Origin of the sequence: Gilliamella sp. HK2 (genome assembly GCF_001690265.1) — a bacterium.
GTDB lineage: Bacteria > Pseudomonadota > Gammaproteobacteria > Enterobacterales > Orbaceae > Gilliamella > Gilliamella apicola_C.
This window is the reverse complement of record NZ_LZGV01000088.1, coordinates 1-92,337: the sequence shown is the minus strand read 5'-3', so window position 1 is coordinate 92,337 and position 92,337 is coordinate 1. Positions and strand designations below refer to the sequence as shown.

General features: G+C 35.0%; 75 protein-coding genes, 1 tRNA gene, 1 pseudogene and 1 riboswitch. Of the genes and pseudogenes, 33 read left to right on the top strand and 44 right to left on the bottom strand.

All coding sequences use genetic code 11. From position 1 onward, the window contains the following. The 15 genes from A9G45_RS09525 to rpsU all read right to left on the bottom strand — a co-directional run. A partial coding sequence (locus A9G45_RS09525) for a tetratricopeptide repeat protein (protein ID WP_176701815.1) occupies nt 1-493 on the bottom strand: 493 nt, incomplete at its 3' end. A 257-nt stretch (nt 494-750) separates the two neighbouring features. Continuing rightward, on the bottom strand, nt 751-2,103 hold the full coding sequence (locus tag A9G45_RS09520; RefSeq protein WP_065567845.1) for a tetratricopeptide repeat protein: 1,353 nt from the start codon (nt 2,101-2,103) through the stop codon (nt 751-753). A 1,336-nt stretch (nt 2,104-3,439) separates the two neighbouring features. Next, nucleotides 3,440-4,552 (bottom strand): bifunctional diaminohydroxyphosphoribosylaminopyrimidine deaminase/5-amino-6-(5-phosphoribosylamino)uracil reductase RibD, encoded by a 1,113-nt coding sequence (ribD, locus tag A9G45_RS09515; RefSeq protein WP_065567846.1) that lies wholly within the window; start codon nt 4,550-4,552, stop codon nt 3,440-3,442. Between the two features lie 8 nt (nt 4,553-4,560). Next, nucleotides 4,561-5,013, bottom strand: coding sequence for a transcriptional regulator NrdR (gene nrdR / locus A9G45_RS09510; RefSeq protein WP_065567847.1), 453 nt, complete (start codon nt 5,011-5,013; stop codon nt 4,561-4,563). Nucleotides 5,014-5,237: 224 nt separating this feature from the next. After that, nucleotides 5,238-6,527, bottom strand: a complete 1,290-nt coding sequence (thrC, locus tag A9G45_RS09505) for a threonine synthase (protein WP_065567848.1) — start codon at nt 6,525-6,527, stop codon at nt 5,238-5,240. A gap of 107 nt (nt 6,528-6,634) precedes the next feature. After that, complete coding sequence (thrB, locus tag A9G45_RS09500) at nt 6,635-7,573, bottom strand: homoserine kinase (protein WP_065567849.1); 939 nt, start codon at nt 7,571-7,573, stop codon at nt 6,635-6,637. Continuing rightward, nucleotides 7,574-10,030 (bottom strand): bifunctional aspartate kinase/homoserine dehydrogenase I, encoded by a 2,457-nt coding sequence (gene thrA, locus A9G45_RS09495; protein WP_065567850.1) that lies wholly within the window; start codon nt 10,028-10,030, stop codon nt 7,574-7,576. Nucleotides 10,031-10,381: 351 nt separating this feature from the next. Further along, complete coding sequence (locus A9G45_RS09490) at nt 10,382-10,711, bottom strand: hypothetical protein (protein ID WP_065567851.1); 330 nt, start codon at nt 10,709-10,711, stop codon at nt 10,382-10,384. A gap of 145 nt (nt 10,712-10,856) precedes the next feature. Continuing rightward, a complete protein-coding gene (locus A9G45_RS09485) occupies nt 10,857-11,612 on the bottom strand; it encodes an SDR family NAD(P)-dependent oxidoreductase (RefSeq protein ID WP_065567852.1) in 756 nt (251 codons plus the stop codon). A 181-nt stretch (nt 11,613-11,793) separates the two neighbouring features. Beyond that, complete coding sequence (uspA, locus tag A9G45_RS09480) at nt 11,794-12,246, bottom strand: universal stress protein UspA (RefSeq protein ID WP_065567853.1); 453 nt, start codon at nt 12,244-12,246, stop codon at nt 11,794-11,796. Nucleotides 12,247-12,311: 65 nt separating this feature from the next. Further along, nucleotides 12,312-13,826, bottom strand: coding sequence for an inorganic phosphate transporter PitA (pitA, locus tag A9G45_RS09475; RefSeq protein WP_065567854.1), 1,515 nt, complete (start codon nt 13,824-13,826; stop codon nt 12,312-12,314). Nucleotides 13,827-13,894: 68 nt separating this feature from the next. Continuing rightward, entirely contained in the window at nt 13,895-14,866 is a 972-nt protein-coding gene (locus A9G45_RS09470) for a bile acid:sodium symporter family protein (protein ID WP_065567855.1), read from the bottom strand. Nucleotides 14,867-14,934: 68 nt separating this feature from the next. Then, nucleotides 14,935-16,776, bottom strand: a complete 1,842-nt coding sequence (rpoD, locus tag A9G45_RS09465; protein WP_065567856.1) for an RNA polymerase sigma factor RpoD — start codon at nt 16,774-16,776, stop codon at nt 14,935-14,937. Between the two features lie 81 nt (nt 16,777-16,857). Further along, the gene (gene dnaG, locus A9G45_RS09460; RefSeq protein WP_065567857.1) at nt 16,858-18,639 is read right to left on the bottom strand and encodes a DNA primase; all 1,782 of its coding nucleotides are present in this window, start codon (nt 18,637-18,639) and stop codon (nt 16,858-16,860) included. A gap of 142 nt (nt 18,640-18,781) precedes the next feature. Continuing rightward, the gene (gene rpsU, locus A9G45_RS09455; RefSeq protein ID WP_034882800.1) at nt 18,782-18,997 is read right to left on the bottom strand and encodes a 30S ribosomal protein S21; all 216 of its coding nucleotides are present in this window, start codon (nt 18,995-18,997) and stop codon (nt 18,782-18,784) included. A gap of 186 nt (nt 18,998-19,183) precedes the next feature. Here rpsU and hemB point away from each other — a divergent pair, with 186 nt between their 5' ends. The 3 genes from hemB (at nt 19,184) to A9G45_RS09440 (ending at nt 21,947) form a co-directional block, all read left to right on the top strand. Continuing rightward, entirely contained in the window at nt 19,184-20,191 is a 1,008-nt protein-coding gene (hemB, locus tag A9G45_RS09450) for a porphobilinogen synthase (RefSeq protein ID WP_065567858.1), read from the top strand. Nucleotides 20,192-20,959: 768 nt separating this feature from the next. Beyond that, nucleotides 20,960-21,364: a GNAT family N-acetyltransferase gene (locus A9G45_RS09445; RefSeq protein WP_065567859.1), complete on the top strand. Its 405-nt coding sequence runs from the start codon at nt 20,960-20,962 to the stop codon at nt 21,362-21,364. Nucleotide 21,365: 1 nt separating this feature from the next. After that, nucleotides 21,366-21,947 (top strand): Maf family protein, encoded by a 582-nt coding sequence (locus A9G45_RS09440; protein WP_065567860.1) that lies wholly within the window; start codon nt 21,366-21,368, stop codon nt 21,945-21,947. A 54-nt stretch (nt 21,948-22,001) separates the two neighbouring features. Here A9G45_RS09440 and A9G45_RS09435 read toward each other — a convergent pair whose 3' ends face one another. The 10 genes from A9G45_RS09435 to A9G45_RS09390 form a co-directional block, all read right to left on the bottom strand. Continuing rightward, a complete protein-coding gene (locus A9G45_RS09435; RefSeq protein ID WP_065567861.1) occupies nt 22,002-22,667 on the bottom strand; it encodes an ABC transporter ATP-binding protein in 666 nt (221 codons plus the stop codon). Next, nucleotides 22,667-23,878: an ABC transporter permease gene (locus A9G45_RS09430; RefSeq protein ID WP_065567862.1), complete on the bottom strand. Its 1,212-nt coding sequence runs from the start codon at nt 23,876-23,878 to the stop codon at nt 22,667-22,669. The genes A9G45_RS09435 and A9G45_RS09430 overlap by 1 nt, the downstream gene beginning before the upstream one ends. Nucleotides 23,879-23,950: 72 nt before the next feature. Then, a complete protein-coding gene (locus tag A9G45_RS09425; RefSeq protein WP_065567863.1) occupies nt 23,951-24,445 on the bottom strand; it encodes a DUF4418 family protein in 495 nt (164 codons plus the stop codon). A 20-nt stretch (nt 24,446-24,465) separates the two neighbouring features. After that, nucleotides 24,466-25,125, bottom strand: coding sequence for an ABC transporter ATP-binding protein (locus A9G45_RS09420; protein WP_065567864.1), 660 nt, complete (start codon nt 25,123-25,125; stop codon nt 24,466-24,468). A 10-nt stretch (nt 25,126-25,135) separates the two neighbouring features. Beyond that, a complete protein-coding gene (locus tag A9G45_RS09415) occupies nt 25,136-26,278 on the bottom strand; it encodes an ABC transporter permease (RefSeq protein WP_065567865.1) in 1,143 nt (380 codons plus the stop codon). Between the two features lie 17 nt (nt 26,279-26,295). Continuing rightward, nucleotides 26,296-27,582, bottom strand: a complete 1,287-nt coding sequence (locus tag A9G45_RS09410) for an ABC transporter permease (protein ID WP_065567866.1) — start codon at nt 27,580-27,582, stop codon at nt 26,296-26,298. Between the two features lie 24 nt (nt 27,583-27,606). Further along, on the bottom strand, nt 27,607-28,857 hold the full coding sequence (locus A9G45_RS09405; RefSeq protein ID WP_065567867.1) for a Fe-S-containing protein: 1,251 nt from the start codon (nt 28,855-28,857) through the stop codon (nt 27,607-27,609). Between the two features lie 99 nt (nt 28,858-28,956). Beyond that, nucleotides 28,957-29,484, bottom strand: a complete 528-nt coding sequence (locus A9G45_RS09400; protein ID WP_442903039.1) for an iron transporter — start codon at nt 29,482-29,484, stop codon at nt 28,957-28,959. 143 nt (nt 29,485-29,627) lie between these two features. Further along, complete coding sequence (locus A9G45_RS09395; protein ID WP_065567869.1) at nt 29,628-30,830, bottom strand: FTR1 family iron permease; 1,203 nt, start codon at nt 30,828-30,830, stop codon at nt 29,628-29,630. Nucleotides 30,831-30,847: 17 nt separating this feature from the next. Next, the gene (locus A9G45_RS09390; protein WP_065567870.1) at nt 30,848-31,486 is read right to left on the bottom strand and encodes a nitroreductase family protein; all 639 of its coding nucleotides are present in this window, start codon (nt 31,484-31,486) and stop codon (nt 30,848-30,850) included. Between the two features lie 245 nt (nt 31,487-31,731). Here A9G45_RS09390 and A9G45_RS09385 point away from each other — a divergent pair, with 245 nt between their 5' ends. From A9G45_RS09385 to thiD, 13 genes and pseudogenes are all read left to right on the top strand, one after another. Then, complete coding sequence (locus A9G45_RS09385) at nt 31,732-33,174, top strand: LTA synthase family protein (RefSeq protein WP_065567871.1); 1,443 nt, start codon at nt 31,732-31,734, stop codon at nt 33,172-33,174. 9 nt (nt 33,175-33,183) lie between these two features. After that, nucleotides 33,184-33,800: pseudogene (locus A9G45_RS15005) on the top strand (LysE family transporter). A 220-nt stretch (nt 33,801-34,020) separates the two neighbouring features. Further along, on the top strand, nt 34,021-34,983 hold the full coding sequence (gutQ, locus tag A9G45_RS09375; protein ID WP_065567872.1) for an arabinose-5-phosphate isomerase GutQ: 963 nt from the start codon (nt 34,021-34,023) through the stop codon (nt 34,981-34,983). Nucleotides 34,984-35,167: 184 nt separating this feature from the next. Next, nucleotides 35,168-35,689, top strand: a complete 522-nt coding sequence (gene aroK / locus A9G45_RS09370; protein ID WP_065567873.1) for a shikimate kinase AroK — start codon at nt 35,168-35,170, stop codon at nt 35,687-35,689. Nucleotides 35,690-35,756: 67 nt separating this feature from the next. Next, entirely contained in the window at nt 35,757-36,545 is a 789-nt protein-coding gene (locus tag A9G45_RS09365) for an SPOR domain-containing protein (protein WP_065567874.1), read from the top strand. Nucleotides 36,546-36,593: 48 nt separating this feature from the next. Continuing rightward, nucleotides 36,594-37,415: a Dam family site-specific DNA-(adenine-N6)-methyltransferase gene (locus tag A9G45_RS09360; RefSeq protein ID WP_065567875.1), complete on the top strand. Its 822-nt coding sequence runs from the start codon at nt 36,594-36,596 to the stop codon at nt 37,413-37,415. A 39-nt stretch (nt 37,416-37,454) separates the two neighbouring features. Then, complete coding sequence (gene rpe / locus A9G45_RS09355) at nt 37,455-38,132, top strand: ribulose-phosphate 3-epimerase (RefSeq protein ID WP_065567876.1); 678 nt, start codon at nt 37,455-37,457, stop codon at nt 38,130-38,132. Next, complete coding sequence (locus A9G45_RS09350) at nt 38,125-38,820, top strand: phosphoglycolate phosphatase (protein ID WP_065567877.1); 696 nt, start codon at nt 38,125-38,127, stop codon at nt 38,818-38,820. Before rpe ends, A9G45_RS09350 begins: the two co-directional genes overlap by 8 nt. Nucleotides 38,821-38,843: 23 nt before the next feature. Beyond that, entirely contained in the window at nt 38,844-39,839 is a 996-nt protein-coding gene (gene trpS / locus A9G45_RS09345; protein WP_065567878.1) for a tryptophan--tRNA ligase, read from the top strand. A gap of 107 nt (nt 39,840-39,946) precedes the next feature. Further along, a complete protein-coding gene (gene trkA / locus A9G45_RS09340) occupies nt 39,947-41,308 on the top strand; it encodes a Trk system potassium transporter TrkA (RefSeq protein ID WP_065567879.1) in 1,362 nt (453 codons plus the stop codon). A gap of 39 nt (nt 41,309-41,347) precedes the next feature. Next, a riboswitch (TPP riboswitch) is annotated at nt 41,348-41,449 on the top strand. Between the two features lie 56 nt (nt 41,450-41,505). Continuing rightward, nucleotides 41,506-42,294 carry a hydroxyethylthiazole kinase gene (gene thiM / locus A9G45_RS09335; RefSeq protein ID WP_065567880.1) on the top strand — a complete coding sequence of 263 codons (789 nt, stop codon included), beginning with the start codon at nt 41,506-41,508 and terminating at the stop codon, nt 42,292-42,294. Between the two features lie 8 nt (nt 42,295-42,302). After that, the gene (gene thiE, locus A9G45_RS09330) at nt 42,303-42,944 is read left to right on the top strand and encodes a thiamine phosphate synthase (RefSeq protein ID WP_065567881.1); all 642 of its coding nucleotides are present in this window, start codon (nt 42,303-42,305) and stop codon (nt 42,942-42,944) included. A gap of 10 nt (nt 42,945-42,954) precedes the next feature. Further along, nucleotides 42,955-43,749: a bifunctional hydroxymethylpyrimidine kinase/phosphomethylpyrimidine kinase gene (gene thiD / locus A9G45_RS09325; RefSeq protein WP_065567882.1), complete on the top strand. Its 795-nt coding sequence runs from the start codon at nt 42,955-42,957 to the stop codon at nt 43,747-43,749. Nucleotides 43,750-43,821: 72 nt separating this feature from the next. On the opposite strand, the gene A9G45_RS09320 is transcribed toward thiD, so the two are convergent. The 3 genes from A9G45_RS09320 to A9G45_RS09310 form a co-directional block, all read right to left on the bottom strand. Beyond that, the gene (locus A9G45_RS09320; protein WP_141673655.1) at nt 43,822-44,280 is read right to left on the bottom strand and encodes an STY0301 family protein; all 459 of its coding nucleotides are present in this window, start codon (nt 44,278-44,280) and stop codon (nt 43,822-43,824) included. Nucleotides 44,281-44,927: 647 nt separating this feature from the next. Beyond that, nucleotides 44,928-45,383, bottom strand: a complete 456-nt coding sequence (locus A9G45_RS09315) for an STY0301 family protein (RefSeq protein ID WP_065567884.1) — start codon at nt 45,381-45,383, stop codon at nt 44,928-44,930. Between the two features lie 177 nt (nt 45,384-45,560). Then, entirely contained in the window at nt 45,561-45,764 is a 204-nt protein-coding gene (locus tag A9G45_RS09310; protein WP_065567885.1) for a heavy-metal-associated domain-containing protein, read from the bottom strand. 142 nt (nt 45,765-45,906) lie between these two features. On the opposite strand from A9G45_RS09310, the gene A9G45_RS09305 reads away from it, so the two are divergent. The 4 genes from A9G45_RS09305 (at nt 45,907) to A9G45_RS09290 (ending at nt 50,534) form a co-directional block, all read left to right on the top strand. Then, nucleotides 45,907-46,845 carry a hypothetical protein gene (locus A9G45_RS09305; protein WP_065567886.1) on the top strand — a complete coding sequence of 313 codons (939 nt, stop codon included), beginning with the start codon at nt 45,907-45,909 and terminating at the stop codon, nt 46,843-46,845. Between the two features lie 590 nt (nt 46,846-47,435). Then, entirely contained in the window at nt 47,436-48,524 is a 1,089-nt protein-coding gene (locus A9G45_RS09300) for an RNA ligase RtcB family protein (RefSeq protein WP_065567887.1), read from the top strand. Then, nucleotides 48,524-49,144 (top strand): peptide chain release factor H, encoded by a 621-nt coding sequence (prfH, locus tag A9G45_RS09295; protein ID WP_065567888.1) that lies wholly within the window; start codon nt 48,524-48,526, stop codon nt 49,142-49,144. The genes A9G45_RS09300 and prfH overlap by 1 nt, the downstream gene beginning before the upstream one ends. Before the next feature lie 358 nt (nt 49,145-49,502). Further along, a complete protein-coding gene (locus A9G45_RS09290) occupies nt 49,503-50,534 on the top strand; it encodes an AI-2E family transporter (protein ID WP_065567889.1) in 1,032 nt (343 codons plus the stop codon). A gap of 595 nt (nt 50,535-51,129) precedes the next feature. On the opposite strand, the gene A9G45_RS09285 is transcribed toward A9G45_RS09290, so the two are convergent. From A9G45_RS09285 to A9G45_RS09275, 3 genes are read right to left on the bottom strand one after another with little or no spacing between them, the layout of a single operon-like run. Further along, a complete protein-coding gene (locus tag A9G45_RS09285; RefSeq protein WP_065567890.1) occupies nt 51,130-53,928 on the bottom strand; it encodes a M16 family metallopeptidase in 2,799 nt (932 codons plus the stop codon). 5 nt (nt 53,929-53,933) lie between these two features. Beyond that, a complete protein-coding gene (locus A9G45_RS09280; protein ID WP_065567891.1) occupies nt 53,934-55,664 on the bottom strand; it encodes an ABC transporter ATP-binding protein/permease in 1,731 nt (576 codons plus the stop codon). Between the two features lie 57 nt (nt 55,665-55,721). Then, on the bottom strand, nt 55,722-58,247 hold the full coding sequence (locus tag A9G45_RS09275; protein ID WP_081297877.1) for a TonB-dependent receptor plug domain-containing protein: 2,526 nt from the start codon (nt 58,245-58,247) through the stop codon (nt 55,722-55,724). Between the two features lie 817 nt (nt 58,248-59,064). Here A9G45_RS09275 and A9G45_RS09270 point away from each other — a divergent pair. Further along, nucleotides 59,065-60,690, top strand: coding sequence for a hypothetical protein (locus tag A9G45_RS09270; protein ID WP_141673653.1), 1,626 nt, complete (start codon nt 59,065-59,067; stop codon nt 60,688-60,690). A 360-nt stretch (nt 60,691-61,050) separates the two neighbouring features. Here the strand turns inward: A9G45_RS09270 and rlmKL are convergent, their stop codons facing one another. From rlmKL to A9G45_RS09245, 5 genes are all read right to left on the bottom strand, one after another. Then, nucleotides 61,051-63,171, bottom strand: coding sequence for a bifunctional 23S rRNA (guanine(2069)-N(7))-methyltransferase RlmK/23S rRNA (guanine(2445)-N(2))-methyltransferase RlmL (gene rlmKL, locus A9G45_RS09265; protein ID WP_065567893.1), 2,121 nt, complete (start codon nt 63,169-63,171; stop codon nt 61,051-61,053). Nucleotides 63,172-63,431: 260 nt separating this feature from the next. Then, a complete protein-coding gene (locus tag A9G45_RS09260; protein WP_065567971.1) occupies nt 63,432-63,983 on the bottom strand; it encodes an MltR family transcriptional regulator in 552 nt (183 codons plus the stop codon). A gap of 4 nt (nt 63,984-63,987) precedes the next feature. Next, on the bottom strand, nt 63,988-65,151 hold the full coding sequence (locus tag A9G45_RS09255; protein WP_065567894.1) for a mannitol-1-phosphate 5-dehydrogenase: 1,164 nt from the start codon (nt 65,149-65,151) through the stop codon (nt 63,988-63,990). 78 nt (nt 65,152-65,229) lie between these two features. Then, nucleotides 65,230-67,110, bottom strand: coding sequence for a PTS mannitol transporter subunit IICBA (locus A9G45_RS09250; protein ID WP_065572396.1), 1,881 nt, complete (start codon nt 67,108-67,110; stop codon nt 65,230-65,232). A 679-nt stretch (nt 67,111-67,789) separates the two neighbouring features. Further along, nucleotides 67,790-69,388: a phosphoethanolamine transferase gene (locus tag A9G45_RS09245; protein ID WP_065567896.1), complete on the bottom strand. Its 1,599-nt coding sequence runs from the start codon at nt 69,386-69,388 to the stop codon at nt 67,790-67,792. Between the two features lie 1,015 nt (nt 69,389-70,403). Between A9G45_RS09245 and A9G45_RS09240 the strand changes: the two genes are divergently transcribed. Next, nucleotides 70,404-71,936: a hypothetical protein gene (locus A9G45_RS09240; RefSeq protein ID WP_065567897.1), complete on the top strand. Its 1,533-nt coding sequence runs from the start codon at nt 70,404-70,406 to the stop codon at nt 71,934-71,936. Nucleotides 71,937-71,946: 10 nt separating this feature from the next. After that, entirely contained in the window at nt 71,947-72,558 is a 612-nt protein-coding gene (locus A9G45_RS09235; protein WP_065567898.1) for a fused MFS/spermidine synthase, read from the top strand. Between the two features lie 486 nt (nt 72,559-73,044). Here the strand turns inward: A9G45_RS09235 and glmS are convergent, their stop codons facing one another. Together glmS and glmU are read right to left on the bottom strand one after the other, a co-directional pair. After that, nucleotides 73,045-74,877 carry a glutamine--fructose-6-phosphate transaminase (isomerizing) gene (gene glmS / locus A9G45_RS09230; protein WP_065572395.1) on the bottom strand — a complete coding sequence of 611 codons (1,833 nt, stop codon included), beginning with the start codon at nt 74,875-74,877 and terminating at the stop codon, nt 73,045-73,047. Nucleotides 74,878-74,880: 3 nt separating this feature from the next. Then, nucleotides 74,881-76,266, bottom strand: a complete 1,386-nt coding sequence (gene glmU, locus A9G45_RS09225; protein ID WP_065567900.1) for a bifunctional UDP-N-acetylglucosamine diphosphorylase/glucosamine-1-phosphate N-acetyltransferase GlmU — start codon at nt 76,264-76,266, stop codon at nt 74,881-74,883. Between the two features lie 151 nt (nt 76,267-76,417). Here glmU and hemG point away from each other — a divergent pair, with 151 nt between their 5' ends. Both hemG and typA read left to right on the top strand, forming a co-directional pair. Beyond that, nucleotides 76,418-76,957, top strand: coding sequence for a menaquinone-dependent protoporphyrinogen IX dehydrogenase (gene hemG / locus A9G45_RS09220; protein WP_065567972.1), 540 nt, complete (start codon nt 76,418-76,420; stop codon nt 76,955-76,957). 148 nt (nt 76,958-77,105) lie between these two features. Then, nucleotides 77,106-78,932, top strand: coding sequence for a ribosome-dependent GTPase TypA (gene typA, locus A9G45_RS09215; RefSeq protein WP_065567901.1), 1,827 nt, complete (start codon nt 77,106-77,108; stop codon nt 78,930-78,932). 33 nt (nt 78,933-78,965) lie between these two features. Here typA and A9G45_RS09210 read toward each other — a convergent pair whose 3' ends face one another. Further along, on the bottom strand, nt 78,966-79,385 hold the full coding sequence (locus tag A9G45_RS09210) for an RnfABCDGE type electron transport complex subunit B (RefSeq protein ID WP_065567902.1): 420 nt from the start codon (nt 79,383-79,385) through the stop codon (nt 78,966-78,968). After that, complete coding sequence (locus A9G45_RS09205; protein ID WP_218057084.1) at nt 79,385-81,085, bottom strand: formate--tetrahydrofolate ligase; 1,701 nt, start codon at nt 81,083-81,085, stop codon at nt 79,385-79,387. Before A9G45_RS09205 ends, A9G45_RS09210 begins: the two co-directional genes overlap by 1 nt. Before the next feature lie 152 nt (nt 81,086-81,237). On the opposite strand from A9G45_RS09205, the gene sohB reads away from it, so the two are divergent. From sohB to A9G45_RS09190, 3 genes are all read left to right on the top strand, one after another. Continuing rightward, complete coding sequence (gene sohB / locus A9G45_RS09200; protein ID WP_065567904.1) at nt 81,238-82,335, top strand: protease SohB; 1,098 nt, start codon at nt 81,238-81,240, stop codon at nt 82,333-82,335. Between the two features lie 288 nt (nt 82,336-82,623). Further along, nucleotides 82,624-84,324, top strand: coding sequence for an aspartate-alanine antiporter (aspT, locus tag A9G45_RS09195; protein ID WP_065567905.1), 1,701 nt, complete (start codon nt 82,624-82,626; stop codon nt 84,322-84,324). A 29-nt stretch (nt 84,325-84,353) separates the two neighbouring features. Beyond that, nucleotides 84,354-85,955, top strand: a complete 1,602-nt coding sequence (locus tag A9G45_RS09190; protein ID WP_065567906.1) for a bifunctional aspartate transaminase/aspartate 4-decarboxylase — start codon at nt 84,354-84,356, stop codon at nt 85,953-85,955. Between the two features lie 76 nt (nt 85,956-86,031). Here the strand turns inward: A9G45_RS09190 and A9G45_RS09185 are convergent, their stop codons facing one another. The 4 genes from A9G45_RS09185 to A9G45_RS09170 all read right to left on the bottom strand — a co-directional run bounded on the left by A9G45_RS09185 (nt 86,032) and on the right by A9G45_RS09170 (nt 89,729). Beyond that, nucleotides 86,032-87,393: a hypothetical protein gene (locus A9G45_RS09185; protein ID WP_065567907.1), complete on the bottom strand. Its 1,362-nt coding sequence runs from the start codon at nt 87,391-87,393 to the stop codon at nt 86,032-86,034. A gap of 537 nt (nt 87,394-87,930) precedes the next feature. Beyond that, nucleotides 87,931-88,740 carry a helix-turn-helix domain-containing protein gene (locus A9G45_RS09180; protein ID WP_065567908.1) on the bottom strand — a complete coding sequence of 270 codons (810 nt, stop codon included), beginning with the start codon at nt 88,738-88,740 and terminating at the stop codon, nt 87,931-87,933. 22 nt (nt 88,741-88,762) lie between these two features. Next, on the bottom strand, nt 88,763-89,299 hold the full coding sequence (locus A9G45_RS09175) for a YbhB/YbcL family Raf kinase inhibitor-like protein (protein WP_065567909.1): 537 nt from the start codon (nt 89,297-89,299) through the stop codon (nt 88,763-88,765). 342 nt (nt 89,300-89,641) lie between these two features. Then, nucleotides 89,642-89,729, bottom strand: a tRNA-Ser gene (locus A9G45_RS09170). A 182-nt stretch (nt 89,730-89,911) separates the two neighbouring features. Here A9G45_RS09170 and A9G45_RS09165 point away from each other — a divergent pair. The 5 genes from A9G45_RS09165 to truD form a co-directional block, all read left to right on the top strand. Further along, a complete protein-coding gene (locus tag A9G45_RS09165; protein WP_442903037.1) occupies nt 89,912-90,238 on the top strand; it encodes a TusE/DsrC/DsvC family sulfur relay protein in 327 nt (108 codons plus the stop codon). Nucleotides 90,239-90,259: 21 nt separating this feature from the next. Next, on the top strand, nt 90,260-90,556 hold the full coding sequence (gene ftsB, locus A9G45_RS09160) for a cell division protein FtsB (RefSeq protein ID WP_065567910.1): 297 nt from the start codon (nt 90,260-90,262) through the stop codon (nt 90,554-90,556). Continuing rightward, nucleotides 90,556-91,269 (top strand): 2-C-methyl-D-erythritol 4-phosphate cytidylyltransferase, encoded by a 714-nt coding sequence (gene ispD / locus A9G45_RS09155; RefSeq protein ID WP_065567911.1) that lies wholly within the window; start codon nt 90,556-90,558, stop codon nt 91,267-91,269. Before ftsB ends, ispD begins: the two co-directional genes overlap by 1 nt. Before the next feature lie 4 nt (nt 91,270-91,273). Then, nucleotides 91,274-91,759, top strand: coding sequence for a 2-C-methyl-D-erythritol 2,4-cyclodiphosphate synthase (ispF, locus tag A9G45_RS09150; RefSeq protein ID WP_065567912.1), 486 nt, complete (start codon nt 91,274-91,276; stop codon nt 91,757-91,759). 21 nt (nt 91,760-91,780) lie between these two features. After that, nucleotides 91,781-92,337: tRNA pseudouridine(13) synthase TruD (truD, locus tag A9G45_RS09145; protein WP_065572394.1), on the top strand; the 557-nt coding region annotated here is incomplete at its 3' end.

Here is a 92,337-nt window from a genome sequence, read left to right as displayed (position 1 = left end):
CATTTTCGTCAAAAATATACAATCGAGGCGCTTTACCGCCTGATGCGTTTTCGTAAATATAACCAATACTATTTTGAGCATCGGCATTGCCTTGAGCAGCCGCTTTTTCAAACCAACTTAAAGCAATCGGAAAGTTGTTTAACTCATCACGGTACATTGAGCCTAAGTTATATTGTGCTTTAGCCAGTCCCTGAGCGGCCGCTTTTTCAAATAATAGCCGTGCTTTAGTGTGATCCCCTTTTTGGTAAAGCAAATTATCGCCGTAAAAAATTTCGCCCAAGGTGTTTTGGGCAATGGCATCACCACTTTCAGCCAGTTCAGTGCACAATTTAATGTTTGCTTCATCACGTGAAAGTTGGCAAGTGGGTTGCTCCGAGGCGCTAGACATTAAGCGAGTTTGGGGCGCATTGGTATGATGATTGCCCTTGGCAAAAACCGACATCGCAAATAAGGCAACACCAAACCCCAATACCGCATAAGGGATTTTTTTCATTTTCATTCCATTTATAACGATTTTTGATGAATTTTAATATGGTTAACCACGCTAATTGTATAGCAAAAATCGGTGGTAACAAATTAAAAAACAAACAATAAATACCTTAAAAAATCGAAGATCAAAGCGATCAAGATCAATCGCAACACCTTGCCATTATGTTACAAATTGAATTGGAGATAGAGTAAAAAGTATTAAAATGGATGATTTTGTTGTTTTTCAGACTCAACAATAAAAAAACGGGCGGTGCCCGTTATTTATTGCGTTACATTATCTTCAATAGGTGGGTAATCAGGCCAAAATTCTGGTTTATTGACTTGTCCCATTTTTAATGCATATTTGCGCCATAACAGCGCTTTTTGGATATCACCGCCTTCTCCTTTATAAAAATAACTTAGTAAAGTCATTGTATTATAATAACCTTGGATGGATTTTTTTATAAAGTAACGTTCTTTTAATTTCAATAGATCGCCTGTATCTTTGCCTAACCAAACATCTAAGGTATTTCTTCGGTTTTTCGTTAAAATAAACAGATGTGAACTATTCAGCATGTCTAGATTGTAGAAGCTTTTAAGTCCATATAAGGATCCATAGATCAAATCTTCATCACTACCTTCTCCAAGAATGTAATAGCTAATTCTAATAGTTTTTTGATCTTTATGCTGTAATGTGGTTTTTAACCCATAATGTCGATACATTACGTTATAAAAAAAATCCCATAAGGTTTCATCAGGTTGTAGTTGGTAGGCTTGCTCAAGTAAAGTAAAGGCTTTATATTCATCCGCTTTGGTGCCTAAACCTTGCATATACATAAACGCTAACGTTTTTATTGCTGGGACAAACTGTTGGTTTGCTGCTTGCTCATAGAGTTTAAAGGCGTGACTTTCATCTTTATTGACCCCGATACCAAACAGATAAAAATAGGCCAAATTAGTTTGCGCTAGGGCATGCCCTTGGTCGGCGGCTTTTTGGTACCATTCAATGGCTTTTTGTAAATTAGGCTCTAGTCCTTGACCATATTCACTCAATGGATAAATGCTACGTCGGTAATAATCAACAGGCAAGTTATTATCAAACTTTGCAAACTTTGCTTTAATATTGGGGATTTTTTTGTCTGTATTTTTACCGCTTTGATTAAAAGTATATAGCCGAGGAGGGGTACCTCCCGATGCATTTTCGTAAATATAACCAATACTATTTTGAGCATCAACATTACCTTGTGCAGCGGCTTTTTCAAACCAACTTAAAGCAAGCGGAAAGTTGTTTAACTCATCACGATACATTGAGCCTAAGTTATATTGTGCTTTAGCCAGTCCCTGAGCAGCCGCTTTTTCAAATAATAGTCGTGCTTTAGTGTGATCCCCTGCTTCGTACCAAGGTTTAATAGTATAAAAGATTTCACCTAAGGTATTTTGGGCCATGGCATCACCTTTTTCAGTCAGCTCAGTGCAGAGTTTAATGTTTTCTTTATCAAACTTAAGTTGACAAATCGGTTGAGTAGGTTGGTTTTCGCTATTATAAGATGTTGTAGCAAGGTTTTTAGTGTTATCGGCATCACTTGAAAACGATACAAAGCATAATAAAAATGCAGTGTGAAGGATTTTTTTCATTTTTATTCCATTTATTACTATTTTTAATAAATTCTGATATTGTTAACCTATTTAATTATATAGTAAAACATTGTGCTAACAAGTTAAAAAATAGTCAATAAATTCCCCAAAAAACGAAGATCAAAATCGATCTCAATATCCAGTAATCATGTTACAAATTGAGTTAGAGGTAAAGTAAAAAGTATTACAACAGTTGGAGCTATTGTTGTGCAAGGTGATTGTTTTTCCTAATTTTTTAATGTGTATTTACGTCATAACTGCGTACGGGGTATATTTTGCTCTTCGCCTTTACCATAGTAAATTAACGAGGTTTTTATCATGTTATTGTCTTAAATGGCTTCTTTTGTCAAGTGCACTCTTTTAATTTTCATAGTTCGCTAATAATATGTTTAAGGTTACGATTTTCAGCCTCTAGTTCTTTTAAACGTTTAATGTTTCAAGTTTCTATACGCTCTATTTTTCCCACCATTGATAAAAAGTTAAATTGTCCACACCCTATTTACGGGATAGTGCTTTAATGGGAACGCATGCCTCAGCTTCTTTTCAAATAGATACGATTTGATGTTTAGTCATTTTTTCATAATTAAATCTTTTTTTACTTTTATCATAGAGAATTTTCTATTTTTAGTTGTACTATTTTAGGGGGATAGTTACATTTAGGGGACAGTTACATACAAAAAGTTATAACACTTGGGTTGCGTAATAAGTAAATATGGTTATAAAACGAAATGAACTTTAGTTAAAAACATGCTGAGTTCGGATATCGAGATTAGATATGATGTCTTAACAATATATCCCAGTTATCATGAAAAATTTGAGGGATAGGCAAGGGGCGGTTTCACAGATGATGACAATGTTGTTTTACCAATTAATAGTACGGCGGAAGAAATCGGAGCTGGATTAAGACGGATTTTAGTTGTTGCTGTTAATTTAGCTAATCTAGTTTTTATATTTTTGTTAAAGGTGAATGTTAACATTGTCACCAAACTATATAATTATGAGCGGAGAATAGTAATTTTAAGCTGATTTTTACGCATTGTGCATCCTATTTTTCATTTGAAATATAAAAGAATACACAAACCTAGTACGTATAAAAATCATTCAGAAAAACCATTGATTTTATTGAAGTTTTTATTATTGAAAAATAATGGCAAATAATAACATTACTTCTTTTGCGACAAGGCTATTTTATGATGCACTGCCCGATATATTTAAATATTGGGCGTATGTGAATACTAACTTTTTTGTAACGAATATTTGCTTTGTACTAACTGGCTATTAAAGGCTATTTTAGCTATTTGCTATAGTCTTAATAAGCGTCTTATCAACCATATAATCATCTTCTTTTTAAAACAACCCGCAGATCTTCACCTACCATCGTAGTCGATTCGAACTGAAAGTTGGGTGCCATGGATAATTTTTGTAAATTAGGCAATATACACATATCTTTCGAATTATGCCCAAGTAATTTTGGCGCATAATAGATAATCAGTTCATCAACTAAGTCTTGCTCTATTAGTGCGCCAGCTAAGTGTGCACCAGCTTCAACCCAGACGGAATTTATGCCTTTTTTTCCAAAAAGTGTTAGTAAATGAACTAAATCAATATGATTTTGGGGAGAAGATTCAATAATTAATTGAGTGTTGGGTTTATTGATCGCAATATCTTGTTTGCGCACTATCCATATCTCCCCCTGTTGCTTAAAAATATTTTCTTCGCCTGTTAGTTGATTCTGACTATCGATAATGACTCGTATGGGTTGCCGAATATTTTCAGGAGGATAAATTTGTTTTATGTCATCAGGCAATTGTGCATGCCTGACTGTTAAGCTCGCATTATCCGTTTGTACCGTCATGCGAGTGCTCAATATACAACTTGCTTGCGCTCTGTATCTTTGTACATCTTGCCTTGCAATACTTGATGTTATCCATTTGCTTTCACCTGATGCCATAGCGATTTTACCGTCTAGCGAGGCAGCTAGTTTAAGTTGTACATATGGCAATCCAGTTCGCATTCGCTTTAAAAAACCTTTATTAAGCGATTCAGCTTGAGCGGCTAATACTCCAACAATAACTTCAATTCCCGCATCACGTAATCGTTTAATTCCATTACCTGAAACATTAGGATTGGGATCTTGCATAGCAATCACAACACGTTTAATTTGCGATCTAATTAAGGCATCAGCACAAGGAGGAGTTCGCCCAAAATGACTGCAAGGTTCCAATGTCACGTAAGCCGTTGCACCTTGTGCGGCTTTTCCAGCCATGTTAAGTGCGTAAACTTCGGCATGTGGTAATCCTGCTTTTTGATGATAACCCGTGCCCACAATCTGATTATTTTTTACGATCAGGCAACCGACATTAGGATTAGGTGACGTGGTAAAACGACCCAACTTAGCGAGCTCAATAGCTTGCTGCATATAAAAATAATCGTTATCGTTTATTATCATTTAGGGTGTTATTTCTGTTGTAATTTGGCAATTTCATTACTAAATTGTTCGATATCATCAAAACTAAAATAGACCGATGCAAAACGGATATAAGCTATTTTATCAAGCTTTTTGAGTTCTTCAATAACGTAACGACCAATTAATTTCGCTGGTATTTCACGTTCTCCTGTTGATCTAATTTTTGATTTTATACGTGTAATAGCATCTTCAATCGAGTCAAAGCTAACAGGGCGTTTTTCTAAAGCTCGTTTTATACCATTGCGTAATTTATCTTCATTAAATGGCTCACGAACTTTATTACTTTTAATGACATTAGGCATAATTAATTCAGCAATTTCAAATGTGGTAAAACGCTCATTACATTCAACACATTGTCGTCTTCGACGTACTTGAAAGCCTTCACTAACAAGTCGAGAATCAATCACCTTAGTATCATTTGCATTACAAAACGGACAAAACATAATAATATCCTTATAATGACACAATTTAGATTACAATAGCTCAAAATTTTGATTTAAACAAGATTGATTAGTATTTTCTATTCTTGATGAGATGTATATTTTAGCGTTAAGAATAAAGGGAGCTATTTAATGAGTAAGATTAGCTAAGCGGTAAAGTAAGACAATTGAGAGCATTATCACTCAATGAATTAAATGCCGCCGATTTCTTGGCGGCAGTACAAAATTTACCATTCTAGCTTCATTAAAAAATTACGTAATTTGGTAAAATCATTCGGCATATAATGGGAAAGTAGTGTCATATCTGCTCGTTCAGCTAATGCGTTAGGAAGTGCAATTTGCTTGCCAAGAATATTTTCAACGACTTCTTTAAATTTAGCGGGGTGCGCAGTACTTAAAAATAAGCCATATTCACCCTTTTGTAACTGATCACGTAAAGCACGATAAGCAATTGCGCCATGAGGTTCGGACAAATAACCTTTTTGATCGAGTTCACAAACGGCTTGTTTAGCAACTTCATCAGAAATCGCCGCATGAGCCAGTGATTTAAGATCCCAACCTTCACGCTGATAAATTTCTTCAATTCTAGGCCAGTTATTGGGTTGACTAACATCCATTGCATTAGATAGCGTTGCAATTGTTGCATGTGGTTCCCATTTACCCGTTTCTAAATATCGAGGTACTGTATCATTCGCATTAGTTGCTGCAATAAAACGCTTAATTGGTAAGCCCATGGTTTTTGCAAGTAGCCCAGCGGTTAAATCACCAAAGTTGCCACTTGGAACCGAAATAACTAATTGCTCACGTTGTTTGGGTGTTAATTGAGCGTAAGCTTCAAAATAGTAACATATTTGAGCGAGTAATCGGCTGATATTGATCGAATTAGCAGAGTTCAAACCAATTTTAGTTTTTAATTCTTCATCATCAAATGCCTTTTTCACTAATGCTTGGCAGGCATCAAAATCACTTTTGATGGCAATGGTATGAATATTATCACCAAGTGTACAAAAGAGTTTTTCTTGTAATGGGCTGATTTTTCCTTCAGGGTATAAAATAACGGCCCGAATATTCGGCAAATGATAAAATGCATGGGCGACAGCTGCGCCTGTATCGCCAGATGTCGCAGTTAAAATAGTGATTTTTTTATCTGCCGCCACTTGAACTAACGCTTGTGCCATAAATCGCCCACCAAAATCTTTAAATGCTAGTGTGGGACCATGATAAAGCTCTAATGAGCCAATATCTGCTTCAACGGATGTTATGGGAGCAGGAAATTGAAAAGCATTTTTAACTAGTCTGTACATATCATCACTGCTAATTTCATCACCAATAAAAGCAGATAATATTTTGGCGCTACGAGTAACAAAACCAAGATTTAATAATGATTCAATTTCGTTTATGGAAAATTTAGGGAGTTCTTGGGGAAAGAATAGGCCTTGGCCTTTTCCTAATCCTTGTTGTACCGCTTGAGAAAAACTAACTTGTTCTGAATGATCTTTTAAGTTATATAATTTCATAATTATGTTCCGGTTATCTTTAATCTTTCACTTTTACTGCTATCAGCTTGAACAGTAAAAAGTTAACGTATTTTTTAGATTTAGTCCTGTTTTTATAATAAATAAACTTAAATAATTCTTGCGCCTAGGGGATCTATTTTACAAATATGGGTAAAGCCTTCATCATTTTGTAAATAACAATGTTTAAGTAGTAATTCAATTTGTTGTGCCGTTTCAAGTTGATCTGCAATGACAAACATTGTTGGACCTGAGCCAGAAATTCCCGATGCTAGAGCTCCGAGCTGTTTGACCCGTTTTTGTATTTCATCAAAGCTAGGTAATAATTGTTTGCGGTAAGGTTCAGCAATATTATCAACAAGCATTGCCGAAGCCAATTTAGGTTGTTTGGTATAACAAGCATGCAAAAAACCACCCACATAGCGACCGTGTGCTACGCAATCCGCTTTTTGATATTGAGCCGGTAATATTGCTCGCGCTTCAGCGGTTGAAACCTTAATACCGGGGTATGCCATCACCCAATACCAATCTTCAAAATGAGGTATTGATTCGCTAATTATGCCTATTTCATCAAGGATAAGTTGCATTCCACCTAAATAGCAGGGTGCCACATTATCATAATGTACGCTACCCGAAATGCGTCCTTCAAGCTTCCCCATCATTGTAAGCATTTCAAACTCATTAAATGGTTTATCAAAAAACTCATTTAAGGCAACAAATGCGCCAACCACAGAGCAAGCACTTGATCCTAATCCCGAACCTATTGGCATATTTTTTTCAAGAGTCATACTGACGGGCAATGTTTTACCCATTGCTTGACAAAAATACTGCCAGCATTGATAAACAATATTGTTTTTGGGATCATTGGGGAGGTTTTTCACAAATGAGCCTTTGCTAGTTAACAAAAATTTGCTAGCAGGTTCAACAGTGATACAATCGCCAAGCATCACACCACTAATAGGGCTAATTGCTGCACCTAATATATCAAAGCCAACACTAATATTAGCCATTGATGCAGGCGCATAAACAGTTAAAGATTTATGATTCATTTAGCCTCCTATTTTGCCTGATGTGGTACGTAAAATATCAGCAAAAACACCCGCAGCGGTAACATCATTACCAGCGCCATAGCCTCGTAATACGAGTGGTATAGGTTGGTAATAACGCGTATAGAAAGCTAAGGCATTTTCACCATTTTTGACTTTATAAAGAGGATCTTCGCTATCAACGGCTTCAATCTTAACATGGCATTGCTTGTTTTCTATACTGCCAACATAGCGTAGAACTTTGCCTTTTTTTGCGGCTTGTTCTGATTTTTCTTTAAACACGGCATCCAATTGTGGCAATTGTTTCATAAACTCATCAAGGCTACCTTGTGTATACTCAACAGGTAGAACAGATTCGACATTGATTTGATCAAGCTCTAATTGTAATCCTGCTTCTCGAGCTAAAATTAATAGTTTTCTCGCCACGTCAGTGCCTGATAAATCATCACGAGGATCAGGTTCAGTAAAACCTTTCTCTTTAGCCAATTTAGTTGCTTCAGACAATAACATGCCTTCATCAAGTTTACCAAAGATGAAAGAAAGTGAACCTGACAATATACCTGAAAATTTAATAAGCTCATCCCCTGCATTGAGTAGATTTTGTAAGTTTTCAATAACAGGTAATCCAGCGCCAACATTAGTATCGTACTGGAATTTTCGTTTACTTTTTGCCGCTTCTTGGCGTAAACGCAAATAATAAGCCATTGAGCTGGTATTGGCTTTCTTATTTGGCGTGACGACATGAAAGCCATTAGCTAAAAAGTCCGCATATTTATCTGATACTTCACTACTTGATGTACAATCGACTAGAATTGGGTTGAGTAATCGATTATTTTTAGCAAACTCAATAATTCCGTCTAACGTGTAGCTATGTTCACTTTGTCTGATTTGATCTCGCCAATTGCTCAGATCAATGCCATCACGGTTAAGGACATTATGTTTAGAATTAAATAGCCCACACACACGAAGATCGACCTGTTTGTTTTTCAGCCATTTTTGCTGGCGATTAATTTGATCAATAAGTGCACCACCAACACCACCAACACCAATAACAAATACATCAAGCATTTTGTCCGTACCAAATAACATTTGGTGAGCAACTCTTACGCCCATTACGGCAACATCATTATCAACCACAACAGAAATTGAGCGCTCAGATGAACCTTGTGCAATAGCGACAATATTAATATTCGCTCTGGCTAGGGCTGTAAAAAAGTTAGCTGATAAGCCTCGTAATGTACGCATACCATCACCGACAACTGAGATAATTGCCTGTTTTTCAATGAATTCAATAGGTTCAAGCAAACCATCTTTTAGCTCTAGGAAAAATTCATCATTTAATGCCTCTTCAGCTCGGCTGAGCTCAGTTTGCGGTACACAAAAACTAATACTATATTCTGATGAGGATTGGGTAATAAGCACCACTGAAATGCCGGCATAAGACATGGCAGAAAAAACGCGAGCCGACATACCCACCATGCCCTTTAAGCCAGGGCCAGAGACGTTAATCATTGCCATATTATTTAAATTAGTAATGCCTTTTACTGGTGTTGTTGAATCAACAACATTGGCACCGATTAATGTACCTGGCGCATCAGGATTATTGGTGTTTTTAATTAAGCAAGGAATTTGAAATTGAGCAATAGGTAAAATCGTTCTTGGGTGAAGAACTTTGGCGCCAAAATAAGAAAGTTCCATTGCCTCTTGATAAGATAGCGTCTTAAGGAGTTTTGCATCAGGCACAGTACGGGGATCACAAGTATAAACACCATCGACATCAGTCCATATTTCACAACTACTAGCACGCAGACACGCAGCTAGTACCGATGCAGAGTAATCCGAACCATTACGCCCGAGAGCAACGAGCTCACCTTTATCATTACCCGCAGTAAAACCAGGCATTAAAATTATATGATTTTGGGGAATATGCATTTCACTAAGTCGGCGTGAAGACTCTGCAATATCGACGGTTGATTCTAAATAGTTGCCTTCAGCAATTAGCATTGCTACTGGGTTTATTACAGTAACTAAATGCCCCTTAGCCTTAAGCAGTTCTTCCATAATGGCAATAGAGAGTTTTTCGCCACGGCAGATAATTGATGCATTAATGCTATCTGGGCATTGGCCTAATAAAGCGATCCCCTTAAGTAGTTGCTTAACATTGTTTAATTCATCAAGTGCAAAGCGCTTCATCTGTTCATAAGCAAAATTAGGTTGTGCTTTTGCAATTCCTTCTAGTAAATTAGCAAAGATTTTTTCAGCATCACAGATATTATTTTGTATATCCTGCCCAGCAACCGTTTTTTCTACCATTGCAACTAAATGATTAGTAATTTTAGCTGGTGCGGATAAAACAGTTGCGTTTTGCTCTTGTTTAGCATTATTTTCGATAATCTCTGCAACGCGTAAAAAACGTTCTGCGTTAGCGACAGATGTTCCTCCAAATTTTAAAACTTTCATATCACACCTTTACTTATTGTTCTAATTTATGCCTGTTACCATTCAAAATACCTTTTACCTAAAAACATCAGTGGTTTAAAAGTAGTAATAAGAAATCAAAATATTAAAATTTTATCTTTCTTTACTCTTATGGTTTTTGAACCTGTTTTTATAAAAACTAAAAACCCGCCTATTTTGGCGGGTTTTTTATATTTTCAAGGAAAAATTAACCCGCCCTATATTGAATAATAGTGCTTAAGGTGCTAATAATGTTTGAAATCATCATTATCATTTTCATCATTTTCCTAATTAAATTTATTTTTTAAACGCTAAAAACAAAACAGCCTGACATTTTCATGTCAGGCTGTAATTTTAAAAAAACTTTTTGCTATTTTCGTACTCATTAACAACTTTATTCAATGCTTGATAGATACTTTCAGTATCTTGCTTTTTTAACGCTTCATCAAGAATATTAAGATACGATAACATTAGCTTTTGATTGTCTTCTGCAAACTTTGGTGAAATTTCCTGATCTTCATATAGCATGACATAAGTGCGTGCAAATCCAAAAATCAAAAAATAGACCGCTGCATTTTTTGTATCTTCTTGAATTAATGTTTGCATAGCGTTACGCAGTTTTACATAACTGTCTGTGCCTGGTAAACTTGCCGCAAATGTTTTAGTTACTTCAGTAAATACCATTACGATTAACCTCAATCAAAACCACAAGAAAAAAGAATAGCAACCCTAAAGCAGAAGTGCAAGCCTATTTTGTTCTTCAAATCTATTTTTTATTATTAAAGGGAGCGAGCATTTATAATTTACCTCCACAGTCAATACGTTTTAATTACTCACTTTCTTTGTAAAGTGCTAATCCTGCTGGAGCTTGAGCAACTGGCATTATCTCTAGTGAATTGACATTAAAATGTGCTGGCGTATTAACTAACCAAGAAATGGTATTTGCAATATCTTCTGGTGTTATATAATCAATACCTTTGTATACAGCGGCTGCTTGATCATTATTGCCATGAAACCTGACATTAGAAAATTCAGTGCCTCCACATAACCCTGGTTCAATATTGGTGACTCTGATTTTTTTTCCTAAAAGATCAGTGCGTAAATTAGCGCTAAATTGTTTTACAAATGCTTTTGTTGCACCGTATACATTTCCACCTTTATAAGCATAGGTACCAGCTACTGAGCCAATATTAATAATGTAACCAAAGTTGCGCTCAACCATACTAGGTAAAATTTGATGAGTTAAATGAATTAATCCCATTATATTAGTTTGAATCATTGTTTCCCAATCATTGAAATCAGCTTGATAAGCTGGTTCTAATCCTAAAGCCAATCCTGCATTGTTAATTAAAATATCGATAGGTTGAAATGCTTTAGGAAGCTGTAACAATATTGATTCTATTGCATCTTTTTTTGTAACATCCAAGGTTAAAAAGGTAAAGTTTATTCCTAATTCATCTGCTAATTTTTGTAACTTATCTCCACGTCGAGCAACACCAATCACTTTATAGCCGTCAGCAACGAGCTTACGACAAATTGCTTGACCAAATCCGGATGAAGCACCTGTAACTAAAGCGATATTCATAATAAGCCTCCTTATCGGTTAAACAACGGTTTACGTATATTTCCATAAACTGTGATATGCATAAACAAAAAAGATACAAATAAAAATAGAGTAAAGCACATAATTTCTTGAAATGATTTTACAAAATATTTATTTAATACCTAAAAAAACCCGCTAATTAAGCGGGTTGATATTTAATATTTCATGTAGCAGGTTCTTCTGCGGGTTCTTCATCTTTCAATGGAACAATCAATGTATCGATATGTGTATTATTAATAAGTTGACGAGCAGAAGACATTAACTTACTCCAAAAGTCTTGATGATGGCCACACACGACAAGATCAGCGCCATATTCGTGAATTGCTTCAATTAATACTTGGTCAAATTCTCCATTTCCTGAAAGAGTATGAGCAATAGGATAACCCGCATCGTCGGCCAATTTATTTAAAGCAACGTGCGCATCTTGAGTAATTCGGTCTTTCATATCATTCATATTAATATCAACCAAACCAGTATAAAGATCTGAATAATTAATACCAACATGAATCAATGATATTTGAGCATTATATGGTCTAGCCATAGAAACAGCTTTTTCGACAAGAACTTCACTTTCAGGTGATAAATCTACTGCGACTAATATATGTTTATAAGCCATGATATTTTACTCCTTCCTATTTTTAAAGCCCAAATAAATTGAAAACCAGTTCTCTATTTTTACTCCTAAATTAATTTTTGAGCAAGCCAAAAAAGTGATCCAGATAGCAAAATTGAAATTGGAAGTGTTAAAATCCAAGTTAATGCGATACTTTTGATTGTTTTACTTTGTACTCCACCACCATCAACAATCATCGTTCCAGCAACTGAGGAAGAAAGAACTTGGGTTGTTGATACTGGCATGCCAGTATAGCTTGCAATTCCAATTGATAAAGCTGTTGTGATTTGTGCTGATACTCCCTGAGCATAAGTCATGCCTTTTTTACCAATTTTTTCACCAATAGTAATAGCTACACGGCGCCATCCTATCATTGTTCCAACTGCCAATGCTGAAGCTACGGCAACGATAATCCAAACAGGCGCATATTCGACAGTTTTAAGCAGATCATTATTCAAAGATTTTAAATATTGTTTATCTTCTGGTGTCACGTTAGGTTGTTTAGCAACATGCGAAACCGTGTCAGATAAACAGAGTAATATACGTCTAGTTTGTGAACGTTGTTCTACCGTAAGTGACTGATAATCACTAATTTTATTGAATAAATTATTAGCAATCGCTAATGTGGTATATGAACGCGAATAATCACAATGATATTTATTCAAGTCGCCTTCTGGAACACTCGTATCTAACAGTGGTTGTTTACCTATTATCGTTGTTAAATCGTCATTATGGGTAACAAAATACTCTTGAATATTGTGAATAGCATTACGAGTATTTGTAATATCATAGGTAGATGCACTCATGTTAACAATAAACCCTGCTGGAGCTATGCCCATCAACACTAACATCAATAAGCCAATACCTTTCTGGCCGTCATTGGCTCCATGAGAAAAACTTACGCCAGCAGCCGAGATAATGAGCATAATACGAATCCAAAAAGGAGGTTTCTTCTTGCCATAGAGTTTTTCACGTTGCTCTGGCGTCATAAATATTCGCTCGCGTTTTTTACTACTTTTTTTACTTTGTCCTTTACGAGTCCAATATTTTCGTAGTAAAAATATCATTAGACCTGCAATCACAAGGCCAACAGCAGGGGAGACAATCAATGATAAAAAGATATGAATCATCTTAGGAATATTAAGGGCATTTATTATTGATGTATCCATAATAAATGCGTTAGCAATTGCCACGCCAATAATCGAACCAATTAGGGTATGTGAGCTTGATGCAGGAATACCTACATACCATGTTCCAAGATTCCAAATAATGGCTGCAAATAAAATAGAAAAAACCATTGCAAGCCCATGAGCAGAACTTACATTAAGTAATAAATCAGTTGGCAATAGATGGACTATAGCATAAGCAACACTCAGTCCACCAAGTAGAACACCAAAAAAGTTGAACATGCCCGCCATAAAAACAGCGAGTTGTTCTTTTAATGCTCTTGTGTAGATTACAGTCGCAACGGCATTAGCTGTGTCATGAAATCCATTAATTGCTTCATAAAAAAGGACAAAAAACAGCGCCAAAAATAAAAATAGAATGGTCGAAAATTCTAATTCAGCAAATAGAGGTAACATAATATATCTTTCTGTTGTTAATATCGGCCCTATTATCCTTGAGAATAGGGCAATGAGCAAAACAAATTTTAAATTTTTCGTTTTGCATAACGCTCAGCTAAAATAGCACAAACCATTAATTGAACTTGATGAAAAATCATTAATGGTAAAATGATTATCCCTGTTATAGACATTGGGAAAATAATACTAGCCATTGGAATGCCGCTTGCTAAGCTTTTTTTCGAGCCACAAAATACAATAGTAATTTCGTCTTCTTTACTAAAGCCAAGTAATCTTGAAACATAGGTTGTTATTAACAAGACAATAGTTAATAACATAATAGAATAAAAAATAATTTCTAAAAGTGATAAAAAGCTAATTTGAGACCAAATGCCATTTGCGACGGCATCACTAAAGGCAACATATACAACTAATAAAATTGAGAGGCGATCAATTTTAGAAATAATACTTTTATATTTATCCACCCATTTACTAATGAAATACCTTGATAAATGACCCAGTATAAATGGCAACATAAGTTTAAGCATGATAGAGATAATAGCATCTAGCATATTCATAGAATTCGAGGCTTGGGTATGCATCAATAAGCCAACCAAAATAGGGGTAATAAATACGCCTAAAAATGTTGACGCTGAGGCGCTACAAATAGCCGCAGCAACATTACCTTTTGCTATAGAGGTAAAGGCTATAGCGGATTGAACAGTTGCGGGTAGTACACAAAGATAAACAAAACCTAAATAAAGATTTTGCGGTAAAAAAGTGGGAACCAATATTTGCATCATTACTCCTAGAACAGGAAAGATAACAAAAGTGGTCATAAAAATAACTAAATGTAACCGCCAATTTTTTATACCAATAACAATCGCTTGGAAAGAAAGCTTGGCGCCGTGCATAAAAAAGAGCAAGCCAATAGCAAAGGTAGTCAGATTTTCAAAAAAAACTTTAGTCTGCCCTTTACATGGTAAAAAACTAGCTGTAATTACGACACAAATTAACGTTAACAGAAATGGATCGATTTTAAAACGTTGTAGGATATTCATAGTTTTGCTTTTAGTCTAATTAGTAAAAAAAATCGCCACGATTGTGGCGATATTTATAGGTAATAACTTTATTCTAAGAAACTACGAAGCACATCGGAACGGCTTGGATGGCGCAACTTACGCAAGGCTTTAGCTTCAATTTGACGAATACGTTCACGAGTAACATCAAATTGTTTACCTACCTCTTCTAACGTATGGTCTGTATTCATATCTATACCAAATCGCATACGTAATACTTTCGCTTCTCTTGGCGTTAGCCCTGATAAAATATCACGTGTTGCACTACGCAAGCTTTCAGATGTCGCTGCATCTAACGGTTGCTCAAGAGCGGTATCCTCAATAAAATCACCTAAATGCGAGTCTTCATCGTCCCCAACTGGTGTTTCCATTGAGATTGGCTCTTTAGCAATCTTAAGTACCTTACGAATTTTGTCTTCTGGCATTTGCATTCGTTCGGATAACTCTTCAGGTGTTGGTTCACGACCAATTTCTTGTAACATTTGGCGTGAAATACGGTTTAATTTATTGATTGTTTCAATCATATGTACCGGAATACGAATTGTTCTTGCTTGGTCAGCAATTGAACGAGTAATGGCTTGCCTTATCCACCAAGTCGCATAAGTCGAGAACTTATAACCACGACGATATTCAAATTTATCGACCGCTTTCATCAAACCAATATTACCTTCTTGGATAAGATCCAAGAATTGTAACCCACGATTCGTATATTTTTTTGCAATGGAAATAACTAAACGCAAGTTAGCTTCCACCATCTCTTTCTTGGCGCGACGGGCTTTAGCTTCACCAATAGACATCCGTCTATTAATATCTTTAATCTGTTCAATAGATAGACTAGTTTCTGTTTCAATTTGTTGCAATAAGTTAACCTGAACTTGGATTGGTTCTTCAAACTGTTTCAAACTTACAGCAAATGCGCCTTTAGCTGTGAGCGCTTTTTCATACCAGCTCATATTATTTTCGTTACCGGTAAAATACGTCATAAACTGTTTTTTCGGCATTTTGCATTGTTCAACACAAAGCTTCATAATCACGCGTTCATGTGCTCGGACTCGCTCCATCATACTGCGCATATTATTAACGAGAATATCAAACTGCTTAGCGACTAAACGAAATTGCTTGAATATTTCTGATAGATTTTCGATCTCTTTTTGTGCTTTGTTATGAGCTCGGCCATATTTTTTGATCGCATCAGACGTTTTATCGTGTTGCTCTTTTAATTCAGCAAATTTAGCTCTGGCAACTTCAGGATCAATAGAAACATCATCATCGGTTGAAGAGTCTCCTTCTTCATCCTCATTTTCATCGTCACTATCATCAATTTCAATTTCAGATTCACTAACTTCTAAATCTTCTGGCAATTCGTCTGTCACTTCTTCAGCATTTGGGTCAACAAAGCCTGTAATCAAATCAGATAAACGAACTTGGCCACTTTCGATTAAATTATATTGCTCTAAAAGATAAGTAATTGCTTCTGGATATTCTGATACTGAAGTTTGAACTTGATTGATACCATCTTCAATACGTTTAGCAATATCAATTTCGCCTTCGCGTGTTAGTAGTTCAACCGCGCCCATTTCTCGCATATACATACGAACAGGATCAGTTGTTCTACCAATTTCTGATTCAACATTAGATAATACTAAGGCAGTTGCAGCTTCAACAGCCTCTTCATCAGGGACATTATCTGAAAGTAATAGTTCATCAGAGTCTGGGGCTTCTTCAAGCACTTGAATCCCCATGTCATTAATCATTTGGATAATATCTTCAATCTGATCTGAATCAATAATCTCTTCCGGCAAGTGATCGTTGACATCAGCATAGGTTAAATATCCTAGCTCCTTACCTCGAATGATCAGGAGTTTTAGCTGTGATTGAGAATTTTGCTCCATAAAAGGTATCCACTTTAGTTATTTGGTCATCTATATTATATATGTAGACTAATAGTTGGAGTCTACATATAGCCTATATATTTAGTCTTTTCTTGATAAAACAAGTATTAAAGTCGCCAATTCTTTTTTCTCTGCGGCACTTAAGCCAGAGACTCTCTCTTTTGCGATCAGTTCATCTTGCCTTTGGGCGAGTATATTATCATACAACTCTTTTAAAGTATGTGAAAAAGTTGAGCTTATTTCATCATCTTGATAATGGTGCTCCCATGTTGATAAACGGCTTAACTGTTTGTAAAACGGCCTGTCTATGCATTCTGTTAATATTTGTGCTGTTGTTATATTGGGATAACGTTGGCATAATTCAAGCAATTCGATAAAAATCTCAATTCCAGCCATGTTAACTTGACGAATTGCATTGAGATCAGAAACTTGCTCAGCAAGATTTGGGTATTGAAGTAATAAACCAATTAAAATGCGCATCGTAGTTAATTTTATTTGTGTTCTAGGTGTATTTTCATTGGCTTTTTCATCTTTTTTAGAACGATTTTCATTTAACAATTGTTCTAGTTGAGAAACATCAAGTAAACCTAAATAATTACCTAATTTTTGTAATAAATTTAATCTGAAAGCTTTTGCTCTAATTTGATCAAGCAACGGTAAAGCTAGCGAACTTAATTTCGCTTTTCCTTCAGCCGTTTTTAAATCAACTTGCTTTAAAAGCTCATCAAATAAAAATTTTGATAGATTTGGCGCTTCATTTAAATATTTTTCAAAACCCTCTTTACCAACTTTACGCACAAAAGTATCCGGATCTTCATCTTGAGGTAAAAAAGCAAAGGTAATTTTCTTTCCATCGATTAAACAAGGTAATAAAACGTTCAAAGCTCGCCAAGCAGCGTTTCGTCCAGCATTATCACCATCATAACAAAATATGACCGAATCTGTAGCTCTAAACAGTAATTTAATATGTTCTTCTGATGTTGCCGTGCCTAAAGCGGCAACAGCATAATCAATGCCATATTGAGCAAGCGAAACCACATCCATATAACCTTCAACCACTACAAGTTGCTGAGGGTTACGATTAACTTCAAGTGTTTCATAAAGTCCATATAGCTGAAAACCTTTATGAAAAATAGGCGTTTCTGGTGAATTAATATATTTTGCAGGATCATTAATGATAGTTCGCCCACCAAATGCTATAACATTTCCTTGCCTATCTCGAATAGGAAACATGATTCGCCCGCGAAAACGGTCATATTGGTTACGGCTATCATTGGTTACTAACATACCCGCTTGCTGATAAAGTGCAGCTTCAGCTTTTGTTTTAACCACATTTTGTGATGTTAATCGCCATTCATTAGGCACAAAACCAATTTTATATCTGGCGATAATTTCGGCATTAAGCCCTCTTTGTTCAAGATATTTATGGGCTTCTATGGATGTTGGCAAGGCCAATTGCTGTTGATAAAAATTAGTAATTTTAGCCATTAATGCATACAAGTCACGGCGCACATTTCTAGATTCGATATGCTTTGATTGATCTATTTGACTATTATCAGTATCAATATAAGGTACCTGAATACCTTGCATGCTAGCTAATTCTTCAATAGCTTCAGGGAAAGATAACCGTTCATATTGCATTAAAAAATTAACAACAGATCCAGAGGCACCACACCCAAAACAATAATAAATCTGCTTTTTCTCATTAAGTGAAAAAGAGGCTGTTTTCTCATCATGAAAAGGGCAACAACCAAAATAATTATTCCCTTTTTTTTTCATTTTGACGCGCTTGCTAATGACATCCAAAATATTGGTTCGAGCAATTAGATCTAAGGTGAAATCGCGAGGAATAAAACCTTTCATGATAAATTTTAACCAATTTTACTGTTACAGAAAGGCAACAAGCCGTATTAAAAATACGGCTTGTTAGAATTCTTTATATTAGAAGATAACAAATTGATTTTAATATCAATTCCAACTTTCAGTATAAATAATTTTAAAACTATTAATATAGACGAGTGCGACGAGCGTTTTCTCTTTCTAATTTCTTAGCATGACGTTTAACAGCTGCAGCTTTTGCTCGTTTACGAATAGTGGTTGGTTTTTCGTAAAATTCACGATTACGAACTTCAGCTAAAACTCCTGCTTTTTCACAAGAACGTTTGAAACGACGTAATGCTACATCGAAAGGTTCATTTTCACGTACTTTAATTACTGGCATGTGCCTCTCACCTCAAATTTGTTTAATATCACAAGGGACTAAAATTTAGTGCGTAATTTTACTCCTAATCGATATATGTTGTAAAGTAAAAAATAGAATTATTATCAGACTACAAATTAATTTGCTAATCAAAATATAGCGTCAGATAATAAATCAAATCTCACTAAGAATAAACAGGAGTTTTTCATGCCATCATTTACAGGTCAATACCCACAACGCCGCTTACGTCGTAACCGAGTTCATGACTTTAGTCGTCGTATGGTTGCTGAGCATAGCTTAACAGTTAATGACCTAATTTATCCCGTTTTTATTGTTGAAGGGAATAATACAACTGAACGGGTAAGTTCAATGCCAAACGTTAATCGAATGAGTATTGATGTATTATTAAAAGAAGCGGAACAAGTAGTTAAATTAGGGATCCCTGTCCTTTCATTATTTCCTGCTATTGATCCGATAAAAAAATCATTGCTAGCGCAAGAAGCGTATAATGAAAATGGATTAGTACCAAAAGCTATCCGAGCATTAAAAAAAGAATTCCCAGAGCTAGGCATACTCACCGATGTTGCTCTTGATCCTTATACTACACATGGACAAGATGGAATTATTGATGAACACGGATATGTACAAAATGATATTTCCGTTCAAACGCTTACTAAACAAGCGTTAATGCAAGCAGAAGCAGGTGCTGACATTATAGCACCAAGCGATATGATGGATGGACGCATTGGTGCAATACGTGATGAACTAGAAAAACAAGGCTTTGTTAATACGCAAATTATGGCTTATTCAGCAAAATATGCATCAAGTTTTTATGGACCTTTTCGCGATGCGGTCGGTTCTGCTAAAAATATAAAAGGCAGCAATAAAAAAACTTACCAACTCGATCCAGCGAATAGTAGTGAAGCATTACAAGAAATTTATCAAGATTTAAGTGAGGGTGCAGATATGGTCATGGTTAAACCAGGCATGCCTTATCTTGATATAGTTCGAAGAGTGAAAGAAACTTTCGCTGTGCCCACATTTGCTTATCAAGTATCTGGGGAATATGCCATGTTAACAGCAGCAATCCAAAACGGTTGGTTAGATGAAAAATTAGCAATTATGGAATCTTTACTTTGTTTTAAACGCGCTGGTGCAGATGGTGTTTTAACCTATTTTGCTAAACAAGTCGCTGAGTGGTTACATCAAAAATAACAATATTTGTTTAAATGTTGATAAATCCTTTTCTAGTTCAAGGTGATTATATAAAGAAGCTAAATTAATTAGCAGTTTTGTTGTTTGTTTATAATACTTTTATAAACAAAAGTTACCTTTTATCAATATGCAACAACACTGAAAGCCCAAAATAAGCCATGTTGTTTTTATTTCGGCTCGCTAAGATTCTCTTATTTTAAAAAAAATTTGAGTTATCAACTAAAATGAGCGAGCCGATGTATGGGAAAAATTGATTAAATCATCAATTAGTATTTTTTCCCAGTTTTGGGCGATTGACTCATTGTGGGATGAGTAGCTCCAACTTACCATCATCGTCAATGAGCATAGCTTTTAGTTGTAGCCATTACGCTGATCGCAGATGGCTGCCTAATTTTTTATGATATTTATCATGGCATAACTATTCGTCCATCTCTGAATTAAGGCGCTTTTCGATAGCCAGTTTATTAAAAATAACCATTAACTTATCTAAGTCGTCTTGAGTTTTTCTATTGTTAGCTAATTTTGCTAGTAGATATTATGAATATTTTTTATCCATTTTTATTTGTCTGTTTTTTATATTACAATATGTTAACAATAAGCAAATACACAAAATTATTTACAAGATCGATAAAATTTTAAAGCTACGCTAAAATTTGGAATTACATATTTTTTAAATGTGCTATGGCAATTAAATCCAATGTTAATAACTAAGTAAACTTGCTAATTTTGGTTATTACAAGAGCCATAACCCAAATAAAGGTATATGATATGAGGCACATCATTTATCGTTCTGATGTTAAACCGACACTCAAACAAGCAATTACCCTTTATCGTCATTGTTCGTTAGGTGAACGTCGTCCTCTTACCGATACTGCACGCTTTCAAGCTATGTTAGATAATGCTAATTTGGTGATAACCGCTTGGCATGATGAGAAATTGATTGGCATTGCGCGTTGTTTAACTGATTTTGTTTATATTACTTATTTGGCAGATCTTGCAGTGGATGAAAATTACCAACGACAAGGTATCGGTAAGCAATTAATTCAAGAAGTGAAAAACAATACTGGTAAATCATGTTCAATTACTCTACTGGCTGCACCACAGTCAGTTGATTATTATGCTTATATCGGTTTTAATGCGCATCCTTCCGCTTGGATTTTAAGAGAAAATTAAAATGAGAATCATCTTAGCATCAACATCTCAATCACGTAAAAAAGTGCTTGAAAAATTAGCTATTCCTTTTGAATGTGTGCCACCGATTTGTGACGAGACGCCACTTAAAGGCGAATCAGCCGAGCAGTTAGTCGTTCGTTTAGCCCAAATGAAAGCACAATCATTAGTTACTAGCTATCCCAATAGTTTAATTATTGGTTCAGATCAGGTGGGGGTGTTAGACGGTAATATTGTTTGTAAACCGCATACGGTTGATAATGCCCGCAAACAGCTTCGACAAAGCAGTAGTAAAGCTTTCTATTTTTATACTGGTATGACAGTAATTAATACCAAAACTCAACAACAAACCACCATTTGCGAACCGTTTAAAGTGACCTTTCGACATTTAACTGATTCAGAAATTGATGCCTACATTAGCAAAGAGATGCCTTTACAATGCGCTGGTAGTTTTAAATGTGATGAGTTAGGTATTACCTTATTTGATAAACTAGAAGGTAATGATATTAATTCGTTAGTCGGGTTACCACTGTTAAAACTAAATAAAATTATGATTGAAATGGGTTGTAATCCACTATTGTTGTAAAGCACACAAGTTAAATTCCCCCATTTTGACTTAGCGTTGTGTTAATCGACTTATTTAATCAATAAATTTTCCAGCCGACATTTTCAAAATTGTTTGGCTATAACTAGCTACATCATTATCATGGGTGACAATTAATAAGGCTGTGCCTTGCTGGTTAATTTCGGTTAATAGTTGCATGATATCCGCCGAGCTTTCGTCATCAAGATCACTGGTTGGTTCGTCAGCTATAATGATTTGTGGACGACAAATTAATGCACGTAAAATAGCAACTCTCCGCATTTCACCACCAGACATATTGGCGGGATAAGCATCTTGTAAATAACTTATTTTAGCTTTTTTAAGCAGGCTTTGTGCGTAACTTAGGCTGTTATCATTGGAACGCTTAGTTAAATAGAAAGGCAAGCGGATATTATCTAGCGCAGTTAAATTAGGGAGTAAACTACTACCTTGTGGAATATAACCAATATGTTGATTGCGAAATGCCGATACCTGTTGATCATTAAGTTCAAATAAGTTGGTTTCATTAATGGTGATTTTGCCTTGTGTTGGTGTGAGTAATCCTGCAATCATGTTAAGTAATGTTGTTTTACCGCTGCCCGATTTACCCATAATGCAAATAAAGTCATTTTTTTTCATTGAAAAACTGACATTATTTACTGCTGAAAAGGTTTGCTGGCCACGGTAATAATCTTTACGTAGATTTTTGACATTTAGTAACATTATTCGCCCTCTCTAAGCGTACTGTAAGTATCAAATTTAGTCATAGATAATGCACTATAGGTACTTGATAACGGGGCAATGATTAACGTAAGAATAAAAACTATTATTGCATATAATAGTGCATCAAATAATGAAATATTCATACACGGCAAACCGATTGATTGACAAATTAATAAGCTAAATGCATAGAGTAACACTGTTGCGATTATGATGCCGGCAATACCACCTAATGCACTGATTATTAAAGATTCTCGTAACAACATTTTGACTAGATCACGGCGTGAAGCGCCTAATATTCGTAATAAACTGATTTCGCGTTTCCGTTCATTAAGTGAAGATGAAAAAATAACAAAGATCACAATAATTGCCAGAATCCAAAAAATAGCCGATAGACTATAAACAATAGTTGAAAAGCTGGTTAACCATTTAGATATATTGCTTAACATGCCTTTAGTCATGATAAAGTCAATATTATAGTCAATAGCATATTTAGGCATAATTTGATTAACAATGTCTTTAGACTGATAATCAGAATTAACTTTGATAAAAATTGACGAAGCATAATCTGCAAAATGGTCAATATCGCCCTCAATTAACTTAGCTTCTTTCATTAATGATTGCGCTGCTTGCATGGTCATAAAGACTGACGTGTCGAAGCCCATACCGGTACTATCCATTTTTGCAGCGATTTTAAATGGGTGATTAAAAAACATGATTTCACTGCCTGCATTAGCACTAATTTTTGAACCGACAACGACTTGATTGTCAGTAAGAGGTGCTGAGAGTTGTGATTGCAACCAAGGTTTAATCACAAAATCACTATGCTGATCAAAACCAATTAATTGGACTTTAGATGAACAACAACCTGCATTTAGCGATGCAATAAATAGTTGTGGTGAAATAGCATCGATGCCTTTGATCGCTTTTATTTTATCGATCAAATCAACTTTTAAATAAAAACTACTCGGTTCACCACGCAATAAGGCAACTTCTAAATTTTTTTCATAACCATGGGGGACAATAAGAATATCAGCTCCTAACCGATTCGCCATGCCAGTAATACCCAAGCTAAGGTTTTTCATTAGCACGCTACCACCAAACAGTGTTGCAGAAAAAAGCATGATAATGATAATCAAACAGCAACTGCGAAATGGTCGTCGCTGTATATTGCGCCACGCTAAATTTGCCATAGTGATCGGTTTTTCTTGCATGTTAACTTCCTGCTGGTGTAATTAAAAAGTATCTTTTTTTATGCCGAATAAAGATAAATAAGCGTTTAGCCTTTAAAAGTTAAATTGTCGATTTTTAGTCTTTTTATTTAAATAATAAGTGTTAATGATAGCAATAATAAATAATAAACTAGATAATAACACTAAGGCTGGTTTTGCCCCCATATTACATCGCATCATTTCGTTAGAGCAAACGCCAATTAAAATGGTTGGAATTGCTATGGCTAATAACGAAATACAGGCAAGTGCCATACTTAATCCCATGCGAACAAAGGCAGTACTGCTAATTAATAGCAATGTGCCAATAGTTATCACTAAACAACCAATACCGATTTCAGCTCTGGCTGTCCAAAAACATTTCATGATTTTTCCTGTACTAGCATGCATGTGCCCACTATGCGCAAGCTCACTACTAGTGCTACTCATTGTATCAATCGGTGTGGTTACAGCTTCAGGCGGTGGACAAACTGGCAATATATATAATGGAAATAAAATAATTAACACACCAATAACGATAAAAATACTTGACGAAATAATACGATTTTTCATATACGACAACCCATTGTTGATTAGTTGTTTATAACACGCGCAATTTTGCCGTGCTCAAGTACTACTGTAGTTTGAGCATGTTTTGACACTTCTGGAGAGTGAGTAACGACTATTATTGTGCTACCTTCTTCGTGTAGCTGATGCAGTAAATTCATGACCATCGTTTCATTACTTTCATCTAGATTACCAGTTGGCTCATCGGCCAAAATTAATTTGGGGTAATTAATCAATGCTCTGGCAATACATACACGCTGCTGTTCACCGCCTGATAGCTGCCTTGGTAAGTGTTTAGCTCGTGCAGCAAGCCCAACTCGTTCTAATGCTTGCATAGCTTCTTTTTCATCAACCATGCTGTGATAATATTGTGCAACCATCACATTTTCTAAAGCAGTTAAATATGATACTAAGTGAAATTGTTGAAATATTAGTCCTATCTTATCTCGGCGAATTTCGGTCAATTCGGGCAAAGAAAGTTGAGTAATATCTTGCCCATCCAAAATGACTGAGCCCAATGAAGGCTTATCCATGCAACCAATGATATTCATCAAAGTGGTTTTACCACTGCCTGATGGTCCCATAATTGATAACCATTTGCCTTCTTCAACCGTTAGATTCACTTCAGACAGCGCATGGAGCGAACCATAAATCTTAGACACATTGTTTACTTCGAGTATATTCATACTTTATATCCTATTCGCCACGCAACACTAACGCAGGCTCTATTTCAAGTGCACGTTTTACTGGAATTAAACATGCAATGACTGTTACTATCGTTGAAATAATAATCGTGGTTGGGATTAAATAAAACTCAATAATAACGGAGCGCCCAAACACACTACTGCTTATGATTTGAGCAAAAATAAGCCCGCAAATAGCACCTATAATTCCTCCTACGACACCTAAAACTAATCCTTCAGCTAAAAACTCTTTGGCAATACTTATATTATTTGCGCCTATTGCTTTTTTAAGACCAATTTCTTGACGGCGCTCCATAACCACTGTCATCATGGTGGTAGCAACACAAATCATGGTAAGTATCAGCACGATAAAAGTAACTAAGTAAAGTAATGAAGATAGTTTACCTAATACCGAAGATTCCGATTTTATTACCCATTTAATTAAATGAGGCTCAAGTGTTGTCATTTGGTTTTTAATGACTTCAATGTAGTGTTGTAACTCAGATTCTGTTGCAGTAATACTGACTTCAATAACTTCAGCTTGTTCGTTTTCTTCAAGTAGTTGTTCTAGCGCATGCAAGTCAATAAAGATAAAACCATCTTCTGCCCGTCCTGTTTTAACAATACCCGTAATTTTAAGTTCTTCATCAAAACGGGAATCTTGTTTTGATTTGCCCAAAATGGGCATAGTGTTGCCAACGGTTAATTTTGCAAAATTAGCAATATCGGTACCAATAAGTATTTCATGTGAATTTTGCGGTAATGTTCCTTCAATACGCCAATAGGGGCTGGTTTTAGTAATTTGTTTAAAGTCTGTTCCCACAATCGTATAAGGTTGCTGATTGCTACGAATTAAATCATAACGAAATGGCGTGACGCCAAGCAATTTATCTTTTGGTAGAAGGTTTACCGCTTTATTGACATCAGCTATTGCCACAGTTGGTTGATTATTAGTTGGCAATAATAGAAGATTGGCGCCATAAGAACGGAATTCTTGTCCCATTTGCCGTGGTATATCATAACAAAGTGTAATCATACCAAGCAGTACAGTCGCACCTATGGCAACACCAAGTAAAGCAATAGTGATGCGCGAACAACGGCGAATAAGCGAACTCAGCACCATTTTAATGATAAAGCGTTTATTGTTATTGATCATAATACTTACCTTTCATCTTATCGGCCATGTAACACATCGGTTGGGCGTAAAAACATCATAATACGTAATGCGGGTAAGCTACCTAAAAAAGTGATTAGGCAAACCATAATTATAACTAACGGAACAATGATCATTTTAGGTTCAACAAATGAACCAAATACGGTATAACCTATAATTTGCGCAAAACCAAGGCCAATAAAATAACCCAAAACGCCGCCGAGTAAGGCAATAATCAAAATTTCAGTGAGTATTAACATAGCAACAGCCGTATTGGTTGCGCCAAGCGCTTTTAATAAACCAATTTCAGTACTTCGCTCTATTACATTGGCTGTTACCAAATTCGAAATAGCTAGAGCAGAACAAACTAGTGATAAGATAGTGAGCAATAACATTAATAATTGCGTTTTTTGTAAAATAGAGCCTTCAGACTCGGCAACCTGCATAATGGCCTTTACACGCACATTGGGCATTAACTCTTCCAATTGATAAGCAATTGAGCTGATATAAGCGGTGCAATACCATGTATCCCACTCTGTTCTGGATAAGCTATTTGGATCTTGTGCTGCTTTTCTGGCAAGTTCGTTTTCAGGTGTGGTTAATGCGCTGACTTCAACTCGTTCAACCAATCCTTTTTTATTAGCAAGATCTTGTGCCACAGGTAACGAAACAAAAAGCTGCGTATCTTCAATTCCACCACTATGAAAAATATTATTAATTTTCAATGTGATCTTTTTGTTTGTTTGAGGTGAGACGATATCGATTGAGTCTCCTAGCTCTAAATTCCACTGTTTAGCAATAGATTCCCCTACCATAACGGCTTGTATATTATCATCAGTTATAGTGTTACCTTCAATTGCCCACCATGACTTCATGGCTAATATACCTGTATCAACTTGATCACCTGTCGGTATATTAAGGTGTTTATTAAACCAAGTTCCAACTACTGTAACAGGTTTATCGTTAAAAATAGCTTGAGTTGTTAAAAAGGGCGCAAAATCAACAATATTGTAAGCCCAAAAAATCATTTTAATTTTCACAAGATCTTCTTGCTTAATATATTGTAATGTCTGTTGCCTACCATTATTGTCGAGTTGATACATTTCATTAATAATGGCATTACCACGAGGAACAATGTTTAAATTAGCACCATAAGCTTTTAATTCTTGATTAACTTTATCGCCAACATCAAACATTACATTTAACATAGCAGTAGCAAGCGAAACACCTAAAGCGATAGTTAAAGCAATAAGCAAGACTTTCTTTTTTTGGCGAACTAACACGCTTATTAACATTCTGCTAAACATTATCCAATTCCTTTTAATACGTTTTTATTTAAAACGACTTTTTTCTGCTTCAAGATTAGCAGGACGGATCACCATGTTACCATCAATAATTTCATATTTAAGTGGTACAGGATTACAACCACCAGGAAATCCAATTGTGGCAATATTCATCACTACATCACATAAAATACAAACCACTTGATCACCCCGTTGGTAATAACCACTTGCTCCACAAATATCACAAGCATCAAATCCAACACCATAAGCATTATCGCTTTTTTTTATGATAATAAAGCGAACTAAGGTACCATCGGTTGCTTGGTAGCCATAACGATGTAAATTACCATCATTGACTTTATCAAGAGAAATAACAATTAATCCATCACTATTAGGTGATATTGGTTCTGCTGGTGTAAGTTCTACTCCTTTTTCAAAAATATAACGAGCACGCGTTACGGTATAAGCGGTTATCGCCGAACCTGCCATAATCAATAGCGCATTTCTTCTATCGTTGCGCAATTGCGCTTTAAGTTTGCGAATTTGAGCAGGGTTGCTGCCTACTAATGAGGTGGTTTTTGACTTTATGAACAAGATTAAAGCTAAACCAAGCACAATTGCCATAAAAATAAAAGTGAAGCAATTAACATGGCTAAGGATAAAAATGACTAATTCCATCATCCATGGTTGTGATGAAATAAAGCGCCTAACAATTAGAATTTGTAGAATATTAATACTGTTTTGGATAGTGAAAATAATGATAGACAGTGAAGTAATGACAAAAACAAATTTAGCAGATAAGCGATCGCCGACGCGGTAAATAAATAATCCTGTTAGCAAAACAACAAGCAAAGAAAAACTATAACCAACCCATTTAAACAAGTAATCATTATTAAATATAGAATCCATCCCGACTGAAAATTCGAATGGATAGAGTATTAAATTGGGTAAGAACTGGGCACTTATCGAACCGATACCAAGCGTAAATAGGAGTGAAAATAAGATTATGCCAACGCAGTTATCAATAGTTTTTTGTAAGTAAATGCTAGCCATTAGTGGTATAGCAATTATAACCCAAAGCGTAATTACTCCAAGATCATAAAACTCACGAACCGCCAAGCCAGTATTACGTTTTAAAATGGCATAAATCAATGATGCTATCAATCCCAATATAAAACCGAACAAAATACTCTTTTTACCATAAGGAAAGGTTGATTTTACAATCGCTGCACTTAGTAGTGCCATCATCATTACAGGAACGAAAGTATTATCGGTAATATTAATAAGATATTGAAGCATATTTATTGCCTAGCTATTCCAAATGTTATTGGTGAGCACAAGCTCACCATAACTGATGATCAATTATTAAATATAATTATACTTAGTTTTTTCTAATAATTACCATGCACGCGGGATATAATCAAAGTCCCAAGAAACTTCGATTGGCTTTTTCCAAAAACGCCCCTCGACACCTGTTTCTTTATCTACGTGTAACAAATAACCTTGCTTTTCTGGATTTTCAATAATAAATGTAACTTTATATTTACCAGCACCGTCAAGCTTAATATTATTACCATAATGAGGACCATCCGATGCATTCATTGGCATAAAGTTACCTTCGATAGCTTTATCACTGCCTTGTTTTTGAATTTTATATTTAACGGTTAAATAAGGTACAAAATCGCCGACACCATAACCTAAATTATTACCTTCAGCAGCCGAGATATCCGCTTCAATATGCATATCTGATTTTGATGCAGGAAGCCCCCCCATACTAGCTGGCTCCATATCCACTGGTTGGAAATAAACAGCACCAATGTGTAATGGGCCAACAGTGACTTCATCACCAATTGGAAACTCCTCAAATCCTTTTTGTTCACCTGGTGCTGGCGCCGCTGCGTGAGCAAATGAAGATAAAGCAAGCATTGAGGCAATACTCGCTGATAAAACTAATTTTTTCATTGAAAACTCCTTCACGTTGTTTTTGACTACTTTTTATTTTCATAATATTTATGCAATATTCTAACCATACATTCCAAATGGTTTGAATTAAATAATATTAGTCATGCTTACCATTTTTTGTTTTTATGGTTGCATTGAAATTTGTAATACATAACTGACACTAACACAATAAATACCATAACAACTTGTGGTAATAAAGTTTCGATTGTTGGGTAAATACCTAATACTTCAATAGAGTGCACAAAATCAACAGGCGTAACAGTAATAATATCTGCTTCTTGGAGTTCTTTTACTCCACCTCCAGCAAAAGCTATCGCCATGATATACATCAAAATACTCGTGCCTATAAAGAAAGGTCTGATTGGTAACTTCATAGTACCAAAACGAATAACAACAAAAATAATTGCAAGAACAATCGTTCCTATCACAAGTCCATACCAAACCATATGTATGTGTTCTTTAGCTTCAGTAATCATGGCTTGATAAAATAAGATTGTTTCTGCTCCTTCTCGAAAAACAGCTAGAAAAGCAGCGAAACCTAAAGCTAAACAACTACCAGATGAAACAGCAGTTTGTACTTTTCCTTCAACATAACTCTTCCAAACTTCAGCTTCTGCCTTTGAAAACATCCAATTACTAATAAAAAATAACACTATAGTTGCCAAAAGCATAGCAACGCCTTCAATAATTTCTTGATTTGCACCACTGATATCAAACACAGTATAAAGAGCAATAGCAGCTAAAATACTGGCAAAAACTGCAACAATTGCGCTCATATATACCACTTTGACCATAGCAATATTACCAGAACGCACTAAATAAGCTGATATTGCTGCAATCACTAAAATAGCTTCAAGACCTTCTCGAAAGATGATAATAAACGATGCGAATAAAACACGCCAGCCACTCTCTTTTTTACCATCCAATTCGTTAGCATCTTGATGCAGCATTTTTAAAATAGTGTCAATTTCTGCTCGAACAACTTTATTGGGAGCACCATTTGTCATTAATCGTTTAATTTTAGCAAATTGGTATTCGGTATCAGTGCCTCGTTTGCCCGAAATATAAGACATAACAGCACGCTCAACACCATGTTTTTCATAAAAGCCAAAATAAGCTTCATTAACGCGGGCTTTTGCACGTTCAGCATCTGTCATGAAATAGATATCATAAGCATCATTTAAAATTTCATCCATTTCATCAACAATGGCATTCCAACTTTCATACTTTTTTGCTTGTGCATAAGAGGTTGGCGCAAAAGCAATTAAGCTTGCAATAAATAATAAAACCAGTGTTAAATATTTTTTCATAATTATTTAATTGCCTTTTATTTTCCTAATATCAGCATACCAAGAGGCTTGCGATCTTCAGGCAATTCTAGTGCTTGAATTATGGCATCTGACTTGATGGAATGAATATAACGAGCATTTAATTTCAATGCTGCCGCAGCTAAATAAGCATTCTGACTCATTGCGCCAACAGCAGTATAATTAAAGTGAGCACTTTCTTCGGGATTTATATCAGCCAATACATTAGCATCTGACACAAAAATTAATGAATAGGCGGCTCGCTTAGTAAAATTTTGCAAACCAATGTCGGCGCGAATATCTTTATTATTAATTTCTCTTAAATAATGACCTTCCCACTCATATAAAAAAGTGCCTTTTTCACTAGCAATATAAATTCGTACATAAGGAGGCTTACCTTTAACCATTGGTACTGTCCATCCTGTTTTACCTCGGTTCAACCCACTTGCTGCCCAAAGCACTTGTGAAAGTTCCTCATCAGAAATCTTACCAGTAGGAAACCCGCCACCAGATGTTGAAGCACGTTTTTTTAAGCTTTCAAATAAGCTCATTCCATCTTTTATTTGTGGCTTAGGTAATGAAATATCGGCATAACATAACGCGAAAGGAATCAACGATGATAATAGAATTAAAGCTAATTTTCGTACATAACACGACATAGTAATACCTAATTATTTGACATTATTGGCGATATCTTATTGCTAACGGTTTCAATTATCAACATCAAATGCTAATAATTATCATTTGATATATGAAAAGTCTGCTTTTGCCATTAGCACTTTTCAAGTTAGGCTATGAAGATAATGTGATAAATTAAACAGCATTAACCGATATTTTTATTTTTTTATGTATTGAGTATATACTTTAGCAAAATTGATTTTTGAGAAATTGAGTAACAAATCTTATGCCATTATCGACATTCATTGTTTTACCTCTTTTTATTATCACAATTGTTTTTGCCTCGCTCTTTAAAAAGAAAAAATGGCAATTTTTAATCGTAACTTTATTAACGATTTTTATTGTAATGGAGCTAACTTCTATCTACTTTAGTGGTGGATTTATTGATTATCAGTTTTATGTGAATTTAAATATAAATGATATTATAGAAGGGCTATTTATTTTTAAATTGCAAGCAGTTTTGGTCATTGTAGTCTTTTTTTCTTTCATTTTTTTACTATTAAAACTCGCTAATTGGTGTAAAGGGAAATGCCGATTATTGCCTCGTGCGTTACTCGCTGTTATCGCTATATTTTCAATTAGTTACCACAATGGACCATTAAGCCGGTTATATGAAATATATCAGGTTACTAGTGCTCCGCGCGAACCATTTGAGCAAGCATTGCAATCACTCAACATGACTAATTACACCAATAAAAACCAGCTTGTTAGTCAACAAGGTAAAAATATTATTGTGTTATCATTAGAATCGTTTGAACAAGGTTTTCTCGACTTTGAAGATATTACACCTAATTTACGGCATCTTCGCCAAGATTATACTTTTTTTACCAATATGCCAATGAGCCCTGGAAGCACTTGGACGACTGCTTCCATGTATACTTATATGACAGGCATGCCATTTTTAATTGGCGGTTACACAACATCCCCATTAATGCGTGCAAACCAAACAAACTTAGTTAGTTTGGGTGATGTGCTAAAACAAGCTGGATATCAAACCCGTTATGTGATGCCTAGCCCTGATTTTGCTGGTATTGGGCATACTGCTGAGCTTTTGGGTATGCAAGTCATTTCGGAAAAAAATTACGTTGGGCAATACCCAGCAGCACCATTTGGATTATATGACAAAGATATTTTTGATGTTGCGCAAAAACAGATTACACAAATGCGTCAAAATAACCAACCATTTGCCTTATTTGTATCAACCGTTTCAACTCATGCTCCAAATGGTTTTGATGACGAAAGAATGAAATCAATTATTTCACCCAAACCAGATAATATGTCTTTTGTTGCTGCTTCATTAGATCATAATTTAGGGTTATTTATTCAACAATTAAAAGATAAAGGGGTATTAGAAAACACTGTATTTTATATTTTCCCAGATCATTTAATGATGGGATCTGGTACGCCAACCATTAATCGCCTTTCACAAAAAGAGCGCAAGCTTTATCTATTAACTAACGCAAGTATACAAGATCTACAAAAAACACCCGATCAAACCATTTACCAAATTGATTTGCCTCGTTTAATTTTAAATGGGGCACAAGTTGCAAGTAATGGCAAATTTCTAACTGACTATTTATCTGCCCCTAATTTTGATAAAAAACAGTTTATTGAAAAAAATAAAGCCAATATCGCAACGATCAATAATTCAGCACAGGTATTTAAATAGGTGCCGAAAATGGGGGTTGATACATTGCTTTTAGTTGGCTCGACCAGTTTTTTAGGGATGATTTCGCTTGGGTCTGATTTCTTTTTAGTGTTAAAAACAGCTTAAATTATCGCCGAAAAACAGCGTTATTTACTTGTTTAGATGTGATCACGGCTATTTTGATTCATATTAGCTATTGCGTTGCCGGTCTTGCGGTGCTGATTGGCACCATTCCATTGCTCTATAACACGCTACGCTATACTGGTGCCACTTACCTTATATGGCTTGGCTTTAAAGCATTATTTGCCCATAATGCGACCACTTGCTTAGTTGGCAAACAACCAACCAACTAAGCAGCTAATTTCAGTAAAATTGGCTTTTATGCAAGGTTTTTTATGTAATCTACTTAACCCTAAAGCAACGTTATTTTTTCTGGCAATTTTTACGCAAATGCTTGATGCTGAATCATCAATGATTGATAAACTTATCATTGCATTTATCATTTGGATTGAAGCCTTTTTTGGTGGCCTTTTGTGGTGTTTGTTTTTCAAAATCAAACAATACAATGGCGTTATTTTAAAATTCAATCTATTTTCGATAAATTATTCGGTAACATTTTAATTACATTAGGCGTAATAGTTGCTTAAAGTTGCTTTCGGACTTTAAGTTACTCTAATGTTGTGAACTCATATTTACTTTCAAGCACCTGTTTACCTGAAAGGTTTTGACAAAAAGACTTTCTTTTTTGAATATTCGCTCGTTAATTGTTAAACTGATAACAATTATAACTTTTATAATCGATTGCTTTTATTTACCGATTATACATTCACCGGACACTGATTTTTTTATTCGACAGGCTAATTGAAAATGGATAAATTATTACAATATGGTCGAGAAGTTCTTGAACTAGAGTTACAAGAAGCGGAAAAGTTACCTAACCGGCTTGGCAAAGATTTTATTAATGCATGCCAGCTTATCTTAACCACCAAAGGTAAGGTTGTTGTTTCAGGTATTGGAAAATCAGGACATATTGGAAAAAAAATTGCTGCATCGTTAGCAAGCACGGGCAGCCCCGCTTTTTTTATGCATCCTTCGGAAGCATTGCATGGCGATTTAGGCATGGTAACAGCCAATGATGTGGCTATTTTAATCTCTTATTCCGGACGGGCAAAAGAATTTAATATTATTCTGCCTATCCTCGCTGCAATGAATGTACCTGTAATTGCAATTACTGGCGGAGTTGATTCACCATTGGCTAAATCAGCTCAAGCTGTTTTAAATATCTCGATAGAAAAAGAGGCCTGCCCAATGGGATTAGCGCCAACATCAAGCTCAACCAACACATTATTGATGGGTGATGCGCTGGCGATTGCTGTAATGCGAGCTCGAGGTTTTAGAGAAGAAGATTTTGCTCGTTCCCACCCAGCAGGTAGTTTAGGTGCTAAATTACTTAATCATGTCAGAGATGTGATGCGAACAGGCGATCGAATACCTAAAGTTCCACAAACAGCAACGGTTCTTGATGCTATGCTAGAATTAAGTCGAACAGGTGTAGGTTTAGTTGCAATCTGTCAGAATAATAATAAAATAATTGGAGTATTTACCGATGGCGATTTACGTCGGTTATTATTGAAAAATGGTACATTACAAGATAGTATTTTGGATGTTATGACTAGCCCTGGATACCTTATCCCTGATAATTGGAAAGCGGTTGAAGCATTAAAATCCTTTAATGATCATAATATTACCGCTGCACCAGTCGTTAACAATGAGGGTGAATTAGTCGGTGCTTTAAACATTCATGATTTGCATCAAGCTGGTATTAGCTAAAACTATTAATAAATACCTATTGCCAAAAGGTACTATCTATTGAGATAATTACCGACCTAAATTTTTGTCGTTAGACGGAGATCAAAGAAAAAGTTACACAATTGAATTTTGCATGATTTTTAATCAATTCAAATTGATGTTGTGTTGTATATTTTAACCAAAATTAATAGATGATGAAACTACAATGGCAGAAAAGCGAAATATCTTTCTAATTGGCCCTATGGGGGCAGGAAAAAGCACAATAGGCCGACAAATTGCGCAACAGTTAGGCATGGATTTTTTTGACTCAGATCAAGAGATTGAGAAACGTACTGGAGCCGATATTGCATGGATTTTTGACCTAGAAGGAGAAGAGGGATTCCGTGCCAGAGAAGAGAAAGTCATTAACGAATTGACTGAAAAACAAGGCGTAGTTCTGGCAACTGGTGGTGGTTCTGTCTTATCAAAAGAGACACGCAATCGATTGTCAGCGCGTGGAATTGTTGTTTATCTTGAAACAACCATTGAAAAGCAAATGGCAAGAACACAAAAAGATAAACGTCGTCCATTACTGCAAGGCGGTAACACACCTCGTGAGCTTTATGAAGAACTTGCAGGTGAACGTGAACCTCTTTATGAAGAAATTGCCGATATTACCATTAAAACTGATGAACAAAGTGCCAAAGGTGTTGCCAGTTATATTATTGATAAAATAGAACAGATTTAAGCAACTTATTTTGGAAGTAATAGCTATTAATGAAGTAATAAACCTTTTTATAGGTTAAGGAGTAAGTATGCGTGTAGATAAAGATGACCGTTATATTTCAGAGCAACCGAGTAAGGACTCTACGCCTTCACTAAAGTTGCTAAACCTTCTTCAAAATTTTCCAAAGAAAAAGTTAGTTATCTTCGGTTCGATAGCCATTATTTTTCTATTATTGCTTGGCTTGACTATTTTTTACTCTTCTCGCGAAAATGAAGTAACAGCATTAACACCACCTACCGTTAATGATGTTACGGCAACAGAAGAAACTAACAGTTTGATTTCGAATGGACAAAGTGGTGCGGTTGTTAATGGATCTCAAACTGAAAGTTCTGATAATACAGATGATAGTTTAAGCTCAATAGATAATCTAAATTCTGAGGTTAAGGGGCACTCTAATACTATTACAACACAAAATAGCAGAACTAATGCTGGTATTTCTAATAATATAAATGTTTCACAATCAACTAATACTAAGAAAAATAATAATGATCATGATAAAAAAACAGTTAATCGTAAAGAAGAAAAAGCTGATTTAGGGAAAAAAATTAAAATAAGTAATGATCATTATGTTATTCAGCTAAGTGCATCCAAATCAGTTGAGGGTTTGAAAAAATTTATTAAACAAAATAATATAACTAATTACCATATATATAAAACTGAATACAGTTCAGGAACGTGGTTTATTTTAGTAAAAGGTGATTATTCATCAGCTAATGAAGCACGTAAAGCTATTAAATCTTTACCATCAGCACTCTTAAAAGATAAACCATGGGTTAAATCGGGTGCGGTTGTTAATAAAGAAAAAATAGAAAAATAATAAGTAATATCGTTTATTTATCCAATCAACGACAAATAGGAGTATCCGTTGAAGAAGCAACGAGCCTTTTTAAAATGGGCTGGAGGAAAGTATGAGCTTGTGGACACAATCAAACGGTATCTTCCAGAAGGCGATCTATTGATTGAGCCTTTTGTCGGAGCTGGTTCTGTGTTTTTAAATACAAACTACGAAAACTATATTTTAGCGGATATCAATCAAGACTTAATTTCACTATATACCTTGTTACAATCAACTCCAGATCAATTTATTCGTGATCTCAGATTGCTTTTTACTACTCAAAATAATCAACCTGATGCGTTTTATCAGCTTAGAGATGTATTTAATCATAGTAAAGATCGATATTTTAGATCATTATTATTTGTTTATTTAAACCGACATTGTTATAACGGTCTGTGCCGTTATAATAATAGTGGATTATTTAATGTGCCATTTGGGCGTTATAAAACCATTTATTTTCCTGAAAAAGAACTTTATTTTTTTGCAGAAAAAGCACAAAAAGCGAAATTTATTTGCGCACCTTATCATGAGGTCATGAAGAAGGCAGAAAGAAATTCGGTTATTTATTGTGATCCTCCCTACATATCCCCAAATCAATCAGTAGGGTTTACAGCTTATTATTCAAATATTTTTGGATTTGAAGAACATAAAAACTTGTCGAAATTGGCTGAAACTATAGCATATAAAAAGAATATACCCGTGCTAGTATCTAATCATTATACTGATTACACAATGACTCTTTATAGCAAAGCAAGCGAGCTTTATCGCGCAGAAATGCGTCGTTCAATTAGCTGTGCAGGTGAGGGTCGTAAAAAAATTGATGAGATTTTAGCGCTCTATAAAAAGTCATAATCAGGCTTGAATATAAAATGAGTTATCATGAGGTAGGTTATGAGAAAATTTATTATTGCTCCATCAATATTGTCAGCTGATTTTGCGCGCCTTGGTGAAGATGCACAAAAGGTCATTGACGCTGGAGCCGATGTTATCCATTTTGATGTTATGGATAACCATTTTGTACCTAATCTAACAATGGGAGCGATGTTTTGTAAAGCACTGCGAGATTATGGCATTAGCGCACCTATTGATGTGCATTTGATGGCATCTCCTGTTGAAGAGCTAATAGTCTCATTTGCTAAAGCTGGTGCTACTAATATCTCTATTCATCCAGAAGCGACGATTCATTTAGATCGTTCATTACAATTAATTAAAGATCATGGTTGTACGGCAGGTATTGTACTAAATCCAGCCACACCACTGGATTATTTAGATTATGTCATGGACAAAATTGATATTATTTTGTTGATGAGCGTTAATCCTGGCTTTGGGGGGCAATCTTTTATTCCCGCAACCTTGAAAAAATTACAACAAGTTAAACAACGTATAATTGCATCAGGATTAAATATTCGTTTAGAAATTGACGGTGGGGTAAAAGTAGAAAATATTGCTGAAATAGCTAAAGCAGGTGCAGATATGTTTGTTGCTGGTTCGGCGATCTTTAATCAGCCTAATTATAAAACAGTTATTGATGCAATGCGTAAGGAGCTAGCAGGAGTTATACATGAATAAACTAGACAATATTCAAGCGATAGCATTCGATTTAGATGGTACATTAGTTGATAGCGTACCAGGGCTAGCATTGGCGACACAAAATATGCTAGCGGAGTTGAATTTACCAACCATCAGCAATGAGCAGATCAAAAATTTCGTTGGTAATGGTATTGATGTCATGCTAGAACGTGTTTTTAAAGCCATTAGTATTGAGCCATCAAAAGAACTATTCGCCAAAGCCAAGATATTATTTAACCAACATTATGATAAAGCTATTGATGCCGAAACTAGGCTGTTTCCGAATGTTAAAGAAACTTTAAAAGTGCTTTATGATAATCATTATCCACTTGCATTAGTGACCAATAAGCCAGCCCAATTTTTACCTGCATTACTAGCGTCATTAGGCATAAAAGAGTTCTTTTCGCTAGTGCTTGGCGGTGGAGATGTGATTAAATTAAAACCACATCCAGCGCCTTTGTATCAAGTAATGGCGAAATTTGGATTGTTTAGCGATCAGTTACTTTTTGTTGGTGATTCGAAAAACGATATCACTGCTGCGCAAAATGCCAACTGCCCAACTGTTGCCTTAAGCTATGGCTATAATTATGGCGTTTCAATTGCTACTAGCAATCCCGATTTTTTATTTGACGATTTTAAAGATATATTAACAATTCTACCTCAGCCAAAAACTGATGCAAAAAAATAATGAGTATAAATTAGGAATAAATTATGAGTAAACCGATTGTATTTAGTGGCGCTCAGCCATCAGGGGAACTAACACTTGGCAACTACTTAGGTGCTTTAAAAAATTGGGTGTCTTTGCAAAACGAATATGATTGCGTTTATTGTATTGTTAATCAGCATGCAATTACCGTACGTCAAGATCCAAACAAATTACGTAAAGCCACATTAGATACACTAGCGCTTTATTTAGCTTGTGGTATCGATCCACAAAAAAGCACTATTTTTGTACAATCACATGTGCCTGCACATGCAGAGTTAGGCTGGGCTTTAAATTGCTACACCTATTTTGGTGAACTCAGCCGTATGACGCAATTTAAAGATAAGTCATCACGCCATTCAGAGAATATCAATGCAGGGCTATTTGATTATCCTGTGCTTATGGCTGCTGATATTTTACTCTATCAAGCAAACTTAGTTCCTGTTGGTGATGATCAAAAACAGCATCTTGAACTATGCCGTGATATTGCTATGCGTTTTAATGCGCTTTATGGTGATATTTTTACTGTTCCTGAGCCGTTTATTGCCAAGGTTGGTGCGCGCGTTATGTCATTGCAGGAGCCGACTAAGAAAATGTCTAAATCAGATGAAAACCGTAATAATGTGATTGGGTTACTCGAAAATCCAAAAGACATTGAGAAGAAAATTAAACGTGCGATGACTGATTCTGATGAACCACCTGTAGTACGCTATGATCTTAAAAATAAAGCTGGTGTTTCAAATCTACTTGATATTTTAACTGGTGTGACAGGTAAACCTATTGCCGAGCTTGAAAAAGAGTTTGAAGGTAAAATGTATGGTCACCTCAAAACAGAAGTTGCAACGCAAGTCATTGACATGCTAACTACCTTGCAAGCTAAATATCGTGAGTATCGTGACGATGAGCATTATCTATTTTCAATCATGCAAGATGGGGCTGAGAAAGCACGTTCAAAAGCCGAGCCAACGTTGAAAAAAGTCTATGATGCAATCGGGTTTGTATAATTGCAAAATCAATAACAGATTGCGACTAAAAAATGAATGATATGCAATGGCTTTAATAACTAAGTAAATGGATAATGGTTAAAGCCATCTAAATATATAGGCTAGTTATGAAGATTATTATTCTTGGTGCAGGACAAACAGGTAGTGCACTTGCGGAATATCTTGTTACCGAAAAACAAAACGATGTTACTGTGGTGGATGAAGATCATGATAGATTGCAATCGCTACAAGAGCGTTTTGATTTACAGGTAATTTGTGGAAAATCATCCTATCCTCAGGTATTAGAAAGTGCTGGCGCTGAATCGGCCGATATGCTTGTTGCTGTAACTAACTCTGATGAAGTCAATATGATGGCCTGCCAAATTGGTCATGTCTTATTTAGTATTCCACAAAAAGTGGCTCGCATTAGAGCGCCTGAATATAATGATGAAAATTATCCTTTTTTCAATAAAGACTGTATTAATATCGATCATATTATTGCCCCAGAAAATCTTATCACTAATCATATAAGTCAATTAGTTCAATACCCTGGCTCATTGCAATTTGCTTCTTTTTATGATAACCGAGTGTGTCTAGTGGCGGTAACGGCTTATTATGGCGGTGCTTTAGTTGGCAGTGAATTATCCGAGCTCAAAGAACATTTACCTCATGTTGAAGCGCGAGTGGTTGCTATTTATCGTAAAAACCGCTTTATTCGTCCGCTTGGCTCAACCTTGGTTGAAGCGGGAGATATGGTGTATTTTATTACGCCACCAGTTAATATCAAAGCTGTAACCAGTGAACTACAACGATTAGAAAAACCTTATAAGCGAATCATTATTAGTGGTGGTGGTAGTGTTGCTGTCGCTTTAGCAAAGCGTTTGGAAAATGATTACCAAGTCAAGTTAATTGAACGCAATGCTGAGCGAGCCGAACTCATTGCCGAGCAACTGGTTAATACCACAGTGTTGCATGGTGAGTCATCCGATCAAGAATTACTTTCACAAGAGCAAGTCGAACTTACCGATCTTTTTATTGCAGTCACTGGTGACGATGAATCCAATATCATGTCATCTATGCTTGCCAAAAGAATGGGCGCAAAAAAAGTGATCGTACTAATTCAACGCCAAGCCTACCTTGAATTGATTAATGATAGTGTGATTGATATCGCAATATCGCCACAACATGCCACCATTTCAGAACTATTAAGTCATGTAAGACAAACTGGTATGGTTAAAGTCGTTTCGCTAAGGCAAGGCGAATCTGAAATTGTCGAAGTGGTTGCCAAAGGCAATAATGATACATCAAGACTGGTGGGTAAAAATATTAATGGCTTAAAACTACCTTCAGGCGCAACAATTGGAGCAGTTGTTCGTGGTGAAGATGTAATTATTATTAATACTGATTTGATGATAGAAGATAATGATCATCTAATCATCTTTTTGCCAGATAGAAAGGCAATAACAGATATTGAAAAGTTATTACAATAGCTTGTTAAAAACTGATAGTCAGTTCATAATGAATGAGTAAATTTTGACTCGGGGTGTTTTTTGTTTTGACAAAAAACTGAGATTTTACCCGTTGAACCTGATCTGGATCATGCCAGCGTAGGGAAGTCTTAGCCGTCTTAGCTTTAATTTGGCAAATTCTTCCCAATATTTTAGTTCTAAAATAACAGGGAATAAATATGTTAGACAATAAGCCATTTCAATTAGTACAAGCAACGCCTTTTATCCATCATGTAAAACAACAAAACCCATTAGTGCATTGTATTACAAATGATGTCGTGCAAAATTTTACCGCAAATGTGTTACTCGCTATTGGAGCATCACCAGCAATGATTATTGCCAAGCAAGAGGTGGAATCATTTGTCGCCATTGCGGATAGTTTATTGATTAATATTGGCACCATTAACAGTAGCACAGCCAAAAGTATGTTATTAGCAACAACCCAAGCTTTGCAAACACAAACTCCATGGGTACTTGATCCTGTCGCTGTGGGGCGGGCGCTTGATTATCGAACTGAAATTGTACGTCAATTACTATCATTAAAGCCAACAGTCATACGCGGTAATGCATCAGAAATATTAGTACTAAATGGTGAAAATGGAGCATCGAAAGGACCTGATGGTCAAAACTCAACGACATCTGCTGTACATGCAGCCAAAGCACTTGCACAAAAATATCAAACGATTGTTGCAATGACGGGGGATATTGATTATATCACTAACGGCAACATCTTATATAGCATTACTGGTGGGGATATTGCTTTAACAAAAGTAACAGGAACAGGCTGTGCACTATCTGCTATGGTAGCTGCTTTTATTGCCAATTCACCAGATCCTTTATCAGCTACCGCCTCAGCTTGTTTTATGATGAAAAAAGCAGGTCAACGTGCCAATAAACAGCAAGGATTAGGTACCTTTGCGGTATCATTACTAGATCAACTATCTCTATTTAATTCATTACATCAATAAGGGACAAGATGAAAAAGCAATTAGATTTAACGCTTTATTTGATCCTTGATCCATTATTATGTGGTGGTATTAGTGGCATGGTAAATACCACAAAAATTGCTGTTTCTAATGGGGCAACTGCAGTACAGTTAAGATCTGAACATAAGTTTAGCGGTAAAGATTGGTATTATGCCGCATTAGCATTGAAAGAAGCGCTGAATGAAACGCCCGTACCACTGTTTATTAATGATCATGTCGATATTGCTTTAGCCGTTGATGCCGATGGTGTACATATTGGACAAAGTGATCTTCCTGTTGATGCTACTCGTCAATTAATTGGCAGAGATAAATGGTTAGGATTTTCGATCGCTAATCGACGGCAACTTGATAGCGTTCCATGGCATAAGGTTGATTATATTGGTATTGGTCCTATCTTGCCAACAGCAACGAAAAAAGGTGCAGCAGTAGCACTGGGAACCGAACAATTAATTGAACTAATAGAACTAAAGCAATGTCCTGCTGTAGCTATTGGCGGTATTGATGAAAATAATGTGACTAACGTTATTCAAACAGGGATCGACGGCGTTGCTGTGGTTTCAGCTATTTGTGGTAAACAAGATATTGAGCAAGCGACGTTATCGCTCATTACTCAAATCAAGAAGGCTAAATAGGGTATACATTATGACAACAATTGCATTAACCATTGCTGGGTCAGATCCCAGCGGTGGCGCAGGAATTCAAGCCGATTTAAAAACTTTTTCGGCACTCGGGGCTTATGGCATGTCAGTTATCACTGCATTAACGGCACAAAGCACACGAGGGGTTGATGCGGTATTAGCTATTACCCCTGAATTTGTTGCAGCTCAATTCAATACGCTATATCAAGATATTCAGATTAATAGTGTAAAAATGGGAATGCTAATGAATAAAGAGATAGTTATAGCTGTTCACCACCTTCTTAGCACAAATTCTATTCCTGCTATCGTCTTAGATACTGTAATGATAGCTAAAGGAGGACATCCCTTGCTCAAATCTGATGCCATAACTGCTATTCGTGAGTTATTATTACCCTTAGCAACCATTGTTACTCCTAATATTCCTGAAGCAGCAGCACTACTTGATTGTGGTGAGGCCAAAAACGAAGATGATATGCAAAAGCAAGGGGATGAATTACTCAAATTGGGTTGCAAAGCGGTTTTAATGAAAGGCGGGCATTTGTTAGGTAGTCAAAGCCCTGATTATTTGATAACCCAAGATAATGTAATAAGAATAACTTCTCCACGAATTCAAACTAAAAATACTCACGGAACAGGTTGCACACTATCTGCAGCAATTACCGCATTATTACCCAAATATAATTTAGTAGAAGCCGTAATGCAGGCTAAAAATTATTTGCAAGGAGCCATTAGCCATGCTGATAATTTAAATATTGGTAACGGAATTGGCCCAACACACCATTTTTACCGTTGGTGGTGATAGCACAATAAATAGTCTAAAAGGGATTTAAGTTGTCAGCTATTACATATAACAACAAATCCCATATTTCAACTAATGCAAATCTTTTGCTTCACTTGTGCTACAGGTAAGTGTTCCTTTTTTTCCTTGTTCATCTTCAAAATAATCAGCCCAACAACTTTTCATTGATAAATCAATTTTTTTTATTAGCTCAATTCTACTGCCATTATAAGAGCAACTAACATAATAAGGTTCAACATCAGCTTTAAAATCGACTTCCCATATTAATTCATGTTTCTTACCTTCAACCAATCCTTTTGCTGGTTTTAAACTGACCTTTCTAGAAGGTTTACCGTGATAAACAATCATGCTACTAAACGATACCGTTAAACTATTTATATCATCAGAAACCTCCCATCCATTAGGCCTGTTTTCAACTTTTTCTTTAACCTTGATGTTTTGTGGACAATCAATTTGATAGGCATTAACAAAAAAAACCGCTCCAAACCAAGCCATAATAGCTAGAGTAACACTCAATATTTTCCTTTTCATATTATCTATCCTTCTAACAATTACCTATTAATAAAAAGATAAAAGCATTCTAAGATTTCAAAAAATCATGCTAATATCTTAAATAAAAACAATTATAATTATTTATAAGTCATTAAGCTATTTTCACCATGTTCTCTAAATTAAACGAGTTTTTTATTATTTCTGTTTTGGAGTAAGTTTTTAGCAAGGTAGCATGACGGAGATATCGCCAAAAAAGCCCTATACCATAAAATAAGACTTATCACTATCATACAAAACTCAAACTCAAACTAAAACTAAAACTAAAACTAAAACTAAAAATATCCACGATACAGATTGTACACACTTTACCAAAAGTGCAGTATTATTTCCCCAATGTAGCAATCTAGAAGAAGCCATAAAACATTTGCAAGGGGCAATTAATTTAACCATTGGCAAACGTATTGAGCCTACACATTATTTTTATCAATGATGGTAACAAATAAATGATTAGCATTAAGTTGATTTAAGACGTTTTATATAATTCTATGAAAAGTATTATTAGAACATTAAAACTTAAATTAAAATAATGTATTGAAAAAATAAACTAGGGTTTAAAATTTTAGTGGGATTTGAGTTATCGGCTATTACATATAACAATACATATAACAACAAATCCCATATTTCAACTAATGCAAGTCCTTTGCCTCACTTGTGCTACAGGTAAGTGTCCCTCTTTTTCCTTGTTCATCTTCAAAATAGTCAGCCCAGCAACTTTTCATTGATGAATCAATTTTTTTTATTAGCTCAATTCTGCTTGTACTGTAAGCGCAACTAACATAATAAGGTTCAACATCTGTGTGGTAATTAACTTCCCATATTAACTCATGTTTCTTACCAGCAACCGTTCCTTTTGCTGGTTTTAAAGCACCCATTCTAGAAGGGTTATCGTAATAAACAATCATGCTATGAAAAGAGCTACTCAGGCTATCTTTATCAGAAACCTCCCATCCATCAGGCCTGTTTTCAACTTCTTCTTTAACTTTGATGTTTTGTGGGCAATCAATCTGATAAGCATTAACAAAAAAAACCGCACTAAACCAAGCAATAATAGCCACAGTAACACTCAATATTTTACCTTTCATAGTCTATATCCTTTTCACAATAGCTTATTAATAAATAGATAAACGTATTCTAGTATTTTCCAAAATATGCTGATAATTTAAACAAATTTTTTGTTATTTCTTTTTTAAGGTAAAATTTCAGCAAGGTAGCATAACAAAGATGCTTAAGAAACCTAGTGCTATCAAATATAGAGATAGTCAGTTCGCAGTTCCAACAAACTCATAACCAGCCGCATTAATCGCAGTGATAGCGGCTTCTTGCGTAATGGAACTATTTTCGATAGCAACTTGGCGCTTAGTTAAATCAACGGTCACTTTTGCGTTTGGGTCAATGTCATTAATCGCTTTTGTTATCATTTTCACACAATGCTGGCAATTCATATTATCGACTATCAATTTCATAAAAATCTCTCTATTCCTAATGTTATTTAATAAACAACCAAACAAAATACCTATTTATAACACTAATTTTATTTGATTACATTTAGTTTTTTTCACAAAGATGATAATATTTACTTCCTTTTTACACTTATAACAAAATATTATGATGAAAAAAATAAAATATTCTTTATTGTGGATTTGCAGTTTAATCCTTGTTGGCTGTTCTGAACCTAGTTCTATCGAGCGTTGGATTGACAACCCTACTGCTAACGAAATAAAAGTCACTATTGATGGTAAAGAATTAACTATTCCAGCCAAATCGGGTGTTAATTATACATTTGAATACGGCAAACATACCTTATCGTATAATAATGATGACTTCAATTTTGTTGTAAAACCGGCTCAATTTGGAAAATTAGGTCTTATTAACCCAACACAAAGTAACTATTATTTATACACAGTCATCTATTCAACGTCTGAGTTGAATGATGAAGAATACGAAAAGATTTTAAGAGAAAAAAGAGAAATCAATAACATTCCAGCCATTATTGATGGTAAAGCGCAAGAAATAGAATTGCCAGCAAAATTAATCAATGATGTATTTATTGAACACAGCCAATATCATTGGGATTATTCTTATGATCAACCTTTTCCAAAAGAAATAACCCAAGACCTAAAATTGAAGAAAAACCAATCTTATCAAGAACGTTTTAGAAAATTATATCGTGAAAGCGACTTTATTGAATTCTTAAAAGAAGATGAAAAAGAAGACATTAGCTTCCCTTACAATCCTAAAAAGTTCAGTGAGATAAGCCAATATGTTATTCCTAAGATTGACTTAAATAACATAAAATGCGAAGCAGGTCGTCAATATATGGAAAGCCTATTAAATGACTGGAATCACCTTATGACATTAAAAGGTAGTGATTTTAAAAAACCATACGACAATTTGGCATCAAATGATGCAATGGCTAAAAGTTATCGCTCAAAAGAAAAATGTACAGAAGAAAACGATCCTGAGAAAAGTTACAGTAAAGAATTGGGGAAATTCGTTGATGCTCTTCGAGATACTCGCGATGTTAACTTTTATGTGATCAAATAATAGTCCTTGATCATTTTCAAAAAATCGAAAAAGAGGTTGCGAAATAACCTCTTTTAAAAAGAGTAAAATCATTTTAAACGGTTTTATGCCTCGAGAGCTTACAGACAAGTGTTCTTCCTATTTTTATCTCAAGGATAAAAGGCTAAAATTTTACTTTTTATGTTGTTTTATTAATTAAAATTCTTCACGCCTACTATTTACATCTTATAAAAAAATAACTATGATACGCACCATTATTAACTGCAAAGGAGAATTGATTATGATTTGTTTAACTAACCTTTGCAGGCTTATCGCAAAATAATTAAGTAGTAACACTTCTCATTTTTACTTCAATTCATTTTGCTGATCTTAGCCTGCCAATATAACCTATACCCAATACTTAAAGATAATTTTGCTTTACATTGTTAAAGTAAGCGTTGTTTTGGATTAACAATAATTAACTGTTGTGATCAAATCAATGTTAAGTGCAAAGCTGAATTTTATATGTATTATTTTAATTTATAACGTTTTTTACATGTAATTTATTCAAAAAATTTGTCTTTATACATCATCAGGGTATAACAATAATATTGATTAATATGGATTGATATATGGACAATTCTATACAGGTGCTATCTGACAAAGCATCATATATTGCATCAAAAAACACATGGATTGAAGGCGTGGCTATTGAACAGCTACTGGCAACCGCTAATTTGCCGAATATGGTTAAAGTTGTGGGCATGCCAGATCTTCATCCGGGAAAAGGCTACCCTATTGGCGCTGCTTATTTAAGCCGTGAAATCATCTACCCAACTTTAATTGGCAGTGATATTGGTTGTGGTATGGGTTTTTGGCAAACTGAAATCAATATAGCTAAATTGAGTATTGATAAATTGGAACGGCAAATTGGTAATATTGATCAGTCAAATACTCATCATAAATACAATCTTGGTACAATTGGTGGTGGTAACCATTTTGCTGAATTACAAAAGGTCAGTAAAATTTGTGATGAGTTGTTATTTAATGATTACCAACTCAATGCTAAGAAGTTGTTTTTATTAGTGCACAGTGGTTCAAGAGGATTAGGTCATGCGATTTTACAAAATCAATTATCGCGTTTTGGTAATCAAGGTTTACTTGAAAACAGTCCTGAAGCATTAGACTATCTAGCTAAGCACGATAACGCAATAGCATTTGCCAGATTAAATCGTCAAGTTGTCGCTGAAAGATTAATGGCAAACCTAAATACACAAGGGGTTGAAGTGCTAAATGGTTGTCATAATTTTCTCGAAAAAGTCATGTTGAGTGGTCAGACGTATTGGTTGCATCGTAAAGGCGCCTCTTCAGCAACAGATGAATTAGTGATTGTACCCGGATCGCGTGGGGATTATAGTTATTTAGTTAAGCCAATACAGCATGAAAATCTTCTTATGTCATTAGCCCATGGTGCGGGGCGTAAATGGCGTCGGGCCGACTGTAAAGGCAAGTTAGATAACCGCTATTCAATGCAAGAACTTAAACGAACCAAATTGGGGAGCCGTGTCATTTGTGAAGATAGCAGCTTAATTTTTGAAGAGGCGCCACAAGCTTATAAATCAATTGAGAGTGTAATTGAATCGATGCAACAAGCAAACATTGTTAAAGTGATCGCACAACTTACTCCAATATTGAATTATAAAACACAAGGAGGTCATTAATGGCATTGCTCTTTTTTTCATCTGCCAAAGGGCCTGCTGAATGCACTTTAGCTGTTGCGAAAGCCGTAACGCAATTTCTAAATGAAGCAAGTAAATTATCAGTAACAACCGAAATAGTCGAAAGCGTATTGGGCGATAAGCCCAATACTTTCCGTTCAGTGCTTATTTCAATTGAAGGCTTACAGTGTGATCAATTAATACAGCGTTGGCTTGGAACCGTACAATGGATTTGCCAAAGCCCATATCGACCAGCACATAAACGTAAAAATTGGTTTATAGGCATTACCTGCTTACAAAACCCTTCACAAATAATGGATAGTACTATTGAATTTACGACGATGAAATCATCGGGCGCTGGTGGCCAGCATGTCAACAAAACCGAATCTGCCGTTCGTGCAACACATATCGCAACGGGTATTAGTGTCAAAGTACAGACCGAACGAAGCCAACATGCCAATAAGCGATTAGCGAAATTATTATTGGTGCATAAGCTTGCTGAATATGAAAATAATTTACATCAGCAGAATAAAACTATACGCCAGCAATTTCATTACTCAGTACCAAGAGGTAACAGTAGTTTAGTTTTTTATGGCAAAGGATTTCATGAAAAAATAGAGTAACCATATTATGTAGATAACATATTTATTATCTACATAAATCAATATTTATCATAAAGTAAATATAAGGTTGCTACAACATTCTCACATAGTCTTTCCACCTTATCGTTATACAATGCCATTTTGTACAAGGATGGTGTATTTAACTATAGCAAAAAAGCAGACGTATAATTTATCCTCTGTTATAATCGCTTTTTTTTTGAACTTAATGCTATGCTTTGAAGTACATTTTAGAATTATTTTAAATCGCCTTGATTTTATCGATTTTTTTTAGCACAAATAGCAAAAAAAAAGAATATGTTAATATTTAAGGTTAAAAATTAATAGTTAATCGGCTATTTATTGAAAGGAATTAATTACCATGATACTTGATAATAATCAAAAATTAGGACTTTTTTGTCTTACATTATTTTCTGTTTTTTTCATTATTTTAATGCAAGTTCATTTAATGCCTGCAGTGATTGCAGGTTTATTAACTTATACCTTAACTCAGAAATTAGATGATTTCTTATCGCGAAAAATGATGCGCTTTAGCCATCGATCAAAATTAGTTTCGGTATTAGTCCTAACGACTCTGATTATTGGTATTTTTATTGGTGGTTTTTGGTATTTATTTGCTTGGTTTGTTGACATGGCTAAGCATCCTACCGAAACGTTAACAAATATGAAATTAGTGGTAAACAATGTAATAAACAGTCTTCCACCGAGTATTACTCATTATTTGCCAGATGATTTAGATGAAGTTAAATCCACGATAATGGTTTATCTTAAAGATCATATATTCTATCTACAATCTATCATTAAAAAAGTATTTCACGATTTAATCATATTAATTGTGGGAATGATAATTGGGTTAATTCTTGGTTATAAAGAAAATCAACGTAACGTTGATGACAACAAAGTTGTACAAAGACCACTAACTAAAGCCTTAAAAGCAAGTTTAAACCGATTAGTTGTCGTATTCCAGTATGTTGCTATGTCACAAGTTGTGATTGCATTATTTAATACAATAATGACGTCTATTTTGTTATTTATTATTCTGCCTGTGTTTGGTATTCATTTACCGTTTAGCAAAAGTTTAGTCTTAGCCACATTTGTTTTTGGACTTATTCCAATTATTGGAAACTTAATTGTTAACGCATTAATCTTTGTTGTTGCATTTACAGTATCATTCACTGTTGCGATGGCGATTATTGTTTATTTAATTTTAATTCATAAAATGGAATATGTACTTAATGCCAAAATAGTTGGAACAAAAATTCATGCAGGCATCTGTGAATTATTAATTGCGATGCTATTTTTAGAAACACTTTTTGGTGTGATTGGTTTAATCTTTGCACCTATTTTTTATGCATTTATAAAACTATCGTTAAAAGAGTTGGAAATTATTTAATTTAAATATAATCAATCTTTTGCATATTAGCGGTGATTTCATTTACGTAGACAACTATTTACAATAAATCTATTACTGGGTAATCATATCTCGATATTACCCAGCATCAATATGCTAACGAATGCCGTATTAATATTCGCATAGAGATATAACGGATATAGCTTGCCTTTCCCAAAAATAATATAGTGAAGAGTCGGCAATGCTCCATGATAAAAATAAAAGAGGATTTGAATACAAGAAAAGACAAAACAAGAAAAAACAAGTTAATTGTATCCATAAATGAAAAGAAGCCGTTCATTACCAAAGAATAATTAACTATAACGCCTAACAACCCAATAAGGCACATAAATCATATTTGCTTCCTATTGAATACATGTAGCGTAATTTTCTATACCAAGTGTGAACTCATTATGGCGTATTTACATGCTAATTTTTGATTTTATCAGTTTGAGCAATAGCTAAACACAAAATAGCTCTATATTTTTGAGTCGTATCGGAATGTAAATTTACCCATACAATAAAATCAGGAAACTAAAAGTAATACTCTATATGCTAACTAGTTTATTACTTTTGATTCCTTACTAAATTGATAATTTTATTGATTTGAATTATCGACCTTTTTAGGTAATAAAGTGAAAATTTTTGGATTTTTACCTAATAATTGCGTAGCTAAATGGTTCGTATCTTGCAATGTAATGGCTTCAATGAGATTGGCTGGCATATTTAACTCATCAAAATGGCTACCATCAGCTGCAGTTTGTGCCATTGCGGTTAACCAATAGGTAGAACTGGCCTTTTTTTCTTGATAATCAATTAACCATGATTTCTTTGCTTGCTGTAACTCATCTAAAGTCACGCCATTACGCGCTACAGATTGAATTACCTCATCTGCCAACACTGTTATAGCATGGGCTTTGTCAGGGGCTGTCGTAAAGTTTAGCCTCGCTAAATAATAGGAAGTCGGATATTTGATCAGTTGCTGCGAAAAAATAATGGTATAGACGCCAGAGGCCTGCTCTCTAACATAATAACGTAATCTTAAATTAATAATATAGTCAATCAGTTCAAGATTAAGTTGATCACGTAGCTGCCATGGTTTTTGCGCTGAGTAAAGTATACTAACCATTGATTTATCGCTACTAGCCATAGGGTATGTTTTTTGCATTGATTGATGAATTGGTATGATACCGTTATCTACCCATGCGTCTTTTTTATCAGTAGTGGGTAGACCAGCAAACCAATATTCAACTAATGGTTTAATTTCATCAATCTTAAAACGTCCAGAAATAATAATATTGGCCGATGGTGATAAAGCAAATGCACGTAAATAGTTTTGCTTTAGTTGATCTGCTGAAAAATCCCTCCAAGCACCATCAGGTGAAACTAACAAACGATCACCATGATTAAAGGCATTTTGATTGATTAAGTCTAAAAACTGCCTTTCAACGGGTTGTTTGGAATAAGCTAAGCTTAATTGTTGTTTGGTTTGGGCTAATTGTTGGGGAGCAAAATTAGCGGCGGTTAATTTCAAATAAAATAATTTAAATAATGATGCTAATTGATCATTCGGTGCCTTTCCGCGTAAACCATGATAAAGCAGTTCGGCATAAGGGGAAACACTAACTTGGTGTTGCCGACTAAATTGGTTTAATTTTGCTGAAGTATACGTTCCATAACCACTATCTTCCGCCAATCTTTGTGACCAACGCATAATACCTAATTGTTGATCGCTATCAAGAGATAATCCCCCTGGGATCTGTAATAACATTTCAACATCACCTGATAAAGTATTATCAGGGCGTGCAATAACTCGAAGCCCATTGCTTAATTGCCATTCATATGCATTGATTTCACTAATATTGTGGGTTGCTGTAATTTTTCCTTGTAATGCAGGCTTGATATCAAGGTTAACTTCTTCTTTCTTAAATGGGAACTTTCCTAACTGAGTTTGTCTAATCGTTTGCCATAATTGTTTGATTTGCTCGGCATTAACCGAATTTTGATCACTATCTGGACCAATAACTGCAATCCGTAAATTAGCGCTGTTTAGTCGCTCACCCACTATTTTTTGCAGATCGCTTGCATTAAGTGTTTTTAATATTTGTGTTGTTTGAGTTAATTGCTGTGCTTTATTTCGTATAGGTAAACTATTTGTAATATTGTTAACTAATTGATTAGCTAAATAATCATTTTGATAGTTAATTTCATTTTCTGCCTGTTGTTTTAATTTTGTTAAAATTTGGTTTTTAACTTGTTGCAATTCTATTTCTGATACAGGGCTAGTTGACATACGTTGTACTTCGGAAAACAGATGCCTCATTGTCTCTAAATACTGTTGATCTTTTGGCTGTGCAAAAAGAAGGTATTGCATACGTTTGTTATCAAATAAAATACCTTGTTGATTAATTTGAGCGCTAGGCAATATTTGATTTTCTACTAACAATGATAGCCGATGATTAAGTAACGTTAGCCAGACTAAATCAAAAATATCTTCTTTTATTCCTTGAGGTGTATTTAAAGCTGTGGGTAAATCACGTTGTAATGCGATTTGTATTAGTCGTTGCCCTTGTTCGCGATCAAGGATAACTTTAACTAGTGGCTCGTTTTGTGGTGAAAAAGCTCTTAATTGTGGAATATCAACTGGTGCATCACCTCGTGAACGCTGACCAAAAAGTGTATTAATCCATTGTTTAGCTGATTTAGTATCAAAATTTCCTACTGCAACTAAGCTCATTCTTTGTGGCTGATACCAATTGTTATAGAACGTTTTTGCTTCCTGAACCGGTGCGTTTTTTATGATATCTAACGAACCAATTGGAGCTCGATTAGCGTATAAACTTCCATGATAACGTAGTTCATCTAAGAGGGTATTAATGCGGTAAGCCACGCCTTGCCGTAAGCGCCACTCTTCAATGATAACATCGCGTTCACTTTCATAATCTTGTTGTTCAAATGAAATATGATAAGCCCAATCCGATAATACGGTTAATCCTTTTTCTAATTGTAGAGCTTCACTAGCAGGTAACGATAAGCGATATACCGTTGAATTAAAGCTGGTGGCGGCATTAATGTGAGTTCCCAAATGGATTCCATATTCTTCTAGCGATTTAAAACTAGATTTATTAGGAAAATTTTTTGTTCCCTTAAATGCCATGTGTTCAACAAAGTGAGCTAAGCCTAGTTGATTTTCATTTTCTTGCAATGAGCCACTGTGCACAATTAATCTTAACTCTAATCCTGCTTTTGAGCGAGATTGTAGATAGACAGTTAACCCGTTGTCTAATTGATAAGTTTCTATCGTAGGATTGGATTCAATTAGCGTATTTGACCAGCATAAATGGGGAAAACTAAGCAATAGGGAAAAGAAAATATAGTATAAAAAATTTTTTAACATCGAATTTAAACCTTAGATATAAACACAGTCTCAAACTCGGCATTTTGCTGTGCCAATTTTTGTATTGGTGAACTAGCCGTATCATCTAAATTGATGACTTGTTTAACATGATTTTGTATTGGTTGATGAGAAATAAAGATCATCGCGCTTTCTGGTAATTTTTTCTGTAATAGCGAAATAAGTTGATAGACACTTGGTAAATCCAGTGCCGAAGTTACTTCATCTAACAAGATTAATTCGGGCTTGTTAAGCAACACCCTAGCAAACATTAAACGTTGTTGTTCACCACCGGATAAACGGTTCCCCCAATCACTTTCGGTTTCTAGCTCATGACTCAATTTATCTAGCCCAACTAATGATAATGTTTCAAGCAACTTCTGTTGTGTAAAGCTTTTTGAGCAAGCTGGGTAAGCCAATAAATTATCCAACCTATCGTAACTAAGGCGTATTTTTTGTGGGATCCACAGATAATTATCTGTACGTTGAATAATACCTTGATAATTTGTCCAAAAACCACTAATGGTTTTTAATAGTGTTGATTTACCTATACCCGAACGTCCTTGAACCAATAACGTATCGCCTTTAGTTAACTGGATATGAGTCGATAATAGGACTTGCTGATTATCTGCACTTTTTAATATTACCTGCGCATCAAGTAGCGTATCATTATGGGTAGTTTGGGCAATTGTATTTTCAGGTAATTCATCTAAAAGCCGAACGAAATGATAAAGCCTTGTTACCGTCGCTTGCCAAATTGCAATATCTCGATATGCATAAATAAACCAACTTAATGCCGAGGAAACCTGCATAAATGCTTGTCGAATTTGCATCAAGCCACCTAAATTAATTAAGCCAGCAATAAAAGCAGGTAATGCAAAAAAAATCGGCGCTAAAGAAGATACTTGTTGGTAACCTACACTAAAAAATGAAAGATTTCTTTCATAATTCATCAAATTTTGCCAATTATGAATAATGGTTGTAAATTTGTTTTTTAACCTAGTCGTTTCTTGTTTTTCACCATGTTGGCCAGCGATTGCTTCGCTAGATTGGTAACAATGAATCAATGTCGCTCGGTAATTAGCTTCGCTTTGCTGTTTTTCGATATTAATTTTATGTAAAGGTTTACCTATAGCATGAGTGCAAATAATTCCTAGTAATGTATAGATAGCGCAAGCAAAAACCATATAACCAGGGATATGAATATCTATCGATAGTAAGGTAAAGGAAATAGCACCAGATAGTGTCCATAAAATGGCAGTAAAGGAGATTAATGTCATAAACGAACGCAAAAATGAAAGTAATAAATCTAGTGATTGTTTAATCAGTAAATTGATATCTTCAGCAATACGTTGATCGGGGTTATCAAGTTCAATATGTTTTATTTTAAGATGATAGTGATGAGAATGTTTGGATAACCATTGCTTAGTTATTTTTTCTGTCATATGGTAACGCCAAATTATTAATAGCTTCTTTTGTAAATAATCAGCGTACACAACGACCAAAATCATCATAATAATAAGAATAATAAAATCGCCCAATAAACGATAAAGATTTTGCTCGTTTAAAGCCTGTAGGGCATTATAAAAATCTCCATTCCATTGGTTTAATTTAACATTAAACCATACAGTGGATAAACTTAAAGCGATAACACTAAGTAATAATAACCAAGCCATTTTTGATGCTGAAGAACACCAAAAAGGCTTTACTAAATATAAGAATTGTTTAATTTTTTGCATGTTTATGCGGCAGTAAAATTTATATTATTGCGAAAAAAGTATAACGTTTTATGTAAATTAGAAGTCATAACCAACTTGAATCCAAAATTGGCGACCAGGAGCATAAGCATTGACAATTCTGTCATTACCTGCCGCATCAGCACCATAAACATAACGATCGGTAACATTTTTTTTATTTAAAATATTATTAATTTCTACAGAAAAATTAGCACCTTTAGCAAAAGTTGGCGCCCAACCGAGTTTAGCATCCCAACGAAGCGTACTGGCAAAGCGTTCTTTTTCGTATTTTGCCATTTTATCCCCCGTATTTGGATCGATGTGATATTGGTTACTATAACGAACCGCTTGATTTCGCGGGCTTTGCCATTGTAGTAAGTTGTAAAACGTTAAATCATAGTCTGGAATTTTGCTTGTCAGTTCGAAATTGATCTTAACGGGAATATTAAAATCGGTTGCAGGTAAATCAGATGCTTTAATTATTCTACCGTTATACCAAACTTTATCATGGCGAACATTATTTGCGGGATCATAATGCGCATAACCTAGCTCTTTAGGTGTATTGCTTTCACTTTTTTGCCACGAGATTGAAGCCGATGCAGTATGTTCAGCGTGATAAAATTCGATAGGTAGTCTATTTTTTACCACTAATGACAAAGTATCATGCGTACTGCGCCCAGAGTTATCAAAGGTTCGAACGTTTGATCGACCATTATCATATTTAGGGCGACTGCGAACTTCATCATAACTTTCACGATGTACATATTGTAATTGCCATAGACTGTTTTTTACAACCTGCTCAAAACCTAAACTAATTTCATCATTATAAGGTGTAGAAAGCGAATTAAGCCCTTCGAAATCAGTTGAGCTTATCCAATCTTCATCAACTTGTCCTGGTGTACAAAAGTAATAGCAGTTCTTTAATCCCGCATTTTGTGCACCATATAAAGCATAAGCCATCATAGTACGGCCATAATAGCGGTTGATTCCAGCAGTTAATACAGTATTACCGTTACCAAAGGTGTCTAAACTTGTCACAAATCTTGGTGCTAGATTGACGTCTTTAATAAAATTATCATAATCAATACGTATTCCAGGACGGACTGTTAAGCGACCGTATTTGATTGTGTCATCGGTAAAGAATGCGTAATTATCGTAACTTGCTTGATAATGGCCAGCTTGGAAAACCGAAGCATGATCGGCATAAGAGAGCCAAGGGAGGGCGTCCCATGTGCCAGTATAGGTGTAACGATAAAAATCTTCATTTCGAATATAACGCGCTTTGGTTTTTGCTAGTTCGAATCCGATAGAGGGTTCATGCGTGGTATCCAACCAAGAAATTGGTTTAAAATCAAGTTTTGTCTTTAATCCCCAATTATCTTGTTTAGTGGTTAAATTACCAACGCCTCCCGAATGATATTGCACGGGGTTACGCCAATCAGAATAATCAACCAATGTAATAAAATAGTTTTGATCGTTGGTTCTTTTATCTTCTAGCTTTTGATAACTTGTTGTCAAATCTAATTTGGCAAAATCAAACTCATGCAGTAATTGCAAGGCCATACTTAAGCCATTATGCTTAGTATTGTAACCAGAATTAGCAACGGTTGCGGCAAATGAGTAATTGTTATATTGTGAATAATTGGTAGAAAAATTTACTGATGTTTGGTTTGTTGCATACCAAGTAAATTTAGATGAATAGTTATTTGAAACACGTGTTTGGTTTTTCATACCGCCGTTTTTTCGAATTTCAATCAGATCTTCACCATCTAATAATAATGATGGACCTTGATAAGAGACAGAAGAGATATCAGATTCTCTTCTTGACGCGGCAAACATTACACCTAAATCGTCAGTGAGGCCTGTTTCAAACCAACCGCCAAAACTTTGTTTATTGTACTTAGGTTGAAATCGACTCGGATGGCTGGCATCATTGGCGGAGCTATCAAATTTAATAGCTGGATCGACATGCGTTTTATTCCATGAAGATTGGGTTTTACGATAAAAAATATTGCCATTAGTTTCATGATTCCAACGACGGCTAATTACATCTACAACACCACCTGTAAATCCACCGTATTCAACGGGGATATTATTGTCATATAATTTAATTTCATTAATTAAGCGGCTATCAATATAAAGACCTTGTTCATCGCTATCAACACGCGTATTGGTTACGCCTAATCCTGGATCGACTGGATCGACATCATTATTAAAACTTACACCATCTAATTGATAATTATTTTGATAGCTGGTATTGCCATGAATCGAGATATCGGCAGGCTTAATTTCACCTTGCGTCATGCCGTTGTTACTGCTATTCGACATTTGTATCGCAGGCAAAGTTTTCAATACATCCGTGATATTACCATCGCCCGTATTTGATTGATTGATTTTATTTGAATCAATTGCTTGAGAGGTTGATAATTTAGCTGAGGGTGCTGTTACAATAATGACGTCATCGTCTTTTTTGTCATCTTCGCTTTTTTCAGCTATCTGTTGGTCGATCTGATTTGGGCTGGATAATGCTGTTGGGTTATAACTAATTAAAAACAGGGGTAAAGCCGATACTACTACTTTTTTCATACAAAAACGATCCTTGGGAAATACAGACAAATATAATAGTAATAGATTTATTGCCAATTTATATTTAATAATGATATTTATTATCATTAAAGCAAAATATTTATATTTGTCAACTAAAAGAGTTAATTTGTAGTTCGTTCTATCTGATTAAGGCTTACTTTAAAAATATTAAAAAAACGCCAAGTATTAGAAAAAGCCGCCCAAGAAAAGTATTGAACCATGATAGTCAAGTTGGCTAATGCCAAAGTTATTTTTTTATACATTACCCATTGTGCTCTTTGGTCAATTTACAGATAAAGTTACGGGATATGCTTGGAAAAACTTATTGATTCGGTTAATTTATCTCGTGGAAATTTATGATTTTCTATCAAGTTTGAGCATTCAACAGATAAGATCTTGCCCTTTTGGGAAGAAATTTCCCTAGATTTAATTATTTTAGGCTTGTGTTGGTGGATTAATATCCCAACTTATCTTTTGGGATCTAATGCCTCTAGCGTGGCGTGAGTGCTAAAACTTCGGGCTTGATGATAAGGTAGGTTTTAGCATTATATATCGTTTTGCCCAAATCACTAAAGATTCCAGTTAAGTAAGATAGGGGATAATCTAAGCATTCTTTGTATCCCATTGTCTTTCCAATTAAGTGACACTCAGAAATTAGAAAAATAGCAACAATATTTATGCTTACTTTTGTATATTATAATAAATTTTAAAAAAACACGTTTACAAAATACTAGCGATTTACTTATACTTTCTATCTATTTAATAATAGAAAAGCTCGAATTAAAGTAAATATAAGTTGTAGAAAAGGATTTAGAACGTGCTAAGGAATAGTTGTTTGGTTGCCAGCCATAAATTATTGGTAAAAATAAAAGAAACATTAACTAATTTAAGCGTTTTTCACCTACAAATACTTTTCGACTTTTATTCTAAAACGACAAGATTGTTGTCTTTTTCATTAACACCAATATTTATTGGCATTAGCTTGTTATTAACGACTTATGTCAATAGAGCAATCGCCTTAAGTTCAGAAGTTATTCATGTTGCCGAAACTACCAATGTGATTAATGGTACTGCGCCTTATTTAAGTTTTGATGGCGGGAAAACTAAAATATTAGGCGTTGATGATATTTTTTGGATGAGCTATCAAGTTGGTAATCAAACTTTTCGATATACACTCGATAATAATACTTCGTCACAACAGAATCCTATTTTGTTACCTGAATCGATTAAAACGTTTGCCGATATTAATTCGATTATCCCCAAAAATTATCCAATACCCGAGTGGGCAGAAGATAATGGGCAACAAATAGAATTTAATAGCCGTTATGATAGACAATATTTTTTTGATGATGATGGCGATGAAATTCTGAGTGGTGCCGGTATGGTTTCGCTAAAAATATTTGATGAAGCAGATGATTATGGTAGTGATGATTTGGCCGAGTGGGGAGAGCGCAGCTATAAACGTAGTGACCTTATTGATCCTTGTCGTTATAGCTATAGAATGGTTTTACTATCTAGCATTTCTTCAGTTTTGAGTAAGTTTGGTGTGCCATCTAGAAGATCATTTGGAGCAACTGTCACGGAGGATGAGTGGAATGATGATCCATGGGCATTTGAGGATCGATTGGTTTTACATATTAAGCCTGCTGTTTCCAACCCTTATGCATGTTGGGCATATCCACTTACTCAACCAACCCCACACAGTGAGCATATAGGTAATGAATGGGTAGCGTCCGATCTGTATAGGGAGTCAGGGGCAAAAAAAGGATATCGACTTCAAAATATTAATAGCCCTTCAGCTAATTTTCCAACCACGGCAGGCGATTCATTTCCGTTTAATTTAACAGTCGCAGGGTCTTTTCCTCATGAACTAAGCTACAGTAAGCAGCCTAAGGATTCAATTATTAATTTAACTATTAGAAAAGCAGAAGAATTTAGATATTATGGAAATTACCCTAATGAAGCGACAATTACGCTATTAGGACCAAAAGCAGGGCAGCCAAATACGTCGTTCTCTCCCACAACGTTTATTATTTATGCTGATCAAGCGCAAACTAAACCTATATATAGTTTTACAATTAACAAATGGTTTATTTTATTAGAGGATGGTAAACGAACATTTAAAGAAAGTAGAGAGTATTGTGAAAGCATTGGGTACCGCCTTCCTACTGTACCTGAATTAACCAATGTTAAAAATGTTGAGCTAAATTGGCATCAAGGATACCCTACTGGCAAAGAAGGGTTCTCTAAAGTACAACTTGGAGGGGGAATCATTCCAGAATGGGGCTCTGATGTTTTTAGGCTAGATCGTCATATTTATAGAAAATTTTGGTCGAATAATCGCCATAAGAATGATAACTACTACTTAGTTGATGCTTATGGATTGATATTTTCAGAACCAATAACAGAACAAATTGGCTATGCACTTTGTATTTCACCGTAATCTTTAAACGGCAGCCGCACAGCAACAACAACGAGTGATTTAACACAGATAGAGTAATACTTTGTAGATAGAAAGGTAATATTAAAATGATTTATTTTGGTTTAGGAGCGACGTTATGATATATGTAGTAACAGAAACAACTAATTAATGCGTAAGAGCAACTAACCATAAAATAATTTTTATTTATATCGTAGTGCCAATATGTAATGATAATTCAAATCTAGGATTTAAAGATTTAGCTTGTGATGTATTGTTCAATATTGCATTGTTTAGGCATGGTTACCGCTGTAAAAAACGTTCAGAAAACCTATTGATTTTATTAAAGTTTTTTGTGTAATTAACCGCCGTGTAGGCGGTTAATTATTGATGCTTCACAATAAAACAGCAGTGGATTTGCTTGTTACGTTTAAAATCAAGCGAAAGCGTTTTATTGGTAATTTCTTGATAGGTAAGTCCTAGATTTTGCATACCACTGCTATCCATCTTAAAACCACGTTTATTATTCGAAAAGAGGATAGTGCCATTAGGTTTTAGCAAGCGTTTTAGATCCGCCATTAATTTTAGGTGATCTCGTTGCACATCAAAGGTATTATTCATACGTTTGGAATTCGAAAATGTTGGCGGATCGATAAAAATTAAGTCGAATTGTTCATCGGATTGAGATAAATAAAGCAAACAGTCAGCCTGAATTAATCGGTGCTTTTTACCTGTTAAACCATTTTGTTTTAAATTACGATCTGCCCATTCTAAATAGGTGCGTGACATATCAACGGTAGTGGTTGATTTAGCACCACCAAGTCCTGCATAAACAGTTGCACTCCCTGTGTAAGCAAATAGATTTAAAAAGTCCTTGCTAGCACTCATTTCACCAATCATTTTGCGTGCTAAGCGATGATCTAAAAACAGTCCTGTATCTAAATAATCGGTAATATTGACCCAAAATTGGGTTTTTTGGCGATTAATGGCGTATTCATGGACTAAAAAATAATCCTGCTTTTGCCCTAATTTTTGGTATTGTTGTTTACCTTTTTGTTTTTCTCGGGTTTTTAATACTAGTTGATCGGCAGTCAGATTAAGCTCTGACATGGTGGCATTGATAATATCAAATAGCCGTTGCCGTGTTTTTTGTGGATCAATATTTTTAGGGGCGGCGTATTCTTGTATAACTATTTTATCTTTATAACGATCAATAGCAACATTATATTCGGGTAAATCAGCATCATAAAGCCGATAACATTCAAGTTGTTCTTGAGCTGCCCATTTTTCCAGTTTTTGTTTATTTTTGCGTAACCGATTTGCAAAGTCGGCAGCCGGCACCGTTGGGTTCGTGATAGGTTGTTGAGCATCACGCTTAGCAATGGCATAATTTTTTTGTATACAGTCGAGAGGGCCATTTTTGGCTTTAAATTGTCTATCTGCTCGCATTTGTAAACAATCTAATAGTTGCGGTGCACCACTAAATAGTGATAATCGCCAACCACCAAAGTGTTGTTTAATTTGTCGACCGAGAGCAGTATGTAAAGCAATAAGTGCGGGCTCGCTTTCTAGCCGCTCGCCATAAGGTGGATTACTGATAATCATACCTGTTGTTTGCATTGGTAATGGATTAATAAGTTGTGTTACATCTTGTAAAGCAAAGGTAATTAAATCGCCCACACCGGCTTGGATTGCATTTTGTTTGGCTCGCTCAAGTACGGTAGAATTATTATCGTAACCAATAAAAGGAATATTGGGTTTACAGGCATTATGTTTTGCTGAAAATAATAATTCATTCCATAGCGTTGGATTAAATCCTTTCCATGCAAAAAATCCCCATTGTTTGCGTTGTAATCCTGGTGGGATTTTTGACGCCATCATAGCGGCTTCAATCAGTAGAGTGCCTGAGCCACACATGGGGTCAAGCAACGGTTCATCACTCAGCCAACCTGAACGCATAATAATGGCGGCAGCAAGGGTTTCTTTTAATGGTGCTTGCCCTGTTTGCTGACGATAACCACGTTCATGTAAGCTATTGCCACTTAAATCTAAAGATAAGGTGACTCGGTTTTTATTTAAATACGCATGAAGTCGAATATCTGGATCTTGTTTAGCAACATTGGGGCGTTCGTTAGTATGGCGTAAAAAGTGATCAACAATGGCATCTTTGATCTTAAGTGCGCCATATTGACTATTGCGAATAAATTCGTTAACACCAACAAAGTTGATCACAAAAGCGTTATCGACCGCAAAAATATCTGTCCATTTAATATTAAATACACAAGAATAGAGATCTAAATCACTATAAATATCAAATTCAGCTATTGGCAACAAAATGCGTGAGGCTAAACGAGACCATAATAATGATTGATATAATGTTTTTTCATCAGCATCAAAATAAACTCCACCTTGGGTAATTTTACAGTTAGGTGAGCCTATTTGTTCTAACTCTTTTTTTAATAACTCTTCAAGCCCGCGTGATGTGCTGGCAAATAGCGTTTTCATGTATAATCCACTTTACAATAAAATTGCAGGCATTATACCGACTAATTGCAATAGTGGGAAATAAAGGCAACGCTTATATCTATTTTTGTTAATCAAAATTTATTAGCTTTTGACAAAAGCGTTTAAACAAAAGGGTAAGTTATATATTTTGATTATGATTTTTTTGTAGAATTAAATACAAATTCGTTTTCATTGTCATAATAATTTTTATATAAAAATGTTATAAATTAAATAAAAATCTTAATATCAATTAACGATTGTTATGGAAAGTAATCTAATTTTTGTTTATTACTGATGCGTAAAGTGAGATCGGTAATTGCGATGATTAATGCAGAGCGGATCATTTGTTGATAACGATTTTGATACATAGATGACTTTAAACCATCTACAATTCCTGCCGCTTTTTCATGCTCTTGCTTGTGATCCCAATTAGGCGGTAAAACCATGTCATGCAATAAGCTAATCGGTCCTAAAATTTCATCATCAAGATAAGTATATTTTTTTTCATCGTTATCTAATTCATCTAAAATGGCCATGAGTAGCTCAATATCTTCAAACTCTTCGCGTGTAATAATACCTAGCACATATAACAGTTTTAAACAAACAGAGGTATCATTCAACGGTCCATTTTTACCCATTAACGAGGGGATAACAAATTTTATTGCGTGCGGTTCTTTACGAAAGGCTTTTTGGATTAAATGGTTAACGCTATCACTAATCAGATTAATTGCAACAGCCAACAAGCTGTGAATATCAGCCTGCTGGTTGAGCTTTTCTAAAATAGTATCTTCTTGTAATATCGTTCCTGACATTTTTTTATACAAATTGACGATTTTGCATTGCAGTATAAAGTTCTTCTACCTTTTGAACAATAATATTGTTGTTTTCAATACCTGAAATTTCAGTAAATGCGGCTTTTACCCCTTTATTAGCAATAAGATCCGCAAGTTCAACGGCTTGTTCATCGTCATCATTACGATAGTTCAGCGCAGCGGCAATACCAATCAATAAATTAGTATTTTGTACTTGATACTCAAAAGTGCCAAGTAATGGTTTAATTAAACGATCATTAGCGCCCAGTTTTCTTATTGGTTGACGGCCCACACGTGCTGTATCATCTTGTAAATAAGGATTTTCAAAACGAGATAAGATTTTTTCGATATAGGCTATATGTTTTTGATCATCGAAATTATAACGTTTGATAAGAACTAGACCGCTTTCTTCCATTGCACCCCGTACGATTAAACGAATGCGTTCATCTAAAATAGCATCTCGAATCGTTGCAATATTATGATAAAACCCTAAATAAGCCGTAATGGCATGGCCTGTATTTAAAGTAAATAACTTGCGCTCAATAAATGCCATTAAATTATCTACTGGCTCCATGCCTTTTATGTGTGGAATTTTGCCAATAAACTGTGTTTCATCGACGATCCATTCCGAAAATGTTTCAACCGTTACTTCTAAAATGTCGCCTGTTTTTGATGTGGCTGGTGGGACAATGCGATCTACCGCTGAATCCACAAAACCTATATGGGTATTTACCCATTCATGCAACGCTACGGGTAATGTTTTAAAAATTTCTTGTTTAAAATGATGGGTACCTTTCACCATATTTTCGCAAGCAATAATGTTTAGCGGTTTAGCATTACCTTGCTTATGGCGAGCAATAATGCCTTGTGCAACGATGGCGGCAATGCGTGCTAGAATTTGCGGTCCTACGGCTGTTGTTAGTAAGTCAACTTTTGCTATATGGTCGATAACTTCACTTGATGTGCTATTAATTGCGTCAACATTTTTAACTATTTCGGTTGTCGATTGCTCACCAACAACATTAACTGGATACTCATGACGTTTAGCGATATCATCAATAATTTGTTGATTGACATCGGCAAACGTAACATGCACACCAGCATCTGACAATAATTTACCAATAAAACCGCGTCCAATGTTACCTGCGCCAAAATGTAATGCTTGCATAATAATTAACCTTTATTTGAGTTTAAATTTAAAAAGAGAAAATTAAATCCCATATTTTCGGGATTTAATCAATATTGTTTAGCTTAATATTGCTAAAACTTCTTCAACGTTATTTGTTGTCGCTAGTTTGGCAATAATTGTTTCATCATCTAATGCATTAGTCAGTTTTGCTATTACATCAAGGTGTTCATTATTGCGAGCAGCAATACCGATCACGATTTTTGCTTTATCGTCTTCTTCGTGACCAAATTGCACACCTGAAGGGTATTGGCAAAATACAATTCCTGTTGTAATGACATCATCTTTTGCTTCAATCGTACCATGAGGAACAGCAATTGATTCACCAAGGTAAGTTGATGTAAGTTGTTCACGTTCAATCATGGCTTCTATGTAGTCCGGTTTCACATAACCATTATCGACTAACTGTTGACCTGCAAAACGAATCGCTTCTTCTTTATTTTTAGCTGTCAACCCTAAAAAGATATTTTTTTCTGATAATTTAAAGAGCGGGGTATTATCTGTGGATGTATTGTTTACAAGTATTGCTTTTTCTTCTGCTATGCTAGAATTTTGCGAGCTTAAAAGATCAACTACGAGCTGGCTATATAGTTGGCTATCTAAAAAGTTAGTTAATGAAATGTGATGTGCGTTTGGCGCATGTTGTTTGGCTCGATCAGTTAAGTCTTTATGCGTAATAACGATATCAACATCGTTTGGAAGATTATTAATCGCTAAATTAGTGACAAAAATATCCAAATTGGCATCTTGAACTTTTTTGCGTAATACTCCTGCACCCATAGCACTTGAGCCCATTCCTGCATCACAAGCCACAATGATTTTTTTCACTTTCGCAAGGTCAAGTGTGCCGTTTACCATGCCTTTTGCTTCGCTTTTCATTGCAGAGATATTGGATTTTGCATCTTCAAAGCTTTTGTCTGCTTCTTTGGTTGTCTTTAATAAAATAGCTGAAGTGATAAACGTAACCATTGTTGCCGCAATGACAGAAAAAATGACACCAAGCATTGATGATTTCGGCGTTACGGCAAGAACGGCAATGATTGAACCTGGTGATGCTGGTGAGCTTAACCCTGCACCAAATAGTGTTAAAGTAAATACGCCTGTCATTCCACCTAAAATCACTGCAATAATAAGGCGAGGATTCATTAATACATATGGAAAGTAAATCTCGTGGATCCCACCAAAAAAGTGAATAATTGCTGCACCACTGGCCGAACTTTTGGCTGAGCCTTTACCAAAAAACATATAGGCTAATAATAACCCTAATCCAGGACCAGGGTTTGCTTCAATTAAAAAGAAAATCGATTGAGAATATTCAGCCGCTTGTTGAATACCTAACGGTGAGAATATGCCGTGATTAATTGCGTTATTTAAGAAAAGAATCTTAGCGGGTTCAATAATGATAGAGGTTAAAGGTAATAAATTGTGTTCAACCAAAAAATTAACAGCAATAGTTAATTTACTTGATGCTACAACGACAGAAGGGCCAATTGCAAAAAATGAAAGTAATGCTAAAAGCATACCAATAATACCAGCAGAAAAGTTATTCACTAACATTTCAAAGCCGCTTTTGATTTTGCCATCGACAGCTTTATCAAATTGTTTAATTACCCAACCACCTAAAGGACCAACTATCATTGCCCCTAAAAACATAGGAATATCTGAACCAACAATGACCCCCATTGTTGTGATTGCACCAACAACTGCGCCACGTTCTCCGTGAATTAATTTACCGCCAGTATAACCAATCAAAAGTGGTAATAAATAAGTAATCATAGGACTAACTAGCTTGGCAATAGTTTCGCTTGGATACCAGCCTGTTGGAATAAATATAGCAGTAATAAATCCCCAAGCAATAAACGCACCGATATTTGGCATTACCATATTACTTAAGAAACGCCCAAAGTTTTGAACTTTCAATTTGATATTTGAGGTTGTCATAATATAAATCTTTCCTTCTTGATTGATATAACTATTATGTGATTATTGTAGAGGGATTTAGTTATTTAATTCATCAAAAATAATCGATAAATGTGATGTATATCACGTAGTTAAACCTAGGTATTTTTTATTTTTTGTGATTTAAATCACACTTTTTCTGTTATTAGTAAAATCGGTTATTAAATGAAATGGCTAATTGCGAATAGCGCGTGTTCAGAACATTCGAGTTGTTATAAATTAGTTTTTATCATCAAATAGGATAGAAGATAAGAAGTGTTTGTGTATTAAGATCATTTTATGATTGGCATTAATACCACAAAAAGTTCGTTGAAATTAACTAATAAAACGGTCTCTTGCCACTTTAGGCTTATTACAGTGTGATATTAGATTGCGCTATTCAAATTATAATTATTATGTGGTTGGATGTGTGATTATTTATTGCATAGAGGAGGCAAGAATGGCATATGACAAACGTTTCTTACCCTATTAATTATATATAAAAAATGTTGGCTGAACTTGTTCAATTCAAACCAACATTAAAGTCAGAGCTTAGTAAAGATTAGAACTTTGCTTTATTATCGCATTGGTTGCTAATAACTAATAAGAGAAAAAAGTCGCAATACTACAAAATTTATAGTAGATATTGCTATTTATTTTTCAAAAAAAGTTATAGCAACAATCAATCATCATTAGAAATTTTTAAAAAAGGCATAACGTTGCCATTAGGCATAAAAACACGATCGTTATTTTTTTCTTTATTCAAAATAGTTTGATCAACATCATATCCCAAAAGATTAGATAAAATATATTTATTCATCAATCCACTTAAATAACCAGTTGGACTTCGAAATGACTCTATAAATTGACAGTTATAGCGATCATTTGTTGATATAAACATAAACGGAATTAAAAATTGGTCAATGTGATTACCAATTCCATGCCCTACATTAACAATCTCGCCATGATCCGAGGTATAAATTAAGGTATAATTATGGCTGTATTTGTTAATAACATCGTACAATGCTTTCACTGTACGATCCGTGTGATGGATGGTCAGATCATATTTTTCAGCATCAGGTAAAGCTTGCTTATCAACTTCATCATAATTTTCATAAGGTTGATGGCTGCCTTGTAAATGTACGAAAATGAATTTTTTCGGTGAATTGTCTTGCTGAAGTGTTTTCTCTAATAGCTGACTTAAATAAACATCAAGCGTATCTTCACTAAAAGAGACAACGTCACTCTTACGTGCAATAAAACCAAATTTAGTATTAAATGACCCTTTAATTTCCTGATAACGTGATGCTAGCCAATAGGTTTTGTAATGATTGAATTTAGCCATTTCAATAATTGACTTATTATTAAATAAATTATCATCACTTTCTGGAACATTAAATGAAAGAGTTAACGGTAACGAATCCTTTGTAAAAGCAGCTGCTGAGTGGCTATTTTGAATAATACAAGCACCATTTTGACTAAAAATTTTGGTCATAAAAGGTGTTGTTTGTTTATGGTAACCGTAAGCGCTGTATCGGGTTGCTAATGAAGATTCGCCCATAATAAATACCACTAAGTCATTATCAGGTTTATTGGGCGGTAAAAGAATAGCTTCATTGAATTTTTCAATCTCATTTTTACTAGAATAGATGTCTGTTGAGGCGAAACTAGCTAGAAGATAAGATAAATTACCCATAACAGCGGGATATGTAAAACGAAATTTTATTACACTATTTTTATAGTAACCTCTCTGAAAATCATGAGTTAAAGATGTATCTATTGTTTTAATTGCAATAATAGACAATGTAATTATATAACAGAGTACCAGGATAGTGGATTTCAATTTAATAGTAACTATTTTTCTGGAAATAAATAAAATAAGAATAGTTGCAATCAATGCAGGACCTATTATGATTAAAACTTGTTTAGACATTGATAATGCTTCATTAACATTGCTTTCGACAATGGAATCAAGTACACCGACCGATATTACGTGCCCGTAACAAATGAAATAACTTATTTCGGATAAAAATAGAAAGAGAAATAGTGTACTAAGCGCAACAATAAAATAATGGCGACTGTAAATACCGATGTGTACGACTAAAATAAAACCTAATGTTGTTATCCAGCCTACATAATATAGATAATTTTTAAAAACAGGTTCAGTAAATATGACACCAGATTTTGTTATAACGATATAAGCCCAAATGGCGCTAAGAATAGTATAAACTAACAATAAAATTAGCGTTTGATTGTTTTTTATAATTTTACATGTTTTCATAATTTATTTCTTATTCCTTTTTATTATTAATTAATTTAGCAAATAAATTCTTGTATTTAATCCTCACCCAAATATTAGATAGTGCTTTTAGGTCATACTACTTTTCGTATTGTTTAACGATATTCAATCATTAGTTGAATATTGAAAATATTGATTATAATAGATTTTTATCTATTCAAATAGTGTTTTATTTGTGCTATCCGTTGTTTTGTGATGACAATACATTAATAATATGCGTTTTGAATTTATGGAAAAACTTTTAGTGGCTGTATCAGCCTAACAATTTTCAGCACTGTTCATGCTTTAGTTAAGTCTATGCTGTTGGAATACTAATCACTTAAAATTAGCACTGTAATATTAGTTTGCTCAATCATTATGCAATGACTTCTTTTTTGAGAAAGTGGCTATTATGTAGTAAGGAATTTTTGAGTGTGTTACAGACTAAATACCTATCAATATAAATAATTACAAATAATTATAATCCACCTTTGTGGGTTTTCATATGAACGATTTTCATTACTCAACCTCCGATTATGTTTATTCAAAATAATTGCCTATTTAATTATTTGGCAGTGTATTATGAGCTAGATTGAGCTATGTCTAAAATTTAAATTTACGTGCTACTTTACTCCTTAATACTAGTTTTTTGTAATACCTAACCAACCGTTTTTTCTGATATATCATAGCCTTTATCCCTGATATCATGCACTAAGGTTGCTAGTGTTGTTGGGATTGATTTGCTTAATCCTTTTATCAAACGTTTATTTAAGTATAACTAAATGGTTAGCCATTTTTAGCTAATAAAAATTCACATTAGATAGTGTATAATCAACCGCCTATTTTAGTATCTGTAGCTTCAGAAGTAATCAATATGGCAATTCAGTCATGGAAACTCGATGGCATTGGAGATAAGAATGGAAGTAATTATATAAAAACTTCTGAATAATACAGTTAAATAAAAAATAATTAGCTAAATTTTATTTTAATATCAAGGAATTTTGAGGAGAAAATTGACATGAAATATTTTGCTTGGTGTATTTCTTTTCTAGTTGGGCTTATGAGCCTAGGACAAGAAATGCTATGGTTTAGGATAGTTAGCTTTAATTTAAGTGGTGCACCTTATGCTTTTGCAATCGTACTATTCTTTTTTCTATCAGGTATTGCTGTGGGAGCCGGTCGAGGTAAGATTATTTGTACGAGCTGTTCTAATTTATTATTAGCCGGGGGGGGAGTTTTAATTTTTGCTGGTTTCATTGATATATTAATTCCATTTATGATTCAAAATATAAACCAACCAAATGATTTTATATTTCGTTTGATTATATTTTGTATTCTGATATTGGTCATTGCAGCTTTAAATGCAATATTATTTCCAATTGTGCATCATTTAGGTACGAATATTGCTAATGGCAAAGTAGGGGCATCAGTTTCTAAAGTTTATTTTTTTAATATTATTGGCTCAACACTTGGTAGTTTATTAATTGGCGGCGTTCTTCTTGATTATGTGTCTATTTCATCAATGTTTATTCTCATTGGTATTATTTGTATTTTATTAGGCATTTTGATGATAATTAAAAAATCGGTCGCTTCTGTTATCGCTGTTGCTATACTTGGTATCGGTTGCTTTTGTTTAGTAGATAAACACACTGATTATCTTTTCAAAAATACGTTTGAAAAAGGCGTGTCTATCAATTCCTATATTGAAAATCGCTACGGCGTAATTCATATAATCAATGATAATAACGTGGGATTGAATAATGTTGTATTAGGTAATAACATGTATGATGGCATGTTAAATATAGACCCAAATTATGATATCAATGACTTAAATCGCCTTTACTTATTAGCGGCTGCTCATCCAAACCCTAAAACAGCTTTGGTTATTGGTATGAGCGCTGGTGCATGGACTCGGGCATTGTCTAGTTTTCCTACATTAGAAACCATTGATGCTATTGAAATCAATAAAGGTTATTTAGATATTATTAAACAATACCCTGTTGTTTCACCATTATTAGATGATCCAAAGATAAATATTTATATTGATGATGGGCGACGTTGGCTTAAACGCAATAGCGATAAAAAATATGATTTAATCATTATGAATACAACTTACCATTGGCGTTCAGGTATAACTAATTTATTATCGCAAGAAATGATGAAAATACTGCAACATTCATTAAATCCTAATGGTATTTTGGCATTTAACAGTACCCGTTCACTTGATACATTAAAAACAGCGCAATCGGTATTTAAACATGCTTATTGGGGCACAATGGGCTTTATTTATGCCTCTGACTCAATGATGAAAATTGATGAAAATGTAGCTAAAGCTCGGCTTGATAAGTTAGTTTTAGATAGTAGACTGCTGTTTAATGAAGAATCTAAACAATTTGAAAACGGTGCTTACAAAAAAACATTAGAGACAAAACTATTAAGCTTAGACGAAGTTGAAAAACTTTATAATTTAGGGCGAGAGACAGAAGTTATTACTGATAACAACATGATAACAGAATATAAATATGGGTATTTTATAACGAGAGAGAAATAAGGAACTGTTTATGTTAAGCAAAAGACAATTATTACTATTAAGTACGCTATTTTTTATTTCTGGAATGAGTGGTTTAATTTATCAAGTCGCTTGGCAACGAGTGCTTTATTCCGCTTTTGGCTCCGATGTTGATTCTGTTACAATCATTGTATCGGCATTTATGTTAGGACTTGGCCTAGGAGCTCTTGGTGGTGGCAGAATTGTTGATAAATACCCAAATAAAGCACTACAGCTTTTTTGTTTTAGTGAATTTGGAATTGGTTTATTTGGAATAATTAGTTATCCACTTATTTTATTTGTGGGTGATATTTTTATTAGTTACAATTTAATTGTTGTTGCCATTGTTAATTTTTTATTGGTGCTTGTTCCAGCACTCTTGATGGGAGCAACATTGCCAATTTTAATCACTTATATTGCACAGTTTTGGAAAAATATTGGTCAAACAACAGGACATCTTTATGCTATTAATACTTTTGGTGCAGCCGCTGGAGCGTTTTTAACAGGATTTATTTTGTTTATCCATTTTGGTATTAACGGTGTAACGATATTAGCAGCATTCGGTAATTTTGTTGTCGCCACACTTGCTTATCTGTTTTTGAATAAAGCACAGATAAAGGATTGATAGAAAGATCGATAGAATGCTATAAAGGTATTTAAAGATGAAAATAAGCGAAAATTATCGCTTATTTTCAATTGCCTCAAAGCTAACTAATTAAGAAGCTTTATTATTAAGTATACATCATCAATAAAGTTAACGATAGCGTAATTAGGATTGTTGATGGCGTATTCCTGTGTTTTTTTAGATTTCATCTGTCATTTCCCTTTTTTTTATTTCTTTTTCTAGAGTGATAATTTTTTGCTACTCACTAGTTAGTTCTCGTTTTTGTGTTGTTGGAATTGATTTGCTTAACTTAACCCTTTTATCAAGCGTTGATTTATCTATAATTAAATGGTGAGTGATTTCAGCTAATGAAAAACGTACAGTAGATGAGTATAATCAAGAGCCTTTTGAGTCGCTGTATGGAATTTTCTGGTCATAATTTGTTCTGTTATGATTTTTATTTATATCATAGAGGTGACATTTGTCTATTTTAGAAGGAGATGATGATTATTCCACTGTTACCGATTTTGCCAAATTTCGAGGCTGATCAACATCGGTACCTTTGATCAAAGCAACATGATACGCTAGCAGTTGTGTGGGCACAGTGTAATAGATTGGTGCGGTGAATTCTTCGATATGGGGTAGGTTGGTAATCTGCATGGTGTCATCACTAACAAACCCTGCGCCTTGTTCAGCAAAGACATACAGTTTACCACCGCGAGCTTTGACCTCTTCGATATTGGATTTGAGTTTTTCTAGCATTTTGTTAGTTGGCGCTATAACTATCACAGGCATGTCAGAGTCAATCAATGCTAATGGACCGTGTTTGAGTTCGCCAGCGGCGTAAGCTTCGGCGTGAAGGTAAGATATTTCTTTCAGTTTTAATGCTGCTTCCATGGCTATTGGGTATTCATCACCACGGCCTAAAAATAGTGCATGATGCTTATCAACAAATTGCTCAGCTAATTTTTTTATTTTTGATTCAAACGTCAGCACTTGTTCAATGCGATTGGGTAAGATTTGTAGTGCATGCACAATAGCCTGCTCAGTGCTTTCTGCCATATTATTTAAACGTCCTAATTTAGCAACTAGTAATAATAACACGGTGAGTTGTGTTGTAAAGGCTTTGGTTGATGCAACGCCAATTTCAACGCCAGCTTTAGTTAATAATACTAAATCCGCTTCACGCACAAGAGTGGATGCTGCTACATTACAAATAGCAAGAGTACTTAAGTAACTATTTTTTTTGGCTAGCCGCAATGCGGCTAATGTGTCAGCGGTTTCACCTGATTGTGAAAGAGTAATAAATAGGCTATTTTTGCGACGAGCTGGTTTACGATAACGAAATTCAGAGGCAATTTCGACATCACACGGTATACCGGCTAAGGCTTCAAACCAGTAACGTGCTACCATACCCGCATTATAAGCCGTGCCACAGGCAACAATTTGTACATGCTCAACTTGTCTTAAGATACTTTTTGCTTCAGCTCCCAGTTCTGATAAATCGATTTTACCATGTGTCATGCGACCCTCAAGGGTATTTTTAATTGCATTGGGTTGTTCGTAGATCTCTTTTTGCATGTAATGACTATAGCCAGCTTTATTACCCGCATCATATTTTGCATCAGATTCTATATATGGGCGGATTACTTCATGATGGTTTTTGTCTAAGATTGTTATTGAATTGTGAGTGATAAGAGCAATATCACCTTCTTCTAAATAGATAAATTGGCGGGTGGCGGGTAATAGCGCTAATTGATCTGATGCGATAAAGTTCTCGCCTACGCCACAACCAATAACTAAAGGACTGCCAGAGCGCGTTGCAACTAATATATCTGGATTGCGCGTGTCCATAATGACTGTGCCATAAGCCCCTCGTAGTTGCGGGATAGCTTTTTGCACGGCGTCAAATAAGGAACAATCTTCGGTTGATATAATGTCATGAATTAAGTGGGCAATAACCTCGGTATCGGTTTCTGAACGGAATTGGTAGCCTTTGGCGATCAGCTTTTCACGCAATGGTTCAAAATTTTCAATAATTCCATTATGCACGACAGCAATAAAGCTAGATACATGTGGATGGGCGTTATGTTCAACTGGTTCACCATGGGTTGCCCACCGAGTATGTGCAATGCCAATAGAGCCTTTTATTGGATATTGTGCTATTGCATCTTTTAATGCTTGCACTTTACCAACACGGCGAACACGTTGTAAAACACTTTGTGGTGAAATGATTGCCAGACCTGCAGAATCATAACCACGATATTCTAATCGTTTTAGGCCTTCTAGTAATATTTCTGCAACATCACATTTGGCAATAGCTCCCACAATTCCACACATATTTTATTCCCCATTAATTAATTTCGTTGGACGTTTCCAATTTGCAAGCTGTTTTTGTTTAACTCGGCTTACTACCAATTCATTGTCATTGACATTGTTGGTAACCGTTGTACCAGCTGCAATGGTTGCGCCTTTACCGACTTTTACTGGTGCAATTAATTGTGTGTCCGAACCGACAAACACATCATCTTCAATAACGGTTTTAAATTTATTTGCACCATCATAATTACAGGTGATAGTGCCTGCGCCAATATTGACATTATTGCCAATTTCGCTGTCGCCAAGGTAACTTAAGTGTCCCGCTTTAGTTAATTTGCCAAGGTGCGCTTTTTTTAGTTCAACAAAGTTGCCAACATGAGCTTGCTCGTCAAGCTTTGAGCCAGGCCTTAAACGGGCAAAAGGGCCAATGGTACACTGTTTAGCAATAATTGAATCTTCAATAATGCTATATGGGCTAATGTTTGAATAATCATCAATTGTGCAATTTTTTAAGATACAACCTGCACCAATAAATACGTTATTGCCAAGTTTGACGTTACCTTCAATGATCACATTACAATCAATCGTAACATCTTTGCCGTGCAAGAGGGTTCCTCGTAAGTCAAAACGGTTTGGATCAAGTAGCGTCACACCAGCTAGTAACAAGTTTTGCGCTTGTAGGTGTTGATATTGTCGTTCTAATGTGGCTAATTGTTGGCGATTATTAACACCTTCAACTTCAAATTGTTGTACTGGGTGTGAGGTTAATATTTCATAACCATCTTGGTGTGCAAAAGCAATAATATCTGTTAAGTAGAATTCTTTTTGCGCATTATTGTTGGTTAACCGTGATAGCCAATTTTTCAATAATTTGCCGTTAACAAACATGATACCTGTATTAATTTCATTAATTTTTTGTTGCTCAAGCGTGGCATCTTTTTGTTCGACAATGGCAACAACTTTACCGTTGCTGCGCTCAATGCGCCCGTACCCAGTTGGGTCATCAAGGATTACTGTCAATAATGCTATACCTTGCTTTGGTTTGCTAGCAATTAAAGTTTCCAGTGTTTGAGTCGATATAAGGGGGATATCGCCATATAAAATTAAGATATCTTCGTCATCTTGAATGTGAGGGATAGCTTGTTGAACAGCATGGCCTGTACCAAGTTGTTCTGCTTGGTAAATCAGTTGTACATGCTGATCTTTAAGAGCCTCTTCAAGCTGTGCTTTGCCATGGCCATAAACAATATTGATGCAATTGGTATTAAGTTGTTGAACTGTGTCAATAACATGTTGTAACATCGGTTTATTGCCAATTTTATGTAAAACTTTAGGTAGGTTGGAATACATCCGTGTGCCTTTTCCTGCCGCCAAAATAATCGCATTCAGTTTTGGAGGTGCAATTGCCATAATCAGTTCCGTTCAGGTTAAATTAGCCTAATACTATAATCAAAGTTTTTAATGAAATCACCCCCAATCTTTTAATTTTTATCATAAAAAAAGTAATATTGATATTTACCAAAGGGTTTAACAAAAAAGGAAGTAATGCATGAGTTCCATTATGAAAGTTTTATTACTTTATACCACACACGAAAAGCAAACTTTTAAAATTATGCAGCGCATAAACATGCAACTTAATAGTAAGTGTGATTGTGAGGTAATTGAACTATTGCCCGATACAAAAATCGATTTGACACAATACCAAGCGGTATTATTAGGTAGTTCAATTCGTTACGGGTTTTATAGTAAGGTAATGAAAGCGTTTATAGATGAACATTATCAGCAATTGAATGCCATGAAATCTGGTTTTTTTGGAGTAAATATGGTGGCTAGAAAACCTAATAAAAATACCCCAGAAACCAATTTATATACCAAAAAATTTCTGGCAAAAATAGCATGGAAGCCAACTATTACCGCGGTTTTTGCTGGTGCACTTTATTATCCTCAATATAATTGGTTTGATCGTAATATGATCCGCTTTATTATGTGGTTAGGAAAAGGTGATACAGATGTAACAAAACCAGTTATTGAATATACTGATTGGAAAAAGGTAGATAAATTTGCTGAGCAATTTTTACATTCAAACGTAGCCATTTGCTAAAATTTTTTACATGGAAATTGATATTTTGTTGGGTTTACCAAATTATCGAGCTCTTTTCAATAAACTTTGTGATATAGATCAACATTTCGGTTAAAAAGGTGTACAATATCGCGCCTATAGAATATGTCTCCTAATTGGAATTTTAATTGTGATTGAAAATTTAAGAAATATTGCCATTATTGCTCACGTTGACCATGGTAAAACAACTTTGGTTGACAAATTATTAAAACAGTCGGGTACGCTAGATAATCTGCGCGGTGACGATAACGAACGTATTATGGATTCTAATGCTCTTGAAAAAGAGCGTGGTATTACCATTTTAGCGAAAAACACCGCTATTGATTGGAATGGTTACCGAATTAATATCGTTGACACCCCTGGGCATGCTGATTTTGGTGGTGAAGTTGAACGTGTTATGTCAATGGTTGACTCTGTATTGTTGCTTGTTGACGCAATGGATGGCCCGATGCCACAAACACGCTTTGTAACGCAAAAAGCATTTGCTTATGGTTTAAAACCGATTGTGGTTATCAATAAAGTCGATCGTCCTGGTGCACGCCCTGATTGGGTTGTTGACCAAGTTTTTGATCTGTTTGTTAACTTGGGGGCGACTGATGAACAGTTAGATTTCCCTATTGTTTATGCTTCAGCTTTAATGGGTATAGCCGGTTTAGATCATGAAAATATGGCGGAAGATATGACACCGTTATTTGAAGCGATCGTTAAACATGTTGAACCGCCAAAAGTTGATTTAGACGGTCCATTCCAAATGCAAATTTCTCAACTTGATTATAACAACTATGTTGGTGTTATTGGTATTGGTCGTATTAAACGTGGTCGTGTTAAACCAAATCAACAAGTGACTATCGTCGATAGTGAAGGCAATAAACGCACTGGTAAAGTGGGGCAAGTGCTTGGTCATTTAGGTCTGCAACGCTATGAAGCTGAAGTTGCCGAGGCTGGTGATATTATAGCATTAACAGGTCTTGGTGAGCTCGGTATCTCTGATACAATTTGTGACAATAGTTGCGTTGAAGCTCTGCCAGCGTTAACTGTTGATGAGCCAACAGTGACTATGTTCTTTAATGTTAATAGCTCACCATTTGCTGGTAAAGAAGGTAAGTATGTGACTTCTCGCCAAATTCTTGAGCGTTTAAATAAAGAACTGGTACATAATGTTGCGTTGCGCGTTGAAGAAACCCCTGATCCTGATGCATTTAGAGTGTCTGGTCGTGGTGAATTACATTTGTCAGTGTTAATTGAAAATATGCGTCGCGAAGGTTATGAATTAGGGGTTTCTCGTCCTAAAGTTATCTTTAGAGAAATTGATGGTAAAAAACAAGAGCCATTTGAACAAGTTACTCTTGATATTGAAGAACAACATCAAGGATCCGTGATGGAAGCTCTTGGCTTACGTAAAGGTGACCTAACAAACATGTTACCAGATGGTAAAGGCCGTGTACGTTTAGATTACGTTATTCCAAGCCGTGGGCTTATTGGATTTAGAACGGAATTTATGACCATGACATCAGGTACTGGCTTGCTTTATTCTACCTTTAGTCATTATGATGATGTGCGCCCAGGTGAAATAGGTCAACGTAATAACGGTGTAATGATTTCAAACGGTACAGGTAAAGCTTTGGCTTATGCGCTTTATGGTTTGCAAGACCGTGGTAAGTTATTCCTAGGTCATGGTGCTGAAGTTTATGAAGGTCAAATTATTGGTATTCATACTCGCTCAAACGATTTAACTGTTAACTGTCTAACCGGTAAAAAATTAACCAACATGCGAGCATCAGGTACAGATGAAGCAACTACATTGTCACCACCAATTAAAATGTCATTAGAACAAGCATTAGAGTTTATTGATGATGATGAATTAGTCGAAGTAACGCCATTATCTATTCGTCTACGTAAACGTCATTTAACTGAAAATGATCGCAAACGTGCGTTTAGAAGTGGTAATAAAGACTAATTGTTGTAGTTTTACCGTAATATGAAAACCTCGCTATTTAGCGAGGTTTTTTTTGGCTTTAACTCTGGCAATAGCATCAGCAATGGATTGTTTGCGATCCTTTGGCGCAATCGTATTGGTATTATTAACTGGCATTGTGCGAGGAAATAATATTGTGGGCGGTACGAGTTGGTTATGGCTCAAACGTTGTTGTTTTTTCTGAGTTAGTACTAACTCTTCTGATTCAGTCAATGCAGTACCTAGTGTGCTTAATGTAATACAGTCTGTTGGACAGGTATTAATACAATTACTGCACGAGGTACATAATTGTGGCAAAATGGTGTGCAATACTTGCTTGCTGCCGACAATGGCATCGGTTGGGCAAACACGAATGCATTTGCCACAACCAATACAGTTTTCTTCATCAATAAACGCTTTATATTCTTGTTTAGTTTGCATAATCATTTCTTGCATTAACTTAAACCTACTATATTACCATCTTTGTCAATATCGATTTGCCGATAAGCAGGGTTAGTGCCTAATCCCGGCATGGTCATCACGTTTCCAGCATAAACACGAATAAAACCAGCCCCAGCTGAAATCGCTAAGTGACTAATATCGACATCAAAATCGGTAGGTACATTTTTTAGGTTTGCATCAGCACTAATTGACATTGGTGTTTTAGCAATACAAAGAGGCAACTGGTCCAGTTTTAGTGCTTCGATCTCTTTGATATTTTCAAGTGCAGTAGCCGATAAATTAGCTTTGTTGGCACCATACTTTTTCACCATAGTTTGAATTTTATCTACTAGAGGCAGGTTGTCAGAATAAGGTAGTTTGATTTCGTTTGGCGTATCACATGCTTTAATCACGTGCTTAGCTAGTTTTTCTGCGCCTTTACCACCTTGAGTGAAAACTTCACTTACTTCACAGGCAAATGCACCATGCTCAATTGCATATTTTTGTAAAAATGCCAACTCTTCTTCGCTATCATGTGGAAAACGGTTAATGGCAACAATCACTTGTAGCCCATAACTTTTAGCATTGTTGATGTGCCACGCTAAATTAGCTGCACCAATTTCAAGTAATTCAATATTTGATTCTGAAATTTCTTTCGGGATTGCTTGTCCTGGTTTGATATTATATTTACCACTGTTTGATTTTAAGCTACGTATGGTAGCAACTAACACCACACACGAAGCTTTAATACCCGCTTGGCGATATTTAATATTGAAGAATTTTTCCATGCCCATATCTGAGCCAAATCCAGCTTCGGTTACAACATAATCAGCAAGTTGTAAAGCAATGCGATCAGCAATGACCGATGAGTTACCATGGGCAATATTAGCAAAAGGCCCTGCATGAATAAGCACAGGAGTATGTTCAACGGTTTGCATCAAATTTGGGTTAATTGCGTTCTTAAGTAAGACTGTCATTGCACCAGCAACTTCAAGTTGCTCTGCGGTAATCGCTTCGCCTTGAGTATTATAAGCGAGAATTATGCGCCCAATGCGCTTACGCATATCGTGTAAATCTGAGGCTAATGCTAAAATTGCCATAAGCTCTGATGCTGCGGTAATTTCAAATCCATCTTGCCGTGTAATTCCATTAACACCACCGCCAACACCAACAGTAATCTTGCGAAGCGAGCGATCATTATGATCAATTACTCGTTTCCAAACAATGCGATTTGCATCAATATTTAGACGAGGTAAACCAGTTTGTGCAGTAAATTCATCGCCTAAACGCGCTTCATGATAAAGGCGCGAATCCAATGCTGCCGATGCCAAGTCATGAGCTGCAGTAATTGCGTGAATATCGCCCGTTAAATGCAAATTTAACGTTTCCATCGGTAATACTTCAGCTTGACCGCCACCAGCAGCTCCGCCTTTGACACCAAATACAGGTCCTAAGCTGGGTTGACGAATGCAAGCAATTGCTGTTTTACCAATATAGTTTAGTCCTTCACTTAATCCAATAGTGTTAACCGTTTTTCCTTCACCGAGTGGGGTTGGTGTGATAGCGGTAACTAATACCAATTTGCCACTAGGCTTGTTTTGATTCGCTTTTAGAATAGACAAATCGATTTTTGCCACATGTTTGCCATAAGGTAGGACAAATTCTTCAGGGATATTGCATTTTTTTGCTATTTCGGTAATTGGGCGTAATGGCATATAAGTTCTCATCTAACAATAAATTGGAATGTCAGTATAAAGAATTTGAATTGCCGAATAAAGAGACAATTTTATCTTTACTTATTTTCGGCACAATTGGTAATTATCTTGTTATAATAATTAAAAACATTCAATAAAAGGATAATAGTTAAATGAATTGGTTTTCCGAATATTCGCTTTTCTTAGCCGAGACGGCGACAGTCGTTATTGCCATTTTAGCAATACTGATTTTTATATTAAGCCAACGTCGTAAATCAGCAACGGTTGGTGGACGTTTATCTGTCAAAGATATTAGTCAAGAATACGAACAAGTCAAAGATGATATGCTAATGTCAAGCATGGGTGAGCTAGAAGCTAAACTGTTTATGAAAGATATTAAAAAACAGAAAAAATGTGAAAAAAAGCAGGCAAAATTAGCGGCTAAGCAAAAAAAGAAACAAGTCAAAAACCAAGAAGAATCGGCGCTAGATAATGCAACAAAGTTGGCAGAAAACGATATAGATCAACAAGTCAAACCTAAATTATTTGTATTGTCTTTCAATGGTAGTATGGATGCGCACGAAGTTGAAGAATTACGCCAAGAAATTACCGCTGTATTAGCTGTTATTAAACCAGAAGATGAAATTGTAGTAAAACTTGAAAGCCCTGGTGGTGTAGTTCATGGCTATGGGCTTGCGGCATCGCAGTTGTTACGGTTTAGACAGCGTAATATTCCTTTTACGGCTGTCGTCGATAAAGTTGCAGCCAGTGGTGGGTATATGATGGCATGTACTGCGTCAAAAATCATTGCTGCACCATTTGCTATTGTGGGCTCTATTGGGGTAGTTGCTCAAATTCCTAACTTTAATCGCTTGCTTAAAAAACATGATGTGGATATTGAATTGCAAACAGCAGGTGCGTATAAGCGTACTTTAACCATGTTTGGTGAAAACACCGATGAAGGTCGACAAAAATTCAAACAAGAGCTTGAAGAAACTCATCTTTTATTTAAAGACTTTGTTAAAGAATACCGCCCAAATGTTGATATCGAACAAGTTGCAACTGGCGAGCACTGGTTTGCAACTCAAGCTAAAGATAAAGGCTTAGTTGACGAAATCAGTACGAGTGATGACTTTATCTTATCTCACTTAGATACACATAAAATTATCTCTGTTAGTTATTTACGTCGGCAAAAACTATCTGAAAAGTTAGCTAAAAATGTAATAAAAGGTGTGGAAAGACTATTTTTAAGGCAAGGAAACGGGCTGTGATAGCCCGTTTTATAATGCATTGAATTATTCGTAATTTCGTATTAATAATATGCTGATTGGCATATTATTTATTTTTTATTTATAAATCAAATCATTATCTTTTTTATTTAATTCCCACAATCATTATCTATTATCTTCTAACGATAATATTAATTGTTAAAACTGACTATCTATTAATCTAATTGCAATTTAATATAAGTCTATATTCATATAGTTTGATGGATATAGCTCCACCTTATTACATTTCTTTTTTTAATTCATAAATCATTACGCTTGAGGACAATTATTATGTTTCAATGGCTTTCAAACTGGATTTTAGATGGACTAAAACATTCCCCCGAAATTTTATTATTTCTATCGTTGAGTTTAGGGTATTTGATTGGTGGCATTAGGATAGGCAAATTCCAACTCGGTGGTGTTGCTGGTTCGTTGCTTGTTGCTGTCGCTTTAAGCGTTTTTGGTGTGACTATTGACGCTGGTGTTAAAGCGATTCTTTTTGCGTTATTTATTTATGCAGTGGGTTATGAAAGTGGTCCGCAATTTTTCCGTTCACTTGGTATAAAAACCTTACGTGAAATCTTCTTAGCATTATTTATTGCAGTTGCAAGTTTTGTGACTGTTATCGTACTAGCCAAATTATTCCATTTAGACAAAGGTCTTGCTGCTGGATTAGCCGCAGGTGGTTTGACACAATCGGCAATTATGGGCACAGCCTCTGATGCATTAAGCCAATTAGGTTTAAGCGCAGATGAATTAAGAAAAATGCAAGCAAATGTAACTATTGGTTATGCTGTGACCTATATATTTGGTTCACTAGGTGCCATTATTGTCTGCGTCAATATTCTGCCAAAAATCATGGGTAAAGATATTGGTGATGACGCAATAAAAGCACAGGCTGAGCAACTTCATGGTTCGCTTTCATTAAGCTCTGATCAAAATCTAGCTTTATCTGATATTAGTGGCCGGTTGTATCGTATTACCAATAAAATTAATCAAACAGTGGCGCAAGTTGAACAAACTATTAATGGCATTAGTATTGAGCGTATCAAACGTGGCAATAAAATCATTGAAGCAATGCCAGAAACAGTATTAAAGTCGAAAGATATTATTCTTGTTGTGGGTCATCGTGATTCAATGATTAAAGCACATGATCTACTTGGTAGTGAAGTGAATTCAGCATCTGGAATGGATGTGGTAATGAATAAGTTAGATGTTGAAATGCGTAATAGCCGTTATGAGGGTGAAAATCTTACCCAAGTACTCCAATCAGATGAAGTGATGAAGTTAAAACATGGCATCTATCTTTTAGCGATTAATCGTGATGGACAACCTCTTCCCCTTAATAACGATATTTATTTAAAACTTGGTGATGTTATTACTATTTATGGTGCTGATAGTGATCTTCGTCGTGTTATTGACAAAATCGGTGCACCCATTACCAAAAGTGAAAAAACTGACTGGATATTCCATGGTTTAGGGCTTGTTGTTGGCCTTATTATTGGCTTAATTGTGATTCGTGTAAGTAATATTCCTATCACATTAGGTGCTGGAGGTGGAGCGCTTTTATCAGGATTATTATTTGGTTGGTATCGTTCGGTTCACCAAACTATCGGTAATATTCCTACTGGTGCAGTGCAACTTTTAAAAGATTTTGGCTTAGCTGGATTTGTTGCTATTGTGGGATTAAGTTCTGGTCTTCAAGCAATTAATACAATTGAAGAACAAGGTTTATCTCTATTTTTAATTGGTGTGGTTGTTACTTTGCTACCAATGCTACTTGCCATTTATTTCGGAAAATATGTGCTTGGCTATAAAAATGCAGCAGTATTTGCTGGTGCTTTAGCAGGATCGCGAAGTGCTAACCCCGCTTTTGGTGAAGTGCTCAATAAAGCTGGCAATTCAACGCCAACTAACTCTTTTGCTATTACTTACGCTTTAGCTAATGTTTTCCTAACTTTATTAGGTCCATTAGTTGTTGCTTTTGTTTAATTGATATATCAAATTAAGGGTACTAATGTATGAAAAACAAAACAGAATATAGCCAATATGCTAATTTAAGTCCTTTTGAATTAAAAGATAACTTAATTAAACTGGCACAAAGCCATACTGATCGGGTGATGTTAAATGCGGGTAGAGGTAATCCAAACTTTTTGGCTACTTGGCCTCGTCAAGCATTTTTCCAATTAGGTGTGTTTGCAACTCAAGAATCCGAAATGTCATTTTCATATTTAAATGAAGGTGTTGGCGGTATGCCAATTAAAGCAGGATTAACTGGACGCTTTGAACATTTTATTTGTCAAAATTATAATACCCCTGGTGTTGCATTTTTAGGTAAAGCTTTTTCTTATATCCGAGATCAACTTGGGCTTGATGAAAACGCTTTTTTACAAGAAATGGTAGAAGGTATTTTAGGATGTAATTATCCTGTACCTGATAGAATGCTCCACTTTAGTGAAGATATTGTTAAAGCCTATGTGTTACAGCAAATGGGGGCCCAATATCTAGATCGTGATAATATCGATTTATTTGCCGTTGAGGGTGGTACAGCCGCCATGGCTTATATTTTTAACTCCATGAAAGAAAACGGATTAATTCAAAAAGGTGATAAAATTGCTATTGGTGCGCCTATATTCACACCTTATCTTGAAATTCCAGAACTTAATGATTATCAATTAGTTGAGGTATTAATTAATTCTGATCCTAATTCAAATTGGCAATATCCTGAGTCAGAATTGCGTAAATTAGAAGATCCAGCAATTAAAGCCTTTTTTGTTGTTAATCCATCTAATCCACCATCAGTTAAAATTGATGATAAAAGCTTAAAAATTATCGCTGATATTGTTAAAAAACGCCCTGAATTGATTATTTTGACTGATGACGTTTATGGTACATTTGCCGATGATTTCCAATCTTTATTTGCCATTTGTCCTAAAAATACCATTTTAGTTTATTCATTTTCTAAATACTTTGGTGCGACAGGTTGGCGATTAGGTGTTATAGCAACGGCTAATGATAATGTGATAGATAAAACCATTAAAGCATTACCAAGCAAAACTAAACAGATCTTAAATAAACGCTATAGCTCAATAACAACTGATCCGGAAAATCTTAAATTTATCGATCGCTTAGTGGCTGATAGCCGCGCTGTAGCATTAAACCACACTGCCGGCCTTTCAACACCACAACAAGTACAAATGGTCTTATTTGCATTGTGTGAAATGATGGATAGTGATCAAAGCTATAAAAACGCATTAAAATCACTTATTCGTCGCCGTGCAGCATCGCTTTACCAACATTTGGGGCTTAAACATACAACTGATGAAAACAGTGTTGATTATTATACACTTGTTGATCTTGAGCATATTTGCCGAGAATTATATGACGATAAATTTGCTCAATGGATATTAAAAAATAAAAATCCGACTGAGATGTTATTTAGAATAGCAGACGAAGCGGGGGTCGTTCTATTACCAGGTAAAGGATTTGCTGTACAACATCCTTCTGCTCGAGCATCGTTAGCTAACTTAAATGAATATCAATATGCAGCGATTGGCTTATCAATGCGTAAATTGGCTGAAGAGTATTATGATGAGTATAAGGGCAAATCAGATAAAAAATAGTTAATTATTTAGATTTGTTCATCTAACTATTAATCAAACCCTAGTTTATCTAGGGTTTTTTTATTGAGTTAGCAAGTTAATTTTTCAATGTATTACGAGGTGTTCCATCTGTTTTCAGCTTAGTTTGCTTTTGTAATGCTGTAAACTTTTGATCTGTCACTTCTACAACACATTGTGCGACTAGAGTATCATTTTTTACATGGACAATGGATACTCTTAAGTAATTGCCAAAATTGGTTTTTAATAAACTCTCATAATAAAAACCAACGCATTTATTATAAGGCCATTGATTATCATTTTCACACTGTTTAGCAATCATTTTTCTTAGCCTTGATGAGTCAAAATCAGGTGCATATTCTACTTTTGCCTGACCTGTTTTTGAACAAGCACAAGTTAAGCAGTCTTGCTGCTCATTCTCTTGATTATTACCAAATACTTCTAATGGAATCACTGAAGATGGCTCAGGAACCGATTGATAAAGTTTTTGATAATTGACAGCAAAAGATTTTTGATTACATTTTATTATTAGCCTATCATCGCCAAATAAGCCAACATTATCTACCGTTTGACATTGATTTGAGGCCAATAAATAGTAAGCCAATTTAATCACTTTATCATTAGGGAATTGAGTTATATGTTGTTTTTGAAATTCAATAACACTATCATTAATATGAGATTTTAGATCATTTTCATTCTTATCTACAGTAGGTATAACATATAGTTTGTCATAATATTTACCATATCTTGTCCCATCAATCGGATCAGTATAGATTTTACTATAATCATCTTCTGTTATTAAATGTAGATAAGGGAATGGTAATACCTCTTTTTCTTCAAAATAATTTTGCTCGCTTAAATATGTAACTGGCGAACCGTTTTCTTTATAGGTTGCATATGCATAGTGGGCAAGCGAATTATCAGGGTATTGGCAAGTCAATATAATATATTGTTGATCATTAGTTACCCAAGAGTGTGTCTTCTGGGGGCAGAGCAAGCGTTCTCTATCTTTATCATTGCTAAATTTTAACCCTGGTTCAGTATATTTATCAACAAACTCCTCTCTAAGACGTTGGATTCGTTTTTCATCTTCAGTACCCGAACCTTTATAAAAAGGGGTTAATGTTTCACTCATACGTTGATCATAAAGCTTATGCTTTTGCTCGAGATATCGCGCTCTATTGCTCTCAATAATGTTTCTGTTGAGTGGTATAGCAAGTATAATACTCAACAATAGGCATATTATGATGCCATCTGCATTGGTTTTTTTTGATTTTATAGCCCAATAAATCAATGCAATCAGGCAATTAAAAATAAAAAATACCCAAACAATAAAACTCGTTATTTTTTCTTGACTAAGTATGATGTTATCATCCTTTCCTAGTACACAAGAAATAATATACCATTGAATAAAAAGAATAATACAAGAAAAAATACGCATCTATATGTCCCTTAGTCTAACGTATTTTCATTCTAACTGGCGGTTTGATGTTGTCAAGTTAACTATTTTTGTATAATAATCTTAATACAGATAATCTATTGATAACACATTTTTGATTATTGGCTGCTACTTGTGGTTATATTGGCAGATTTAGTATGTAAGAAAGTGGCAAATAAAGAAGTAATTGACAATTCAAGATAATAAGAACTAATGTGAAATAGTATACTGGATTTTAATATATTTATTTCTAATGTAAACTTAAAGAAGATGACAGAAGCACAGGAGAAAATAAAAATATCCCAGTTAATTTCAAATAATTGATTTAATATAATTTATTTATTAATCGCCTCATCTCATCTATATAACTCTGTTCTGCCTTTTAAAAGTGGACTATATTGGATTGCTATGGACTAAAATAATATGGTGTTCAATCAAAGTCAAACCGAAGTTCTGAGTGATGATCATCAAATTTAGCTTTATGAAAAAAGTTAATTTGACGGTGCCAACCAAAGAATTACAAAACACTCTGGTTCAAAATTATCTATCTCTCATGTGCTTTGGTGAAAAACCGAACCGCTTACGGAAATAAATTGCAAATCTAGATCCTGAATCATATCCAACTTCTTGTGCGATTTGTGTAATATTTAAATGAGTGGTTTGTAGTAGCTTTAATCCATAACTCATTCTTGCCTCAAACAGTATATTAGACAAACTTGTTCCTTCATCAGATAGGCGTCGCCTTAATGTTGACTCACTCATGGCAAAATGTTTTGCAATTGCTTTTGATTGCCATTTTTTTGTAGGAGCACCTAAAATTAATCGTTCCAGCTTCTGCTTAAGACCTTCATTTACTGAGATAGGAAAATTAATATTTACTATTTCTAAGCATCGTAATAATTGTATAAATTGATGTAAAAGCAAATCATAATTTGAGAGAGGATCTTGAATAATACTGATTGTATAATTTATTGATGCATTAAAAATATTGGGAACAGATCGCACGATTTTTATCTGATGGGTAAAGTCTGTTGACTGTGTGGTTTTTAAAGACTCATACTGTTTTAGTATTTCTTGTGGCCAAGTAAAACAGTCGGCCAAATAAATTTTATTTTGAATATTTTGATTAGTAATATCTAAAAGACTGTTAGCAGGAACAACTAATAATTCTCCTGCTAATATCTCATAAATTTCACCTTTATAGCTGATAACCTTTGATCCTTGAACTATACGAATTAACATTGGATCAACTATTCTCACCTGCGATAATTTATAATTACAACTTTGTGAAACTCGTGAGTACTGACCTAATGTAGTAAGTTGCTGTGATTTTTTTATTACCTGATTCAAAAAATATCCTATTAGCAATATTTTATTGCTGATAATTGTACATTATTGTCGCTTTACCTAATAGATTCGTATTTGCAATAAATCCTATTAATGCGGGTGATGTTGAATCACTAACATTAATATGTTCAATACTCAAAGCATAAATAGTAAAAATATAGCGATGACTTGTGCCTTTGGGTGGGCATGGCCCCCCATAATAAACATTACCAAAATCATTGCGCACAGCTTTGCTTCCTTTTGGTAATAGCAAGGTATTATTACCTGCATTTTTTACAATATAATTTACATTCGCAGGTATATTGGCGACTACCCAGTGCCACCAACCAGAGCCAGTTGGCGCATCTTGGTCATACATAGTAATGACGAAGCTTTTTGTACCTTGAGGTGGATCGTTCCAACTAAGACTAGGTGAAATGTTCTCACCTTTACAGCCAAATTCATTAGCAATATATTGACTAGTAAAACCATTCTTGGACAGATCACTACTTTGTATGCTAAAGCTTTGTGCGAAAGTATTAAAACTGACTAAATACAAAATAAAAATTATTATCTTTTTCACTTTATTTCTCTTATCATAAATTAGAGTGAAATTATTTTAGATAGAAAATAATAAAAATTCTGCACAAATTAGCTCAATTATAGTACAAATGTGCTTAGATAATAATTCTATTTAGAGTTTAGTGAAGTTTTTTAACACGATTTGGTGCTATCAATTTAACCCATCCCTTGTATGGATATTGTCAAATTAATTTTCTAACATGGGTTTGAATTAGAAGATAGCTATCAAATTACAATTTACCATTAAAAGTTAACTTGACAGTCCCTAACAAAACATTAAAACATGGTGTTTTATTTGATATGATTTTTTAGATATTGATTTCTTCTATGCCTTGAGAGAAGATGGCGGAAGCGCAGAGATTCGAACTCTGGGAGGGTCGCCCCTCGCCGGTTTTCAAGACCGGTGCTTTCAACCGCTCAGCCACACTTCCGCAATGGCTGTGAATATTAAAGTAGACTTGCTTATTTGTAAATAGCTATTTTAATATTTTTTATCGTTTGCTTTAAATTCAATCAAATTATATAGAAAATATACAATAATAGCGCTTTCTTTTTCAAAATTAGTGTTGGATTTTGATTAATTGAGTATAATAAAACGCAAATGAATTAGCGTATGTTAAAAATGTTAGAGCAAATAGAAACCGATGATAAAGGCTATTTAAAAAACTGGCAGGATTGGACTATTGATTTGGTTCCTGAACTGGCTGCTAATGAGTGTATTGAGTTAACTGATGCGCATTGGGAGGTTATCTTATTTGTCCGTGATTTTTACTTAGAATATAAAACATCACCAGCTATACGTGCGTTAGTTAAAGCGATGGAAAAGAAGTTCGGTGCACAAAAGGGTAATAGTCGCTATTTGTATAAGTTATTTCCTGATGGCCCAGCTAAACAAGCGACTAAACTTGCAGGCTTACCAAAGCCCGTTAAATGTATATAGATAAAGGATAACGTTACATTCATGATAAGATGGAAGCTCCCTTTATTACTATTAGTTGTGTTTGGTTATCTCCAATATTCTTTATGGTATGGCAAAAATAATGTGTACGATTATCGAGATAATGTAGAGATGTTAGCCAGTTTGCGGGCTGATAATGAGAAATTGAAGGCTCGTAATGAGCAAATGTTTGCTGAAATTAACGATCTACAACGTGGTTCTGAAGCGATAGAGGAGAGGGCTCGCAGTCATTTAGGTATGGTAAAAGCTAATGAATATTTTTATCGAATTATTATTGATTCAGATTCAAAAAAACGATAATGCATAACATGAATAATCTTAATAATATTATCGCTATTGTGCCAGCTGCAGGAATTGGTTGTCGCATGAATAGCCAAATCCCTAAACAGTATTTAAAAATCGATTCAAAAACAATCTTAGAGCACACACTAAATAAATTATTAACACACCCTCAAATAGCGAAAGTTATTGTTGTTATTAGCCCTGAGGATAACATCTTTAGCTCGCTCTCAATAGCTTCGCACGATAACATTAGTATCACTTTAGGCGGTAAAACTCGTGCTGATTCTGTGTTAGCTGGATTACAATTATTAAATGATAAGCAATGGGCATTAGTTCATGATGCCGCAAGACCTTGTGTGGATCATGATGACATATCTCGCTTGATAGAAACGGTGATTAATAAAAAGCAAGGTGGTATTTTGGCTATGCGTATTAGCGATACGATAAAACGAGCATGCCAAGATAATGACACTATTATTGATTACTCTGAAGATCGAACTTATTTATGGGGCGCAGCAACACCTCAATTATTCAATGCTGGTGAGTTAAAATCTTGCTTACAACATGCTTTAAATAACCATATCGCAATTACTGATGAAGCTTCAGCTATTGAGTATTGTGGGGGGCATCCTTTATTAATTGAATGTCGTCGAGACAATATAAAAATAACGCGTCCTGAAGATTTAGCGTTGGCTAATTTTTATTTAACTAAGCAAATTTTAAATAGGTAAAAATATGAGAATAGGTCATGGATTTGATGTCCATAAGTTTGGTGGTGAAGGTCCAATTACGCTTGCTGGTGTAAAAATTCCTTATCAATATGGACTTATTGCTCATTCTGATGGCGATGTTTTATTACATGCAATAACAGATGCGCTGATTGGTGCATTAGCATTAGGCGATATTGGTAAGCTATTTCCCGATACAGATCCAAAATATAAAGGCATAGATAGTCGGATCTTATTGAAAGATGTGTACAGTATTGTTCAAGTTAAAGGTTATGAATTAGTGAATTTAGATGCCACTATCATTGCGCAAGAACCCAAGATGAGACCGCATGTTGATCAAATGAGAGTTAATATAGCTGAAGATTTAAAAGTTCATTTTGAGCAAATTAGTGTAAAAGCAACAACAACCGAGCAGTTAGGCTTTACGGGACGTAAAGAGGGCATTGCTTGCCAAGCAGTAGTATTATTAGCTCGAAAAACTAAAACAGATTAAATTTAAAAGTAGGCAATACAAGTGTTAACACAACTTAATTATTTATATGGAAAACCGACAGCCACAGGGCAATATAAGCAACAATACGAAGATTTTGTCGTTACAGAACATCTTGGTTTTGAGTTGACTGGTGAGGGTGAGCATGTTTTAGTTTATTTGCAAAAACGTGATTGTAACACTATTTTTGTGGCTGAACAGTTAGCTAAATATGTTGGTATTTCAACTAAGTTAGTGAGTTATGCAGGATTAAAAGATCGTCAAGCGATAACAACGCAATGGTTTAGCTTACATATGCCAGGTCAACAAACGCCAGACTTCTCAGGATTTGATTTAGCAAATTGTCAGATATTAAAAGTTACCCGGCATAATAAAAAATTAAAAATAGGGGCGTTAAAAGGTAACTATTTTAAAATTATTTTAAGAGATTTAACCGCTCAATCTGAAATCGAATCTAAATTAGCATTGATCAAACAACATGGTGTGCCTAATTATTTTGGTGAGCAACGCTTTGGCCGTGGTGAAAATAATATTACCCAAGCTATAAACTGGGCAAAAGGGGCTATTACGGTTAAAGATAG

What these genes read in the sequence shown, in the direction of transcription:
- ispF (WP_065567912.1), top strand. Translation starts at nt 91,274, where the DNA reads ATGAGAATAGGTCATGGATTTGATGTCCATAAGTTTGGTGGTGAAGGT.
- rpsU (WP_034882800.1), bottom strand. Translation starts at nt 18,997, where the DNA reads ATGCCAGTAATTAAAGTACGTGAAAATGAACCTTTCGATGTAGCATTA.
- glmU (WP_065567900.1), bottom strand. Translation starts at nt 76,266, where the DNA reads ATGGCAATTGCACCTCCAAAACTGAATGCGATTATTTTGGCGGCAGGA.
- A9G45_RS09445 (WP_065567859.1), top strand. Translation starts at nt 20,960, where the DNA reads ATGAGGCACATCATTTATCGTTCTGATGTTAAACCGACACTCAAACAA.
- A9G45_RS09260 (WP_065567971.1), bottom strand. Translation starts at nt 63,983, where the DNA reads ATGTCAGGAACGATATTACAAGAAGATACTATTTTAGAAAAGCTCAAC.
- A9G45_RS09300 (WP_065567887.1), top strand. Translation starts at nt 47,436, where the DNA reads ATGGACAATTCTATACAGGTGCTATCTGACAAAGCATCATATATTGCA.
- A9G45_RS09305 (WP_065567886.1), top strand. Translation starts at nt 45,907, where the DNA reads ATGATGAAAAAAATAAAATATTCTTTATTGTGGATTTGCAGTTTAATC.
- rpoD (WP_065567856.1), bottom strand. Translation starts at nt 16,776, where the DNA reads ATGGAGCAAAATTCTCAATCACAGCTAAAACTCCTGATCATTCGAGGT.
- A9G45_RS09245 (WP_065567896.1), bottom strand. Translation starts at nt 69,388, where the DNA reads ATGAAAACATGTAAAATTATAAAAAACAATCAAACGCTAATTTTATTG.
- nrdR (WP_065567847.1), bottom strand. Translation starts at nt 5,013, where the DNA reads ATGTTTTGTCCGTTTTGTAATGCAAATGATACTAAGGTGATTGATTCT.
- A9G45_RS09430 (WP_065567862.1), bottom strand. Translation starts at nt 23,878, where the DNA reads ATGCAAGAAAAACCGATCACTATGGCAAATTTAGCGTGGCGCAATATA.
- A9G45_RS09285 (WP_065567890.1), bottom strand. Translation starts at nt 53,928, where the DNA reads ATGTTAAAAAATTTTTTATACTATATTTTCTTTTCCCTATTGCTTAGT.
- gutQ (WP_065567872.1), top strand. Translation starts at nt 34,021, where the DNA reads ATGGATAAATTATTACAATATGGTCGAGAAGTTCTTGAACTAGAGTTA.
- A9G45_RS09235 (WP_065567898.1), top strand. Translation starts at nt 71,947, where the DNA reads ATGTTAAGCAAAAGACAATTATTACTATTAAGTACGCTATTTTTTATT.
- pitA (WP_065567854.1), bottom strand. Translation starts at nt 13,826, where the DNA reads ATGTTACCTCTATTTGCTGAATTAGAATTTTCGACCATTCTATTTTTA.
- uspA (WP_065567853.1), bottom strand. Translation starts at nt 12,246, where the DNA reads ATGGCTTATAAACATATATTAGTCGCAGTAGATTTATCACCTGAAAGT.
- A9G45_RS09435 (WP_065567861.1), bottom strand. Translation starts at nt 22,667, where the DNA reads ATGTTACTAAATGTCAAAAATCTACGTAAAGATTATTACCGTGGCCAG.
- rpe (WP_065567876.1), top strand. Translation starts at nt 37,455, where the DNA reads ATGAGAAAATTTATTATTGCTCCATCAATATTGTCAGCTGATTTTGCG.
- A9G45_RS09490 (WP_065567851.1), bottom strand. Translation starts at nt 10,711, where the DNA reads ATGGTATTTACTGAAGTAACTAAAACATTTGCGGCAAGTTTACCAGGC.
- A9G45_RS09415 (WP_065567865.1), bottom strand. Translation starts at nt 26,278, where the DNA reads ATGATCAATAACAATAAACGCTTTATCATTAAAATGGTGCTGAGTTCG.
- A9G45_RS09240 (WP_065567897.1), top strand. Translation starts at nt 70,404, where the DNA reads ATGAAATATTTTGCTTGGTGTATTTCTTTTCTAGTTGGGCTTATGAGC.
- prfH (WP_065567888.1), top strand. Translation starts at nt 48,524, where the DNA reads ATGGCATTGCTCTTTTTTTCATCTGCCAAAGGGCCTGCTGAATGCACT.
- glmS (WP_065572395.1), bottom strand. Translation starts at nt 74,877, where the DNA reads ATGTGTGGAATTGTGGGAGCTATTGCCAAATGTGATGTTGCAGAAATA.
- A9G45_RS09410 (WP_065567866.1), bottom strand. Translation starts at nt 27,582, where the DNA reads ATGTTTAGCAGAATGTTAATAAGCGTGTTAGTTCGCCAAAAAAAGAAA.
- A9G45_RS09275 (WP_081297877.1), bottom strand. Translation starts at nt 58,247, where the DNA reads ATGAAAAAAGTAGTAGTATCGGCTTTACCCCTGTTTTTAATTAGTTAT.
- A9G45_RS09350 (WP_065567877.1), top strand. Translation starts at nt 38,125, where the DNA reads ATGAATAAACTAGACAATATTCAAGCGATAGCATTCGATTTAGATGGT.
- A9G45_RS09315 (WP_065567884.1), bottom strand. Translation starts at nt 45,383, where the DNA reads ATGAAAGGTAAAATATTGAGTGTTACTGTGGCTATTATTGCTTGGTTT.
- A9G45_RS09365 (WP_065567874.1), top strand. Translation starts at nt 35,757, where the DNA reads ATGCGTGTAGATAAAGATGACCGTTATATTTCAGAGCAACCGAGTAAG.
- A9G45_RS09390 (WP_065567870.1), bottom strand. Translation starts at nt 31,486, where the DNA reads ATGTCGTGTTATGTACGAAAATTAGCTTTAATTCTATTATCATCGTTG.
- A9G45_RS09385 (WP_065567871.1), top strand. Translation starts at nt 31,732, where the DNA reads ATGCCATTATCGACATTCATTGTTTTACCTCTTTTTATTATCACAATT.
- A9G45_RS09420 (WP_065567864.1), bottom strand. Translation starts at nt 25,125, where the DNA reads ATGAATATACTCGAAGTAAACAATGTGTCTAAGATTTATGGTTCGCTC.
- sohB (WP_065567904.1), top strand. Translation starts at nt 81,238, where the DNA reads ATGAATTGGTTTTCCGAATATTCGCTTTTCTTAGCCGAGACGGCGACA.
- A9G45_RS09185 (WP_065567907.1), bottom strand. Translation starts at nt 87,393, where the DNA reads ATGCGTATTTTTTCTTGTATTATTCTTTTTATTCAATGGTATATTATT.
- thiE (WP_065567881.1), top strand. Translation starts at nt 42,303, where the DNA reads ATGAAAAAGCAATTAGATTTAACGCTTTATTTGATCCTTGATCCATTA.
- A9G45_RS09485 (WP_065567852.1), bottom strand. Translation starts at nt 11,612, where the DNA reads ATGAATATCGCTTTAGTTACAGGTGCTTCATCCGGATTTGGTCAAGCA.
- A9G45_RS09440 (WP_065567860.1), top strand. Translation starts at nt 21,366, where the DNA reads ATGAGAATCATCTTAGCATCAACATCTCAATCACGTAAAAAAGTGCTT.
- dnaG (WP_065567857.1), bottom strand. Translation starts at nt 18,639, where the DNA reads ATGAAAGGTTTTATTCCTCGCGATTTCACCTTAGATCTAATTGCTCGA.
- hemB (WP_065567858.1), top strand. Translation starts at nt 19,184, where the DNA reads ATGCCATCATTTACAGGTCAATACCCACAACGCCGCTTACGTCGTAAC.
- hemG (WP_065567972.1), top strand. Translation starts at nt 76,418, where the DNA reads ATGAAAGTTTTATTACTTTATACCACACACGAAAAGCAAACTTTTAAA.
- ispD (WP_065567911.1), top strand. Translation starts at nt 90,556, where the DNA reads ATGCATAACATGAATAATCTTAATAATATTATCGCTATTGTGCCAGCT.
- aroK (WP_065567873.1), top strand. Translation starts at nt 35,168, where the DNA reads ATGGCAGAAAAGCGAAATATCTTTCTAATTGGCCCTATGGGGGCAGGA.
- ribD (WP_065567846.1), bottom strand. Translation starts at nt 4,552, where the DNA reads ATGATAATAAACGATAACGATTATTTTTATATGCAGCAAGCTATTGAG.
- A9G45_RS09520 (WP_065567845.1), bottom strand. Translation starts at nt 2,103, where the DNA reads ATGAAAAAAATCCTTCACACTGCATTTTTATTATGCTTTGTATCGTTT.
- thrB (WP_065567849.1), bottom strand. Translation starts at nt 7,573, where the DNA reads ATGAATCATAAATCTTTAACTGTTTATGCGCCTGCATCAATGGCTAAT.
- A9G45_RS09280 (WP_065567891.1), bottom strand. Translation starts at nt 55,664, where the DNA reads ATGCAAAAAATTAAACAATTCTTATATTTAGTAAAGCCTTTTTGGTGT.
- A9G45_RS09255 (WP_065567894.1), bottom strand. Translation starts at nt 65,151, where the DNA reads ATGCAAGCATTACATTTTGGCGCAGGTAACATTGGACGCGGTTTTATT.
- A9G45_RS09290 (WP_065567889.1), top strand. Translation starts at nt 49,503, where the DNA reads ATGATACTTGATAATAATCAAAAATTAGGACTTTTTTGTCTTACATTA.
- trpS (WP_065567878.1), top strand. Translation starts at nt 38,844, where the DNA reads ATGAGTAAACCGATTGTATTTAGTGGCGCTCAGCCATCAGGGGAACTA.
- thiD (WP_065567882.1), top strand. Translation starts at nt 42,955, where the DNA reads ATGACAACAATTGCATTAACCATTGCTGGGTCAGATCCCAGCGGTGGC.
- A9G45_RS09205 (WP_218057084.1), bottom strand. Translation starts at nt 81,085, where the DNA reads ATGCCATTACGCCCAATTACCGAAATAGCAAAAAAATGCAATATCCCT.
- trkA (WP_065567879.1), top strand. Translation starts at nt 39,947, where the DNA reads ATGAAGATTATTATTCTTGGTGCAGGACAAACAGGTAGTGCACTTGCG.
- ftsB (WP_065567910.1), top strand. Translation starts at nt 90,260, where the DNA reads ATGATAAGATGGAAGCTCCCTTTATTACTATTAGTTGTGTTTGGTTAT.
- A9G45_RS09165 (WP_442903037.1), top strand. Translation starts at nt 89,912, where the DNA reads ATGTTAAAAATGTTAGAGCAAATAGAAACCGATGATAAAGGCTATTTA.
- A9G45_RS09210 (WP_065567902.1), bottom strand. Translation starts at nt 79,385, where the DNA reads ATGCAAGAAATGATTATGCAAACTAAACAAGAATATAAAGCGTTTATT.
- A9G45_RS09395 (WP_065567869.1), bottom strand. Translation starts at nt 30,830, where the DNA reads ATGAAAAAATATTTAACACTGGTTTTATTATTTATTGCAAGCTTAATT.
- thiM (WP_065567880.1), top strand. Translation starts at nt 41,506, where the DNA reads ATGTTAGACAATAAGCCATTTCAATTAGTACAAGCAACGCCTTTTATC.
- rlmKL (WP_065567893.1), bottom strand. Translation starts at nt 63,171, where the DNA reads ATGAAAACGCTATTTGCCAGCACATCACGCGGGCTTGAAGAGTTATTA.
- A9G45_RS09425 (WP_065567863.1), bottom strand. Translation starts at nt 24,445, where the DNA reads ATGAAAAATCGTATTATTTCGTCAAGTATTTTTATCGTTATTGGTGTG.
- thrC (WP_065567848.1), bottom strand. Translation starts at nt 6,527, where the DNA reads ATGAAATTATATAACTTAAAAGATCATTCAGAACAAGTTAGTTTTTCT.
- A9G45_RS09190 (WP_065567906.1), top strand. Translation starts at nt 84,354, where the DNA reads ATGAAAAACAAAACAGAATATAGCCAATATGCTAATTTAAGTCCTTTT.
- thrA (WP_065567850.1), bottom strand. Translation starts at nt 10,030, where the DNA reads ATGAAAGTTTTAAAATTTGGAGGAACATCTGTCGCTAACGCAGAACGT.
- A9G45_RS09400 (WP_442903039.1), bottom strand. Translation starts at nt 29,484, where the DNA reads ATGCTTGCTTTATCTTCATTTGCTCACGCAGCGGCGCCAGCACCAGGT.
- A9G45_RS09470 (WP_065567855.1), bottom strand. Translation starts at nt 14,866, where the DNA reads ATGAATATCCTACAACGTTTTAAAATCGATCCATTTCTGTTAACGTTA.
- A9G45_RS09405 (WP_065567867.1), bottom strand. Translation starts at nt 28,857, where the DNA reads ATGCTTCAATATCTTATTAATATTACCGATAATACTTTCGTTCCTGTA.
- A9G45_RS09250 (WP_065572396.1), bottom strand. Translation starts at nt 67,110, where the DNA reads ATGACAACCTCAAATATCAAATTGAAAGTTCAAAACTTTGGGCGTTTC.
- aspT (WP_065567905.1), top strand. Translation starts at nt 82,624, where the DNA reads ATGTTTCAATGGCTTTCAAACTGGATTTTAGATGGACTAAAACATTCC.
- A9G45_RS09310 (WP_065567885.1), bottom strand. Translation starts at nt 45,764, where the DNA reads ATGAAATTGATAGTCGATAATATGAATTGCCAGCATTGTGTGAAAATG.
- A9G45_RS09320 (WP_141673655.1), bottom strand. Translation starts at nt 44,280, where the DNA reads ATGAAAAGGAAAATATTGAGTGTTACTCTAGCTATTATGGCTTGGTTT.